Consider the following 115,343-nt stretch of genomic DNA (forward strand, 5'->3'; position numbering starts at 1 on the left):
ATGAACGCGAACATACTCTGCTTACTTATACTATTGACCCTGTTTGGCTGTGCCTCCTCCGCAGACCTGGAAGAGCCGGCTGCCGTGGATGCCGACAACACCCAAAGCTCGGCTGTGCGGACAACCGAGAGCGAAGAAGCCGCCACCCCGGACTTCGGCAACATGTTCCCGGAAGTGGAAAGCACAGAAAAGTATAACATCCTCGCACTCATCAGGCTAGACCCGAACCTATCCACCTTTGTGATGCTGGTGGAGCAGGCAGGAATGGAAGATGCCTTTGCCCAGGACAGTGCCCTGACAGTTTTTGCTCCCCTGAACACGGCTTTTTTAGACTGGCCACCCGACTCGCTGCACACGCTGATGCGGGAGGAAAACAAGGCGCAGCTCATCAGGCTCGTGCAACTGCATGTTGTATCCACCAAAACTGCTGCAGCAAGCCTGAACCAGCAACAGCACCTGGAAACGAGCGGAGGTGCCTACGTAGCCATACAGAAATCGCAGCAAGACGCCCCTGTCAAAATTGCGGAGGCTACCCTTGTAAAGCCAGATGTACCTGCCGCCAACGGCACGCTGCACATCATTGACCGGGTTCTAAAACCTTTGGAGGACGAACCGACGCCGCTGGAACAGCCGTAGTGACAGGAATAAGACAAGCAAAGATCCACTAAACCACATCATGTATGAAAACGAAATGCCTATTTGCCACTATCCTGCTAACAGCATGCAGCCTGTGGAGCTGCACTGGCACCACCTCCTCCAACACTAGCAGGGCATCGGCCAATGCCCCAACAATTGACAACACCGCTGCCCGTACCAGCACCACCCTCCCGCCATCAGACTCGGCTACAGCCTAGGCCGGTCAAAACAGCGACAGTTCACTCGTGTCAGCGGACAACCCGCTGGGGCGCAGGCCCAGCCTTGTGGCCCTGGCCCAGCAAAGGCCGGAGCTGACGACCTTTATGGAGCTGCTTATGGCCGCCGACATGGTTACGCGGCTGGAGAGCCCTGCTACCTATACTGTTTTTGCCCCCACAAACGAGGCCTTTGCCGCCTTGCCCGAGGGTACCCTGGAGGCACTCAAGCAACCTGGAAGCCAACTAGAGCTACAGCACATCCTGCAGGCCCATATACTCCCCAAGCGTGTCACCACCGATGAAATGCAAAACAACATGCGGCTGATGACTGCTTACGGGGATGAGGTGCTCGTGACCCGCACCGGCAGCAGCTTACAGGTAGGCAAGGCCTCCGTTCTCCAAGCCGACATTCAGGCATCTAACGGCATTTTACATACGATAGATAAGGTGCTGGCACCTCCGGCTGAATAGCATTTGAAAGGCCTGACGCGCATTTTCGTAACTATAGACGGCGCATTGCGTTAAAAAACACACGGCGCAAGTCGCCGGATTATACTTTAAATACAAAATAGAACTGACCATTTAAAATTAACAGCTATGGTAAACAAAACAGATAACGCGGGCATGATGACCGCCATGTTTAGAGACAGAGAAAGTGCGGAGCGTGCCTATGACGAACTACGTGCCCGCGGATACGATAAGGATGATATCAATGTGGTCATGTCTGACGAGGGCAGAAAGCGCCACTTTTCAGATAAAGACGAAACAACAGAGCTAGGCAATAAATCCCTGGAGGGAACCGGCGCAGGTTCGGCCATTGGTGGTACACTGGGCGCCATTGTCGGTGCCGTGGCAGCCATTGGTACTTCAGTCGCTATTCCTGGCCTGGGCCTCGTAGTGGCTGGCCCCTTGGCAGCTGGCCTGGCGGGTGCAGGTGCAGGTGGCCTTACAGGCGGCCTGATCGGTGCGCTGGTAGGCGCCGGTATACCTGAAGAGCGCGCCAAAGTGTACGAGACAGGTATAAAAGAGGGCAACATTGTGCTGGGCTTTAAGCCGCACAGCGCCGAGGATGCCCGCTACTTCGAAACGCACTTTCAGAAGCATAGAGGAGAGCACATCTATTACTAAATAGAACCTTTCCACCAACACCCGAAGCCCCTGGTGCCTTTGTGCCAGGGGCTTCGGATTTTATTATACCTAGCAGCCCCGGGTTTGTAGCGGTACTTTGCCTGCATGGGCGGCATGCACGCACAAACCACCTACCCCAAATATAGGATCAAAAGCAGTATTTACTGGCCATTATTTATACGATAGCACCACCCTTTGCCGTTATACCTATAGCTTTCCCCGGAAAGGAGCTGGCAGCGTTTTACGCGCAGGTTGCTGAACGCAAGCCTGCCAGCAAATCCTGAATAGCCAAAGACGCCTTATGTATAAATTAAACCATATCCTGATTATTGATGACGATCAGATAAATAACCTGTTCTCGCAGATCATACTGGAGGATGCTGATGCCAGCCGGCTGGTTTCTACCTGCCACAGCGTGCCCGAGGCACTGGACTTTTTGCGTGCTGCCGAGGCAACCGCAGAAACCGCATTCCCCGACCTGATCCTGCTGGACATCAGCATGCCTTCTTTGGATGGGTTTGAGTTTCTGGACCGCTATTATGCCCTGGGCTATAACCAGCGCCATAAAACCTTTATTTCCATGTTCACCTCCTCCGACGAGCAGGAGCACCAGGAGCGGGTACAGAAGTATGAGGTGGTGGTAGGCTTTATCAAAAAACCGCTCTCCATGCCAACCCTGCAGAACATCCTCCGCCTGCAGGACAACAACCGCGCAGAAAACAATTTGCCATAGTTTCGTATGCTTAGGGTATAAACAATCCTATATACCCAAATTAAAGAACGATGAAAAAAACGATGATAGCCGTAGCGTGCGCTGCGGGCCTCCTATGCCTTGCCTCCTGCAACGATAACGCCGGCTCTGATAACCAGGCTACCGACACGACCGGTTCGGCCACCGTTGCGGCCACCGACTCCACCATCACAGATAAAAATAAAGAGCTGCTGGCTTTTGCCGCCCGTAACAACATGCTGCAGGTGGAGCTGGGCAAGCTAGCGGCTGCCCAGGGCGCCACAGACCAGGTAAAAGCCTATGGGCAGGACCTGGTGGACTGGTACACGGCCAAGCAGGAGGAGCTGCAGGAGCTGGCACAGCAGTACGGCGTTACACTGCCTCAGCAGTTAGAGGATGAGCAGACCGAGCACCTGAACGACTTGAAAGAGGCCAAACCGGAAGACTTTAACAAAGCCTATTGGGATAACGTGACCGATGCGCAGGAAGAGGCGATAGACGAACTGGAGGACAACCTGAAAGACGTGGACGAAGCCAGCGCCACCACCTTTTCGTTGTGGGCACGCAATGCCCTTAAAGAGCTTCGCGCCCAATACGAGCAGGCCAAAGCAAACGAGGTGGACCTGAAGAATGAGGATGCCGGCATCTCGGAAAGTATAAACCAGGAGTAAGGGCTGCCTGAAAAAAGGAACGGGGCGCAAGTACAGCTTGCGCCCCGTTTTCATATGACCTCTAGCAGCTCTTTTAGCTTCTGCCAGGTATGCTGCGCCAGCAGCTTCTGCCCTTGCGCATTCGGGTGCACACCGTCCGGCAGGTTCAGGTGGCGGTTGCCGGCTACCCCTTCCAGCAGAAAAGGGATGAACAGGGTGCTATTCTGCAGCGCCAGCTCCCTGAACAGCTTCCGGAACTCAGCGGCATAACGCCCGGGCACAATGTCGGGTATCTCCATACCCGAAAGGATGATGTGCACCTCAGGGTATTTATGCCTTACCTTGTCGATGATCTGCTGCAGGTTTTGGCTTGTTTCACGGGCCGGGATGCCGCGCAGGCCATCGTTGGCGCCCAAGGCAAGTATAAAGATAGCGATCGGCTCGTTCAGCCAGCGGTCGATGCGGTGCACCCCTCCTGCCGTGGTGTCGCCGCTGAGGCCGCCGTTCAGCACCTTGTAATCGCGGTACCCCTGTTGCCGCAGCATCTCCTGTATCAGGCTGGGATAAGCCTGCGCAGCCGGCAACCCATAGCCGGCCGTCAGGCTGTCCCCGAAAATAAGTATGTTTTTCATGCACTCCTTCCGTTTTATACTATACCAAACCGTGTAAAGCAAGAAGGGTTGCCATCAGCTGGCAACCCTTCTTTTATAGTTCCTTCTACTTGCTTAATCGGCAGCGTTTTCCATCTGGCGCAGGCGCTCGCAGGTGGCAAGCGACGACTGCTTCTGCTTCTCTACCATCTGCACCACTTGCGGTGGCAACTCGGCCTTATGCTCCAAGGCATCGTTGTAGGCTTTCTGCGCCCACTCCTCCCCATAAATGTTCGATTTTACCAGCGACTCCTCGTCGCGGCCGGTCACGGTGTTCTTCACGTCCATCCAGCCGCGGTAAATTTTGCCCTTGGCCGTGGTTCCCTTCTCGGTGGAGCCCCCGATGCTGGAAAGGGTGCTGTTAATCTCGCTTGAGAACTGACGGCTCTGGTTCACCAGGTCCTTGTAGTAAGACTGATGCGCCGGGTCCTTCGTCAGTTTGGCTGCGTGCTCATAGCCTTCGATGCGGTCGTTCACAAATTGGTTTAGTTCCTGCAGAACATCTATTGCCTTTTCGTTGTTGTTCATAGCTTTCGTTTTTGGTTTGTAGTATCGGAAACGAAAAAAAACGGCCAAAAGTTATAATACCCGCCCAGCTTCTCCGTAAGATGAGTGTAAACCGCTGAAGGCAAACGAAGAAACCACCGGCGCTATGATAAAATGAATTTTTCTGCTACATTACACTTTAAAACATAGCCGTAGCAGGTATGCGGCACCACTTTTGCACACAAATACTGTAGTTCAACTTATTAAATTAGATGATATCATTGACAACTCGCTTTAAAATCATACTATCGGTTCTGGCCGTCATCCTGGTCACAGGCTCTTTCATTCTTTATAAAAAAGGCTCCACGCCCGAAGGGAAGAATGAGATCCTGATTAAGGCCCTGATGCAAGGACTGAGCAGTGGGCACTATCAGCCTGAAAAAGTAGACGACAGCTTCTCCAAGAAAGTATTTGACCTGTACCTCGAGCGCCTGGACTTTAACAAAAAGTTCTTGCTTGCCTCCGACGTAGAGAAGCTGCGCAAGTATGAAACCGCCATCGACGATGAGCTGCGTCTGGGCTCTTTCGAGTTTTTCGACCTGTCGGCTGACATTTACGAGCAGCGCGTAAAGGACTCGGAGGCATTTTACAAAGAGATCCTGAGCAAGCCTTTCGATTTTACCATGCAAGAGCAGATTGAGCTGGACGGCGAGAAGCTGCCGTATGCCAAAAGCAAAGCCGAGCTGCAGGAGGCGTGGCGCAAGCAGCTCAAGTACCAAACGCTGGTACGCGTAGTGGATATGCAGGAGGAGCAGCAGAAAAAGCTGGAGAAAGACCCGAAGGCTGAGCAGAAATCGTTTGAGCAGCTGGAGAAAGAGGCCCGCGAAAAGGTAATGAACACCTACGAGGACCTGTATGAGCGCCTGGCCAAGATCAACCGCGACGACCACCGCTCCACCTACATCAACGCCATCACAAACGTATACGACCCGCATACGGGCTACTTCCCGCCCAAGGCCAAAGCTGACTTCGACATCAACTTTACGGGCCGCCTGGAAGGCATCGGCGCCTCGCTGCAGGAAAAAGACGGACAGATACGCGTGATGGAGATTGTGCCGGGAAGTCCCTCTTACCTACAGGGCGAGTTGAAGCCGGGCGACATTATCCAGAAAGTAGGCCAGGGAGCCGAAGAGCCGATATTGGTGGAAGGCATGCGCCTGGACGACGCCATTCAGTACATCCGCGGAAAAAAAGGCACCGAAGTGCGCCTGACCGTGAAAAAGCCGGACGGCTCTACCAAAGTCATCCCTATCATCCGCGATGTGATCGTGTTTGAAGAAACCTACGCACAGTCTGCCCTGATTGAGGACAAAGAGAAGATCGGATACATTAAGCTTCCGGGCTTTTATGCCGACTTTGAGAACAAGAACGGCCGCTTTAGCGGCGAGGACGTGAAAAACGAGATAGAGAAGCTAAAAGGTGCCGGTATGGACGGCTTGGTGCTGGACCTGCGCAACAACGGCGGCGGCTCTCTGTCAGACGCTGTGAAAATGGCGGGCCTGTTTATTGACCAAGGCCCGATCGTGCAGGTAAAAACCGCTGAGGGCAGAGCCATTGTGCTGGACGACCGCGACCCGCAGGTACAGTATAACGGACCGCTGGTGATTTTGGTAAACGCCAACAGCGCGTCGGCTTCTGAAATTCTGGCTGCCGCGATGCAGGATTATAAGCGTGCCGTTATTGTAGGTAGCCCAACCTTTGGCAAGGGCACTGTACAGCAGTTCTTTGAGCTGGATGAGGCCCTGCCAGCGCAGTTTAACCCTTACAAGCCATTCGGCGCCCTGAAACTGACGACGCAGAAGTTCTACCGCATTAACGGCGGCACCACGCAGTTGCGCGGCGTAACGCCGGATGTGATACTGCCGGATGCCTACGCGTTCCTGGAGTTTGGGGAGAAAGAGCAGGATTATCCGCTTCCGTTTGATGAGATAGCGCCTGCCTCTTACAAGCCGTGGAGCAATGGCAAGCTGAACCTGCAGCAGGTAAAAACACACAGCCAGCAGCGTATCGCTAAAAACCAAAGCTTTGAGCTGATCGAGGAAAGCGCCGAGCGCCTGAAGAAGCAGTCGGATAACACCACGCGCTCGCTGCAGCTGGACAAGTATGTGGCGGAAGAGAAAAAGGCAGAGGCTGAGGCAAAACGCCTGGAGGAAGCCAAAAAGGATATACCGGTGCTGAACGTGCACCGCCTGCAGCAGGACCTGCAGGAGCTGGGCACGGACACAGCCAAGATTGCCCGTAACAAAGAGTTTATCAAAGACCTGAAGCAGGATGTATACTTGGAAGAGGCCGTAGCCATTATTCAGGAAGACCTCCGCTAAGCAATTAATTGTACTTTTACTGAAACGCCAGCTAAATTAGCTGGCGTTTTTTTATATATTAAGCTCCTAATAGATCAACCCGTAGAAAACATGCTTTTAACTTCACCCAAAATAAGCCAGACCGGCGCATGGCTCCTGCTTCTGGCACTGCTGCCAACCCTGTTAGGCGGTTGCGCTACTAAAACGACCCTTGAGGCATCCGTGGAGGAGCAGGGCTATATTTCCGGCAATGCCATGGTCGTATCGGCGCATCCTGAGGCCTCGCGCATAGGCATGGAGATCATGCAACGCGGCGGTAACGCCTACGATGCCGCTATCGCCACACAGTTTGCCCTGGCCGTGGCGTTTCCGGTAGCCGGCAACATCGGCGGCGGCGGTTTTATGGTGCATCGCTCAGCCTCCGGTGCCATTGGCTCCCTCGACTTCCGGGAAACGGCCCCTGGCTCTGCTACCGAAACGATGTACCAGGACGAGGCTGGCAACGTGGTGGATGGGCTGAGCACAGACGGGCACCTGGCTGTGGGCGTTCCCGGAGCGGTAGACGGCATGGTGAAAATACACCAAAAGTATGGCGCTATGCCGTGGGCCACACTGCTGCAGCCAGCCATAGATTTGGCCCGAAACGGTGTGGTGCTTACACAAAAAGAGGCAGACGGGCTTAACTATGCAAAAGAAGCTTTCATCCAAAACAACCGGCACCTGCCCTACCTGGTCCGGGAGAAAGCCTGGCAAGAAGGCGATACCTTGCGCCACCCCGACCTGGCCCGTACGCTGGAGCGCATCCGGGATAAAGGGCGCGAGGGCTTCTACGCCGGCGAAACAGCCGACCTGCTGGTAAAGGAGATGCAGCGCGGCAACGGCATTATCTCCCACGAAGATCTGGCGAACTATACTTCGGTATGGCGCCAGCCGGTAACAGGCAACTATAAGGATTACAAAGTCATTTCCATGGCGCCACCCTCAAGCGGTGGCGTGGCCCTGCTGCAGCTGCTAAAGATGGTGGAGCCCTACAACCTGCAACAGAAAGGGTGGCAAACCACCGAGACAATACAGATTATGACCGAGGCTGAGCGCCGCGTGTACGCTGACCGCGCCACCTACCTCGGCGATCCTGACTTTGTAGAAGTGCCCCTGCAGGAGCTACTGGATGAGGAGTACCTGAAAGACCGCATGAGCACGATGAGTTTCGCGCAGGCCACCCCGTCCTCTGCTGTAAAAGCCGGCGAGCTGCCAGTCTATGAGTCCGATCAAACAACGCATTTTAGCGTGGTAGACCCTGCCGGCAACGCAGTCTCCATCACCACCACCCTCAACGGCGGCTACGGCTCCAAGGTAATGGTAGAAGGGGCAGGCTTTCTGCTAAACAACGAGATGGACGACTTCAGCGCCAAGCCAGGCGTACCAAATATGTTCGGGCTGATAGGCGGCAAGGCCAATGCCATACAACCTAACAAGCGCATGCTCAGCTCCATGACCCCTACTATCCTGGAAAAGGATGGGAAGCTGTTTATGGTGGTGGGCACGCCGGGCGGCTCTACCATCATCACTTCCGTATTCCAGACGATCCTGAACGTGGTAGAGCATGACATGACCATGCAGCAGGCGGTGGCGGCCCCGCGCTTTCACCACCAGTGGCTACCCGACCAACTACAGCACGAAGCCAATGCTATTCCGGCCCCGGTTCGGGCGGAACTGCAGCGCAAAGGCTATACCCTGCATGAGCGAGGCACTTACGGACGCGTTGACGGGATTTTGGTGTTGCCGGACGGGCGGCTGGAAGGAGGCGCAGACCCACGTGGCGACGACGCGGCGGCAGGTTTCTAAGCCGCTTGTTTGCGCTTCCGGATAAAGCCTGCCACATACACCCCTACCGCGGCCACACCGGTCAAGGTCATCAGCCCGAATACGCCGGCTCTTCGCTGCCGTACTTCGGGCTTAAATTTTTGCCTGGCTTCCTCGGATGGGGCAATGGCTTTCGACAGGAGCGTTCCTGTCATGATGCTTAGCAGGCTGGTAAGCCCCACTGCGGCATGCGCCACGGCGCTGTTCCCCTGCTTGATGCCCGGGCTCAGGAGTAGCAAAGCACCTCCGGCCAAGGGTGGTATAAGCGCTGTTTTGGGCCTTTTCTCATTCAGGAAATAACTCGTGAGCCCCGCCCCGATAAGTGTGGCGGCATGCGTGTTGTTGGCTATGTCTGGTCTGTCAATGATGTTCATCTGAAGTATCGTTTTATACTTGATGTACCGCCAACAGTCCTACTTGGTTATACTTTGGCTACAGGTACAAAAGCCAAGAAGCCTGCCGCAACTGCGACAGGCTTCTTGGTATAAGTATAAACTGGGTAGGTTATTTCTTCAGCATGCGCGTTACGAACACTTCTTTGCCAGCCTCTACTTTCAGGATGTACATCCCCTGCTTTAGGGTAGCCGCCTTTGCGTTCAGCACCTGCCCTACCTGCTCCAGCGAGCCCTTGGCAGCTAACAAGGCACGGCCATCCAGGCCATAGGCCACCAGCGCCACGTTCTGGAATCCTTTTACGCGCGCTGGCAGTGCTAGCCTTACATACTGCTCCACCGGGTTAGGGTACACGCTGAACTGCCCTTTGGTCGCGTCGGCGATGCCAGTCGGCGTCTCCTCCTCCTGCTCCGGATCGCTGGTTACAAGCTCGAAGCGGGCCATTACCGGCAGGTGGTCAGAGGTCGTGTTGGCGTAGTTATCGATGCTGCCCAGGAACTCTTTGTGGATAGCGATAGAGTTGGCAATGTACTCTTCCTCCAGCTCCTGCGATACCACGATGTGATCCAGGAAGCTTTGGTAAGAGCTGGCGAGGCTGTAGGCACCTGTCAGGCTCAGCTCATACGTCAGCGCTTTATAGTTTTCGTCATCCACAAATACTTTGTAAGAAGAAGCCCCCGCGCCAGCAACAACAGACTCGTCAATGTCGTCGTTAAAGTCGCCCAGCATAATCAGGTTTGCATCGGCATACTGCGCATCCAGCGAGTCTTTCAGCACCTGCACGTCATACTTGCGGCGGTCGTACTGGGTAATATCGTCTCCGCTGTTGGCCTTGGCGTGTATGTTTACGATGTTGATGTACTGGCGCACCCCGTTCACCGTCGCCTCAAACTGCACCAGGTATGGCAGTCGGCCGCTTGCCCAGAAAGTAGAGCTGTTAGCCGGGTAGCCGTCCAGTGTGGTTCTGCCGGCTTTGATATCGGCATACAGCTTGGACAAGAGCAGTTTCTCTTTTCTTACTTTCAGGATCTCCGGACGGTAAAGCACGCCGGTATGCTGGGCATTGCTGTACAGCCACTCGTTTTCGATGCTCTCATACTTGTAGCCCAGCTCTTCTGCCAGCTGTCTTACCTTGTCTTCGTCTACGATCTCCTGCACCGCCACAATGTCGGCATTCAGCTCAGAGATTACTTTTTTGGCGTTTGCATACTGCTGCTCCTCGTTGCCAGGACCGTTGGCCGTAGAACCGAACCACTCCAGGTTCCAGGTTGCCACGTCCAGGGTATTGTCGAAGTTCAGGGAAGAGCCATGCAGCATGCCTTTCTCCGCATCCAGCGCCTCTCCGCTCTTAAAGTGCACTGCCCCGGCAAACACGGCGGCTGTGGCCGGTTTAAAGCGCACATATACTGTATTTTGCGCCGATGCCTCACCGGAAGTATAAGTCAGGCTCTGGCTGTATGCTGCCATGTCTTTCGAAAGCTCAAATCCCTCTGGAGCCGTCACTACCAGGTCCTCCTCAAAGCCAACGGCGCTAAACGTAAATGGCTCTGCTTCAGAAGCCTCCCCCACAGCTACTGTGCCGAAGTTAAAGTTCAGCGCGCTAACCGAAAGTATAGAAGAGGCATTCTCGATCTTAAAGTTGTCCAGGGTCCAGCGGGCGGCGGCCTGCGTAGTGGAGTAGTATACAAAGGCTACATGCGTTCCCTCCGATTTATAAGCTTCCAGGTTAATGTCCTGCAGCGATTTCCAGGAATCGGAGTTATCAGAATCCAGTGTGATCAGGTCCGTCCAGGTGGCAGCGCCGGGGTCGCCGGTGCCGCTGTAGTCTGTAGATACCTTTACCAGCAGCCCTTCGCCGCTAAACTTGGTCAGGTAACTTACCGACAGTACCGGCAGGCTGAAGTCCTGTAGGTTATAGGCCAGGGAGATCAGCCAGTCCTCGTTCTGCTTGGCACCGCTGTTGTAGCCGTTCATCTGCACGCCAAAGGTATTGTCAGCGCCAAATTCTGAGCATGCCCAGGTCTCGTCGCCGGTTACGCTGTAGTGCATCCAGCTTCCGGCAAGCGCTGTGCTTCCTTCCGCAGGGCAATCGTCGAAGTTCTCTGTGTACAGATCGGCTACAGGCACAGCAGTACCCTGTGTTACAAAGGCCCAGTTATCAGCCGACAATGCAGCGATAGCATTTCCTGCGGCATCGGTAAACGCTCCTTCTGACAGGGAAATGCTGTAGCTTGTCTCAGGCTGCCAGGTATAGGTGATGGTGACGGTGCCACCGCTCAGGCTCACTTTATCCGTGTCGTTGGTGTTAATAACCGTGGTCTCGCCGGTAGCGGTGTTTGTTATAGTGATAGCGCCTGTTTCGCTGGCGTAAACGGTCTCATCGAAGGTGAGGACAGGGCTGCTGTTTATAGAAACGCCTTCTGCAGCGTGTGCAGGCGAGAGTTGCACCAATACCGGCGCAGATTCGTCTACCGGGGCTCCTGTTGCGTCTGAGTAGATGCTGATGTTATCAATTCCGACGCCATCACGCGGACCCGACACGCCGCTTTCCTGGTTCTCATACGTGATCCATCTCAGTTGCACGAGTTCCTGCCCCGCTGCCACAGCAGGCAACGATACGGCAAACTCTTCTTTGCTGTTCAGCTCCTTGGCTTTGCTGGTATAGTCAGAGGCTTCTACAGTGGTCCAGGCACCTGCATTGCCATTTCTGAACTGCAGCGAAACACCTGCCGACCTTGGCTGGTCGTTCAGCAGCTCTACGGTATACTTTACGGTCACATACTCAGCGCCAGTGGTGTTAATAGCCGTGGCAAGTTGGTTAGAGCCGTTGTCAGCATTGCCGGTTAACTGAACGTACAGCTGGCTGTTGCCGCCTGCGCGTTGATGGTAAACGCTGGAGCCGCTGCTTTGGAAGCCGCTCGACAATTTAATTGGAGCATCTGCACTCGGCACAGCGCCTTCGGCTTTCTCTTTTGTATTGCTGGCACCCGTTAGCCAGGCCACGATGCCTGCAGGCAGGTCAGTGCCTGTTTCGCCCATGCCTTCAAAGTTCTGCTCGTAAGGGAGGCTCTGCACAGCAGGGTTAGACTGCGCCAGCGTCTGTTGGCTACCCAGCAGCATAAAGCCGCCCAGTACAACAGCTCCCAGCTTTTGTAAAGGTTTAATCATGAATATGAGTTATTGATGTGGGTTGATGACAAGTACAAAGGCAGGCGCATGTACTGCAGAGGTGTAGTAGAGGAAGCAAAAGGTAAGCGCCTGACATGCTACAAAATTAGCAATCAACTTGATATATAGTGTTATTTCATCGTTAAGAACTGCCTGAGTGCAAGTATTTATGGCTCATTCCTGCAATTAAACATGAAAAATACAATTATCACCCTCTCATCAAGCTGCCTCCAAAAGCCTTACTTCATCAAGCAATTTTAACTTTATTTATACAGTGATAAAGAGCGTATAAAAATCTTCACTAAAACTTTTTAATAACTTGAAAATCATTAATTTAAATCAATAAAAAGAAGTCTAAAAACGACGCTTTTTGCAACTGATAAACCCTCCGTTTTGTTTAGTATGTATGAAAGAGAGAGACGAAGAAAAGGTGCTTTCCTTATTTCCGGAGGAAACACAAAATGCTGATACTATCTCGCAGAAGTCTATTCCTGCGCAGGTATTTCTGAACTATTTTTTTGCCATCAGCTATCATATACAAAACGCGGGCGGCCAGGTGCCTGTGCTGCAAGAACAAAAGCCCGAATTGGCCGAGGATGACTATGAAGCCATACAGCAGCTTCTGCTAAACAGCTGGAGCACCGAGTATGCCTTGCGCGCCACTGCTGAACTTGGGGACGAAGCGTATATGCGCAATGCGCTCCACTGGACTTTTCCGCAGGCGTACTATGCAGTTTTTGCCGGCTTGCAGGCTTTTCTGTATACCCGCGGTATTAAGACAAACAACGAGGCGTGGGTACTGCGCGAGGCGGGCCGGCTGGTAGTGAAGAATACTTACCCGCAGGCTGTCGGCTTTTATGCCAGCGGCCACTACAACGACTTTACCATACACCGCCTGCCGCTGGCGCACTACAAGCCGGGCTTGCAGATTGCAGGCAAGGAGTTGGAGGCGCAGGCGCAGATCGGACAGTTTTTGCGTACCACCCGCCGCCAAAAGGCCAAAGCCGTAAGGCAGCAGGTGCAGGCAAACGCGGCCACCGCCATCCGAAGCAGCAAATCCGGTGAGGTGCTGCAGAAGTTCGGGCCGCAGCACTGGCAGCAGCTAACCTGGCGCATCGGCTATACGACCTTGTTCGACCTGATGGCGCGCCTGCGCATTTCCTCCACCCACCGCGAGATTGAGCGGTTCGTGCAGGCAGATATTGACTTTAAACTGTTCCACGAGTCGCTGCTGCAAATCGTGAGCTACCTGAACGGCATACATGAGTGCTTTGTGGCGCAAGCCGTAGGGCTGCAGAAGTATGAGGAGTTTGCGCAGGAACTGCCCAAGCACCTGAAAGGCTCTTTCGTGGAAGCAAGGCTGCAGCAGCAGATCAAGCCACTGCTGGGCAACGAAGGCTACGAGTTGGGCCAGGCTGCCTAAACCATTATTTTCTTTCCTTCTTTCGCTCCTGTAGGTTTATACTTACAGGAGCTTTTCTTTTACCAGTGATGCAAAAAGCTACTGCCTGACAATCAAGCAATTTAACAATCAACAATTAACCCTTTAAAAGCTGCCGATTATTTCCGAATTTTGCAGCTTGATTTGAACACATCACTTATAGTATAAATCGCATGCAACTGAGCGAACAGGAACTACGCAGACGCCATGAGCGCGAAGAGCTGGAGAAAATGGGCATCAACCCCTATCCATCTGAAACATTTGACGTTACGGCCACGGCCAAGGAGATAAAGGAGAACTTCGATAAGGAAAAGGGCAACTACCAGGAAGTAAGCCTGGCTGGCCGCCTGATGAGCCGCCGCATTATGGGCAAAGCCTCGTTTGCGGAGCTGATGGACAGCACCGGCCGTATCCAGATATACGTGTCGCGCGACGATATCGCCCCGGGCGAGAACAAGGACCTGTACAACACGGTGTTCAAGAAGATGCTCGACATCGGCGACTTTATCGGCATTAAAGGCTATGCGTTTGTGACGCAGGTAGGCGAGATCTCTGTGCACGTAACAGAGCTGAAGGTGCTGACGAAATCGCTGAAGCCGCTGCCGATCGTGAAGCGCGAGGTGGATGAGAATGGCGTGGAGCACGTATATGATGCCTTCAGCGATCCGGAGCTGCGCTACCGCCAGCGCTACGTAGACCTGGTAGTGAACCCGCAGGTGCGCGAAACGTTCCGCAAGCGTACGCAGCTGGTAAACTCCATGCGCCAGTTCCTGGGCAACAAAGGCTATCTGGAGGTGGAAACACCCATCCTGCAGCCTCTGTACGGCGGCGCGGCCGCCCGTCCGTTCAAGACGCACCACAACACGCTGGACATGACCCTGTACCTGCGCATTGCCAACGAGCTGTACCTGAAGCGCCTGATTGTGGGTGGTTTCGACGGGGTTTTCGAGTTTGCCAAGGACTTCCGCAATGAAGGTATGAGCCGTTTCCACAACCCCGAGTTCACGCAGGTGGAACTGTATGTGGCCTACAAAGACTATAACTGGATGATGGACCTGGTGGAGGAGATGGTGGAGAAAGTAGCCTTGGACCTGCACGGCACCACAGAAGTGAAGGTGGGCGACAATGTGATCAACTTCCAGCGACCATGGAAGCGCTTCACCATGTTTGAGGCCATTGAGCACTTCACGAAGATTGATATCTCTGAGATGGATGAGCCGCAGCTGCGCCAGACGGCGGAGAAATTGGGCATCCACGTAGACCCAAGTATGGGCAAAGGCAAGCTGATTGATGAGATCTTCGGCGAAACCTGCGAGCCATACCTGATCCAGCCGACCTTTATCACGGACTACCCTGTGGAGATGAGCCCGCTGGCCAAGAAGCACCGCAGCAAGCCAGGTTTGGTGGAGCGTTTCGAAGCCATCTGTAACGGCAAGGAGATCTGCAACGCCTTCTCTGAGCTGAACGACCCGATCGACCAGCGCGCCCGTTTTGAGGAGCAACTGGAGCTGGGCAAGCGTGGCGACACTGAGGCCATGGTGCTGGATGAGGACTTCCTGCGTGCCTTGGAGTACGGTATGCCGCCAACCGCTGGACTGGGTATCGGTATCGACCGCCTGAGCATGATCATGACCAATTCCCACTCTATCCAGGATGTGCTGTTCTTCCCGCAGATGAAGCCGGAGAAGCACGAGAAGAAAGAAGAAGAGAAGCAGTAAGCTTTAGCGCTTATACATAAAAAAGCCGCTCGGGGTATACCCGGAGCGGCTTTTTCTATACTTGTCGTGTTATGTAGGATTACACACCCGGCGTGTTTCTAGCGGTGCCGGTCATGTTCTTGTTTTCCTGGTCATCCCACTTCTTTGAGTCGGTGTAAGGGCTCTTGTGTGTTTTGCCCTCTGCCTGGCTGCCAGAATTGCTGCTCTTCATCTTATTTGTCCAGTCGCTTACTTTGTCTTTGGTGCTGGCGTAGCCCTTGTTTACCTGGTCTCCCAGCTTAGAAGCCTGCTCCGAAACTTTTTTGCGGGTAACAGTGCCTTTATCAGGCGCCAACATCATGCCGGCCACTACGCCTGCGGCGGCACCTGCCAACAAGCCAGCCACTACCTTGCCCCCGCTGCTTTTCTGCTTGTTTTTCATGTTGCCCGCCTCGTAGGCCGTGCCCTTTTGCCGTATCTGGCGCACCGACTCAATTGTGCTGTAATTAGATTTGTGCTCGCCGAGCGAGCGGCATTCCATATGCGTTCTCATAGTTTATAGCGTGTTTATTGATTTATACTAAAGCCTCTTTTAAAGGCCTAACAACATACTTACTAACGCAAGCACAGCCTATTAAGTTAGCCTGGCCCTATAATCAAAAGCGCCTGCCCTTGTGGGGCAGGCGTTTCCGCAGTGGTTCGGGCCACCTCAACGAGCTACGGCGAATGCCGCCGCCCTGGCCCGTTCCGCTAAAAAATCTATATACTACTAAGCGTTTCCGCCTGAAGTGGTGCTGCTGCCAGAGGTAGCGCCAGTAGATGTGCTACCGCTGTTGCCGGAGGCTGATGAGCTGTTGCCTGTAGAGCCAGTGTTGCTGCCACCTGTAGAGGCCTGCCCGGACTTGCCGAACGTGTCGCCGCTCATTTTCTTGATCTCTTCCAAGCCGTCCTGCAGGTTTTTCTCCAGGTCTTTGCTCATTTTGCCAGCCCACTTCTTGATGCTGCCACGGGTCACTTCGCCTGTATCAGGAGCCATCAGCAAACCAGCTATTACACCTGCACTTGCACCTGCCAGCATCGCCAGCAAAACTTTTCCGCTATTGTCTTTCATAGTCGTTGTTTCTAATAAGTTATTTTTCTCCTACCTAAGTATAACGGCTGAGACCAGCATTAAGTTATACCTATACTGAAAGATTCTATTATAGTGCCTGCAGGCTTATACTTTTGATTTCAGATCCTGGATCATGCGCATCAGTTCATCCCTAGTCTTACCGACTTTCTGCTGCAGGCGGTCCAGCATTTCATGCTCTTTGCCATGCTGATACTCCAGGTCTTCTTCGGTTATGTCGGCATAGTTCTGGCGCAGCTGCCGCTTCACGTCGTTCCAGGAGCCGTGCATCACAAAGTCATACTCTTCCTGCGGCGGCGTGCCGGCATTTTTGTTGCCCTTGTTCTTCAGGTTGCTTGTCCAACGCTTCAGGCTGCTGTTCACATCGTCGCTTGCCTTGTTCAGTTGGCGCATCACTTCCTCTCTGGCGTCGCGGCCGGTTTTAGGGGCCAGCAGCACACCGGCTGCCACACCTAAGCCAATACCGGCAAAAGTAGCTATTAGAATTTTGTCGCTGTCTTTATGTATCTGATTCATAGTTTTATAGAAAGATGATTTTTGTTCCGACAGAATTAGAAACAGATCAGACCAAAAAGCTGCCTGATTCCGTTCTAATATCTATATTTTTGTACTTGCAGATACATACGGCAGGATCTTTAACAAGTTAATTTTGACCGCCTGTTTCTGCCCAGTGCCTACCATGACATCTAACTTAAACACTATGAGAAAAACATTGGCCTTTTCGGCAATCCTGTTGGGCTTAGCGGCCGGCTGCACACAAAAAGGGGCACCCCAAAGCACCTGCATCGACCCTGCCAAAATCAACCCCGACGCCATCTGCACCATGCAGTACGAGCCCGTATGCGGCTGCGACGGCAAAACCTACAGCAACCCCTGCATGGCCGACAATGCCGGCGTCACCTCCTATACCCAGGGCGCCTGCGCAGAAAAGCAGTAACTTATACTTTAAAGAGAAGAGAAATGAGCGAGAAAAAATATTTTAAGCAGACCAAGCCGTTCCGGGTGCCCACCACTGACGGGAAGCTGATAGAAGAGCATTTCGGCAACGCCTCCACCCAAACCGGGGCCTTCAGCGTGGCCCACATGGTGGCGCCCCCGCACTGGGGAGAGCCGCACCAAACGCCGGAGTTCGACGAGATCACCATCGTAACGCGCGGCAAAAAACTGATTGAGATAGACGGTGAGGAAGTAGAGGTAAAAGCCGGCGAATCTATACTTATCAAGGCAGGCGCCCGCATCCGCTACGCCAACCCCTACGACCATGAGACCGAGTACTGGTCCATCTGCATCCCCGCCTTCGACATCGACAGCGTACACCGGGAAGACAGTTGATTTGGAAATTTGAAGATGTGGAAATTTGAAGATGCTCCGTTAATCTGTACTTGCTTGCGGGAAGCAGATTAGAAACAAAAAATCCCCTGCCATACTTTAGCAGGGGATTTTTTATACTTCAGGATGTGCAGACTATTTTCAAATCTTCACATCTCCAAATTTTCAAATTACTTAGAAATCATCTCCACGATATCCTCGGAGATACCCATGTAGGAGAAGCCGCCGTCGTGCATCAGGTTCTGCATCGTTACCATGCGGGTAAGGTCTGAGAACAGGGTGATGGTGTAGTTGGCGCAATCCTCAGCAGAGGCGTTGCCCAGCGGCGACATCTTATCGGCATAGTCGTAGAAGGCGTCGAAACCGCCCACGCCGGTACCGGCCGTTGTCTTGGTCGGCGACTGGGAGATCGTGTTCACGCGCACTTTCTTCATCTTGCCGAAGCGGTAGCCATAGTTGCGGGCAATAGACTCCAGCACCGCCTTGGCATGCGACATGTCGGTATAATCCGGGAACACGCGCTGTGCCGCGATGTAGGACAGTGCTACGATAGAGCCCCACTCGTTCATGGCATCCTGCTTCTCCGCCACGTGCATCACCTTGTGGAAAGACAGCGCCGAGATGTCCAGCGTTTTCTGGAACCAGTCGTAGTTCAGGTCGCCGTATTCTTTGCCTTTGCGGATGTTCGGGCTGGAGCCGATGGAGTGAAGGATAAAGTCGATCTTGCCGCCCAGGATCTCCTGCGCTTTCGTGAACAGGTTCTCCAGGTCTTCTACCGATGTGGCATCAGCCGGGATGATCTGCGCGTTGCAATGCTCCGCCAACTTGTTGATCTCCCCCATGCGCATCGCGATCGGGGCATTCGTCAGCACGAACTCAGCGCCTTCCTCCTTGGCACGCAGGGCCACTTTCCAGGCGATAGACTTCTCATCCAGCGCACCGAAAATGATTCCTTTCTTTCCTTTTAAAAGATTATAAGACATGTCTTTTGTTATTTTTTTGATTGCCTAACCTAGGTTTACCGGCCTTACCGGAAACGAAGCAGCAATATAGTAATTCCTACTTAGAGTGAAAGCAACTCTTTTGCACTTTGATACGCGTTATCGCTTGGGTTGGCGCCGGCAATCATATGCGCGATCTCGTTAATGCGCTCCTGGTCGTCCAGCTTTTTAATGCGGCTGATGGTGCGGTCCTCGGTGTCGTGCTTGTACACAAAGTAGTGCGAGTCGCCCTGCGCGGCGATCTGCGGCAGGTGCGAGATAGCGATAATCTGGTGCTTCTGCGCCATCTGCTGCATCATCTTGCCCACCTTCACGGCCACCTCACCCGAGATACCCGTATCAATCTCATCAAAAACGATGGTCGGCAGGGCGGTTTTATCGGCCAGCATATACTTTATACTTAGCATCAGGCGCGAGAACTCGCCACCCGAGGCAGCCTTGATCAGCGTCTGCGGCTGCGCCCCTTTGTTGGCGCTGAACAGGATGCTGATATCATCAGTACCTGTGGCGGATGGCGCTACCTCATTATGCTGAATGACGATGCGCGCGTTTGGCATGCCCAGCTCGGCCAGCAGGGTATACAGCTCTTTTTCAAACGTCTCGAACGAGGCTCTGCGGCGCTCCGAAAGTATGGCGGCCTTCTCCAGCACCTCCTGCTCGGCGGCCTTCATGGCCTTTTCGGTATTGGCGATGGCCGTGTCCAGGTTCAGCACGCTGCCCACCTTCTCCTCCAACTCGCGCTGGATCTGCAACAGCTCGGCATTGCTTTGCACCTGGTGCTTGCGCTGCAAAGTATAAATCAGGTTCAGGCGCTCCTGCACCTCCAGCGTCCGCTCCGGGTCGGCCTCAGTGTTGCGCTCAGCGTCTTCCAGTTCCCCGGCAATATCGTTGAGCTCGATCATGCAGCTCTCGGTGCGGCTACGCAGCTCCTCATACTTGTTAGAGAAGGCCGACAGCTGGCTCAGGGTATGCACGGTGTCTTTCAGGGCAGAGGTGATGTTGAACTCGGACTCAGTAAGGCTCTGCACCGCCTGCGTCAGCTTCAGCTTGATGTCCTCGGCGTTCTCCAGCTGCTTGAGCTCCTCCTCCAGCTCCTCCTGCTCGTTCTCCTGCAGGCCGGCCTCGTCCAGCTCGTTCAGTAGAAAGGCATGGTAGTCGTGCTCCTTCTGCGCCTGCGCCAGCTGGTCAGTCAGTTTCTTATAGTCGCTCTCCAGCTTTTTATACTGCCGGTAGCTCTCGTTATAGTTGCGCAGGTAGGATAGGTTTCCGGCATAAATATCAAAGGTCGTATTGCCCATCGAGGCCGTATTGCCGGCGTAGATATCCAGGATGTTGAGCTGATAGCTCGTGTCGCCGAGCTGCAGGGTGTCGTGCTGCGAGTGGATGTCCATCAGGTTCTCGCCGATCTTGCGGATCACGTCCAGCGTTACGGGCGTGTCGTTCACGAAAGCACGGCTCTTGCCGCTCGGGCTGATCTCGCGGCGCAGAATGCACTGGTTGTCAAAGTCCAGGTCCTCCTTGGTGAAAAGCTCCTGCAGGTTATAGCTCGAGATGTCGAACACGCCCTCGATCACGCACTTCTCCTCCTGGTTAAAGAGCAGCTTGGTATCGGCGCGGTTGCCCAGCAACAGGCCGATGGCCCCCAGCATAATCGACTTACCGGCACCTGTCTCGCCCGTGATGATGTTGAGCACCGGCGACGGGTTCATCTCCAGCTTCTCGATCAGGGCGTAATTCTTTATTTTAAGATCTATCAGCATATACTACTATCTCACGACTATAGACATAAGAAGGGTTTTGGCCTATGCTAAAGTTCGTTATTTCTGTTCTTTTTTTGAAGTGGGATGTATTGTTCTTCTGTGAATAAATTCGGGCCGAGTGATCAGCTATACTTATCCCTCATCAGTACGGCGCCTCTACATCATAGATTATCTCCTCTACCTGCTCCAGCGGAAAGGTATGGAAGTTGAAGCGCAGGTCCTGCAGTTCCGCTCCCTTTTCGTCCAGCTGTTTCAGCTTGCCGGTTAGCACTACTTTACTGCGCAGCACCACCTGTACGGCAGGGCTCTGCAGCAGTTCGAACTGACGCTCTAAAAGGTTTTTTCGGAAGATGCGGGTCTGGCGCTTTCCCATGGGCACACGTATAACTTAGGCTGCTGATTTTGCCCTGCGAAGATACACGCTTTTAGCATAATTCTAAAAATTTTAGCGTTTTAGCAAAACTTCGTATTTGCTGTTGTTGGTGGGGTCTACCTGGGATAGGATGGTGAATGCCTGCTGCTTCTGCGCCGGGGCAGCCGCTTTGAACATGTTGGCCAGCTCATCGGCCTTGGCATCGAAGAAGGCGCGCAGGATGGCGGAGTTAGGTTTCTGCTGCTGCAGGCGCTGGATACTAGTCAGCATGGTCAGCACGTTCTGGCGGGCCTCCTCCGGCTTCTCGGCCATCTGGTCCAGCCCCTGGCGGTGCATGGTATACAGCCCTTCGCGGAACGGCAGGAATTGCGGGTCCTGCACGTTGTCAATCAGCCAGTAGCGGTTGCGGTTGCTGTCGAAGGCTTTCCAGCCGGGATAGCCGGCGCCCTGTGAGGCGGCAATGTTTAGGATGGCCCTGGCTCTGTCGAAGGCGGGGGAGCCTCCCAAACGGCCAAAGCTGTCGTTGTCCATCCCGATGATCATGTAGGCATAAAAGCCCAGCATCGACGAGAGGTTAGACGTATAGTTGTTCTCGGCAAACTCCAGCGGCTGGGCAGCATTAAACTGGAAGGTCCAGTCTTTGTCGATGAAGGAGAAAAGCACCGATTCGTAGCCGGTGCCATACGCCGGCCTCACCGACAGCACCTGCACGTTGGCCCGGAAAGTGCCGATCTCCGGCATCTCCGTCAGGTTAATGAGGATGCGGCACTTGATGCGCTCGTCCGGCCCATAGGCCTGGCTTGTCCAGCGGCGGTTGTTCATGAACTCGAAAATGCGCGTCTGCATGTCCGTGAACAACTGGCGATCGGTGTACTGTACCTGCTCGCTGTTCACCACCACATCGCACTGCAGCTCCTGCGCCCTGGCCGTCCAGGCGGTGAAAATCAGCATCAGCAAAACAAGTACTTTCCTAGCCATGTATCCGCTTTGAGATTAAATTGACAATATCCTCTGCCACCTCGCTTTTCTTCTTCAGCTCAAAGGTATGGGTGGCATCCTCCTCAATAATAGTGATTTTATTCGTATCGTGCGCAAATCCGGCCCCCGGGTCTTTCAGCGAGTTGAGCACGATCATGTCCAGGTTCTTCTTGCGGAGCTTTTCGCGGGCGTTTGCGCTTTCATTGTCTGTTTCCAGGGCAAAGCCCACCGAAAACTGCCACTCCTCTTTCTGTTTGCCCAGCGCTGCTGCAATATCAACGTTCTTTACCAGCTCTATCGTCAGCTCGTCGCCGGCTTTTTTTATTTTCTTGTCGGCCACTGTCTTCGGGCGGTAGTCGGCCACGGCGGCGGCAAACACCCAAATGTCGGCGGCATCGGCATACTTCTGCACCGCCTTGTACATTTCGTTTGCCGTGGTTACGTGCTTTACCTGTATGTTGGCGTGGTGCGTGTGCAGGTTGGTTGGCCCCGACACCAGCACGACCTTCGCCCCCTGCTCGGCAAAGCACTCTGCCAACGCGTAACCCATTTTGCCCGTGGAGTGGTTCCCGATAAAGCGCACCGGGTCTATGGGCTCATGCGTGGGCCCTGCCGTGAGTAACACGGTTTTCCCGTTAAACGATCTTTCTGTCACCTGAAAAAAAAATTCTGAAGCACCTGCACTATCTCCTCCGGCTCTGCCATGCGCCCCTGCCCTACCAGCCCGCTGGCCAGCTCGCCGTAGCCTGCCTCTATGATGCGGTTGCCGTAGCCGCGCAGTTTGGCAAAGTTGCTTTGCACGGCCGGATGCCGGTACATGTCCAGGTCCATGGCGGGGGCAACAAAAACGGGGCAGCGTGCCGAGAGGTAGGTGGCACTGAGCAGGTTATCGCAGAAGCCGTTTGCCAGCTTGGCCACTGTGTTGGCGCTGGCCGGGGCCACTACCAAAGCATCGGCCCAAAGGCCCAGGTCCACATGGTTGTTCCACGTGCCAGTCTCGTCTTTTACAAACTGGCTGAGCACCGGCCGCTTGGAGAGGGTGGCCAGTGTAAGAGGGGTTATAAACTCAGAAGCAGAAGCAGTCAAGATGACCTGTACTTCTGCTTCTGCTTTTACGAGCTGGCGAACAAGCACAGCAGCTTTATAGGCCGCTATACTTCCGCAAACTCCTAGTATGATCTTTTTACCTTTCAGCATCCGCCTGTATTACAGGTTGATGTCCTCCTCCGTTTCTTCGTCTGGCTGTCTTACATACACCTTCCCTTCCAGGAACTCCTCGATGGCCAGGCTGGTAGGCTTCGGCAGACGCTCGTAGTACTTGGAGATCTCGATCTGCTCACGGTTCTCGAACACCTCCTCCAGGTTGTCTACCGTAGTGGCAAACTCCGCCAGTTTAGAGTTCAGCTCTTCCTTAAGCTTCACAGAAATTTGGTTAGCTCTTTTAGAGATAACTGACACAGACATGTATACGTTGCCGGTTTGCTCTGCAAAGTCGGCCATGTTGCGGGTAACAATTGATGCTGGAACTGATGCCATATAGGTATACTTTATGAATTCTGATTATCTGATTTTCTTATTTCGGCCAGCGCTGCCTGCACGCCGTCAAACACACGCTCGGCATCACGCTTATAACCACTGTCGGGGTACATGTCCACAAACGACTGGAAGTAATCCAGTGCCTGGTCATAACGCTCTTCCTGCTTGTTGGGCACACTTTCCTGGGCAAAGCGGTACTGGGCGTCTAATCTCAGGAAAGCGGCTTCCTCGGCATAAGGCGATGAGGCATGCTCCTGCAGGAAAATATCCAGGGCCACGGCCGCTGAGCGCCATTTGCGCAACTTATAGTATAGTTGTGCCTGGTTAAAGTCTTTTTTATCGAGCTTGGTGTAGAGCTCCTCCAGCGTCTTGTTTACCTGCCCGGCACGCTCGCTGTTGGGGTAGCGCACCAAAAACTCTTCGTACGCTTCGATGGCCGTTCTGGTTGGCGTCTGGTCTTCTTCAAAACTAGGCGACTGCTCGTACAGCGACTGAGCCTGCAGGTACATGGCTTCTTCGGCAAAAGGGCTGCGCGGGTACGTGGTATAGAAGTTCCTGAAGTAGGCGTCGCTCAGGATATAGTTGCCCTGCAGGTAGTGCGCCTTGGCACGGTAAAACTGGGCTTTCTCGGCCTCTTCGGTACCTGCCAGCAGGTCGGTTACCTGGTCCAGCAGCTGGGAGGCGCGGTAATAATCCTCCTGCTCATAATACTCTAGGGCAGCCTGGTATTTCTTGCTGACATCGTTGCTTTTCAGCAGTTGCTGAAAGTTACTACAGCTAGTGGCCAGCAGCAACAGACAAAACAGGGCGATACTATGGATGAAGCCTTTATTCATGAACGGGCAAAATTATAGAATATCCGTTGGATTTACAAAACAGATTCGGGTTGGGCCACCGCTTAATTCGTTATGGCCTGTTTTTCTTCGGTTTGGCTGCCTTTTTCTTGCGCCCGGCCTTTACCGTAGATTTTACCGGAGGCGCTTTCACGGCCGGTTTTTCAGCCGCCCGGACCGGCTGGGTTGCCAGCACCTGCTCCTTCGTAGGCCTCAATTCCGACATCCACGTGAACCCTTCCAACTGCTTCTGCCCGTCATCCAGCTCGTGCGGCGGTATGAAACTGGCATCCGGCTGCACCAGAAACGAAATACTTTTGAGTTTATTTTCTTCGAACATCAAAGCCATGTCGCTGCAGATAGCCTTGTTCATGCCCGTCAGGGTGGTGTCGCCTTCCAGGGCAAAGTATAAACTCTCGCCGTTGCCGTTCACGTTTACCCGCCGCAGCTTGCCTTCTGTAAAAAACCCGGTCATGTCGCGGCCTTTCACCTGGTTGTAGTTCTGCAGCGTGTCTTCCGAGGAAATAAAGGCATTGCTGTACATGTACATGCGGTCGATGGTCTGGTTGCGCAGCTGTATATGGATGGTATCGGCCACCAACTGGCTTTCCTCGTTCCAGAGTACCGGCTTCACGTTCAGGTGCATCACAGAGTCGGTGCGGTTGTAGCTCAGCGAGTCGGCCTTGCCCTGCAGGTTCGATTTAAAGATTTTCACGTTTGGGTAAGCATAGATCATACTGGCCGTGCGCGCCCCTTTGGGCTCCTGCGAGTATAAGGTATCCGCTGAGAGGAACAGCGTGTCGCCCTCCATCACCGTCTCCATTAGGGCATTGCCGTATACTTTGGCCTCTCCCCTGTCGCGCCAGTAGCGGCCGATGGCCCCGCGGATGGTCACATCATCCTTCAACGAGCGCAGCGATACGTTTTTCTCGGCATAGCCATACCCGGTGCTTTGGTCATAGAACAGCTTATCGCCGCCCAAACGGTACTCATCCGTAAGTATATAAGCGTTGCGCCCGAAGTTCGATACTTTGGTGATGGTGTTATAGGTGCCTTCCTCGGCATACAAATCGCCCTGCTGCCCCTCAATAAAAGTCGGCCCCTGAAAGTATACGACCTTGGTGAGGGTATTGTAGCGCATGTTCTGCGCCTTAATGTTGTAATCCGCCGTTCTCACCTTCACATCCTGCTCAAAGTCGAACATCTTGGTTTTGGTGTTGTAAGCCCCGCGGCGGCTTTCCAGGCGGTTTTCCGGGTCCACAATCACACCGCCCTCGGTATAATTGGCCGTGCGCGTGCTCAGGTTATAGTCCAGGCTGGGAGTTGTCAGGGTCATGCGCGGGTCACGCATCACCACATTGCCCAGAATTTTAGCGGTGCGGGTGTCGCCGTCGTAAGTGGCGCGCTCGCCGGTAATATTTACAGTGTCGGCCTGGTTGATGCGCACATTTCCGAAAGCCTCCAGCACGTTCCGCTCCTTGTACTGATACACTGAGTCGGCATACAGGGTGCCGTCTTTCTGCTTAAAGATCACGTTGCCGATAAGCTTATCGATGCGCTGCCCGTTAAAGGTACCGCCAATCAGGCTGTCGGCCTGCTGCAGGTCTACGGGCACTTTCTCCGTCTGGCCCTGGCGCTGCCGCCCGTTCTGCCCGAAAACAGTAAAGGCCACAAGGCTAAAGACAAGAGAAAAGAGTATTTTTGTGTTCTTCATGCTACTTAGATGTAAGACGTAAGACTTTAGATGGTAGGCCTGCCTCTGCTGCGTGTATGCCCCGCAAGGCACGCACCTTTTGCTTTCTCTCCGGAAAGCTTATGGGCTAGCATCTAAAATCCTGTGCCTATATAACTGTCAAAATTAGAAAAAAATTACCAGCCGCTGTCTTATGCTACAGAAAGTTTCAGGTTTTATACAATCCCACCATCTCTGCCAGCCAGAGAGCAAAATACTGGCGGCCGTTAGCGGCGGCATCGACTCGGTGGTGCTGTGCGAGGTGCTGCACCAGCTTAAGTATGACTTTGCCGTAGCACACTGCAACTTCGGGCTGCGCGCCGAGGACGCCGAGGCCGACCAGCTGTTCGCCAAAAAACTTGCCAAAAAGTATAACGTGCCCTTCTTTACCGAGAACTTCAGCACCCGCGCCTTTGCCGCGCAGGAGAAAGTCTCGACGCAGATGGCCGCCCGCACCCTGCGCTACGAGTGGTTTGAGCGGGTAAGGCAGCAGGAAGGTTACGACTACATCGCCACGGCCCACCACAGCAACGACCTGACTGAAACCATCCTGCTGCACCTGACCAAGGGCACCGGCATCGCGGGGCTGCACGGCATTCCGGCCAAAAACGGCCGCATCATCCGCCCCATGCTTGCGGTTACCAAGGATGATATTTATGAGTACGTAACGGAGCGCAAGCTTATCTGGCGCGAGGACAGCTCCAACGAAACCACCAAGTACCAGCGCAACAAGATCCGGCACGAAGTGATTCCGGTGCTCAAGGAGATCAACCCGAGCCTGGAGGAGACCATGCAGCACACCGCCGAGCGCGTGAGCCACGCCGAAAGCATCGTGGCCGCCTACATAGAGAACCTGCGCGAGCAAAGTATAAAAGAAGCCGAAGGCGCGGTATACGTGTCGCTCAGGCCGCTGCAGAATGCCACGGGACTGCCCCTGGTGCTGCACGAGCTGCTGCGCCCGTTCCACTTTAGCTACTCGGTGGTGCTGGAGCTGGCAGAGGCGCTGGAGGGCATCTCGGGCAAGCAGTTCGACTCGCCCACCCATACGCTGGTAAAAGACCGCGACCAGCTCGTGCTCACGCCGCGCAACCTGAGCAGCTTCGGAAGCATCCTTATAAACGAAGGCGACACAGCCGCTGAGGCAGGTAATCTATACTTTAAGATAAAGTATGTGGATGCCGATAAGTATAAACTCAACACCAAACCGCACGTGGCCGCCCTGGATGCCGACCAGCTGAAGTTCCCGCTCAAGCTGCGCAGCTGGCAGGAGGGCGACTGGTTTGTGCCCCTGGGCATGAACGGCAAGAAAAAGGTCAGCGACTTCCTGATCGACAAGAAAGTGCCCGCCAACCTGAAGCGCCAAACGCTGGTATTGGTATCAGATCAGTCCATTGCCTGGGTAGTGAACCAGCGGCCTGACAACCGCTTTAAGGTAACAGACAAGACAGAGCGGGTGGTGGAGATTTCTTTAGAAAGACGCTAGACGGTGGATTTTAGACAGCAGACTTCTTTCATTGCCACCTGTTACCTAAAATATATCGTCTAGTCTCTAATATCTAGTGTCTAATGTCTACCCTTTAATAATAGATTTTTCTAATTTTACAGGAGTTAACCGAATTCTCAAACTAATATAAACCATATCCGATAATGAAAGTAACTGTAGTTGGAGCTGGTAACGTAGGTGCCACCTGCGCCGATGTGCTGGCTTACCGCGAGATCGCGAACGAAGTAGTACTAGTGGATATTAAAGAGGGCTTTGCCGAAGGTAAGGCGCTCGATATCTGGCAGAAATCGCCAATCAACCTTTACGACACCCGCACGGTAGGTGTAACAAACGATTATAGCAAAACCGCCGGTTCTGATGTGGTGGTAATCACATCCGGCCTGCCGCGCAAGCCCGGCATGACCCGCGACGACCTGATCTCTACCAACGCCGGTATCGTGCAGTCGGTAACCGAGAACATCGTAAAGCACTCTCCGGATGCCATCATCATTGTAGTGTCTAACCCGCTGGACGTAATGACCTACGCGGCGCACATCACCTCCAAGCTGCCACGCACCCGCGTTATGGGTATGGCCGGCATCCTGGACACAGCGCGCTACCGAGCTTTCCTGGCTGAGGCCCTGAACGTGTCTCCAAAAGATATCCAGGCAGTGCTGATGGGCGGCCACGGCGATACCATGGTTCCGCTTCCGCGCTACACGACCGTAGGCGGTATCCCGGTAACGGAGCTGATCGAGGAAGATAAACTGAACGCGATCATTGAGCGCACTAAATCAGGTGGCGGCGAGCTGGTGAAACTAATGGGTACTTCTGCCTGGTATGCACCGGGTTCAGCAGCGGCTCAGATGGTAGAGGCGATCGTGCGCGACCAGCGCCGTGTGTTCCCGGTTTGCGTGAAGCTGGAAGGCGAGTATGGCATCGATGGCGTATACCTGGGCGTGCCGGTAATCCTGGGCAAGAACGGTATCGAGAAGATCATCGAGCTGCAGCTCAACGACGAGGAGAAGCAATTGCTGGAAACTTCCCGTGGCCACGTAAAAGAAGTGATGGACGCGCTGGACAACATCAACGCTGCCAAAGCTTAAGTATAAACGTATATTTATTGATACGGAAATCGCCGCTTCTGAAAAGGAGCGGCGATTTTGGTTTATAAAGCTATTAATTCCTAAAAACTTCTTACGCTGTTCCGGACATCCTTGTCTGGAACTTTGCCTGCTGCGGACTTCCAAGTCCGCGTAAGCCACACTTTTATACTTGCTGCCGCTTTCTACGGCTTGACACAAGCTATCCTCACTAGCTGCGGTACATCCTGAGTCTTACATACCCATCGTTGCACCTCATATTTGGTGCCCTCCAAGGCCGGGAGGCCTCGTCCTCGGGTATCGCGCTGTGTTCCCTCCTGCCTCCGCTACGCTGCGGCTGCCGCTAAGGCGGCACCGGATCTCACAAGGCGCTCAACCCAAGGACTGGGATTAGTTTTCGATAGCCACTGATGACGAAGCTTGAACCGAACTCCCTCCCCTGTTTTTAGGGGAGAGCTGGGGTGGGGTATAATTCCCCTCCTCTGGACTAGCCAAAACGAGAGTTTTGAGCTAGCGAGCGTAGCTCTTAGGGGTGGGTTAATCATCTTCCCCCCCCTTAAAACCGAAACCCTACCGAAAAGTATGGCAGCACACCGTCTTCTGAGAAGCCGACCACACCGTGCAGAAGTATAAGCTCAGCTGGCACCACGTACAAACCGCCTCCGTAGCCATGGTGCAAGCCTCCATTATCCGCCGCGTTATCGGCCCAAACGCGGCCAATGTCGTTAAAGCCTATCAGGCCCACCGAGCCTGGAAAAAGGTAGGACGTAAAGTCGAAAAGCTTGAGGCGCAGCTCCAGGTTGTGGTATGCCATCTGCTCACCGGCAAAGCGGAAGTTGCGGTAGCCGCGCAGGTTGTTCGTGCCGCCCAGGTATAAAAGCTGGAAAAAAGCGGGATTGCCAAAGGTGCTGCCGCCACCGATGCGGTTGGCCAGCACCAGGCGGTTACTCAGCTTTACGTACACGCCCAGCTCCGATCTAAGCATGCCATACTCTTCTTCCTCGTCATCTACCTGGCTCATGCCGCGTAGGCTGGTGCTCCAGTACACGCCCCGCGAGGGTTGCAGGCTGTCGTTGCGGGAGTCAAACGTAAAGCCTCCCACCAGCCCGCCGTAATACCTGCTCTCAAAGAGGTTCTTCTCCGGGTTTTGCTGTTGGTATAGGTTGATAAAGCGCCCCTCGTTTTCCTCGGGCTGCATGCTGAAAAACTGCCCGGCAAGGCCCCCGAAGAGATGCAACCTATCGCTAAGCTGCCGCTTCAGCACCACCTGCGTTTCAACCAGGTTGTAGCGGGTGCGGTAGTAGCGGATAGGCTTATCGCCGGTTTCGATAAAATCTGTGTTATTGCCCACTCCAAAGAAGTTGCTGGTGTTGTTCGGGGCCCGGGCATCCAGTTCCACGCCCAGGTCAAACTTTCCCAGCAGCTGCGGAAAATCGCCTTCATAGCTTCCGAAAAAGGCGTTAGTGGCCAGGGCATGGCCCACCATCAGCTTGTGCTGCGCCGCATACGGCTCTTTCCGGAAACCGTGCTTCGTTAGTTTAAACCCGATACCAAGCAGCACCCCGTCATCCAGGTTGTATCCTGCGGTAGCCTGCGGCATGAGCACATCATACGCAAAGCTTCGGGGGTCGTAGTCGTTTACCGTAGAGTCGGAGGAGGTGCGGAGCTTTGCGCTGGCTGCGGATGGCAGGGTGTTTTCCTCATCCGAGCGGTCATACATGTACAGGCGCCCCCTGTTCCTGAAATCATCAGACACGGCAAACGTGTCGGCGCTGCCCCCGCCTATCAAGCGCACTTTTATACTTGATTTGCCGCTGCCCTGCACCCTAAACACGTCTTCGTCGCCCCGGCCGTACAGCCGCAGCTCCTTTGTCTCTTTCGGGTGAAAGGTGCGCTCCAGCAACAGGCGGTCGCGGTCGCCCTCCTTCTTAATCTTGTATACCTGCAGTTTGATGTCTCCGCCAGGCAGGTAGTCCAGGGCAAACTCCTCGTGCTTGTCAGAGCCCGGCAGGTCCACATCCTCCGCCAGAAAGCGGTAATAGCTCAGGGCCTGCGCCATCAGGTTATCACGCCTCGATTTCATGGTGCTGATCAGTTCCGGGCCGCTCTTTTCGAAAACAGGCGCTGGCATGCGTCGCACGGCACGCTCTATCAGGTCGTCCGTCAGCCGCTGCTGCACCAGGGCCACCTCCTCTCGCCAGTCTTCCTCGCTCAGGTGAGTCAGAAACAAGCGGTCGAAAAAGCGGGCATTAAAGTTAAAGCCCCGGATGTCGCGGATCTCGGCATCAAAGCCCTGGAACTTGGGCATGATCCATTTCCTGGAGCCGATCTTCGGAATCACGCCCTCGTTCTTGAAAAAGATCTGGTCGCGGTCACGCGGGATGGGGTCGTACACCTTGCCCGTTTCGTCTTCCAGATCGCGCCAGCGCCACTGGTCCTCATGGCGGTCCCAGTCGCCTATCACCATGTCCAGCAGCCTGGCCCGCAGCACCGAGAACTGGTTTGCGCGGTTGTCGTTATCATCCTCCAGGTTCTCCAGCACGGTTTCGGTGTTGTCGGTATCCACGCCGTTACGGATAGGCTCACGCTCCTCAAACAGGTACACCGCATTGGCATACCCAGCCAAAGAGTCGGCTGCCAGGGCAGGGTCGTCGGGCAAGTAAACGATCTCGGGGTTGGTGTGCAGCACGTTCAGGGCCTCTGCCAACGGCGGCACTACCAGGGCGCCAAACGGATGCGAGGCCGATATCTGGTCCTGCACAATGTCTTTGGCCACGGTTTCGCGCAGGTTCTCGGGCAGCGCTTTTTCCGGGTCTTTTTGCACCGTTCGCAGCACCCACTCTCTGCCGGTAGGGTCCTGCAGGCGCAGTGACTTGGTCTGCTGCCCTCCCCCGCGCTTCAGGATCTTCATGCCGCCCTGCTCCTCGCTCAGCCTGAACACCCGCATTTTTACGGGGGTGGCCCAAAGCTGCCGGTAGTTATCGCCGAACCAGAAGCGGTGGCGCTTGCTCACGTCGTTGTAGTCGGGGGCAATGGCAACGGTTACGCTGTCTTGCCCGGGTGAAATGTTCTGCGCTGCTGCATATTGGCTGCTGAGCCACCCGCAAAGCAGCAGGCCCAGCCCATAAAGCTTGTTTATACTTGGTATCATATATTCTCTAGGATTCCAAGATTATACTTGCCTTTGGCGCTAGGGTTGTACTTGCAGCACTTAAACAAGCTTTGCAAGGCTTTATGATCCTAAAACAGAACAGGCACCTCTTGGGGAAGCGCCTGTTCTGATTTAGTCTTTCTGGCTCGCCTGGAAGAGCTTTTGCTTTTCTTCTTTGGAGAGGCTCTCGTAGCCGGAACTGGAGATTTTGTCCAGGATGCGGTCGATCTCGTGCTGGTCCGGGGTAACAGGGCCGCTGCTTCTGCTGCCGTTTGGCCTTGCCCGGCCACCGGTAAAGCGGGTATGCGTGACGCGCAGTTTCGGCTTACGCTTAAAGAGGCCGCTAAAGAAGTCGATCACGGCCAGCACCGGGCGCCCCATGTCGGTGCCGCGCTGCAGCTGCTTTATAAACAGCCAGCCTATAAAGGCACCACCCAGGTGGGCAATGTTGCCGCCGGCGTTGTCGCCTACCGCACCCGAAATAGACAGCAGCACCAGGAAGGCCGCGATATACTTTATCCTGACAGGGCCAATAAGTATAAGGTTAAAGGCAAAGTTTGGCAACAGCGTGGCCGCACCCACCACAATAGCCAGCACACTGGCCGAGGCGCCGATCATAAAGGAGTAGGCGGCATGGCTGGCAAAGTAGGGGATAAAGTTGTAGCTGAGCATGTAGAGCACTCCGCCGGCAATGCCACCCAGCACGTACAGACTCAGCAGTTTCCGGTCGCCGAGGTACTCGCGCAGCAGCTGCCCGAACCAGTACAGGTTAAGCATGTTAAAAATGATGTGCAGGAACCCCTCGTGGGTGAAGAAGTAGGTGACCAGCGTCCAGGGGCGGGTAATGAAGAGCACCGGATCTGAGTTTAGCGCCAGAAAACGCACCATGGCGCTGTAGATGCCCGAGCTGTTGGTCAGCACAAGGATGGTACGCGTCACGATCAGCACCACAAACACGATCACGTTGATGAGGATGAGCTGCTTGAGCGTGTTGTTGGGCTGCCGGAAGGCGTTTTTTATATCGTTGGTTATACTCATTATACCTTAGTAATTGCTATAGTCGTTGCGCTGCCACATCTTAACCAGTATATACGCGAACAGCATGCCGCCGAGGTGTGCAAAGTGTGCTACGTTATCGCCGGGCACACGGTTAAAGCCGGCATACAATTCATACCCGCCATAGAGCAGCACAAAGTACTTGGCTTTTATAGGGATGGGCAGGAAAATCAGGAACAGCTCCAGGTTCGGAAACAGCATGCCAAAGGCCATCAGGATACCAAAAACCGCCCCGGAGGCACCCAGCATCGGGCTGTTGTATACCTGGTTGAACACATAACGCACGGCATCCTTGCTTTCTTCTATATAGGTCGGGTTATCGGGGTTCCGGCGAAACTCCACGGCAAACTCGGTATTGTAGCGGCCGCTGTAGTGCTCTTCCATGTAGTTATAGAAGGCCATGGGCTCCGGGTTCAGCATGTAAGTCTCGGTTTTCGCTTGCAGCCCGTTCAGCTCATAGGCACGCACGCCGGAGTATAACAAGCTGGCCCCCAAGCCAGTAATAAGGTAAAAAGCCAACAGGCGCTGCGGCCCCCAGAAGCGCTCCAGCAAAGGACCGAAAATAAAAAGGCTGAACATGTTGCTGAACAGGTGCGACCATCCCCCATGCATAAACATGTGCGTGAACAGCTGTATGGGCCGGAACAGGTCTGAGCCAAAGTAATGCAGGGCAAAATTCTCTACGCTGACAACGCCGCTAAGCTGCAGCAGGAAAACTACCACATTGATGATCAGGAGATTCCTGACCATGGGGGTGATATTGAACATGTTTTTCTAGTTAGTAAAAGTATAAACTACGGACCGGTGCAGCCCCTGTGCTATACTTCAGGTCAATAGTAGTGTTGAGCTTCCCGTCAAAAACCGGATTCAACGATTTTTTAACAAACAACCATTCAGCAATTAAGTCAGTTTTTCAGGAAAAGATCGTGCAGCTGGCTCAGCTCCATGATCACGAGCGTTTTCTGTCCGCCCGGCGTATAGTTCGGCACCTGGCAGGCAAAAAGCTTATCTACGAGCGAGTTCATCTCCAGGTCGCTCATACGCGCCAGCGAGCGGGTTGCCAGCCGCTTGGCCATGGCCCGCGCCAGGTTCTCCCTTTTATCAAGCTTTAACGTGGCCGAATTGTTTTTGTACTGCTCAATCAGCTCCTCCAGCAGCTCTTTTTCATCGGCAGCCTGCACATCGGCGGGTATGCCGTTCAGGATGATGGTATTGCCCCCAAAATCCTCAAACTGAAAGCCGATGTCCTTAAACTCCGCCGCCAGCTCCTTTATCAACACCGCATCGGTGGCCGAGAGCTCCACAGTCTGCGGGAACAGCAGCGCCTGCGAGGCACCGGTCTTCTTCTGCAGCGAGGCCATGTACTTCTCGTAAAGTATGCGCTCCTGCGCCGCCTGCTGGTCTATCACCATCATCCCCGACTTTACCTGCACCAGCAGGTATTTCTGGTGTATCTGGATGGCTTTTTTGGCAGAGGCCGCCGGCGCGTCCGGGGCTGCAAAAGCATCACTCAGCAGGCCTGTGCCAGCCGAGGCCATACTTACCCGCTCTTCCTGCTCCGCCTCGCGCGGGGGCTCATACAGCTGCTCCCAGCCTCTGGAGGTGGCGCGGCGCGTCGTGGTGGCCGGTGGCGTAAAGCCCGGAAAAGAGGTGCTACCTCCGCCGCTATTGCCGCTGGCTGGCTGTCGCTCCGGCTCAAACTCGCTGTTAAAGCCCCCCTGCAGGCGTATGGGCTGCAAAGGCGCATAGTTCACGTCCTGCTCAAAATCCAGCGAGGGCGCAATGTTATAGGCTCCGAGGGCGCGCTTTACGGCCGCATGCACAATGGCATACACCGTTTTCTCGTCCTCAAACTTTATCTCGGTCTTGGTCGGATGCACGTTAATGTCGATCTTCTCCGGGTCGATCTCGATGAAGAGCACATAGAACGGGTGCGTTTCCTTGGCCACCAGCCCCTCAAAGGCTGTCATCACGGCATGGTTCAGGTAGCCGCTCCGCACGTAGCGGTTGTTCACGAAAAAGAACTGCTCGCCGCGTGTTTTCTTGGCGTGCTCGGGTTTGCCTACATAGCCTTTTACCACCAGAAAGCCGGTGTCCTCTTCGCAATAGGCCATCTGGTTCTTGTACGCACTGCCCAGTATACTGACAACGCGCTGGCTCAGCTTGGCGGCAGGCAAATTAAACACTTCTGTGTCGTTGTGGTGCAGCGAGAAAGCCACGTCCGGGTAGGCCAGCGCCACCCGCTGGAACTCCTCCAGTATGTGGCGCATCTCCACCGCATTCGACTTCAGAAAGTTTCGGCGGGCCGGCACGTTGTAAAACAGGTTCTTTACAGCAATAGAGGTACCCTCTGGGCTAACCACCGGCTCCTGCAGCAGCACTTCCGAGCCTTCTATCAATAGCTTTGTGCCTGTCTCTGCGCCCTGCGGCCTGGTTTTGAGCTCCACCTGCGCCACCGCCCCGATAGAGGCCATCGCCTCACCCCGGAAACCCATCGTCCGGATGCGGAAAAGGTCGTCGGTAGAGCGAATCTTGGAAGTGGCGTGGCGCTCAAAGCACATGCGGGCGTCGGTCTCGGTCATGCCCACCCCGTTATCCACCACCTGCACCAGCTGCCTGCCGGCCTCCTTCACGATCAGCTGTATGTTGGTGGCCTGGGCATCAATGGCGTTTTCAAGCAGCTCCTTCACCACAGAGGCCGGGCGCTGCACCACTTCGCCGGCGGCAATCTGGTTCGCAAGAAAATCTGGCAGTAATTGTATGATGTCGGGCATCCGCTTTTTTAACTCCTTAATTACTATATAGTTTATTTTTGCTCTAAATCAGCTGCCTACAGCAACGTGGCTAAGTTTTTGCTCCTATAATCTTGTAAATTCAGAACTATTACAGCATTAAATTTATTATTAAATTACAGAAGTCTCTGATCTGGGCAGGAAACGCTGCCAACCGGTTCGCCGCACTTTTTGTCTTAAAAAGTATTGCGCAAGGCTTATATCAGTACCGGGGCTGGTGGCGTTAGCCCTGAGGGGCTACTCTTGGAGGCCACGAAAGCTGCTGAGCCGGCTGTAAGGGCTGTTGCTCCTGCAGGTGGCAGGGCCGGCAACCAAAAAAAATGTTCTGTTTTTCTGAGCTGCCTTATGCAAAATTAGGCTTAATTTTAACTTGTTCCAATTAATAAATAGTAGTGTAGTATGTTGAGGAGTTTTAGTGTAGGTGTGTTGATTCTTGTTTTTCTTGTAATGGGGCCTCTGATGTCGTTTAACCCATCAGAGGAGCATATTGCGCCCCCACGGGAACAGCAATGGGTCGACAGTGTGATGACTACGCTAACTCCCGCGCAGCGCATTGGGCAGCTGTTTATGGTAGCCGCCTACTCGAACAAGCCTCAGAACCACGTCAGCCACATCGATTCGCTGGTGAGCCAGTACAACATTGGGGGGCTGATGTTTATGCAGGGCGGCCCCAAGCGCCAGGCGATCCTGACCAACCGCTTCCAGCGCCAGGCCAAAGTGCCGCTTCTTATTGCCATGGATGCCGAGTGGGGCCTGGACATGCGCCTGGACAGCACCATGCACTTTGCCCGCCAAATGACCCTGGGCGCCATGCACGACGACCGCTACGTGTACCAGATGGCCCGTGAGATAGCCTTGAAAATGAAGCGCCTGGGCGTGAACGTGAGCTTTTCGCCGGTGCTGGACGTGAACAACAACGCCAACAACCCGGTGATCGGCAACCGCTCTTTCGGGGAGTCCAAGGAAGCGGTGAGCCGCTACGGCGTAGCCTATATCCGGGGCCTGCAGGACCACGGGGTGATGGCGGTGGCCAAACACTTTCCGGGCCACGGCGATACGGACATCGACTCGCACTACGACCTGCCGGTGGTGCAGCACGACATGCAGCGCCTGACGGATGTGGAGCTTTACCCTTTTAAACAGTCGTTTGACGCCGGGGTGATGGGCGTGATGGTAGCGCATTTATACCTGCCCAAGATAGACTCAACTAAAAACCAGGCGGCTACGCTTTCCAAACCCATCGTTACAGGCCTCCTGAAGGACAAGATGCAGTATAGAGGCTTGGTGTTTACCGATGCCCTGAACATGCAGGGCGTGAGCCGCTTCTATAAACCCGGTGAGGTGGACCTGAAGGCCTTGATGGCCGGCAACGACGTGCTGCTGTTTCCGGAAGACGTACCCACTGCGATAGAAAAGATAACAAAGGCTGTCAAGAAAGGCCAGATAACACAGGATGAGATTGACCACCGCGTGCGCAAGATTCTGCATGCCAAGTACTGGGCGGGCCTGAACAAGTATAAACCCGTGGCGTTGGATAACCTGCAGCAAGACCTGGAGCGCCCGGCAAGCCGTGTGGTGCAGGAGCAGCTTTACGAGCATGCCGTAACGGTGGTGGAGAACGAGGGGAACCTGATCCCGTTCCGTAACCTGGATACGCTGAGCATTGCCTCCGTGGCCGTGGGTGCCTCTGTCAACAACACGTTTCAGGAGGTGATGGGCAATTATGCCCCTGTTAACACCTTTACCATTCCGGACCGCTTCGCCCCGGACTCTGCCTTTACCAATATTATTCCGCAACTGGAGCAAAACGACGTGGTGGTGGTGAGCATCCACGGCATGAACAACACGCCCGCCCGCAACTATGGCGTTGGCACCGGCACCCTGGCCTTTATCCAGTACCTGCGCGAGCGCACAGACAAAAAAGTAGTCGTGGCTGTAATGGGGAACGCCTATAGCCTGAAGATGTTTGAAGACAATAAATGGTTGGTAAACGGCTATGAAGACAATGCCGTGTCGCAGTCGCTGGTGCCGCAGGTGCTGTTTGGGGCACGGGCTGCCGTGGGCAAGCTGCCGGTTACCGCTTCGGCAAAGTATACCGCCGGCACGGGCCTGCCTACCTCCACCCTGGGCCGCCTGAAGTATGGGGTGCCGGAAAGTGTGGGCATGAACTCTGAAACGCTGGCCCAGATAGATAACATCGCCACCGAGGCCATTGCCTACGCCGCCACACCGGGCATGCAGGTATTGGTGGTAAAGGACGGCACCGTGGTGTATGACAAGGCTTACGGCCACTATACCTACGACGGCGCCAAACCGGTCACAAAGAACACCATCTATGATATTGCCTCCATCACCAAGGTGGCGGCCACGCTACAGGCCATCATGTTCCTGGCCGACCAGGGCAAAATAAACCTGGACGATAAATTGGTAACCTACCTTCCCGAGGTGGCCGGCACCAATAAAGCCAACTTGCTGATGCGCGATATTTTGGCTCACCAGGCGGGCCTGAAGCCCGGCATCCCGACCTGGCAGAAAACCATTGATAACCGGAAGCTAAAAGACACCTACTACGCCAGCACGCAGAACGACACCTACATGAACGAGGTGATCCCGGGTGTATACTCGATCAACTCTATGGAGGACTCGCTGTGGGCCTGGACCGTGCGTACCCCTTTGCGGGCCAAGCCGGCGAATGCCAGCTACGACTACGCTTACAGCGACCTGGGCTTCTACATTATGAAGCGCGTTGCTGAAACCATGCTGAACCAGCCGATCGAAGACTTCCTGGATCAGAACATCTATGCACCACTGGGCCTCAGCACCCTCACCTATACGCCACTGCTCAAGCACCCGCGCGAGCGCATCGCCCCTACCGAGGATGACACTTACTTCCGGAAAAACCTGATCCGGGGCACGGTGCACGACCAGGGAGCCGCCATGATGGGCGGTGTTGGTGGCCATGCCGGCCTGTTTGCTAATGCCAACGACCTGGCCATCCTGATGCAGATGAACATGAACAACGGCAACTATGGCGGGCACAGATACTTCAGCACCGATGTGGTATCGCGGTTTGCCCAGCAGCAGTTTGACGGCAACCGCCGCGGCCTGGGCTGGGACAAGCCTGCGCTGGACGGAAACGGCCCCACCTCCGCCATGGCCTCTCCGAGCACGTTTGGCCACACCGGCTTTACCGGCACAGCCGCCTGGGCCGACCCTGAAAACAAGCTCATCTACATTTTCCTCTCGAACCGGGTGTACCCGGATGCCAGCAACAATAAACTGGTAAAGTATAACATCCGTACCAGGATACACGATGTGATCTATAGAGCCATGGTGCCTAAAACTTAAAATAAAAAGCAGTAGATTAGCAGGTGCAGCAACAAAACGGGGCTGCACTTGTTGTTTTGCCATACGTTATCCTAAACTATGAAAATAGGTATAGTTTGTTACCCAACCTTTGGCGGCAGTGGCGTGGTGGCCACCGAGCTCGGTAAAGCGCTGGCCTTAAAAGGGCACCAGGTGCACTTTATTACCTACAGCCAACCTGCCCGCCTCGACGTCTTCAACGAGAACCTCTTTTACCACGAAGTATACATTCCTACCTACCCGCTCTTCCAGTACCCGCCTTACGAGCTGGCCCTGGCGAGCAAAATGGTAGATATCGTGCGGTTTGAGAAGCTGGACGTGCTGCACGTGCACTATGCCATTCCGCATGCCTCGGCGGCCTACATGGCCAAGCAGATCCTGCGCACCAAAGGCATCAACATACCTGTCATTACAACCCTGCACGGCACCGACATTACGCTGGTGGGCAAGGACGCCTCTTTTGAGCCCGTGGTTACCTTCAGCATCAACCAGTCGGATGGGGTCACAGCCGTGTCGGATAGCCTGCGCGCCGAGACCTACGATTTCTTCCAGATTGAAAAAGACATAGAGGTAATCCCCAACTTTATTGACCTGGAGAAGTTCAGGCGGCAGAAAAAGGAGCACTTCCGGATGGCCATTGCCCCTAGCCATGAGAAACTGCTGGTGCATACATCCAACTTCCGGGGCGTGAAGCGCGTGGAGGACGTGATCCGTATTTTTGCCAAAGTGCACGAGAAAATACCAAGCCGCCTGCTGCTGGTGGGCGACGGACCGGAGCGCCCGAAAATGGAGAAGCTGTGCCGCGAGCTGCAGATTTGCCAGGATGTGCGCTTTCTGGGCAAGCTGGAGGCCGTGGAGGAAGTGCTCTCCATTGCCGACCTGTTTTTGATGCCTTCTGAAAAAGAGAGCTTTGGTTTGGCTGCCCTGGAGGCGATGGCCTGTGAGGTGCCGGTAATTTCTTCCGACGCTGGCGGCATCCCGGAACTGAACGTAAACGGCGTGACAGGCTTTGTGAGTCCCGTAGGCGCTGTGGATGCTATGGTGCAGAACTCCCTGTATGTGCTGGACGACGCGCACCTGCCCGATTTTAAAGCCAATGCCCTGAAACGCGCCAGGGATTTTGACATCGAGAAGATCGTGCCGCTGTATGAGGCCTTTTACCAGCGCGTTATCTCAGAGCAACTGGCGCTGCTGTAGCATTTACCAATTCCAAAGTATACCATCAAAAAGAACCGGCCTGCTGCTGCACAGCCGGTTCTTTTTTTATACCTTACAGGCTTAAGTCTTTCATTGCCTACCCTTATCATGAGTAAAGACAAATACTTCATCATCGACTTCGACAGCACCTTTACACAGGTGGAGGCCCTGGATGAACTGGGAGCCATCTCTTTGCTGCATCACCCTGACCGCGAGCACATCCTGGAACAGGTAAAAAGCATAACCGACAGCGCCATGGCCGGCAAGAGCTCTTTTACGGAGGGTCTCAGGCAGCGCCTCCACCTGCTGCAGGCAAATGAGCGCCACCTGCCGCAGCTCATCAGCGAGCTGAAGGAGCGTGTCTCCGACTCCATCCGCCGCAACCGTGACTTTCTGCGGGAGTACGCCGACCAGATCTACATCATCTCCAGCGGGTTCAAGGAGTTCATCATCCCGATAGTAACCGAGTATGGCATTAAGCCTGAGCATGTATATGCCAATACCTTTGAGGTAGATGCGCAGGGCAACCTGGTGGCCTTTGACGAGCAAAACCCGTTGAGCCTGGACAAAGGTAAGATAAAGCTGCTGGAGCAGCTGGCCCTTCCCGGCGATGTATATGTGCTGGGCGATGGCTACACCGATTATGAGATAAAAGAGGCCGGTCTGGCCAATAAGTTCTACGCCTTTACCGAAAACGTGGCCCGCGAGAGCGTGCTGGCCAAGGCCGAGCACATTGCCCCGAGCCTGGACGAATTCCTGTATCAAAACAAATTACCGATGGCCATATCATACCCCAAAAACCGCATCAGCGTGCTGCTGCTGGAAAACATACACCCGCAGGCTGTGGAGCTGTTCCGCCAGGAAGGTTACCAGGTGGAGACCGTGAGCGGGGCGCTGAGCGAGGAGGAACTGTGCGAGAAGATAAAGAATGTTTCCATACTTGGTATCCGGAGCAAAACGCACGTAACGCGCAAAGTGCTGGAGCACGCCAACCGCCTGATGTGCGTGGGCGCCTTCTGCATCGGCACAAACCAGATAGACCTGAACGCCTGCCTGGAAGCCGGTATCACGGTGTTTAACGCCCCTTACAGCAACACCCGCAGCGTGGTGGAGCTGGCATTGGGCGAGTTGATCATACTTAGCCGTAACGTGCTGGACAAGAGCAACAAGATGCACCGAGGGCATTGGGATAAATCAGCGAAAGGCAGTTTTGAGGTGCGCGATAAGAAGCTGGGCATAGTGGGCTACGGCAACATCGGGGCGCAGCTGTCGGTGCTGGCAGAGGCCATGGGCATGGAAGTATACTACTACGATGTGGTGGAGAAGCTGCAGCTGGGCAACGCCCGCAAGTGCAATACGCTGCACGAGCTGCTGGAGAAGGTGGATATTGTGACCCTGCACGTAGATGGCCGCCCGGAGAACAAGAACATGTTTGGGGCTGCCGAATTTGCCGCCATGAAAGACGGTGCCATTTTCCTGAACCTGAGCCGTGGCCATGTGGTGGACATCGCGGCGCTGGTGGAAAGTATAAAGTCCGGCAAGGTGAGCGGCGCGGGCGTGGATGTGTTCCCCGAGGAACCTGCCACCAACAGCGATCCCTTCGAGAGCGAGCTGTGCGGTCTGCCCAACGTGATCCTGACCCCGCACATCGGGGGCAGCACCTCCGAGGCGCAGGTAAACATTGCCAACTTCGTGCCTAACCGCATCATGGATTACATAAACTCAGGTAACACGTATGGCAGCGTGAACTTCCCTAACCTGCAGCTGCCGGAACTGAAGAACGCGCACCGCCTCATCCACATCCACGCCAACGTGCCGGGTGTGCTGGCCAACATCAACCAGGTGCTCGCCAAGAACCAGGTCAACATCCTGGGCCAGTACCTGAAAACGAACGAGCGCGTGGGTTACGTGATCACCGACATCGACAAGGCCTACGACAAGCAGGTGATAAGCGACATGAAGCAGGTGCCGCACACCATCAAGTTCCGCATACTTTATTAACAGGTCATGAACAACAAAATATACTTTACCCCCGGCCCTTCGGAGCTGTACCACACCGTGCCGCAACATATGCAGGAGGCCATGGCGCAGAAGATTGGCAGCATCTCGCACCGCAGCAAGCAGTTTCAGGAGATCTTTGCCCGCGCTGAGAGTGGTTTGCGGGAGCTGCTGCAGCTGCCCGATGAGTATGAGGTGTTTTTTGTGGCGTCGGCTACGGAGATTTGGGAACGGGCCATACAGAACAACGTGCGGCAGGAGAGCTTTCACCTGGTGAACGGTTCCTTCTCGAAGCGTTTTTATGAAACGGCGAAAGAACTGGGGCGCGAGGCACAAGTGCATGAAGCGCCCTTTGGGCAAGGCTTTGATGTGGAAAGTATAAACGTGCCGGAAACAGCTGAGTTGGTAGCCCTGATCCAGAACGAGACCAGCTCCGGCGCCTGCATGCCAGTAGAGGACATCAACCGGTTCCGGGAGAGAGTTCCTGCGGATGCGCTGATTTACGTGGATGCGGTATCCTCCCTGCCCTACCCTGCTTTTGATTACGCTAAGGTTGACTCAGTGTACTTCTCGGTGCAGAAATGCTTTGGATTGCCGGCCGGGCTGGGCGTGTGGCTGGTAAACGACCGTTGTATGGCCAAGGCGCGTGAACTGCAGGAGAGCGGCCTGTCTATCGGGTCGTACCATACGTTGCCTGCGCTGCTGGAGAAGGCCCTGCAAAGCCAGACGGTGGAAACGCCAAACGTGCTTAACATCTATCTGCTGGGCAAGGTGCTGGAAGACATGAACCGAAAAGGTGTGGAGACCATCCGGCAGGAGACTGAGGCGAAGGCAGCGCAGATTTATACTTTCCTGGAGCAGAGCAACGTTTTTTCGCCGGCCGTGCAGCAACCGCAGCATCGTTCTAAAACCACCATTGTGGCCAATACCACTATTCCTGCCTCTGAGGTAAACAAGCATCTAGCCAAGTATGATTTGCAGGTGGGCAGCGGCTACGGCAAGTATAAAGAGACGCAGATCCGCATCGCCAACTTCCCGGCGCACAGCCCCGAGCAGGTAGAGCAGCTGCTGGAAAAGCTGGGAGAGGTAGAGAGGTAGAGAGGTAACAAATCAAACCACCCCTGCCCCTCCTTAGCCAAGGAGGGGAATTCGGTTCAAGCTCCGTCAGAGGTGGCTATCGAGCCTGATCCCAGTCCTTGGGTTGGGTTAGGGGCCCTCGACAAGAGCGCCTTTTAGATTTCCGGTGCCGAAGGCATTGCGACGTCAGGAGCAAAGGAAATGTAGAAGGCGCTATGCCCAAGAGAGTTTACCCCGAAGCATTTCGGGGAGGCCTCCCGGGCTTGAAGGGAGCCAAGTATGAGGTGCAACAATAGGTATGTAAAACTGAGGATGAACGGAGGCTAGAAAGTATGGCTTAGATCCAGTTGCAAGAAGCTGAGGCTATAGCGAGCACAAGCGGACGCTTGCGCCAGAAAAGCGTATAGCTTGGTTCCAAGTGCAGGATGCGGCGGCAAAGTATAAAAGCACAAACGGACGCCCCGAAAAAACCCGGGATTTTCAACTTGTGCCAAGGACCAAATCACTCTTACACTCACTAGCTCCCAAACGTCTGCCTTACCTCCTGTTTCACGAAGGTGATGGCGCGGGCGGTTGGGTCCTGCTCGTTTACCAGCACTGTTTCCAGCACGCGTTTGGCCAGGTCGGTGCCGCGAGCGCCTTCCGATAGCTCCTGAAAGGTCTTGTTGATCAGTGTCACCACATCCTCGCGGGCGTGGTTTACCTGCTGCCAGGCCTGCTCGCTCATGTATACCTGCTGCGACATGTTGTGGTTAAACTCGTTCCGGATTTCGGAGAGCAGCAGCCGGTGATACTCGGTAGCCGTTTGGCCGGCAGGACTGATGCGCAGCAGCAGGTTACTGGGCGTGATGCGCTCCAACAGCAACACCACCCGCTCATAGGCCTGCAGCCGTATCGGCGTAATGATCTCTGTGTTTCTGTTTTCTTTGTGCTGTGCCTGCTCTGCCCGTAGGCGATCCTCTCGCTCGTAATGTTTCTGAAGCAAAAAGTACAGCCCCCCTACCAGCACCAGTGCAGGCAAGGCAAGCTTTATCAGTTGTAAAAGCAAAGCGAAAAAATCGGCCATAGTATGTTCTTTTAAAGTATAAATATCGCAAAAAATTAATTTAAGATGCATGAATCATTTTATAGCTTTGCCTGTTAAGGAAGTACAGCCAACAAGGCTGCAAGCATCTTTGTGTATTTTTGCTTAAATTTGTGGCTACAAATAAACAATCATTAAACTATGGCAACAGAAACTAAAACGGCCCCTATAACCCTGACGGAAAGAGCTTTGGCGGAGGTAAAGAATATCATGAAGGAGAAAAATGTACCAGCCGAGTATGGTTTGCGCATTGGCGTACAGGGTGGTGGCTGTTCTGGCCTGTCTTACCTGCTGGGCTTCGACAAGCCTAAAGACTCTGACGAAACATTTGAGCTGGATGGCGTTACCCTGGTGATGGACAAAAAGCACGGCATGTATGTAATGGGCATGCAAGTTGACTTCCAGGATGGCCTGAACGCACGCGGATTTACCTTTAACAACCCACAGGCTACCAGCACTTGCGGCTGCGGAAGCTCTTTTTCCGCCTAATAAAGACACCTTCTTTCTCTTTAGATAGACAAAGCCCGGCTAGCATAGTCGGGCTTTGTTGTTTTAAAGGTATAGTAAGATGGAGTACTGGTTATACTTATAAGCGACTGTTCATCCAAATTTCTACTCTTATCCGCTGGCGCAAGCATCCACTTGTGTCATTGCCTGCCATTGCTTATCGCTACGTAATCTAAGTTGTCCTTACTGCTAAGGAGAGGCAGGGGTGGTTTGACACACGCTCTAACTCAGTAGGTTCTCGTCATGCTCTCGGGCACTACCAATATGAAATCGGCTTTGTTCTTGTTCTCTTCCGAAAGGTCCTCCAGCTCGGATTGCAGCACGGTGGTGATGGTGCGGGTTTTTACCTTTGGCCGGAGCTGCTTCAGGTACCAGCCAATGCCCTCAAAGTTGTCGGAATGATAGGCACCGTTCAGGTGCAGCACCTGCCGCCCCTGCTGCACCTGGCCTAGTATGAAATGCGCCATGGTAGCGTCTTTCAGCGCCTGCGCCTGCACAATGTTCATACTTTTGGTGTTGCCGTGCATGCTGTTGCCAAACATCGCCATCATCCCTTTATAGCCGGGTAGCTCCATATCCACGGTAACCGGTAGCGGTGCGATGTAGCGCTTTGCCTCCGCCGACACGCCATTCAGCACCTCCAGCCCTCCGCCCGACACCATGGCCGCATAGCGGCGCGGCACGTTAGTAGCGATAAACGGAATCTTCTGCTCCCTGGCAAGGCGCACCACCGGCTTGTAGTCAGTAGCGTAATTTGGCCAAGGCCTGGACTCCTGCTCAAAGTTATTCTCCGGCACCTGCCCCGCCAGGTACTCGTTCAGCACCAGTTGCACATCAGCCTCGAACATCTCTGCCCCAATAGCAAAGTTCTGCGGGTTGTCCTCGTGCAGGTCTTTTGCCACCTCCAGCTGCAGCCAATGCGCAATCGGGTCGTTGTGCTGCTCACCAAAAAGTATAACCTCCGCCTCCTGCAGCTCTTTCAGCATTTTACCATACTTTATACTTTTACCCTCCGCCGTAAATAGCTGGTAAGCCGGCTTATCTTTTTTCTGCGCCATAGCCACAGTTGTTATCGCTATTAAAAGAAGTGTCAGGAATTTATACTTCATCACTTTATTTGTCTGGATTTATACTTCAAGATAATAAAAATAGCCGGCACAAGAGATACCGGCTATGCTTATACTTTATACTTGATTGATAAAAGCTATTTATTGAAACTGACATGCACATCGGGCAGCTGCTCTTCCGGGTCGAAGACGACTCCTAACCTTTCGGCATTCTCCTCCACTGTCAGCTCAAAACCTGCTTCTTTCCTGCGCTTGTTCACATTCTCTACATCCTCAATGGGCCAAATGGCATGTTTGCCGTCTTTCCGTATATAACTGACAGCTTGCGTACCGTACACCTGCTTCTTGCCCTGAAACATCAGCAATCTGTCCTTCATCTTGGCTGCGTCCGTGCCGCTAGCTTCCCCTTGCTTAGCCAATTCCTCCATCTGTGGCAGGTATTGCTCTATAGTTCTGGAATTAGAGTGCTGCACCACATAAAATAAAGCATCGGCCGCTTTCTCCCCAATCTTGCTCTTTGGCAGCCATCCGTGCTCTTCAAGTATAGGTAGTACCTTAGTCTGGTTGGTAGAGTCAATCTGATGCATTTTGTAGATGTATGCTCTTTGCCCAACTGGATCAGCATTAATAGAATCCCAGTCCACATCTCGCACGCCCTGGTCCAGATCATAAATCGCCTCCAGTTCCTGCTGCAGCAAAGTATAGTTCGGCTGCTCCTCTTTTACAGCTGAGGCTGCATTGTTCTCTGTAGCATTCTGGCATCCAGCCAAGGCCCACAGAAGTATAAATAGCTTCAATATTTTTATCATTCCCTACTTACACCCTATAAAACAACCACTTCGATAGCTCCTTGTAATTGATCTTTTTGCCGTACATCAGGATGCCGACGCGGTATATGCGGCTGGCAATCCAGGTGGTGAAGATAAAGCCGGCCACCAGCAGCCCCATGGACAGCAGCAGCTCCCAGGCAGGCACCCCAAACGGCACGCGCACCATCATCACAATGGGCGAGGTGATCGGGATCATCGACATCCAGAAAGCCACAGGCCCATCCGGGTTTTTCAGCACGATAGAGTAGGACATGATGAAGGAGATAACCAGCGGAATGGTGATGGGCATCATGAACTGCTGCGTATCCGTCTCGTTATCCACGGCGGCACCAATGGCCCCGAACAGGGAGCCGTACAGCAGGTAGCCTCCTAAGAAGTAAAAGATAAAGCAGCCGAAGATCAGGGCGATCGGCAGGTTGCTAAAGCTTTGCTTCACATCGTTCAGGGTGCTGGCAAACTCATCCTGCTCCTGTGGGTTATCCACCGCGGCAGCGTCTTCCGTTTCCAGGTCCTCGCCCTGCGCCGCTACCTGCCCTGCCGCATACTGTGCCGCCGGCGACGGGGCCGCATCCACGCCAAAGGCAGCGGAAACGCCCGTTACGGCTATAAACGACAGGATGATCCAGAGCAGAAACTGTGTCAGGCCAACGGCGGCTATTCCCATGATCTTGCCCATCATCAGCTGGAAAGGCTTCACCGAGGAGATAACCACCTCTACAATGCGGCTGGTCTTTTCCTCAATTACCCCGCGCATGATCTGCACCCCGTACAGGAAAATAAAGAAATAGATGATCACGGCGCCCGCCACCCCGGCCACAGAAGTGATGATGGCGTTATTGTCTTTCTCGCCCTGGTCGCTTAGGTTAATGGCCGTCAGGTTCACGTTCGCCTTTATCTTCTTGAGCATCTCGCGGTCCAGGCCCGAGGCCAGGTAGCGCTGATTCTCTATTTCGCCTTCCAGGATGTTCTCCAGCCGCACCTGCGTCTGAATGCTGATGTTCTTCTTGCCGTATACCGTAAAGCCCTGCGGGTTGTCCAGGGTCATCTCCGGGATGTAAAGCAGCGCGGTGTTATCGGTTTCCTGGTAAATGGTCTTGGCGTCCTCCAGCGTGCCGGCCAGGGGCACAAACTTCAGGTCTTTCTTATTCTCCAGCTTGCCCTCAAACAGGCCGCTTTCGTCCAGCACCATCACCGTCTCCGTCTCATCCGACATGCTGATGAGCAGACCAGGCAGAATCATAAAAGCAGCCAGCAGCAGCGGCGTCAGCAGCGTCATGATGATGAAGCTTTTCTTGCGCACGCGTGTCAGGTACTCTCGCTTAATAATTAACCAGATCTTATGCATGTTGGGTGGTCTCCTTTACTTTACGGATGAAGATTTCGTTTATACTTGGCACCAGCTCCACAAAAGAGTGCACCTCTACGCGCTGGATCAGGTAGCGCAGCAGGTCGTTAGGGCTGGTGTTGTTGAGCAGCCGGATGTTGGCCCGGAAGATGCCGTGGTTGCTGTGCTGCTCCAGCACCTCAAAGTCGGGCGAGGTGACCATCAGCTGGCCGTTGCCGATTACCTGGTAGGTATCGGTTTTATAGGCATCCTTTATCTCCTTCACCGGCCCGTCCAGCACCTTCTGCGCATGGTTTATCAGAGCAATGTTATCGCACAGCTCCTCCACCGACTCCATACGGTGCGTGGAGAAAATGATGGTGGCTCCCCGCTCGCGCAGGCGCAGGATCTCGTCTTTTATCAAATTGGCGTTGATGGGGTCGAAACCGGAGAACGGCTCGTCCAGAATGATGAGCGAGGGCTCGTGCAGCACCGTGGCAATGAACTGCACCTTCTGCTGCATCCCTTTCGAGAGGTCCTCGATGTGCTTGCCCAGCCATTCGCGTATCTCAAAGCGGTCTACCCAGGTTTTGATGCGGGAGGTGGCCTCCTGCTTGCTCAGGCCCTTGAGCTGGGCCAGGTACAGCAGCTGCTCCCCCACCTTCATTTTTTTGTACAGGCCGCGCTCCTCGGGCAGGTAGCCCATGTCCTTTATATGGTCGGGCTTTAGGCGTTCGCCTTTAAAGTATATCTTACCGCTGTCGGCACCCGTAATCTGCGTGATGATGCGGATGAGCGACGTTTTGCCTGCACCATTGGGGCCGAGCAAGCCGAAAATGCATCCCTCCGGAATCTCAAAGCTCACGTTGTCGAGGGCGGTGTGGTTGGCGTAGGTTTTGGTGACGCCATCAATCTTCAGAATACTCAAGGGTGTTGTGGTTTAGTTTACTCAAATATAAATAGAATGCCGTAGAGTATACTTGTTATGCTATACTTAATCGACTAAGCCAGGTATAAAGCAGACGAAACAACGGCTCAACCCGCATCAGTAAGTATAAATGAAAAGCCCGGCTCTCTTTATACGGAGAGCCGGGCTTAAAATTATCGTTCCGAAGGGTCTTTTACTGGAAGTAATCTTTCACCTTCTCAAAGAATCCCTTCTCGTTCTTGCCAGGGTTTGGCGTGAAGTTGCTCGAGTAGCGCAGGCCTTCCAGCACCGCTTTCTCATCGCTGCTCAGGCTCTTTGGCGTCCATACGTTCACATGGATCAGCTGGTCGCCTTTGCCGTAGCCGTTGATGTCCTGGATGCCTTTGCCGCGCAGCCTGAAGATCTCGCCGCTCTGCGTGCCCGGCTTCATGGTAATCTTCACTTTGCCTGAGATGGTTGGCACCTCCACCTCTGCGCCCAGGGCCGCATCTATAAAGCTAATGTACTGCTCATAGATGACATTGTTGCCTTCGCGCTTCAGAGTTGGGTGCGGCTCCTCTTCTATCTGGATCAGCAGGTCGCCGGGCACGCCGCCGCGCTCCGGCACGTTGCCTTTGCCGCTCATGCTTAGCTGCATGCCGTCCATCACACCGCCCGGCACGTTAATCGCGATCACCTCTTCCTGCAGCTCTCTACCGCTGCCGTGGCAGGCTTCGCAATTGCTGGTTACAATGCGGCCCTCGCCGTTACAGGTAGGGCAGGTTGCCGTGGATACCATCTGGCCCAGCATGGTGTTTACCACCTTGCGCACCTGGCCAGAGCCTTGGCACGTACCGCAGGTCTGCATCTCGGTGCCGTTTTTGGCGCCATTGCCCCCGCAGGTGCTGCACGCTACGTAGCGCTTTACTTTGATTTTCTTCTCTACGCCGTTGGCTATCTCCTCCAGGTTCAGTTTCAGCTTGATGCGTAGGTTGGAACCTTTGCGCTGCCGGCGACCGCCGCCGGAGCGGCCGGCACCGCCGAAGAAGCTCTCAAAGCCGCCTCCGCCAAAAATATCGCCAAACTGCGAGAAGATATCATCCATGTTCATGCCACCGCCGCCGAAGCCGCCGTTCATGCCCTGGTGGCCGAACTGATCGTAGCGTTGACGCTTCTGCTGGTCGCTCAGCACCTCGTAGGCCTCTGCCGCCTCCTTAAACTTGTCTTCGGCAGTGGGGTCGTCGGGGTTCTTATCAGGGTGGAATTTGATGGCGATTTTGCGGTAAGCTTTCTTAATCTCCTCCTGCGTGGCGCTTTTGCTTACTCCCAAAACCTCATAATAATCTCTCTTAGCCATGGCTTACGCTCCTATTACTACTTTCGCAAAACGGATCACCTTCTCGTTTAGGGTGTATCCTTTCTCAATTACATCTACAATCTTACCTTTCAGCTCTTCGGATGGGGCCGGTATCTGCGTCACCGCCTCGTGCATGTCGCTGTCGAAGTCATCGCCTGCCTTTGTCTCCATCGGCTTCAGGCCCTTCTGCATCGTCACGTGCTTCAGTTTATGGAACACCAACTCCAGGCCCTGCAGCATTGTGTCCAGGTCTTTGGTGTTCTCCATCGACTGGCGCGCACGCTCCATGTCATCAAGCACCGGCAGCAGCTCGCTCATCGTATCCTGGTTAGCAGTTTTTATCAGCTCCAGGCGCTCCTTGGCCGTGCGGCGGCGGAAGTTCTCGAACTCTGCCATCAAACGCACGAATTTATCCTTCATCTCTGCCAACTCTATGGCCGTGTTGTCCTCCTGCGTCTCGGCAGTGGCCTCTTCTGTTTCCTCCGCCTGGTTCAGTTCCTCTTCGGTGGTTGCATTGGCAGTGTTTTCCTGCAATTCCTCTTGTTCCTGCTCCTTTTTAATATCTTTATCTGACATAATGCCTTAAAAAAGTTAGGTTGATGTGTCTATACTGTCTTGTCAATTGTCTTGCCAAACCGCAGCTTGTGCCAAGTTGGCACTTTTATATTGTTAAATTGCTGCATTGTTAATTGTTAAAAGTCGATTCCTAAAAACAATTCAACATGGCATCCATTTAGCAATATGCGCTTCCGTCGCTTCAAAAAAAATCGGTAGCAAGCCTTGCAGCCTCTACCGATCCTGTTTTTATACTTCTATCGGGCTGTGCTTTAGCTGTTGAGCGCTTCCCAGATCATGTCTTTCAGTTGGGTGATGTTCTTGCCCGTGATACTGGAAATAAACACCGTCGGCAGTCCCTCCGGCAAGGTAGCGCGCATTTCCTGCTCCAGCTCCTCGTCCAGCATGTCGGACTTGGTGATGGCCAGTATGCGCTTCTTATCCAGCAGCTCCGGGTTATAGGTCTGCAACTCATTCAGCAGCACGTTGTATTCCTCTGCAATGTCGGCGCTCTCACATGAAACCATAAACAGCAGCATGGAGTTCCGCTCGATGTGGCGCAGGAAGCGCAATCCCAGGCCTTTCCCTTCCGAGGCCCCCTCAATGATACCCGGAATGTCGGCCATCACAAAGGATTTGTAGTCGCGGTAGGCCACCACGCCCAGGTTAGGCTCCAGCGTGGTAAAGGCATAGTTGGCAATCTTTGGCTTGGCCGCCGACACCACTGAAAGCAGCGTGGACTTGCCGGCGTTCGGGAAGCCCACCAAGCCCACATCGGCCAGCAGTTTCAGCTCCAGCACCACCCACTCCTCTATGCCCGGCTCACCTGGCTGCGCATAGCGCGGCGTCTGGTTTGTCGGTGATTTAAAGTGCGCGTTGCCCAGGCCGCCGCGGCCACCCGGGGTAAGTATGATTTCCTGCCCGTCCTCGGTTATCTCGCACATCACCTCGCCGGTTTCCACGTTGCGCGCGATCGTGCCGAGCGGCACCTCCAGCACCTCATCCTTGCCTTGCGCACCGGTAGAGTGGCTCGGGCCACCGTTCAGGCCGTTTTCGGCGATAATGTGCTTGCGGTACTGCAGGTGCAGCAATGTCCAGAGTTGGGAATTGCCGCGAAGTATAACATGCCCGCCGCGGCCGCCGTCACCGCCGTCAGGGCCGCCTTTGGCGGTTTTCTTGTCGCGGTGCAAATGTGCAGAGCCGCCGCCTCCGTGTCCGGAGCGCGAGCAGATCTTAACGTAATCTATAAAGTTGCTTGACGCCAAATCTTTTAAGCCTGTCGCTTATTTTTTCTCTTCCTGCTTTTCCTTCAATGCATCAACGTGCTGGCACAGCGCCTTGAAGATATCCTCTATCTCGCCGATGCCATCCACCGCATAGTACTTGCCCTGTCCGGCGTAGTAGTCGGCCACCGGCCTGGTTTTGGTGTTATACTCCTGCACACGCTTGCGGATCAGCTCTTCGTTCTGGTCGTCTGGGCGGCCGGAGGTCTGGCCACGCAGCAAGAGGCGCTTGGTCAGCTCCTCATCGTCTACTTTCAGGGCGATCATGGCGGAGATCTCGGTGTCGTTATCCTGCAGCAGCTTGTCTAAGCCTTGGGCTTGCGGCACAGTGCGCGGAAAGCCGTCGAAGATAAAGCCCGCTGCCTGGCGGCGCTCCTTCACCTTGTTCTCGATCATCCCGATCACCACTTCGTCCGGAACCAACAGGCCGTTGTCCATTAGCTTTTTCGCTTCCAGGCCAAGGGTAGTGCCGGCAGCTATCTCAGAGCGCAGCAGATCGCCGGTAGAAAGGTGTATGAGGTTATATTTGTCTAACAGTTTTTGACTTTGGGTACCTTTTCCAGCACCTGGAGGGCCAAACAAAACGATGTTGAGCATATCTTATAGCTAATTATAAAAAGCAAATATAAGTATAAATTCTGTGTACTCTCTGATTTTCTGGGGCTCCTGCCAATGGCTGTGCCCCTCGTTTTTAAAAGCCTGCTAACGCGGCATCCCCTGCAGGGTTACGGCACGATCTTGTAAATATCGCGCAGGTTCCGGCCAAGCCCGTTGTAGTCCAGGCCATAGCCCACCACAAAGTCGTTTGGAATTTCGCGGGCCACATATTTCACATCCAGCGGGTGCTGCAGGCAGTCCGGTTTCATGAGCAGGGTAGCCACCTCCACAGAGGCCGGGTTTCGCTCCCGCAGCTGTTGCAGCAGGCCGTGCACAGTATGGCCGGTATCCACAATATCCTCCAGCACCACCACATGGCGGCCTTCAATGTCTTCGTTCAGGCCCAGGATCTCTTTTACCTTGCCGGTGCTGTGCATGTCCTGGTAACTTGCCAGGCGGATGAACGAGATCTCGCAGGGCATCGATACGCGCTTGAGCAGATCAGCCACAAACATAAAGGAGCCGTTCAGCACCGCCAGAAACAGCGGCCGCTTTTCAGCATAGTCTTTGTCTAACTGCTCGGCCAGCATGGTGATACGTGCGATAATCTCCTCCTCAAATATGTAGGTGCTAAACTCACAGTCGTGAATCTGAATGGTACGCGGGTTCATGTCATGTTGGGTTGATCTTGAACAAAGGTAAGTATAAAATAAAAAATAAGCCCAACCTAAAGCTGGGCTTATCGCTATTATTGTGGTTGGCAGCTATCGTGCTGTGCCCGGCAAGCGGAGCACGGCTACGTTTTGCCCGCTTATACTTGCCGTGGACGGCGTGAGCTGCCCCTGGTTCATGTTTATCTCCTCCATCTCGATCGGGGGCTCCGGAATCGGCGGCTCCTGCTCCAGGCCGATGTGCGGCGCAATTACCAGCGACACAATGGACATAAGCTTGATGAGGATGTTCATGCTTGGCCCCGAGGTATCCTTGAAAGGGTCGCCCACGGTATCGCCGGTTACGGAGGCCTTGTGCGGCTCAGAGCCTTTATACTCTACCACGCCGTTTATCTCCACCCCCTTCTCAAAGGATTTTTTGGCATTATCCCAGGCGCCGCCGGCGTTCGACTGGAACATGGCCATCAGCACACCCGAAACGGTTACGCCAGCCAACGTGCCGCCCAGCACCTCGGCAGACGAGGTATCCGGAAACACATCCCGGAAGCCAAACCCGATGATGATGGGCACCAGCAGCGCAATAGCGCCTGGCAGCATCATTTCGCGGATAGCGGCCTGCGTGGAGATGGCCACGCACTTTTCATACTCGGGTTTGCCGGTTCCTTCCATAATACCCGGGATTTCGCGGAACTGGCGGCGCACCTCGTGCACCATGGCCATGGCCGCACGGCCTACTGCCGAAATAGCCAGCGCCGAGAAGATGAACGGAATCATGGCGCCTATAAAGAGGCCTGCCAATACCGGTGCTTTGTAAAGGTCTATACTTTCGATGCCGGCGATGCCCACGAAGGCGGCAAAAAGCGCCAGCGAGGTTAGCGCGGCTGAGGCAATGGCAAAGCCTTTGCCCGTTGCGGCCGTGGTGTTGCCCACCGCATCCAGGATGTCGGTGCGTCCGCGCACTTCTTTCGGCAGCTCGCTCATCTCGGCAATCCCGCCGGCGTTATCGGCAATCGGGCCAAAGGCATCAATGGCTAGTTGCATGGCCGTTGTCGCCATCATACCTGCCGCCGCTATGGCCACGCCGTACAAGCCTGCCGACGCATAAGACAGCACAATACCCGCCGCCAGCACAATGATGGGAAGTACCGTGGAGTGCATGCCAACCGCCAGGCCCGCAATAATGTTCGTCGCATGCCCTGTAGAGGACTGCTGCACAATAGAGTTCACCGGCTTCTTGCCCATAGCCGTGTAGTACTCCGTGATGATACTCATGAGCGTGCCCACGACCAGGCCTACGATCACGGCCATAAACACTCCTAGTTGGGTAAACTCGAAATTGCGCAGGCTCAGGTTCTCAGGCAGCAGCCAATCGATGACAAAGTATGCGGCCACGGCAGTAAGCAGCACCGAGATCCAGTTGCCGCGGTTCAGGGCCGCCTGCACGTCCCCGCCTTCGCTCACGCGCACAAACAGCATTCCGATCAGCGAGAAAACGATACCCAGGCCCGCAATCAGCATTGGAAGGATGATTGGGGAAAGGCCTCCGAAGTTATCCTCTACCACCACCTCACGGCCCAATACCATGGTAGCAAGTATAGTAGCCACATAAGAACCAAAAAGGTCAGCGCCCATGCCGGCCACGTCGCCTACGTTATCGCCCACGTTATCGGCAATGGTGGCCGGGTTACGCGGGTCATCCTCCGGAATGCCGGCCTCTACCTTGCCCACCAGGTCAGCGCCCACGTCGGCCGCCTTGGTATAAATGCCGCCGCCCACGCGGGCAAACAGCGCTATACTTTCGGCTCCCAGTGAGAAGCCTGTAAGCACTTCCAGGGCAATCTCCATCTGCACTCCGTTCACATCAGCGCCGGTGCCCTGCACAAACAGGTAGTAGAAGATAATGAACAGCGAGCCCAAACCCAGCACCGCCAGGCCCGCCACACCCATACCCATTACCGAGCCGCCCGCAAAAGACACGCTCAGGGCTCTGGAAAGGCTGCTGCGGGCAGCCTCTGCCGTGCGCACGTTGGCCTTGGTGGCGATGCGCATGCCAATAAAACCGGCCAGCGCTGAGAAGAATGCTCCTATAAGAAAGGCCCCTACGATAAGGGGGTGCGATTTTTCGCCGGTGTAACCCAGGTAAGCCAGAAAAACAGAGGCAATAATGGCAAAGTAAGCCAGCACTTTATACTCAGCTTTCAGAAAGGCCATGGCGCCATCGGCGATGTGGCGTGCAATGCTGCTCATGCGCTCGTTGCCGCTCGGCTGCTTCGTCACCCATGCCGACCTGATAGCTGTATAGATCAGGGCTGCCACTCCAAAGGCAGGAATTGCGTAAAGAATAGGTTCCATTCAGTTAGATTAAGGGTTAAAGGTGTATCACTATATAGTTATTAAAGAAAAGTGATTCCTTAGACTTTTCCAAATATACCAAACCCTTTCCTGCTGCAGCATCCTGCACTTATACTTCTAGCCTGTAAGGAGTTGCAACACCGACCGAAATTCCTTGCCCTCCAGAAGGTTCTTCCCTTTGCATAGGCAGAAAAAAAGCTGACAATTTTCCTTTGTCAGCTTTTTTTCTGTGTTTCCCCGAATGCCTAAAAGGATACAGGAAGTCGTCTTGTCTTAGCGTTAAAGTATAGGTGGCGCTGTGGCTACTGTTCTTTTTATAGGTCCAGCGGCTCGTGCTGTTCAGGTTACCTCTGGCGCTCCTGCCATTGCTGGCGGCGGTAACGCTTATCCAGTATATTTCTTTGTTGCTCATCTCCTCATCGTACACCTCGTTGGTGGCAAAGCCGGAGGTGACCCATACTTGGGCTGACTCGCCCTGCGCGATTGTGTAATAGCGCTTAGGGTCTCCGTAAACATCTACACCCGGGTTCTGCTTTACCTCCACGACCACCTTTACCGGATTGCCTGTCTTGTTTTCAATTTGGTAACGGTAGTTGGCCTCCTGATCGCTTTTGCAGGAGAAAAGCAGTAGGACAAGTATACTTAAAGCGAATAGAACGTAGGTATGTCGGCTTGTTATCATGGGATAGGATAGTTTTACCTTAAGCTACAACTTTTCCATCAGCACCTTATACAAAGCCACCATACTTTCGATGTCCTTTTTGTGGACGATCTCGTTTGGGGTATGCACCTTGTCTTCGGGGGCCCCCACAAAGCACCAATCCCAGGGATAGGCGCTGCGCTGCAACTCCTTGGCATCACTGCCACCGGCACCCTCTACCTCCAGCTGGTACGGCACCCCAGCCTCCTTGGCAATGTTGATGATGCGCTGCACGTAGGACCGTCGCGGGATCAGGCTGTCGCGCATTGAAATAACTACGCCCTGCCCGGCATGCACGCCTTCAGTTACCCAGGTAATATCGGAGATGAGCCCCTGTGTGACGCCATAGTGCTCGTGCAGGTAGCGCGCCAGGTAAGCCACTGAGCCGCCACCATGCTCCTCCCAACAGCAAAAAGCAATGATACCATTCTCCAGCGTTTCGGCTACCTGCAGCGCCGACCACACCCCCAGGCGGTTGTCCAGGTAACAGCTCTGCACCGTCTCCTCCGTCTCCCGGAAATCGCACTTAAAGACCAGTTCGGTGCCACGCTCTAGCTCGCGCTCATACGCATAGCTCAGCGCATGCGTCTCCTCATCATACTTCAAGGTGCACTCAATGGGCCCGCCGGAGTCCTCGCCCACCAACGTATAGCCGGTTTCAGCGTCAGGGCCTCCAATGGGCACCAGCTGCTTGCCATAGCGCACTGTAAAGCCAATGGAATCGATGTGGGCAAAAATTGCACTCTTCGGCTTACCGAACACCAGCACCACACAGTCCTGAAAGCCTTCACCATGCAACACAACTGGCTGCTGCCTCCAATGAACTTTCCGCTTCTCAATGTAGTTAAGCAAAAAATCTGTTAGTTTTTGCTCGTTGCCGGAAGGGGCGTGGATGCGGCATAAAGTTTCGAGAAGTTTCATATTTTTTTACCTTTATGGAATTCAAAGTAATCAGATTTGTTGTACTTTTATAACTACTTACGGCAATTACAAAACAAGCACACTCAAACTTACAATTTTTGGCCTTACATGAAGCACTTAATCCTAGCCGTATTTATACTTCTTCTCCCCCTCGCCTGCATAGCGCAGCGCGCCCCACTGCCCACTGACTCTACGGCCATGCGCCAGGTGAGCATCGGGGAAGTGGAGGTGCTACCGGCTGCCGCCAAGGTGAAAGGCATGCTGCTGCTTAACAAAGACGTGCAGTATGAGTTGGAGGGTGCGGTGGATAATATGTACAACTTTAAGTATGAGCGTGCCGAAAAGCAGTTCAAGTCCTTGCGCCGCCGCTACCCCGAGCACCCGCTGCCATACTTCCTGATGGGCCTGAGCCAGTGGTGGAAGATTGTGCCCACCAATATCCAAACCCTGCAGTACGACGAGCTCTTCTTTGCTTACATGGACACGACCATCCAGAAGGCGGAGGCCATGTATGAGCACGAAAACAATAAGATAGAAGCCGCTTTTTTTCTGGCAGCCGCCAACGGCTTTACAGCCCGCCTACACTCTGAACGCAGCAACTGGCGCAAAGCCACGGTAGCCAGCAAGCGCTCCCTCGACTATTTGGAGGAAGCCAAGGCAGGGAACGGATTGAGCCCGGAGTTCCTGTTCGGAGAAGCCCTCTTTAACTATTACGCCGTCTGGATTCCGGAAAATTACCCCATGCTGCGCCCGGTGCTCCTCTTCTTCCCTGACGGAGACAAGCGGCTTGGCCTCAAGCAGCTGGCTTACGTGTCTAAATCCGGCTTTTATACCGGCACCGAGTCCAAACTCTTCCTGATGAAGATACTGGCAAACGAAGAGAAAGACATGCAGGCTGCGCTGGATGTATCGGAAGACCTGGCCCTGAAGTACCCGGACAATGGCTATTTTGAGCGGTTCTACGCCCGCTTGCTGTTTGTAAACGGGCATTTTACCAAAGCTGAGCGCGTGTCGCTGGACATCCTAAGCAAACTGGAGCAGAACATGCCGGGCTATGAATCTGTAAGTGGCCGTTATGCCTCCTATATTCTGGCCTACATCAACCAGCACAAGTACCGCGACTTTGAGAAAGCCAAAGCATATTACAAAAAGGCCATTGCCTTTGCAGAGCAGACGAATGAGCAGGACTCGGGTTATTTTGTCAACTCTTACCTTAACCTGGCCCGCATCGCAAAGCTGCAAAAGGACGTAGCTTCCGCTAAAAGCTACTATGCGGTGGTACTAAAGTACAGCGATAAGAAATCTGCCAACTATAAGGAAGCCAAGAAGTACCTGAAGGGAAACAAAAGAGGCTAACATACTTTCCTGTTTGTATAAAAAGCGGGGCTGCCGAATCAACATCGGCAGCCCCGCTTTTTATACTTTATAGCTAAGCCGGTTGCTCGGCTGGCTTGAGGATCTTTTCCTTGAAGAACTCCAGGGTGCGCCTGAGGCCCTCGGCCCTGTCCACCTGCGGCTCCCAGTCCAGCTCCTTTTTGGCCAGCGTGATGTCGGGCTGGCGCTTCTGCGGGTCGTCCTTGGGCAGGGGCTGGTAGTCCACCTTCAGCTCCACGCCCGTCAGGCGGCAGATCTCCTCGGCGAACTCCCGGATGGTGATCTCCGAGGGGTTGCCCACGTTCACCGGCAGGTGGTAGTCGCTCAACAGCAGGCGGTAGATGCCCTCCACCAAATCGTCCACGTAGCAGAAGGAGCGCGTCTGGCTGCCGTCGCCGAAGATGCTCAGCGGCTCGCCGCGCAGCGCCTGGCTCAGGAAGGCCGGCAGCACGCGGCCGTCGTCCAGGCGCATCCGCGGTCCGTAGGTGTTGAAGATGCGCACGATGCGCGTCTCCAGCCCGTGGTGCATGTGGTAGGCCATGGTCATGGCCTCCTGGAAGCGCTTGGCCTCGTCGTAGCAGCCACGCGGCCCCACCGGGTTCACGTTGCCCCAATAGTCCTCGGTCTGCGGGTGCACCAGCGGGTCGCCGTAGACCTCGGAGGTGGAGGCGATGAGCATGCGCGCGCCCTTGGCCTTGGCCAGGCCTAGCAGGTTGTGCGTGCCCAAAGAGCCCACCTTCAGCGTCTGGATCGGGATCTTCAAATAGTCGATCGGGCTGGCAGGCGAGGCGAAGTGCAGGATGTAGTCCAGGTGGCCCGGCACGTGCACGAACTTGCTCACGTCGTGGTGGTAGAACTCAAAGTCCTCCAGCTGGAACAGGTGCTCGATGTTTTCCAGGCTGCCCGTGATCAGGTTGTCCATCGCGATCACGTGGTAGCCCTCCTTGATGAATCTGTCGCAGAGGTGGGAACCCAGGAAGCCGGCCCCACCGGTTATCAGTACTCTTTTCTTTGTCATGGCGTAGTTACAGGCTTGTGGTCGGGTTTAGCTGGGCGGCGTGCTGGGCGATGCCGATGCCGTAGTAGGCGAAGCCCTTTTCGCGCATATCGTTGGCATCGTAGATGTTGCGCCCGTCGAAGACGGTCTTCTCCTTCATCAGCTTGCCCACCACCGCGAAGTTGGGGGAGCGGAACTCGGGCCACTCGGTCACCAGCAAGAGCGCGTCGGCGTCGATGAGCGCCTCGTACTCGTCCTTGCCGTACTCGATCGACTCGCCCAGCGTGTGGCGGGCCTCCGCCATGGCCACCGGGTCGTAGGCCTTCACCTTCGCCCCCTGCTCCAAAAGCCGCTGGATGATCACCAGCGAGGGCGCCTCGCGCATGTCGTCGGTCTTGGGCTTGAAGGAAAGGCCCCACACGGCGAACGTCTTGCCCGCCAGCTCGCCCTGGAAGTGCCGGTGGATCTTGTCAAACAGCACCGACTTCTGCCGCTCGTTCACGCTCTCCACGGCCCGCAGCACCTGCATGTCGTAGCCGTTCTCGCTCGCGGTCCTGATCAGCGCCTTCACGTCCTTGGGGAAGCAAGAGCCCCCGTAGCCGATGCCCGGGTAGATGAACTTGTTGCCGATGCGCGCGTCCGAGCCGATGCCCCGGCGGACCATGTTCACGTCCGCGCCCATGATCTCGCAGAGGTTGGCCACGTCGTTCATGAACGAGATCTTGGTGGCCAGCATGGCGTTGGCCGCGTACTTGGTCATCTCGGCAGAGGGGATGTCCATGAAGATCAGCGGGTGGCCGTTCATCAGGAAGGGCTTGTAGAGCTTCTGCATCACCTTCTCGGCCCTCTCAGAGGCCACCCCCACCACAATGCGGTCGGGCTTGAGAAAGTCCTCGATGGCGGCGCCCTCCTTCAGAAACTCGGGGTTGGAGGCCACGTCGAAGTCGATATCGGCGCCCCGCGCCTCCAGCTCCTCCTGTATCGCCTGCCTAACCTTGCGGGCCGTGCCCACCGGCACGGTGCTCTTGGTCACCACCACCGTGTAGCCCTCCAGGTTGCGGCCGATCTCGCGGGCCACGGCCAGCACGTACTTCAGGTCGGCCGAGCCGTCCTCGCCCGGGGGCGTGCCCACGGCGATGAAGACGGCCTCGCAGCCGCAGGTGCGCACCACCTCCGACAAATCCGTCGAGAAGCTGAGGCGGCCCTTCTGGGCGTTGCGCTCCACCATCTCCTCCAGCCCCGGCTCGTAGATGGGCAGCACGCCCTTGCGCAGGTTCTCGATCTTCTTCTCGTCGATGTCCACGCACGTCACGTCGATGCCCACCTCGGCAAAGCACGTGCCCGTCACCAGGCCCACGTAGCCTGTGCCTACTACTGCTATTCTCATATCTGTTTCTCTAAAAGCTTAATAGATTATTACTAAAGCAAGGCTCTTTGGAGCACCTGCCTACATGATCAAAGTATAAATTGAAACGTAATGTCTTCGTTAAAAAGCAAAAATAACTAATTCTAAGCTAAATCTTCGTCATCTCTTGCGCGCATGGCTTTCTCTCCGTTACCGCTGCCCCTACAGCCATGTCAGGCTGCGTGTACCCCAAAGCGCGGTTCCTGCTATTAACGCAGTTCTGGTACTTTTCCGCTCGCTTGATGTGCGGCTTGATTTCACTTCTGCTTGCAGCTTCTGATACGTGCCTTTGCTCTTGCGTAAATCAACTGCAAACCTAACTCGCAAAGAGTACGTGCCCGCTGCTATATTTGTTCCTGCCCCTGGTTAGAATCTACATCAAAAAACAACCACAAGCGTGATATGCTTCCATAACTACATATCTATCCGCATATACTACAGTTTCATTCTTTTACTGAAAACCCAGTTACGGCACGATCTTGCAGATTGAACGCCCCTGCTCTACGCAAATTATACTTTACCGGCAAAACCGCTGCAACGGTTCTAGGCTAACTTGTAATTTTTATCCGAACCCTCCCCTTTTTTAAGGGAAGAAACAACCTCGGCACTTTTTAAAAGTATAGTAGAGTAACCATCACCCTAAAGCTATGAAACCGGATTGGCTGGATAAAAAAGAGTATCCGTTCAGATCGCACTACCTAGACCTGGAGGCTGGCAGGATGCATTACATAGATGAGGGCGAAGGCCCGGTCGTTGTCATGATCCATGGCACGCCCGCCTGGTCCTTCATGTACCGGAACCTGATCAAAATTCTGCGCAAAGACCACCGCTGCATTGCCATGGACTTGATTGGCTTTGGCCTTTCTGATAAACCAAAGGACTGGAACTACAAGCCCCGGGCACACGCCCAAACCTTTGAGCAGCTAATGGAGCACCTGCAGCTGACAGACATCACGCTACTGGTGCACGACTTCGGGGCGCCCATCGGGCTGGCCTATGCCATTAAGCACCCTGAAAATGTTAGGGGCGTGGTGATGCTGAACTCCTGGACCTGGTCGCTCTCCAAGCACCAGTCGTTTTCAAAGGCGAGCAAATACCTGGTGGGGCCGTTGGGCAAGTTTCTCCACTCCAAGCTTAATGTAACGACGCATACGCTTATACATGAGCTGTTTAAGGACGAGGACGACCTGCCCGAGCCGATCAAGGAGCATTATGTAAAAGCGCTTGGCAACCCGGAAGAGTCGGTGCGCGACTTGGCCTGCGCCAGAGAATTGGTAGGCGCCAGCAAGTGGTACGAGGAACTCTGGAAAGAGCGGAAAAAGATACAGGGCATCCCTACCCTCATCTTATGGGGTGAGCGGGACAAGCTTATAAAAATCGATGCCTTACAGCGCTGGAAAAAGTTTTTCCATGAGTGCTACGTGATTCCGTTTGAGAGCGGCGGCCACTTCTTGCAGGAGGAGAACGCAGAGGAAATTGCCAGTTACGTCAGTAACTTTATAAAAGAAGAACAGAAGAAGAAGCACGAACTCATACACAGCTAGTTATTTAACCTACAACAGACATGAAAGCAGATAAGCCCATAGACGAAGCCATATTTAGAGCGCACGGCGCTACAGAAAACGAGTTACAACCACAAGATGAATTATACGCCATGAAGACCCCACAAAAACATACCCCTGGAAACAACCTACACGGAGGAGCCCCTTTGAACGAATCGCATATAAACCTGATGCAGTCGTGGCAGAACCTGCGCGGCCTGGACAGCAAGCTGGCTAATACCAAGTATACCGACCTGAGCGAACACCATAAGCCAGGAAAAGGCCAGCGCAGAGCATGAACCATTCCTGCTAAGTATAAAAAAAGTATAAAACGCAACAGGCGCGGCTCTCCGAGAGCCGCGCCTGTTGCGTTTTATACTTTACTGGATATTAGAAAATCTTGCCTGGGTTAAGTATACCCTGCGGGTCAAAGAGCTGCTTTATACCTCTCATTAGTCGCAGCTGCACCTCGTTCAGGGCAATATCGATGTACTGGCGCTGCACCAGGCCAATGCCGTGTTCACCGGAGATCGTGCCGCCCAGCTCCACACACAGCTTAAAGATCTCTTTGATGCCGTCCGGCAATTTGTTGTTCCAGTCCTCGTCGCTCATGTCTCCTTTCACGATGTTGATGTGCAGGTTGCCGTCGCCGGCGTGGCCGTAGCAAACTGACTTGAAGTTATACCTGGCGCCTATCTCCTTCACGCCGCGCAGCAGCACGGGCAGCTCGGCACGCGGTACCACGGTGTCTTCCTCCTTGTAAACAGAGTTGCTCTTAACGGCGTGACCCACGTTGCGGCGCAGGCGCCAAAGGTCCTCTTTCTGCTTTTCGGTATCCGCCACCAAAATCTCCCCCACATTGAAGCGCTCCAGCACCTCGTACACGCGCTCGGCATCCTTAAACAGCAGGTCCATATCATTGCCGTCCAGCTCGATGAGCAGGTGTGCCTCTTCATCCGGAGCCATTGTCACTTCCATACCCAGGTAACAGCAGGTCCATTCAATGGCGTCGCGCTCCATAAACTCCATCGCCGAGGGCACAATGCCTGCCATAAAGATCTGGGATACGGCGGCGCAGGCTTCCTCCTCTTTCCGGAAAGGCACCAACATCACCATGTTCTGCGGTGGGTAAGGGATGAGCTTGAAAACAATCTTTGTAATGATCCCGAGCGTGCCCTCGCTGCCGACCATCAGCTGCGTGAGATTATAGCCGGTGGCGTTCTTCAGCACATTGGCCCCTGTCCAGGTAATCTCGCCGCTTGGCAGCACCACCTCCACGTTCAGCACATAGTCTTTGGTAACGCCATACTTTACGGCCCTTGGCCCGCCGCTGCTCTCGCTCAGGTTGCCGCCCAAAAAGCAGCTGCCGCGGCTCGATGGGTCTGGCGGGTAAAACAGGCCCCGCTCAATCACGGCCTCCTGAAACACCTGCGTGATCACGCCCGGCTCTACAGTGGCCTGCAGGTTGCGCTCATCAATCTCAACAATCTTGTTCAGGCGCTCTGTAGAAAGTATAACGCCTTTGTGCACAGCCAAAGCACCGCCGCTCAGGCCCGTTCCGGCACCGCGCGGCGTCACCGGAATCAGGTTTTGGTTGCAGTACTGCATAATACGGCTTATCTCTTCGGCGTTAGCAGGTTTGAGCACCACCTCGGGTTCGTAGCGCAGGTCCTCTGTCTCGTCGTGGGAGTAGCGCAGCATGTCTTCGGCCGCGGCAGGTAATAGCGTGTGTTCCTGACCAACTATAGCCGAAAGTGCTGCTACAGCTTCAGGGGTGATCGGGTTAAATTTCATTTTAAAATAGCTGGACTTCTACTTAAATTAGCCAGTGAATATAAATTTTCAACTTGCATCGCTAAAATACGCTTTGAAATCGCTTTTTACTACTTCTGCCCTTTTTATCTTTTTTTTGCTGCTGATGGCTGCCTGCCAGACCTCTGGCCCTACCTTTAGCAAACGCGGCGAGGAGTACCGGTCGGCCCGCGAAATTGCGGCCGCTAAGCGTGCTGCGCGTAAGTCGGGGCACCGCAAGGGCAAGTATGCAGGAGGTGTGACAGGCACCTCTAAAGACCGCACCAGCCGCACCCGCATGCCCTCCGGCAACCTGGACCGCGAGGTGGCCACCGTGATAGAGGCGGCCCGCTCTTATACCGGCGTACCCTACCGCTGGGGCGGCACCACCCGCGTAGGCATGGACTGCTCCGGGCTGCTGTGCACCTCCTTCCAAAGTATAAACGTGGACCTGCCCCGCACCTCTGATGAGCAGAGCCGCTACGGCACTGAGGTAAAGCCCAAAGACCTGCGCGAGGGCGACCTGGTGTTTTTCGGCTCCAGCAAGCGGAACATCACCCATGTGGGGATGGTAACCGAGGTAAATGGCCCATCGGATGTTCGCTTTATCCACGCCTCCACCTCCTTGGGCGTGATTGAGAACAACCTCTATGCCAAGCACTACCAGAAGATATTCGTGAAAGCGGTGCGGCCGCCTGTTTTCTAAGTAAACCCTGTGTTATATCAAAATCAAACTATATAACTATTTATAGTTTATACAATAATTTAACAATACTATTCACCTAATCCTCGTACTTAATAACTGCAGCAAATATTTGTTTTTCAATTAGTTATTAAGTGCAATGAGACTTTTTTACAGATTCTTTTTCCTGGGTGCGTTTTTGATATTTCAGGTGCAACAGGTGCGGGCACAGGGCACCACGACTGCCGCCATGAACGGGGTAGTGCAGGACCAAAGCGGCGTGCCCCTCCCCGGCGCCACTGTTATAGCGGTTCATACGCCCACCAACACGCAGTACATCAGCAACACGAACACAGAAGGGCGCTTTAACTTCCAGAACATGCGCGTGGGTGGCCCCTATACTGTCCGGACCTCTTATGTGGGATACCAGGAGCAGGTGGTGGAGAACATCAACCTGTCGCTTGGCCAGAACTTCCGCCTCGACCTGACGCTGTCCGAGAGCACCACTACGCTTGGCGAGGTGCAGGTAACCGCTGAGCAGGACAAAGTGATCAACTCCGACAGGACCGGCGCCGCCACCAACGTTTCCTCCGAGCAGCTACAGGCCCTGCCCACCATCTCCCGCAGCCTCAACGACTTTACCCGCCTCACGCCCCAGGCCTCTACTTCAGGGCAAGGCATCTCCTTTGCCGGGCAGAACAACCGCTTTAACAACTTCTCTATCGACGGCACCGTGAACAACGACGTGTTCGGCCTATCGGCTTCCGGAACCAACGGGGGCCAAACCGGCGTGCAGCCCATCTCTTTGGATGCCATTGAGGCCATACAGGTGGTCATTGCCCCGTTTGACGTGCGCCAGAGCGGTTTTACAGGCGGCGGTGTGAATGCCATCACCCGTAGCGGCTCCAACAAGTTCAGTGGCTCGGCCTACTACTACTGGAACAACGAAAAGCTAGTGGGCAAGAGCCCCGACGAGGAACGGACACGCCTGCCCGATTACACCGACTATCAGGTTGGTCTGCGGGTAGGAGGCCCGATTATCAAGGATAAGCTGTTTTTCTTCGTGAACGGTGAAAAGACCAACCGCAAGCAGCCGCTCCTGTTCGAGCCGGGCACGCCATCCTCTAACATCACGGTGGAGGAAGCGGAGCGTGTGGCTGCGGCCGCCAACCGTCTGGGCTACGACCCTGGCAGTTTTAGAAGTATAACGGATGAGACTAAAAGCGATAAGCTGTTTGCCCGCCTCGACTGGAACATCACCAACAACCACCAGTTTACGCTGCGCCACAGCTATGTGTATGGCGAAAACCGCGACAACAGCCGTAGCCCCAATGCCCTGCGTTTCTCTAACAACGCCGAGTATTTCCCTAGCACCACCAACTCCAGCGTCATGCAGCTCAGGAGCCAGTTTGGCAGCGAGTTCGCCAACGAATTTATACTCGGCTATACCCGCGTGCGCGACGATCGCGGCATTATCGGAGATCCTTTTCCAAGTGTGACACTGCGACTCTCCGGCGGTAGAACCATTTCTTTCGGCAGCGAGCCCTTTTCTGTGCAAAACCAACTGGACCAGGACGTGCTCACCATCACGGATAATTTCAACATCTTCAAAGGGAAACACACCATCACGTTAGGTACGCATAACGAGTTCTACAAGACATTCAACTTGTTCATTCGCCAGGAGTTCGGCGCGTACGAGTATAACTCCATCGACGCTTTTGAGGCCATCGGGACGGCAGCCGAGGAAGCCCCCTCTGCCTTTTTCAGGAACTACTCCCGCACCGATAAGCGCCAGCAGGGCGCTGAGTTCAGCGCTTACCAGCTCGGCTTTTATGCACAGGATGAGTATAGCGCCCTCAACAACCTGAAAATAACGCTGGGCCTGCGGCTGGACATCCCGACCTTTAACGACAACCCTGCCGCAAACGAGGAGTTTAACCAGGCCTTTGCCGACCGGGGACTGGCCACAGACAAAACGCCTGGCTCGCAGTTCATGTTCTCGCCAAGGCTGGGTGTAAACTGGGATGTGTTTGACGACGGCAACACGCAGGTGCGTGGCGGTGCCGGCATTTTTACGGGGCGCGTGCCGTTTGTGTGGATCGCCAACCAGTATACCAACACAGGCCAGATGCTTGGCAGCCTCTCGCTCACCCCCGGCAACCCCATACTTGACGAGGTACGGTTTGTGGCAGACCCGGCCGCACAGCCAACAGCCACCACATTTGGCCTCTCAGACAGAACAGCGGAGATCAACATCACCGATCCTGACTTTAAGTTCCCGCAGCTCTTCCGGGCTAACCTGGCCGTGGACCAGCGCCTGCCGGGAGACTTTATCGGTACCCTGGAGGGTATCTACTCCAAAAACCTCAACAACATCTACTACCAAAACCTGAACCTGGAGGAAACCGGCACGCTGCCCGGCGCCGACAATCGCCCCATGTTCGACAGGATTCAGGGCAACAACTTCCAGGACATCATTTACCTGACCAACACCGACAATGGCTATGCTTATAGTAAACCGGCCAGTTGCAGAAGTCCTACGAGATTGGCTTGTCCGGCTCGGTGGCTTATACGTATTCGCGGGCCAAGGATGTGAACCCCGGCAACTCCAGCCAGGCCCGCTCTAACTGGATAAACGTGAACCAGGTTTATGGCCTGAATAACGTAAAGGCGGCCTTTGCTGACAATGACATTCGCTCGCGGGTGGTGGCTGCACTCACCTACCAGCTTAACTACCTCGGTTTTGCCTCCACCAATATCTCGCTGTTCTATAACGGCCAGTCTGGCTTGCCCCTCTCATACATTTACAACGGCGACGTAAACAACGATGCGGGCCGAACAAACGACCTGGTGTATGTGCCGCGCGATGCCTCCGAGATAAACTTGGTGCCCATAACCGACCGCAGTGGCGAGGTAGTGCCCGGCTCTTTAACGCCTGCAGAGCAGTGGGCCGCGCTGGATGCCTTTATCTCCGGCAACGATTACCTCCGCGACCGCAGGGGCGACTATGCCGAGCGCAACGGCGACCGCCTGCCCTGGACGAATCAGATAGACCTGCGCCTGACACAGGAGTTTAAGTTGAGCCAGGCTGACAACGAGCACCGCCTGCAGATCACGTTCGATGTGTTCAACTTCACCAACCTGGTCAACAAAGACTGGGGCCGGCAGTATACCGCCACGTTCAACGCATTTCAGCTGATAGACTTTGTAGGCTATGCGCCCGGCACCACCACGCCGCAGTTTAACTACACCGGCCGTGGCCTCACCGACGGCGACCCTTACTTTGTAAACGACTTCTCCTCCCGCTGGAGAGGGCAGCTGGGCTTGCGGTATATCTTTAACTGAGAAGAGTAAGAATAAAAACGCCTCCCGGATAACCGGGAGGCGTTTTTATTCTTAATAATTGGGATTACTATTCGCCGTCTTCAGCTTTCGTGAACTCCCCGCTTTCTCTTTTAATCAGTATGAATTCAACATCTCCTCCAGGATAAGTGTTGATGGTTACCTTGAACTTCTGACCAGCTTCGGCATTAGGGAAACGTAACTTCAGAATGGCGCCCATAGCCTGGTACAGCTCTTCAGTTGTCCAGTTATAAGTACTAAAGTTGCCATGAATTCTTAAGTTGTCTCTTCCGTTTGCTGAGCCAATATTGTTCTCTTCTTTACCTACCCAGTCATAATCTTCTGAAGTCAAAGTATAAAGCGTGCTCAAGTCCGGAACCCATGTGTTGTTCTTCTTTTGAAACTTCAAGGTTGCTTTTTCTACAGCACCAGCAGCTGGCACCCAGTTAGAGCCATTGAAGTACATAGCCATTACGCGCTGGCTTCTGGACTTATCGCTTGAGTCGTAGAAGTAGTAGCTAACATACTCAAAGTCGCCTTCTTTTGCTACAATTACATCATTCTTAAGGAAAAAATCGAAGTATGCAACCATGTTATCGCTATCAGATCCTGAGAAGCTACCATAGGTATTCTTTACAGAAAGATAATCATCAGAAGTAACATGATAAATATTCTCCCACCTTCCGTTCACGTAGTAGAACGAGTCAGTAATGGTTGATAAGGATCCAGCATAGTAGTCATAAGTAAGCACTACCAGCTGGTTTTCTGCAGCATCCGGATATTTTTTACCTAAGAATTTGTACACATCACCGGAGCTGTTGAAGTTTGGATACGACTCACCATTGGCAGTATAGTCTTCTTCTGTTACAGTGTATTTTTCCCAGCTAGAAACGGAATTAGAAACGCCTGGGAAAACTGCCGTGTTGTAAGCCACTGTTACCGTTGCACCGTTCGTTAAGTGTGCATAATTGTTGTTAAGCACAGCAGGTATCAGTTTCGCAGCCTCGGCCTCATTCAAAAAGTAATGGTCTGCGGCCACATAGGGATAATCCGCGCTATCCTTAAGAAGCGCATAATCATCCTCTGTGAGTTCGGTAGCTGCAATAGTATTATCTTTTTTTACTTTGTCAAGCTCATCATAAACATCTTCCATTGGATCACAGGCCGTAAAGGTTAGCGCCAATGAACAGATTATATATATAACTTTTTTCATCTTCTGGATAAGTTAATTCTTAGAAGTTAATTTTTAGACCTGTTGTCCAAGTTCTGCCAACACCGTAGAACACCTGTGAGTTGGCAGCGTTGCTCACGCCAGTCTCACGATCGAACGAGGCAGAGGCATCAGAGATGTACTCTGTATCGAACACGTTGTTAACATTGGCGAACAGTGAAGTGCTAATGCCAGCGATCTTAAACTTGAAAGAAGCATTCAGGTCAAGCAGTGAGTAGCTAGGAACTTCCCATACTTCTCTATCCGGAGAAGTAAGTGTGGTTGGGTCGAAGTACGCGTACAGGTCGGTGTAATAGTTGTAATCAGCACCGATCTTCAGTTCCTCTGTCAGTTTGTAGCTAAGGCCTAAAGCGGCGGTAGTCTGAGCGGCGTCACCAACTTTCACATCTTTCATGTAGATGGGTCCGATGGTGTTTGACTTGGTACGATCTTCATTAAAGACTGTGATCTCGTCCAGGTTGCTCTGCCATGTCCAGTCGCCGACAGACAGCATACCTGTCAGGTTCAGTCGGTTGTTCGGACGGTAGTTCAGGTCAACTTCAACACCCTGGTGAAGTGCGTCTACACCTAACAGGTTGGCAAAGTATACTTCACCAGTGTTTGGCACATTGTACGCTCTAGTGAAAGATCTGTCTTTCCAGGAAGTTCTGTACAGGTTAATGTTGGCAGAAAGTACTGAGCTTCTGTAACCGTAACCCAGCTCGTAGCTCAGGATTTTCTCGTTTTTAGCATCCTTGTTCACGATGTTCTTGTTGTTCAGGAACACAGCGTTGAAGAAAGGGGCCTTCTCGAAATAACCTAAGTTCGCAAACACGTTGTGGTTTTCTGTCAGGTTGTAGTTAGCACCGCCTTTTGTCTGATAGCCAAAGAAGTTCTGGAAATCAGTTTCCTGGTTTCCTTCCTCATACTGGAAATAATCGATACGCTTATAAGAAGTGTTAGAAGCAGCCAGGGAGACGAAGGCAGAAAGTGGGCCGTCTGAGTATTCACCCTGCAGGAAGCCACCTTCCCAAAGCACGATACCGTCGTTGTTGTAGCTAATCTTGTCACCAACTTTTGCTTTGTTGTTCGGGTTGTTCACGTTTGAGTTGTTCAGCACATAGTCTGCGCCCAGCAAGTCAGTTACCTCAGTAAAGTGTCTGCCCTCGTAGCTACGCAGGTCAATACCGCCCAACAGGTCGATCTTATCATTCAGGCTCTTCTGGTAAGTAGAAAGAACGCCGTACCAAGTATGGTCATTTCTAGAGGCTCTCAGGAAAGAAAGCGCGCGGCCATCTGCAGAGGCAACGTTCGCGTCTACGGCAGCGTCTAGGTCGTATGGAGAGTACTTGTTCCCTGTTCTGGTCAGTGTGCCTGTGTAAGCGCCACCACCACCTGAGCCAACAGAGGCGTAAACGGCTGTAGACAGGAAGGAGGTCTCATCGATTGTCCAGTAGTGGTTCAGGGAGAACTGTGGCTTGTGGTAGAAGTTGTCTTCCACGCTAACAGTCTTGCCATCTTTCACACCCCAGTCCTGGTTCCATCTTCTGCCTTGTGGTGCATTTCTGTATTCCTCGATAGAAGCGCGGTTCTGGCGCTGGCCGTGCCACTGCGGAGCACCAAAGCCAGTCAGGGAGATGGTATGCTTATCGTTGATCAGCTTAGAAACGTTGAAGAAGTAGTTATATGCTTCAAACTCTGTTCCGTCTACCCAGCCTTCGCCTTCAGTTTTAGAAGCTGACACTGCAAATGCCCATCCCTTCTCATCCAGACCAGTAGAGTAAGAAATTCCAGTCTTCAAGTAACCGTTGTTACCAAAGCCCTGGAAAATGCTGCCGCCTTTGATCGCGTCAGTAGTTCTTGTGATAATGTTGATGGTACCACCGATAGATGGCACAGCCACCTTAGAGGCACCCAAACCACGCTGCACCTGCATAGACTTCGTTACGTCTGTCAGACCAGCCCAGTTAGACCAGTATACAGAGCCGTTTTCCATGTCGTTTACCGGCACGCCGTTGATCATTACGGCTACGTTCTGGCTCTGGAAACCGCGCAGGTTGATGCGAGAGTCACCGAAACCACCACCCTGCTTTGTAGCATACACACCTGGTGTAGACTTCAGCAGTTCCGGGAATTCCTGGTTAGAGGCTTTCTCGGTAATGATATCGCTGGTGATCGTTGACATAGCAACAGGCGTCTCACGGTCGATCGCGTAGCTGTTCGTTGTAATCAATACCTCATTGATGGAAGTCACGTTTGGCTCCATCAGGATATTGCCCAGGTTCTTCGTGCCGCTTACGTTTCCGATAGACACTTCTTTCTGCAGATAACCCACATAGTTAACCAAAATGGCATCTACGCTGGCGTCATCCACCTTAATAGAAAAGGTACCGTCCAGAGCAGTAGGTGCTGCTTTATCGGTACCTTTCAATAAGACTGTTGCTCCTGGCAGAGGCTCTTTTGTGGCGGCATCCACCACCTTACCTGTAACGGTGCCTTGCGCAAACAAGTCTTTGGGTGTCAAGCTGGTCAAGAATACCAGCAAAACAAGACTAAGTAAATTGTACTTCATCTTTTGTTTGTTAAGAAATGGTTGGTTGATTAATTCGGGCGCAAAATTACTACTGTAATTCAGTAATATTCAACTAAAAGTATTAAAAAAATGTAAAATACTTTTCTGCCTGTTTACAGAAGATTAATGTGGATTTTTCGGAACAACTTCGCACATATAAGATTTTCCCACATACACAAACGCTACTTCCCCGACACCACTGTTCCTGTTGGCAGGTGGTGCAACTGCAGGCTTTTTAATTCTATTTTATTTATTTTTTCACCGGTTGTTTTGCATCTTAAAAATTTCCTTTATTTTTGTGCTCACAAACGGGGGATTAGCTCAGCTGGCTAGAGCGCTTGCATGGCATGCAAGAGGTCATCGGTTCGACTCCGATATTCTCCACTAAAAGGCAACTGCGAAAGCGGTTGCTTTTTTTTGCTTTATACCCATGCCATACTTCACTTACATTCTCTACTCTGAGAAAACCGACCGCTACTACGTGGGCAATTGCGAAGACATGGAGATGCGCTTAGCCCTTCACAACTCCGGCAGAAATAAGTCTATAAAGTATGGGGCGCCGTGGAAGCTTAAGTATACTGAGGCTTATACTACACGCAGCGAGGCTGTGAAAAGAGAAAAAGCGTTGAAGGCAAAGAAGAGCAGAAGATATTTGGAGTGGCTAACCAACACAGCTGGCTAGCGCGTCCCAAAAGCTTTCGGGAAGATCATCGGTTCGATTACGATATTCTCCACTAAAGGCAACCACCACGGTTGCCTTTTTTTGCTTTATACTTCCTTCCTCAGTATAGCCGGTGCTTCACGGGCTATAGGCCTCTCCTGCAGAACCGCCCCCCTTCTGGTCCGTACTTTCTAGGACGTGTTACATAAAAAGGAGGTAGCCATGAGTTTTAACTTTGAGGATAAGCAAAAAGATGCCGTAAACCTGCTCCGCAAGGTGGCAGAGGAGATGGGCACAGAAGACCTGAACCAGGCAGGGCGCGTTTTTAGGGCGGTGCTGCAGGCTATCCGCGACAGGCTGCCTGTAAATGACGCCGTACATTTTGCCGCCCAGTTGCCCACCATCTGGAAAGGCGTATACTACGACCAGTATGACCCCGCCAAAGTTCCTGTGAAAGTGCGCGACCGGCAAGAGTGGATTGAGTTCATCCGAAGCAAAAACGCCTTTGCCGCCAACAACGACTTCCTCTGCGACAGCGATGTGATGGAAGCGTTTCAGGCGGTTTTTAAAGCGCTGCACCATTGCGTGTCTAACAGGGAACTGCAAAAGGTAAAGGAGGCCATGCACCAGGACATACAGGAGTTGCTGGAAGTATAAGCCCAGGGAAAACAAAGTATAGAAGGCGCCGTTTGTGTAGCAAGCGCATAAAAGGCGCCTTCTACTTACTATACTTTATCAGCATGAAAAAAATCTACCTCGCCCTACTCCCATTTATACTTATAGTAAACGCCTGTAACCAGCAGAAGCCGGAGCTTGTCACTACCCCAGCAGCCGCTGCCCCGGACACAATGGCAACCGACACCGCACTGCAGGAAGTTGCAGCGGAAACGCCCGCCTTACCAGCCTGTTCGCTGGAGGCCCCTTTGCTGCTACCCGACACCACCGCCACCGACGCCAAACTGCAAGCTTACCTGCAAGACCTAACCAAGGCCGTGCAGGCCCAGGACGCACAGCAGCTGCAAAAACTAACGGCGCCCGACATTCGCACTGGCTTTGGCGAGGAGGGCGGCTGGGAGAGCTTCGCCAAGCAATGGCAGCCCGGCAAGGCGGATTCGGAAGTATGGCTGCTGCTGGACCACCTGCTGCGCCTGGGCGGCGGCTATCCCTTGGCCAGCAACAAAGATTTGTACGCGCTGCCTTACGTGTACAGCAACTGGCCCGACTCTGTGGATGCCTTCATGCACATTGCCGTTACTAAAACAGGAGCCATACTCCGGGAGGAGCCTGCCGCCAACGCGCCGGCGCGCTGTACGCTTAACCACTACATCCTGAAGGTGGACTATGAGAAATCTTACCCGGAGGGGGCGCCGCAGAAAGAGTGGTGGCATGTGCAAAGTCCCGACGGTGCGCTGCAGGGCTACCTGCACCACGCCGATGTGCACAGCCCGGTGGGCTATCGCGCCATTTTTAACCGCAGCAAAAACGGCGCCTGGCAAATGACGGCGCTGGTAAACGGCGATTAAATAAAAAAAGCCTCCTGCCAGGTATAAGTATGGCAGGAGGCTTTTTAAAGGGATGTGTAGCAGGAAGTATAGGCTTACACAAACAGCCCTTCTACAGACAGGTAGCGTTCGCCGGTGTCGTAGCAGAAGGTAAGCACTTTGGCACCCGCCGGAATCTCCTCCTGCAGCTTTTTATTGACTGCCGCCAACGATGCCCCAGAAGAGATGCCCACAAAAATGCCTTCTTCGCGGGCGGCGCGGCGGGCAAAGTCATAGGCTTCATCCTGCTGCACCTGCACTACGCCGTCCAGTATACTTGTATCCATAATCTTCGGTATAAACCCGGCCCCGATGCCTTGCAGCGGGTGCGGCCCCGGCTCTCCACCGCTCAGCACCGCAGAGGCAGTGGGCTCCACAGCGTATACTTTCAGGTTCGGGAACTTGTCTTTCAGCACCCGGGCCACGCCGGTTATATGTCCGCCCGTGCCTACGCCGGTTATCAGGTAATCAAGCCCGTCCGGAAAATCCTCCAGAATCTCCTGCGCCGTCGTCTCGGCGTGCACTTGCACATTGGCCTCGTTGTCGAACTGCATCGGCATCCAGGCTTTTTCGTTTTCCTGCAGTATCTCCTGCGCCCGCTCAATGGCTCCCTTCATCCCCTTCTCGCGCGGCGTCAGCTCCAGGTGGGCGCCATAGGCAGCCATCAGGCGGCGGCGCTCCACCGACATTGACTCCGGCATCACCAGGATCAGGTCATATCCTTTTACGGCTGCCACCATCGCCAGCCCCACGCCTGTATTGCCAGAGGTAGGCTCCACAATCACGCTATCCTGTTTAAGCAGGCCTTTCCGCTCGGCATCTTCTATCATGGCCAGGGCGATGCGGTCTTTTATACTTCCGCCCGGGTTGCTGCGCTCCAGTTTCATCCATACCTCAGCCTCTTCGCCATAAAGTTTGTTGATGCGCACGTGCGGTGTGCCGCCGATGGTGTCAAGTATCGTATTCGCTTTCATTAAGTATAAATCTTATCAGATGGAAAAATTGATCAGGTTTTCTGGCTCGCGGGAGTGGCGCACGTCTATTTGCGGGCGGTGGTACACCCGCGAGTAAGCCGGCACGCTTTCGGTGAGCCATACGTTACCGCCCACAATGCTGTGCGCCCCCACCACCGTATTGCCGCCCAAAATGGTAGCCCCGGCATAAATCACCACATGGTGCTCAATAGTAGGGTGCCGCTTGATGTTGGCCATGGCCTTGTCCACGCTCAGGGCCCCGAGCGTGACGCCCTGGTATACTTTTACATGGTCGCCGATCATGCAGGTTTCCCCTATAACTACACCGGTGCCGTGGTCTATGCAAAAGTGCGAGCCGATTTGCGCCCCCGGATGGATATCGATGCCGGTGCGGGCATGCGCATATTCTGTAAGCACGCGGGGCAGCAACGGCACGCGCAGCTCGTAAAGGGCGTGCGCCATGCGGTACATCGCCACCGCCTTAAACCCGGGGTAAGTGCGGATCACCTCTTCTATACTCCGGGCTGCAGGGTCTCCGGCAAGCAGGGCCTCGGCATCCATCTGCAGCAAGTCGTAAATGTAAGGCAGCTCCAGCATCATCCGCTCCGCCACTTCCTCGGCAGGCAGGGGCAGGTCCGGCTCCATACTTGTCAGGATGCGCATCATGTTTGTCTTGAGCCCGTTGGTATACTCCTCCAACTCCTCCACTCTCTCAAAGCGCACATCGGCGAGCGGCGGGAAGAGCAGCTGCAGCACACCCTCCACCAGTTTGCACATGGCCGAGGCCGGCACCTGGTGCTTTGCCCGCTGGTGGCTCTCAAACAAGGTCTCTAAAAACTGACTGTTCATGATGGTAAAAACGTATGCGGCTCTCGCGTGTTTAACCTTCAACAAAAAAAGGCTGCGTTTGTTATGCGGTTCAAAACAAAGACTAACTCATGCCTCTTCACAAGCAAAAAAAGGAGTCCCGAAGAACTCCTTTTTTTGTTGATTAAACCTTACCCAGCCTGCTTAGTCGCAGTGGCCGGGGCCGATAATGCCGTTGTTATACTTATCCAGCGTGTCGCTGAGAGAGGTGAACTGCTCCCGCAGCTTCTTGTCTTTTTTCCCGATCTGGCTTGGGCTATACTTCTTAAACAGCTCAGTGGCTTTGTTGTAGGCCTCAAGCGCCTCACCGCTCATGCCGGCTCCGGCTGCCAGGTTAAGCGTGGCCGCCGCATACTGATGCGCCAGAATATAGTAGGCGTTGCCTTTGGGCTGCACCAGCAAAACAGTGTAGTATGTCTGCCCCGACAAGAAGAACGGAGCGCTGTAGTAGTCGTCCCAAGTGTTGTCATACTTCTTGTTATTGCTGTCGGCGTGGGTTTTCCAGTAGCCTTGGGTGCGGGTGCAGCCTCCTGTTGCTGGCGGCGTCACTTCCTGCTCGGTGCAGAAAACGATGTTGTCGATGCCGCCTGATCCAACGTTGCCCTCTCCGTCCAGCACCAGTATCAGTTTCTCCACGTTGCTGGTGCCTTTCAGGTCCACGGTTTGTACGCTTCCCTCCTCTTCGTAGGTGGCAAGCGGGAAGTCAACTGTGCCGCCGCCGGCCAGCACCAGGCGCACATAAGACTTGTTTTCCAGCGGCGAAGCGTCTACGTCCACCACATCCACCGATTGCATGGTAACGCTGCCGTCTATCTCCGTAAAGTCCAGCTCCAGAGTGGCGCCCCAGGCGTTATCGTTGGGTTCCGCAATCCGGATCTCGGTTCCGGAAGGGTTATAGGTTCCGTCAGGGTTGGCCGCTATCTGCTGCTGCGTAAACTGATTTGAGATCAAAATTTTTCCTAACCGGGATGCCTGACCAAGGTCGTGAGCGTCATCGCCGGTTGGGTTTGCCGTGTCGTAGATCCTGGCTACGTTATCATCGCCATACACGCCCTCGGCGTTCCTTTTGGTGTTGTGCACCCATACCTTGCCGAATGGTGTGGCGACATGGTCTATAAATGGAAGTTGTTCCGGGTTGTCGGAAGAGTAGGCTTCAAAATCGATAGCGTAGCAGTTTTCGTCCAGCGCATTCTGGGAAGTGCCAGCCATAAATTCAGGGGCGATTTCGTCTGTTTTTTCACAGCCCATCATGGTTAAAGCCAGGCCGCAGCCCAGCAAACTCAGATAAAAGTTGTTTTTCATAGTGAAGGTTTAGTTTGTTAAAAATTTCACAATAGCTGCACCTCCACCGCGGCGGCGGCAAAGTGCAACCGTAAACCTCCATACTTGTTTTGTACTAAAAAAGATACTCCAGCACGATAAAAACCAAGCATTGCCAGCAAAGTATACTCAAAGCATCACAAGCCCCCAAACCCCTCCAGGCATAATAAATTGCACCATTTCTTTAATAAGAAAGGCAGCCAGGGCAATCAAAAGAAAAACAAACAACTGCGATTAATTCTATTCAGAAAGACTCTATCAGGCCGACGCGCTGCGCCGAACCACCAGCACCAAGTATAAAAATGCCAGCATCGACAGCACCGCCCCTGACCAGAACACCAGGGTAAAATTGCTGCTTTGGTTGCCATAGAGCCAGCCGGAGCCCAGCGCCCCCAGCCCAATACCTATTTCCAGGGCAATGTACATTGTAGCCATGGCCCTGCCCCGGTGCTCAGGGAGGCTCAGGTCTATTGTCCAGGCGTAGATGGTGGGTGAGTTCATGCCGGTGGCTACGCCAAACAGCACCCCTGCCAGCAGCAGCCCCCTTACCGTCTCCACCGAGCCGATTACCAGCATGGCAGCGGTCAGCAAGGCGGTGCTCAGGTACAGCACGGTTACGCGCCCATACTTATCCGAGGCACGGCCTGCCAAAAACCGGATGGCCAGCGATGAGAGCGTGAAGGAGGTAAAGAAAAGCCCTTTGTTCTCGATGCCCAGGTGCTCGCTGAAGTCGGGGATGATGGTCAGCACGGTGCCGAAGCTGAAGTAAGTCAGCAGCATGACCACCGAGGGCGCCAGCACCCTTGGCTCCAGCACCTCCTGCCGCGATAGCCGCAGCATACTCCACCGGAATTTCTCCGGCTCCTCCACCGTCTCCTTCATGTGCCAGATCACCGCCACCGACAGGAAAGCGGCCGCCGACGAAGTATAAAACATCACCTCCACCGGAAAGATACTGGCCAGCAGGCCGCCCAGAGCGGGTCCGGCCGCCATTCCCAAACTCCCCGACAGCCCCATCAGCCCCATTGCCTCTCCGCGCCGCTCCAGGGGCACCAGGTCGGCCACATAGGCTGACTTGCCCGTAGGGGTGAAGCCCGTGGAGAAGCCGTGCACGAAGCGCAGCAGCAGAAAAGCCGCCACCGTGCCCACCAAAGGGTACAGAAAACCGCATACCACGCACACCACACTCCCGATCACCATGACCGGCACCCGCCCGATTCTATCGGCGAGTTTGCCGCTAAAGGGCCTGGAAAGCCCCGCCGTAACAGTGAACAAAGCGATGATGAGGCCTTTGTAGTCTTCGCCGCCGAGGCTGGAGAGGTAGCCCGGCAACTCCGGGATGATCATGTTGAAGCTGGAGAAGAAAAGAAAGGAGCTCAGGCAGAGTAGCCCAAACTGTAATCCGTACACGCGCTTTTTCTTTGCTACTGCCATCATTCGTCCTTCGCTTTAGGGCGCAATTTGGCAAAGGATTCCGGGAAGTGCTAGCGCAAGTACGGAAAGGAGCCAAACAAGCGGGGGATTATACTTGCAGGGCAGGCTCTGAGGGAGAAGGCTTTATGCCGTTGATCATGATGCCTTTTTCCAGGCCAGCCAGGTGAATGCTGCGTGCTACGTGGCGGGCAATGTCGGGGCTTTGGATGGCTCCAAGGCGAATTTTCTGGAAGGCGCCGCCTGTCAGCGCAAAGCTGACGTAGTGCTCCGTGATGCGCAGCTCCTGGATGTGCTGCCACTCCACCACCGTTTCGGAGCCGAAGAGCGACACGCGGTAAGCAATGCGCTCTGGCGTCATGGAGAAAAAAGCGTCTTTAAAGCGCAGCACTTCTGTGGCGTACGCTAAGCAAACTGAGCCCGAGAGGACCATCAGGCCACTGGCTGCCGCCCATCCGGGCCGCAGCGCCTCCATCCAGAGCAGCTCGCGCAGCAGGGCGTAGCCGCCGCCCAGCAACAGAAACAGCCCCATTAAAAGCACCGACCGCTTGGTGGCGCGCAGCTGCCTGTTGGGATACAGATTTACATACATAGTGTTCTTGTAGGGGCCTTTTTAGTGAAGTTGAAGATCTTTTTGCCGCACCATCATCTTTACCTGCTCTTTTACCTGTTGTAACATCTCGTCGTTCTGAATACGTTCCAGGCTGATCTCGTGCACCTCCTCGTTCTTCAGCACAAACACCACCTTGAACAGCTCTACCCGCACGGCGTCTACCTCCTCCCAGTCAAACTCGTGCTCGGGCTGCATAAAGCGGGTGCGGTAACGCACACCATGTGCACTCAGCGTGAGGTGCCGGCGGTACTGCGGCTTTCGGTCCAGCCACAGCCTGTACAGGAAAATGGCTGGCACAAACAGGTTTATCAAAAACACCATCACGAGCTCTGTAGAGAATGTTTTGGTGATGGTAAGGTGCAGCAGAAACCCTAATTGCAGAAACATGGCTGCGCCGGCAAGCAGCATCATTCTCTGTTCAGAGCGAGGCTTCAAGGTATAGGCTCCTTCAAAAAGTCTGATACTGATCTCCTGCATTTATACTGCAAATAAATTCTCCGTCTAAAAATATAAAAATCAGTTTATATTTCAAAGCGCTTGCGGCCGCTGCTTTTCGGCACATTTTAGTAAATTGAGCCTTTCTTAACCAAGCTACCATGAAACTACACTATACCTGGCTGCTGGCCCTGGGCACGCTGGCGTCGTGCCAGTACCTGCCCATGCAGCGCAGCACAAGCAACCTGGAGCCCGCCAACAACAAGTTCGGCGATATTACCCTGCAGCAGATTTATACCTTACAGGATGAGCGCAACACTTCCAGTCTGCTGCCTTTCCTGAGCAACCCCAACACCGCTTACCGGCAGCACGCCGCCCTGGCCTTTGCCTCTGTGCAGGACACAGTGGCCCTGCCAGCCTTAGAACATCTACTGGCCGACTCTGTGGCATCTGTGCGCAAGGCCAGCGCCTATGCTTTAGGGCAAACAGGCCACGCGCAGTCGGAGCCGGAGCTTATACTTCAACTGAAATCAGAGCAGGACCCGGAGGTACAGGCCGAGCTGCTGGAGGCACTTGGCAAAGTAGGCACCGCCGCAGGAGCCGAGGTTTTGGCAACCTATCCTGCCAACAGCCCGGAGGCACTGGCCGGACAGGCTTGGGGCATTTACCGGTTAGGGCAGCGGCAGCAGCAAACGCCACAGCTGGTGCAAAAAGCCATCGAGCTGATAGCCCCTACTAACATTTACGAGGCACGCCTGGCGGCGGCACACTTCCTGGCCAGAACCCCCAAGCTGGACCTGACTCCGTTCCGGCAGCCGCTGCTCAATGCCGCCACCTCCGACAAAGCCCCTGAAGTACGCATGGCCATCGCGCAGGCCCTGGGCAAGGTACGCGGCATCGACAAAGCCAGCTTTTTATCCACCATCGCCCAAAGCGACCCTGACTACCGGGTGCGCCTGAACGCCATCCGCTCCATGAACGGGCTGGAGTTTGCCGATATCAAGACAGCCATACTTGCCGGCCTGCAAGATCAGAACATCAACGCCGCCATTGCCACTTCGGAGTTTCTGCTGAGCAACAGCAACGGCGTGCCCGCGCAAACGCTGCTGGAGGTGCTGCCCAACCTGCTCGATGCCCGCGTGCGCAGCAACGTCATTTGGGTGATCCTGAAAAACAGCCAGGTGCAAAACCGCCTGTACTTGAACCCGCGCTACAAGCAGCAGTTCCAGCACGCCCGCACCCCTTACGATAAGGCAAACCTGCTCAAGGCACTGTCCGGCGACATCAGCAACTATAACTTTATTGCAGAGCAGGTTTTTCTGGCCGAGGAGCCCGTGATAGCCACCACGGGTATGGAGGCCCTGATTTTGATGCGCCAGCAACCGGACTTTCCGAGGCGGCTGGAGCCGGCCTTTGCCGACATCTTTAAGCTGGCCATAGGCTCTGGCGATGTGGCGCTGGTGGGCATGGCCGCCGCCGCCATCCGCGACCCCAAGCTAAACCTGCGCAGCCAGTACAGCGACTACAGCTTTTTAACGCAGGCCCAACAGAAACTGCAGCTGCCCCGCGACATGGAAACCAACATTGAGCTGCAGAAGGCCATTGACTATGTAAACGGAAAGCCGGAGAGCGAGACGCCTCAAAACCCTTTTACGCACCCGATAGACTGGGAACTGGTAAAGAACATCAACCCGAACCAGCAGGTACTGCTGCGCACCGAGAAAGGAAGCATTATTCTGCAGCTGTTTGTGGAGGCGGCCCCCGGCTCGGTGGCCAACTTTGTGGAGCTGACGCAGCAGGACTTTTTCGACGGGTTATACTTCCATAGGGTAGTGCCTAACTTTGTGGCCCAGGGCGGCGACAAGCGCGGCGACGGCTGGGGCAGCTCCGACTACTCCATCCGCTCTGAGTTTGCCCCGCTGCACTACTACGAGGGCTACGTGGGCATGGCCTCCGCCGGAAAAGACACCGAAAGCAACCAGTGGTTTATCACCCACTCTCCTACACCGCACCTGGATGGCCGCTACACCATTTTTGCGAAAGTGATTGATGGCATGGACGTTGTGCACCGCCTGGAGGTAGGCGACAAGATAGTGGACGTGGAAGTGCTGGGCTGGCAGCCTTTAGCAGCCAGTGCGGCAGAGTAAAGTATACTTTATACTTGTGAGAAAGATGCAGGAAAAATGGCCGGAAGGATTGCCGGTGGCGCAGGTGCGCATTGCCCGCCCTACCGATAAGTTGCCGGAGGTAGAACGGTTCTATTGCCAGGGCCTGGGCTTGCGCAAACTGGGCGGTTTTGAAAACCATAAGGGCTACGACGGCATCATGCTGGGGCTTCCCGGTTTTCCGTATCACCTGGAGTTTACGCAGCACCCGCATGGCAGCCCCTGCCCCGCCCCCTCCAAAGACAACCTGCTGGTACTCTATGTACCGGATGCCCAGCGTATTAACCGCGTGGCAGAGCGACTGGCGCACATGGGCTACCCTGAGGTGGAACCGGAAAACCAGTACTGGAAAGACAAAGGAGCCACAACTATAGAAGACCCTGACGGCTGGCGCCTCGTGCTGATGCCTACTGCGGGGATCGGGTAAAACAAGAAAGGCTGCCCCTGGTGAGGGCAGCCTTTTTTGATGTATAGATGGTATCAATAACAATGGCGCAGGTTTAGCCTGAACGCCAGCAACGGCATTAAGAACAGCGCACCACATTCAGTTCTGCGGGAGCAGACAGTTCGGCCCAGGTATTGATGAGCTCCTTAAACTCCTGCTGCAGCGCACGGCTCTTGTCCTTGGCATACCAGGCGTGCAGCTTTTCAGCAAACACACTGTAGTCGGCCCCCTGTGCCTTCATGTCCAGGAACAGCTGCTGGGCTGGCTCCGGGCGTGGCCCCCAGGTGCCCAGCACTTCCATCGTGTCGGCATCTAAGGCAATAAGTTTCGGAATCGAACGACCGCCGTCTGTCAGGTAGGCATCCATTATCTCCGGGTTTTCATCGCGCAGCAACAGCTTTACCTCTATCAGCGGCGAGGCATCGGCTATTTTAACAATGGCCGGCAAACACTGCGCCGCGTCGCCACACCAAGCCTCCGTCAGCACGACCCAGGTCATTCTGGTGCGCACGCTCAGCATCATTTCCACCAGTTCATCCTCAAGTATCACTTTCTCCACGCGGCGCATGCGGTGCATGTTCATGCGGGTATACTCTACCATTACTTCAGAATGATTGGTGCCCGTGGTTTTGTGCTCGGCCAGTAGCTTATCGATCATGTCGCGGTACTGGGTATAGCTGATTGCTTTAGAAAGGTGCTCGGGAGTGATTACAGTTTGTGCCATTTGTGTATCTACCATAGTGTTATCAGTGTTGTTAAGAAATATCTCCATAAGTATATATTACAAGTTTAAGGTCCGAATAGTTCCTGCTGCCACTGCTAATGCAGCACGCAAGGCAGCTGGTTTTGCGTCATATGTCAAGTTGTTTGCGGCTTCCGTCAGGCTTGTAACCTGCTAGGCGCTATACCTTTGCTGCATAAACTAAAACATAAACCAACATGGCTACAGGCAATATGAGATTTTTAGTGCTCGGCGGTACAGGCAGCATTGGCTATGCCTTTGCGCAGGAGCTTTTGCGGCACCAGGAGCGGGTAACGCTTCTGGTAAGAAACAGGCAGAAGGCCCAAAAGTTATTTGGCCCTTGCCCTACGCTACAGCTGGTTGAAGGAGACGCACAAAACAGGGATCTGCTAAAGAAGTTGGGAGCAGACGCGACGCACATCTTCCATGGGATTAACTACCCTTACGAGAAGTGGCAAGGCAATATGGAGCGTGTAACGCAAAACGTGTTGGAGGCCGCAGCCATAAACAAAGCTACGATTTTTTTTCCGGGAAACATATATAATTTTGGATTAATTCCGGTCATCACCGAAACCACACCACAAGCACCTACCACCAAAAAGGGCGCTATACGGGTAAAACTGGAGCAGATGCTACGCCAGGCGACAGACCGCGGAGAGTGCCGCATAATCAACCTGCGCATGCCCGACTTTTGGGGCCCAAACGTTATGAATGAGGGAATTGCGCCTGTTTTTAGGGGAGCATTGGCTGGCAAACCCATGCCTTGGCTGTACCGCAACGACATACCGCACCAATTGGTATACACGCCCGATGCCGCAAAGGTATTTTACAAACTAGCAAAACAGCCTCAGCTGCCTGCATACGTCGAATATAACTATGCCGGGGAGGTGGTGCCAAGTATAAAAAAATGGCAGGCGCAGATTGCCGAAATAGCCGGCACCAAACCACAGCATAAACTGTACCCGGGCTGGCTTTTTAAGCTGATGGGGCTGTTCTCTGCCGGCATGCGCGAGATCAGCGAGATGGGCTACCTCTGGCAGCATACCATCCTCCTCAACGACGAGAAGCTACACCAGGTGCTGCCTGGTTTACAGCGCACCTCCATGCAGCAGGCCATCGCCGAGACGCTGCAATGGCACAGGGAGAGTTTGGAGTTTGGGATTTAGAGAGTTGGGGATATTTCTGGCGACGGGCTCCCCTCCTTTGGTAAGCAAGAGCGCGAGCTCAGAGTTTGTAAGCGTAGTAAACATACTAACAAAAGAGGCACAAGCGGACGCTTGCGCCAGAGCCAAAAGCAAATCTTAAATTCTTTAACTCTCTAACTCTCTAACTCCTAATGCTCGCTTTTCTCGCCTGCGGTAACAGCTATGGGCAGGAAGTTCTGCTTTGGCGGCAGCGGACAAGTGGCATAGCCGGTGAAACCGCACGGCGGCGTGTAGGCTTTATTAAAGTCGATGTAGGTCTTGCCGTCCGGGCCGGGCTTCGGAATGTAGAGGTAGCGGCCGGAGCCGTAGGTATCAGTGCCGTTGGTTTTGTCGGCGAAGATGATGAACAGTTCGTCGCCCTCCTCCAGCGCATCGAGGCGGTACTGCTGGCCTTCTTTGGTAAACACAACCGCCCCCGGCGAGGGCTCCTGCGAGGTCTGCCCCAGCACATTGGTAATAGCGACCTGTTTCGGCAAGGGGTTCTGCTCCAGCACGGCCTCCAGCTTCCACTCCGGCTGTACCGGGTAGCGCTCTATGCCAGCAAAGTTCTTGCGTGCCTCATTCTCCGCATCCCACAGCCGCACGCCATACTTGTCGCCGCGCTGTATCACTACCCACTTTAAAGAGCCGTGGCGCATTTGGGCAGGCTGTTCCATCTCCGGCGAGTATACCCTTACCTCCTGCAGCACCGGCTCCCCGTTCAGTGTTATGTCAGCGCCTTTGGCTGGCTGCAGCTTCACTTCATTGCCCTCAAGTATAAATGCTCCCGCCTGCGGCGCTATCTTCCCCGCCGGAAACGCCACGTCATTCCCCGCAGCGCTGCCAAAGCTGTTGCTGCCCGGCTCCAGCCAGTACAGCCCCGCCAGCGCCAACCAGCCGTCCTCTTTCTGCAGGTTTTTCACCCGCTCGGCATGCCATTGGTTTATACTTTCTACATAACCCTCCTCTGCTGAAGCAGCAGCTGTGGGTGTCGTTTCTGTTTCTGCCTCTGTTGGCTTTTGCGAGCAGGAGGAAAGCATAGCCCCGGCAAGGGCGGCGGTAAGGAGTAGCTTTTTCATGGTGTTGAGTGATGTAGCTTTTTGGATGCAGGAACAAAGATATAAACTTATGCGGGCATTTATTATCCAAACAGTTTAACCCACCCCTAGCCCCTCCAAGGAGGGGAATTATTTCTGCACGGCTATTCTCCTCTCAGAAGGCAGGGCCGTTAAGTTCTCCACTCTCTGGCGCGAACCTTCAGATTCGTGGCTTACAAATGATGTTGAGTCTGAGACTCAACTGGCCTGGAGGGACAGGAAAAAGTAAATCATGACTCAAAGATCCCGCAGCATTTCGGGGCATGAACGCTTGCGCCATAGATGGGCTAAAGAAACCGAGTAAGAGGATTCCTGTGGTTTTGTGAATAACCTTCGTTGCAGAAAGGATAACCTAATGCTACTGGCCCACAGGATTCTTTCAGGATGACAAAAGCGGAATGCATTGGCCCTGCCCCCTTCTTTTTGGAGCAAATTCCCCTCATCGGAGGGACTGGGGGTGGGTTTAGGCAGCATCGGCAAAACCAAACTTACGCAGCGGCCATACGTTGGCGGTAGGCAGCCGGGGGCATGCCAGTCCATTTCTTAAAGGAGCGGGAGAAAACGCTGGGCTCAGAGTAGCCTAGCAGGTAGGCAATGTCAGTGATGGTGCTCTGGTTGTCCTGCAAGTGTTTTACGGCAATTTGCTTGCGCACCTCATCCAGCAACAGTTGATAGGCAGTACCTTCGTCTTTTAACCTGCTCTGGAGGCTGCGCACGCTCATGGCCAGGCTGCGGGCCACGCTGGTTATACTTGGCTCCTCCCCCTTCAGCTGGTGCGCGATTTCGTGCTGCACCCGCTCCCGCACGGTTTTCGGCTCGTGTAGCTTTTGCAGGTACTCCTCGGCATACTTCTCAAAGAACAGGTTCAGCTCGGGATTGGCCGTCACCACCGGCAGTTGCAGGTAAGCGGCATCAAATACAAGGCCACTGTAGCTGGCGCCAAACACCAGCTCCGCGCCCGCAAATATCCGCTCGTGCTCTTTTATACTTGGCGGCTCAGGGTAAGCCAGCAGCACCTGTTTATACTTCAGCGTCTGCCCCACCAGCGCCGAGAAAGCATTTTTATAGATCACCAACTCCGAGTCGAGGGCGTTGCGCGGGTGCTGTATGGCCGGACTGTCCACCTGCAGCTTTACCAGCGCCAGCTGCCCCTGCACCTCCAGGCTGGTGCGGATGGCGCCGCAGATAATATCCTGGTACTTGCACAGCTTCCGCAGCGACTTGTGCAAGGTTGGCGCATTCATCATCACGTAGGCAATGGTACCCATGGAGGTCGGGTTTATACTTTCGGCCACATGCAGGGCCAGGTCCGGGTCCTGGGCTACGGCAATGGCGGCGTTCCACAGGTCCTGCACTGTCTCCACCGAGATGCGGGCGTTCACATCCTGCACCAGCCGCTGGTCCAGCCCCACCTGCTGGCAAATGGCCTCTACATCCTGCCCCTTCTGGCGCAGCACATGCAAAAGCAGCCCCACCGATGGTGCACTTAAAGTATGAGTTTCTGGTGTCATTAGCTTAAGGTATAAATCCCTGTAAAAATAATAAACCGCTTGCTTAGGTGCAGCTATAGTTTGGCAAAGTATAATTTTCTACCTTAGAAAGGAAATGGATATACCCACAGATTTAGAAGCCCTGGCCGGAAAAGATGTGACACAAGCCCTTGCCCTGCACGACCTGGCGTATGGCTGGCTGCAGCAGGTGCTGTTTCGGGTGGAGGACGTATGGCTGGCGGTGCGCGTGAACGAGGATACAGACGAAATCATACTTACCATACTTCCGGAGCTGGATGTTGCGGTGCTGGAGCGGCAGTTCAGCTTCTCGCAAATCTCCAACCAGCGCAAGAAATTAAACTGGCTCTGGCGCATGACTAACCAACATGGTTACGAGGACGGTTTCCAGCTGGCCTTTGACGATGCAGAGGGGACCAATGTGCAGCTGCTGGCGGAGGCATCGCAGCTACAGCTGCATATTTTTCAGAGATATCGCTAAAATCATACTTATAACGATGTACAAGCACCTACTCCCGCTTCTGCTGTTACTCTTGGCCTTTACAGCCACGGCACAGCAAACGCCCCAAGTTGCCGGCGACTGGAACGGCTCGCTGAAAGTGATGGGCACAGAGCTTCCGCTTATCTTCCACATCAGCGCGGCTGAAAACGGCACGCTCTCCGCCACCATGGACAGCCCCAGGCAAGGTGCCACCGGCATACCGGTGCAGCAGGTACGGCAGGTGCAGGACAGCCTGTTCATCGACTTGAAAAACCTTAACGCGGCTTACGTAGGCAAACTGGTAGATGCCGAAACACTGGACGGGCAGTGGCAGCAGGGCGGCCAAAGCTTTGCGCTACAACTAAAGAAAGGTAGCGCCGCCGAGGCCATGAAGCGCCCGCAGACGCCCAAAGAACCATACCCTTACCGGAGCACTGAGGTAACAGTAGAGAATAAGGCGGCTGGCATTAAGCTGGTGGGTACGCTTACAATTCCGCCAGTCAAAGGTCCTCCTGGTCCTGCCGTGCTGCTACTCACCGGCTCCGGCCCCCAGGACCGCGACCAGACTATTATGGGGCACAAGCCGTTCCTGGTTTTGGCCGATTACCTCACCCGCCAGGGCTTTGCCGTGCTGCGCCTCGACGACCGCGGCACCGGGAAATCGGGCGGTAACTTTGCCACCTCCACCACCGGGGATTTCGCCTCTGATGCCGAGGCCGCTTACAATTACCTCCGCAACCATAGCGGCATCAACAAGAAAAAGGTTGGTTTGCTGGGCCACAGTGAGGGTGCCCTAATTGCCGCCAAAGTAGCCGCAGCCAACCCAAATGTGGCCTTTGTGGTGCTGATGGCAGGCAACGCCGTGCCGGGCACCGAGTTGCTGGTGGCGCAGAACAAAGCCCTGCTAGAGAGTGCCGGCGTGCCGCAGGAGCAGCTGCAGAAATACCTGGCGTTACGCGAGGCCCAGTTTAAAGTAGCTGCCACCGAAAAAGACGCAAGCAAAGCCGCCGACCAGATACGCCGCTTGGAACAGGAGGCAAAAGCAAGTATGACTCCGCTGGAGCAGCAGCAACTGGGACTCACCGACAAAGCCGAAGAAACGATTGTGGCCCAACTTAGCTCGCCGTGGATGCGCTACTACCTGGCCTACGACCCCGCCCCTGCGCTGCAAAAGCTAAAGATGCCTGTACTAGCCCTCAACGGCACCAAAGACCTGCAGGTGCCTTTCCAGCAGAACCTGCCTGCCACCGAAAAAGCCCTCAAAGCCGGCGGCAATAAAAAGTATACAATACAGGAAATGCCCAACCTTAACCACCTCTTCCAGACAGCCAAAACCGGCTCGCCGGCAGAATACGGGCAGTTGGAAGAAACCTTCGCCCCAGCCGCGCTGGAGGTAATCAGTGAGTGGATGAAGCGGGTGGTGAGGTAGGAAGGGGATATATTAGTGCTTTAATGAATACCTGGTGGTACTATTAAAATCTAGAAAATAAAAATTCACTCTAAGGTGTTGATAATCATAGTTTTACTAATAACGCTATCTGCATTTGTTTTTCAACAGCAAGAAAAAGGTGAGAAAATAAGGTATCATGAAATTGATATAACTGCCTCATCCATAAACCTTATTAAATGGGATATAAAAGACACTTCTAATACCGCTTTTGTGCAGGAAGTAATAGATGCAAAAGGGCGAACTGAAGAGCTGCGATTTTATGATTCAGCGCACCGACTTACCTATACAGGCTCTGGGTTTTACGGTGGGCCTATCATCAGGTATGACTATGAAGAGAATAAGATTACGGAAACATTCTTTAGTGACGAAAATGAAATTGCCCATGACTTTAGCACTTCAGAGGTACCTTTTCGGTTTATTTACCACCTGAATAAATCTAATCAAATAACACATATAGAGACAAAGTATAAGCTAGAGTTTGACTGGACAAACGAAAGCCTTAATGAGACTATAAAACTCCTTAAACTCTATAAACAGTATACACCTGAAGAGTTTGATCTGAAAGAAGTGTTTGGTTACGGGTTTGCTTCTGCAAAACTCAATGGAGTCAACCCAAAGTTGTTGAAATAAGACTCGGTTGGCACAGGTTGCAATACTATAGCTCTTTCAGCTCGCACCAGTAAGAAACTACATTATTTCACAGATCATACTTACAAGTATGAGGAGCAGGCATTTGGGAAGGAACTTACCACACAGACTATCATTGACAGGCTGTGGACAGTTAATTGCCTAGCGACCTGCCCCGATGTAAGCTTGGGCAGCCACTCGACTATTGGAGCGAGAAGTATGAACCTATAGAAATTCCTACCAGTAAGTTTGCCGCAAGTCACTCTTGCAATGTTATAGGTATTTAGAAGAAGATTTAACCCACTCAACTTTCGTTTACCATGACCATAGCCGCTACTATCAAGAATGCTTATCAGCAGCATGAGGCTACTGTCTCCACTAACGGCAACGGCAGGCAGGTTACCATACCCGGAAAACCGGAAGGCTATGGCTCGGCGGTAAACGGCGGCGAGCTGCTGTTCCTGGCGCTGGCCACCTGCTTCTGCAACGATGTGTACCGGGAGGCAGCTCGTAGAAACATGGCCATCAGCCTGGTAGAAGTAACAGTTACCGGCGAGTTTGGTCAGGAAGGAGAACCGGCCTCCAACATTACCTATCAAGCAAACATCCAGGCACCAAACCACTCGCAGCAGGAAATAGCATCTCTCATCCGGCACGTAGACCAGGTAGCCGAGGTGCACAACACGCTGCGCAAAGGTGTGGATGTTACTCTGAAAGTATAAAAGGATGGTGCTGGTACAAACTGTACGTCCGCACCAGCGCCATCCTTGTAAAGTATAAGGCCGCAGCCGCTACACCGTAAAGTATGTCTCCAGCTCTTGCAGCGTGTTTTCGTTGGTTTGCATGTCCTGCACCAGCTGGCCTTTCTCCAGGATCAGGATGCGCTCGCATACTTCGATGACGTGGCTCAGGTCGTGGCTGGAGATAAGCATGGTCATGCGCTTCTGCTCGCATAAGGTGCGCAGCAGGTGCTTCAGGCGGATCTGGGAACTGGGGTCGAGGTTGGCGAAAGGCTCGTCCAGGATCAGCAGCTCCGGGTTTGAGAGGGCGGCAGCGGCAATGCCGATCTTCTTCTGGTTTCCTTTCGAGAAGTCGCGGATATACTTGCGCTGGTTCAGGATCTCGCCGTTAAACAGGTCCATGAACGGCAACAGGCGCTCGGTGATGTCACCGTCTGAGAGGCCGTGCAGGCCGCCGATGAACTTGAAGTACTCCTCCGTGGTCAGGTAGTCGATCAGAAAGCCTTCGTCTAAATATGAACCCGTGTATACTTTCCAGTCCTCCTGCTGCGCCACGTTCTCGCCCTTAGAGTAAACTTTGCCTTTGCTCGGCCGGATCAGGTCCAGGATCATGCGGAAGAGCGTTGTTTTGCCCGCGCCGTTATTGCCTACCAGCCCCACCGATTCGCCTGCAGCTATACTTAATTCAGGTACATTAACTACTGTCGTGCCGTTATATACTTTCTGTAGATTATTGATTGTTAACATGGTTCTAAGTTTTAAGGTGGATTAAGAGGAATGGCGGTAGCCCGTAGCCAGTTTATACTTGTTCTCGCTAAACCGACTGGCAGACCACTGCAGCAGTTGTTTCTGAAAGATGATTCCCAGCAGGCCAAGCCCCCCGATAGCAGCAACCCCCATGTAAGGCACGCCCAGCAGCCCGAAGGGAAGGTAAATCAGGATCGGCAGCACCATGGTCGGAAGAATCATCACAAATTTAGAGGCTCCTACGCCCTGCCAGTTAAAGGTAGCGCTCTTGCTCAGGTCCAGCCGTTCTTTGTTGTACACCGAGAAGAAGAAGATCACATATATGTTCACGCCAATATTAAACAGCAGCGTGGCCGTATTTATCAGGATGATCTTGTACCCGAAAAATCCGTAAGGCAGCGTCAGGATGTAAGCCAGCACCATGACAGGCACCATCATCCAGTACTTGGCCCTGTAAAACTGGTACGGCGAAATACGCAGTGTAAGCAGGCCATCGAAATGTGCACTCTGCCAGCCCGGCAAAAACTGCCCGTAGTTAAACATCGGCATCCCGGAGAGCATAATGCCGACAAAAATCAAATATCCGAAACCCTCCAGATACCTGTCATTTTTGTAAAAGAGAAGGCCATAGAACAGGAAGAAGACCGATATAGCCAGGATGGATTTGGTGCGCTTGTGTCGCCAGATCAGCTTCAGCTCCAGCTCAATCAGTTTCCCGATCTCCCCGAAGCGGTTCAGGAAAGCGATATTTGCCCCTGTCGCTTCTGAAGCTTTGCGCACCTTCAGCTCTTCCGGGTAAGTATGGGATTTCAGGAATTGATAATTAAGCAGGTAGGCCGCTACCATTAAAAGCATGGGCACTGCCACCAGCGCCGGCTGCGCCGCCATGGCTCCGAATATAGCCTTAGACACCAACTGCAGCTGCACCAACCCGAAATAGTCGAGCAACATCAGCAGTACGATGGCCACCCCAAAGCTCAATGTATAAAGTGGCTTGGTGCTTATCTGCCGTTTAAAGTATAACAGCAGGTAATTGTTAAGCAAGGTCATGGCAATAAGCGAAAGCAACCAGGCCGTTGCTGCCCCCTGGCCTATTGCAGGCACCACCGCCGACACCATAAAAGGCACGATCAGCAGGAACGGCAGCAGGTTAAAGAAACTCGGGATCGACTTTACCAGCAGGTAGTGCACCAGCTTGTTCTTTTTAATTGGCAGGTGCAAGTAGGGCTGCACCGCCAGCACAGGCAAGTCCTGCAGCAAAAACCGGAAGAACAGGTCGATGAGGAAATAATATACCAGCCCGCTGTTGAAGGTAGCCAGCACATCCTGCCCCGGAAAAAGATTAAGCAGAATTTTATGGAGAAAGAAGCCCAGGAATAGAAAGATGCTGCCAAAGTATAAGATCAGCAGGCCAAGTATAATATTTAGCGCAACGCTTTTCTTAAAAACAGAAGACCGCAGTTCAGATTTCCACTGGTGAGAGAGTAGCGTTTGAATCATAGCGTTTTCTTAGGTAAGTATATGCTTTTCTAAATATGCTCAGAAAAGGGCAAACGCTCAAGCCGGGAGCACACTCTTTAGACTAACTGCAGGATATCTTATACTTACCCGGAAGAACTGCCGATGAAAAATAAGCGTCAGGATAGTTGCTGATGTAAGTCGGGTCCAACCACCCCTGCCCCTCCTTGTCTAAGGAGGGGAGCTCTGTTTTAGCTTCGTCAGCTGTGGCTACCTAAAAATGATCCCAGCCTTTGGGTTGAGCGCCTTGTGCATGTTGCGGTGCCGCGGATGCGGCAGCCGGAGCAGAGCGGAGGCAGCTTCAGGCACACAGCGCGATGCCCGAAGGCGAGGCCACCCGGCCTGGAGGGCACCAAATTCGGAGATGGAAAAGGCCGCTTGTAAGGCTGAGGATGAACAGTAACTATAAAGAATAGCTTGTGTCAAATTGAAGGATGCAGTAGCAAAGTACAAAGATGCCAGGGCCAGTTAAGGCAGGAAGCGGCGGCATAGCGCGGCACAAGCGGACGCTTGCGCCATGGAAAGTATAAAGTATAGCTCAAGTATAAAAGACACAGAGGCCACCCTACTTCACCGGATCATACCCGCTTCCGCCCCAGGGATGGCAACGGCCGATGCGCCTGAGGGCCATCCACCCGCCTTTAAACGGGCCATACTTGTTCACGGCGTCCACGGCGTACTGCGAGCAGGTGGGGGTGTAGCGGCAGGCGGCCGGCGTCAGCGGCGAAATCATATGCTGGTATACCCACACCAGCGCCAGCACCAACTTCTTTAAGATCCAGGTCATGGTTTGGTTTTTGTAACAAATAGGCAAAAGGTGGCACATTTTGTTAAATTTGCCACTGTTTAACTAATCAAACAATTTCTCATGCTAAAAAGAATCCTTTCCCTACTACTTTTAGTCTCCCTGAGCGTGCCCTTCGCCGCAAAGGCAGACGAAGGTATGTGGCTTCCGATGCTCATCAAGCGTCTGAACTACACCGATATGCAGAAGCAGGGGCTCCAGCTGACAGCTGAGGAGATTTACTCTGTGAACAACTCCAGCCTGAAAGACGCCATCGTGCAGTTTGGCGGCTTCTGTACCGGCGAGTTCGTTTCGCCCGAGGGCCTGCTGCTCACCAACCACCACTGCGGCTATGGCTCTATCCAGTCGCACTCCACCACCGAGCACGACTACCTGACCGATGGTTTCTGGGCCACTTCTAAAGACCAGGAGCTTCCGAACGAAGGCCTGTTTGTGGACATCCTGCACCACATGGACGATGTGACCGGCAAAGTGCTGGAAGGCATTGACAACAACACACCGGAAGAGCAGCGCCAGCAGCTGATTGCGCAGCGCGCCCAGGCCATCGCCCAAGAGGCCTCCGAAAACGGCAAGTATGTCACCTATGTGCGCGATTTCTTCAACGGCAACGAGTTCTACCTCTTCGTGTACAACCGCTACACCGATGTGCGCCTGGTAGGCGCCCCGCCTTCCTCTATCGGTAAGTTTGGTGGCGACACCGACAACTGGATGTGGCCACGCCACACCGGCGACTTCTCTATGTTCCGCGTGTATACTGCTCCGGACGGATCTGCGGCCGAGTACAGCAAAGAGAACGTGCCTTACAAGCCAAAGCACCACCTGCCTATCAACATCGGCGATAAAGAGCCAGGCGACTTCTCGATGGTATTCGGCTTCCCGGGCCGTACCAAGCGCTTCATGACCTCGCATGGCCTGAAACTGGAGGTAAACCAGCTCAACAAGTCGCGCATTAAACTGCGTGAGAAAAAACTGGGCCTTTGGAAAGAAGAGATGGACAAGGACGATGCCACCCGCATCAAGTATGCGTCCAAGTATGCCTCTACGTCTAACTACTATAAATACTCTATCGGCCAGAACGAAGGTATCAAGCGCATGCGCACCATCGAAGGCAAGCTGGTGGACGAAGATAAGTTCCAGGCCTGGGCCAACTCTTCGCCTGAGCTGAAGAGCACTTACGGCAACGTTTTGAATGACATCTCCGATGCCTATACTACTATTGAGAAGTATAACCTGGGCGCAGTTTACCTGAACGAGGCCGTGCTGGGCACGGAGTCTATGCTGATGGCTTACCGCCTGACGCCTGTGTATGGCGCCCTGAAGTCTGGCAACGCAGCCGCTGCCAAGAAAGCCGCTGAAGACGTGAAACCGCGTGTAGATGCCTTCTTCAAAGACTACTACAAGCCAGTTGACCAGAAAGTGTTTGCCACACTGATGCAGTCTTACTACGAGGATATCGCCAAAGACCAGCAGCCAGCTTACTTTAAGGACCTGGTGAAGAAGTATAAAGGCAACTTTGAGAAACTGGCCGACTACGTCTACAGCAACTCCATTGTGGTAGATGCCCAGAAACTGAACAACTTCCTGAGCAACCCGACCCAGAAAGTGCTTGACAATGACCCTGCTTTCCAGATCGTGAACGCCATCATCGACAACTACAGAAGCAACATCTCTCCTAAACTGCAGGAGAGCGAGGCCAAGCTGGCCAAAGCCAACCGCCTGTATGTAGCCGGCCTGCGCCTGATGAACCCGGACAAAGTATACTACCCGGATGCGAACTCTACGATCCGCCTGAGCTACGGCTCTGTGCAGGACTACAGCCCACAGGATGGCGTGATGTATAACTACTACACTACCCTGGACGGCGTGATGGCCAAGGAAGACCCGAACAACGAGGAATTTGTGGTGCCTGCCAAACTAAAACAACTCTATGAGGCTAAGGACTACGGCCGCTACGCCAACTCCAAAGGCGAGCTGGTAACGGACTTCATCACCAACAACGACATCACAGGCGGTAACTCCGGTTCTCCGGTGATCAACGGTAAGGGCGAGCTAATCGGCCTGGCCTTCGACGGCAACTGGGAAGCCATGACCGGCGACCTGGTGTTTGACCCGGACTACAAGCGCTGCATCAACATGGATTCGCGCTACCTGCTGTTCCTGATCGACAAGTATGCAGGCGCTACCAACCTGATCAACGAGATGACCATTGTTGACACTGACAGCCCAGGTGCTGGCGACGCAGCCAAGGCAGAAGCAGAAACGCCGCAGGCCGAGCTGCTGAACGCCGTGCTGGAGGAAGCCAAGCAGAACTTGCAGAAAGGCAAAGACGAATTCAAGATCACGAAAGAAAAAGGCGACGTGAAGGTAAAACTTCAGGTGAAAGACTAAAGGTCCGCTTTTTTTAAAATATAGCACCGGCGCTGAGGGTACTCAGCGCCGGTTTTGTTTTATACTTCTGGCAGTGATGCCCGCTGATTTACAATCCTAACTCGCTAAGTATGGCCTCTTCTACCCTCAACGCTCCGAAACCGCTGGTATTTCTCCCGAACATTGCTTATTCTTGATGTTTAAACACTTCTTACGCACACATGAACCTGAAAAAGACTTTCCCGCTGCTGCTAACCTTGGCTATGCTGCTAAGCGCCGGCTGCACGTATGGCCAGGATGAAACGGCCTTCTCCATCATCCCGAAGCCGCAGCACCTCTCGCCCGAAAAGGGCAACTTTACGCTCAACGCTGACACCAGAATACATGTGCCGGCTAAAAACGGGGAGCTGAAAAACATAGGGGATAAATTGGCGCAAAGTATAAAATCGGCTACCGGCGTGCAGCCGCAGGTTGTGCAGAAAAGCCCTAAGAAGAAGGCCAAGAACATCATTGAGCTCGCCCTAACCTCCTCCCCCGACACACTGGGCAAAGAAGGCTATACCCTGGAGGTTACGCCGGAGCGCATCATACTTGCGGCAAACCAGCCAAACGGGCTTTTCCTGGGCTTGCAAACGATAAAGCAGCTGTTGCCGCCGCAGCCTATCAAAGCGCCGGTCGCCATCCCTGCTGTCAGCATTGCCGATAAGCCCCGCTACGAGTGGCGCGGCATGCACCTGGACGTGACACGCCACTTTATGCCGGTGGAGTTCGTGAAGGAGTATATCGACTACCTGGCCATGCACAAGATGAACACCTTCCACTGGCACCTGACCGACGACCAGGGCTGGCGCATCGAGATCAAAAAGCACCCCAAACTGACCCAGGTAGGCGCCTGGCGCGACAGCACCCTCATCGGCCATTACTGGGATTTGCCGCAGACCTACGACAACGAACGCCACGGTGGCTTTTACACCCAGGAGCAGATAAAGGACGTGGTGAAGTATGCGCAGGAGCGCTACATCACGGTGGTGCCCGAAATTGAGATGCCGGGCCACGCGCTGGCTGCCCTGGCCACCTATCCGGAGCTGGCCTGCACGGAAGGGCCGTTTAAAGTGGAAGGCAAATGGGGCGTGTTTAAAGACATCTTCTGCGCCGGCAACGAGCAGACGTTCACTTTTCTGGAGGACGTGCTCACCGAGGTGATGGACCTGTTCCCGAGCGAATACATCCACATCGGCGGCGACGAGGCCCCGAAAACCCGCTGGAAGGCGTGCCCGAAGTGCCAGAAGCGCATCGCCGAGGAGGGGCTGAAGGACGAGCACGAGCTGCAGAGCTACTTTGTGCAGCGCATGGAAAAATTTCTGAACGCCCACGGCCGCCAGATCATTGGCTGGGATGAAATTCTGGAAGGCGGACTGGCACCCAACGCTACCGTGATGAGCTGGCGCGGCGAGAAAGGCGGCATTGAGGCTGCCAAGCAAAAGCACAAGGTCATCATGACGCCGGGCAACTACGTATACTTCGACCACTACCAGGGCGACCGTAACCTGGAGCCTGTCACGATCCACGGCTTCACGCCCCTGTCTGAAGTATACTCCTACAACCCAACACCTGCCGAGCTTTCCAGGGAGGAGCAGAAGTACATCATGGGTGCCCAGGCTAACCTCTGGACAGAGTATATCCTCTCTCCCGACCATCTGGAGTACATGGCCTTCCCGCGTATTGCCGCGCTGTCGGAAGTGCTGTGGACGCCGGTAAACCAGAAAGACTGGAACAGCTTTAAGCAGCGCATGCAGCAGCAGTACAAGCGCTACGACGCCATGGGCATCAACTATTCGAAAAGCGCTTACCAGGTGCGCCAGCAGCTAGAAGCAGATCCTGAAAGCAATGTTGCCACCGTTACCTTTACCTCAGATGCAGCCGGCACCGACATCTACTATACTCTGGACGGAACGGAGCCAACTGCCAATGCACACAAGTATAAAGGCCCGTTTAAGGTAGAGAAAGCTGCCGTGATAAAGGCCAGTTCTTTTGCTGACGGAAAGCTTGTAGGCCAGGCCACCACGAAGGTTTTTGATGCGCATAAAGCCCTGAACAAGCCGGTGAAACTGGCAACCGAGCCAAGCAAAAGCTTCTCGCCGGGCGCAGGCACCCTGGTAAACGGCCTGCACGGCACCACCGACCAATACGATGGGCAATGGCTTGGCTACCTGAGCGATGACCTGGAGGCGGTGATTGACCTGGGGCAGGTACAGCCTGTGCACCAGATCAGCAGCTCCTACTTCCAGCACATCGGCTATAAGGTTTTCCTGCCAACGCAGGTTGAGTATGCCGTATCGGAGGACGGGCAGCACTTTACCACCGTGAAAGTCATCAACAACCCGAACAAAGAAGAAAACATACTTCGCAAAGTGGTTTCAGCGGAATTCCCGTCCACGAAGGCACGCTATGTAAAAATCACGGCCCGCAACATGGGCATTGCGCCAGACAAGTACCCTGTAGGTGGCCAAAAGACCTGGCTGCTGGTGGATGAACTGAGCGTGCAGTAAGATACCTAGACACATTCCAAAAGAAGGGCCTCAGCAAAGGAGGCCCTTCTTTTTTGGGGATACTATAAAACAGCTTTTGCCTTACTCAAAACCTGTGCTGCGGTGGCCGTACACATGGTAAACGGTGCCAAAGGCAGGGTCGTCGTCTTCAAAGGACACTTTGAAGTAGATGCTATCCCGCTGCACCCCGTTTACGGTCACTGCATCTTCAAATACCTGCCCATCTGTAATGTTCACTTCAATGTCGTAAGGCTCTAACTCGCCATCTGCGTTCTCAACCTGGGCGGTGCTCACGGCATTCTGGGCGCTAAAGGTTAGGTTGCTCATGTTCACGTCAGTGCGTATGATAAACGTCCAGAAGTTCTCCTGGTCATCCACCCACACCTCAGTCGGCACGTTAGCGGCGGTATTGTAAATCAACAGCTCGGTGTCTTCTACAAGAGGCTCAAACTGCCCCGGCGCCGTCTCTACACTATACGTTACTGTCCAGTCGCCCGAAACCGGGTAGGTAGCCGTGTATTCTACATCATCGTCATCGTCGCAGGCAGGTAAAAAGCCCAGCGCCAGAAACAAGACCAGCAGGAGTGTATATGTTAGTTTCATGTGCTTCTAATTTTAAAGTTATATGTTTTCCTATTGCGCTTCCCACTCCCGGCGGCTGTCTACAATGCCATAGTTGGAGAGCGTTACCAGCAGCACGAGCGTGCCGTCGTCCAAGGTGCCCGAGCCGCTCACGGGGCCAAAGCCGCTGAGCGCTGCCTCTGCGATGGTGATGTCGGTGCCGTTGGCGGTAACCAGGTAGCCGGGAATCAGGTTTGGCCCCCATACGTTGGACATCAGGTAGAAGCCCGGCGCCAGTTTGGTGACATTTGCCGTTACGCCGCTCCGCACGTAGGCGCCCGATATATCCACTCCCGCCTGCTCAGGCGCCGCCAGCACTGCCACCGTACGGGTAGTGGAGCCGGAGAAGTTATCCGAGTTCACGGCGCTGTAGGTGATGTCATACACGCCGGGGGTGCTGGTGTCCACCTCTCCCGACACTGTCACTTCAATCTCCTCGCCGCCTTCCCTGGCCACTACGCCAGGGTCCGTAAAGGTTTCGCCCTGCACCACGGACACATACCTGTCTCCGGCCATCTCAAACTCGGGGTAAGCGGTTACAAACGACACGCTTCCCGTATCATCGTCTTTCTCGCAGCTAAACAAAACAAGCGCAGCTGCCGACAGCAGGGCTGTGATAAGCGTTTTATACTTCAGGTTCATCTTTTCCTCTTATTAAGGTTCTACATCAGTCCTTTTTGTCCCACCAAACCGGCTCGCTGATCTCCACCAGGCCCGGGTAGTTCTGGTTCCGGATCGCCTCTGTGTTCGGGTATACCAGGCGCTTCGGTATCAGGTCCGTGCCCAGCGTGGAGGCGGCGGAAGGCTGGATAAAGCTTGGATAGCCGGTTCTTCGGTACTCCGTCCAGGACTCAAAGCCCTGCACCCCGTTAAATGACACCCATTTCTGCGTAAGGATCTGCTCTACCTGCGCCTCCACATCACCGCTGGTAGTATAGGCTACCCCTTCCTGCTGCAGCAAGGCTTCAGCCTGTTCCGGCGCCAGGCCCAGGTAATCGAAAGACGCCCTGATACCTTGGGCATAGAGCTCGCCGGCATTGCCGCCCGCGCCGCCAGTCCAGCCTCTGGCCACAGCCTCGGCTTGCAAAAAGTAACTCTCCGCCGCTGTTATAAAGGGCACTGCCGTAGTAGGGCTGGCTACCGCCGGGCCCGGTTTGGATACAGTATTGGACTGGTTACCTGATCGTTCGGGGGTACATTCCACGCCTTGCTCCACGCCCACAAAGCTGCCGGCATCAGGGCCGGTCTCGGCAGGGTTATACAGGGCATTGATGCGGGGGTCGCCGGTCTGCTGCAAATAGCTGATGGAAGTGTTGCTGGCTACCACGTCCACGCCTCCTCTAAACACCACCTGGGTCTGGTAAAAGGGATTCCGGTTTTGGGTCTGGTCGGCAAACTCCACGTCGGCGGTCTGTCCCATCTGCAGAAACTCGGCACCGTCGGCATACATTGCCTGGATACCGCTTTGGGCCACATCCGGCCGTACATACGCCTGGCGCAAGTATACTTTCAGCTTCAGTGTGTTGGCAAACCTGCGCCACAAGCCCATGTCTCCACCGTATACTAGGTCCGCCCCTCCAAGCCCCGAGTCGGTGCCTTCGTCTATCAGCATCAGGGCAGAATCCAGTTGCATAACCAGCCTATCGTAAATTTCCTGCTGGGGCTGATATTCCGGATTCTGGTTCTCCAAGCCCGACAGCGCGGAAGTATAAGGCACGTCGCCCCAGGCATCCGTAATCACCTGCATCGTATACACCTGCATGATCTTCCCGACAGCCTGCGCGTTGGGGTTCCCGTCTTCTTCGGCCTGGTCGGCCACGAACTTAAAGTCTTCCAGGGCCCCGGCGTACAGCTCGCCCCACACCCGGGCATCGTAATCGGAAGAGGTAATCTGGTAGAGTTCCAGGTCGCAATACTGGTTGGCGGCCCCTGCCTGGGTCCAGTGCTGCGCAAAAAAGTTACCCAGAAACTGGAACTGGTTGCCCAGCACATACGCCAGCTCGCCCTGGCCGGCCGGCAGCGTCAGGGCCGGCGTTGAGGTGGGCGGGTTGTTGGGATCCACGTTTATGTCGAGGTAGTCATCACAGGCTGCAAAACCCAGCGAGCAGGCAACAAGTATGGCGATGGCTTTTATATATAGCTTTTTCATATTCTTCTTGGCTTCAGGTTTAGAAAGTTACTCTGATATTGGCTCCCCAGGAGCGGGTACTGGGGGTACTGCTGAACTCATAGCCCTGCAGGTTGCCATTGCCAAAGCTGTTCATTTCCGGGTCTATGTATGTGTTCTCGTCCGGCGTCCAGAGCACCAGGTTACGGCCCGATAGCCCCACCTCAATTGTGCCAAAGAAGGTTTTCTCGGTGACGGCCTCCGGCAACCTGTAAGACAGGCTCACCTCGCGCAGCTTGGTAAAGGAGGCATCGATAATGTTAGTGCCCTCGGGCAGGTTGCCCCAGTAGTCGTAGAGGTTGGCGTTGGTGAGCGGCGTGGTATTCTCCACATACTCGTCGCTGGTGCCTACCTGCACCACGGAGTTCGGTATGATGAACGGCTGCCGGTCGTTGAAGATGGTTTCCGGGGCAGTGCCGGCGAAGCGCTGCGTACCGCGTGTGCGGGAGTACATTTTGCCGCCCTGCCGTGTGTCGAACACCACTGCCATGCGCAGCCCTTTGTAGCGGAAGGTGTTCACCAGTCCGCCGCTCCAGTCGGGTTGAATGCTGCCCTGGTAGGTTTGCTCCGTAGAAAGGCGCGGCTGGCCGGTGGAGGCGTTCACCACAATGCGGCCCTCCGGGTCGCGCAGGTAGTCCTCGGCCAGAAAGGTACCGTAGGGCTTACCCTCGGAGATGACCAACGCAGCGGAGCCCAAGCCGCCCAAGGAGATCTCATTATCACCGGCCACATCCTCTACAGTATTTTTGTTCTTCGTATAGTTCACGCTGATGTCCCAGCTAAAGTCGCCGATCTCGATCGGTATGCCGCCCACTAAAAGCTCCACGCCCTCGTTCCGGATAGTAGCCGCGTTCAGGAAAGCGGAGCCAAAGCCGGTGGCATAGGACAGCGGCACGTTGATGATCTGGTCAGTAGACTTAGAGTTATAGTAAGCCGCGTCCAGGCGCAGGCGCTCAGTGAAGAAGCGCAAATCCGCCCCCACCTCCCAGGAACTGGTGTTCTCTGGCTGCAGACTTGCGTTTCCGATCACGTTGCTCACCTCAAAGCCCGGCATGCCTGCAAACGGGAAGTTCAGGTCGGTGCCCGCAAAGCCGTCGCTGATGTTGCCGGACACAAAGACAGAGCGGGTACTGTAGGGCAGCGCATCGTTGCCCACGTTGGCATAGTTTGCCCTGATCTTGGCAAAGTTTATCGGCGTGTTCTCAGCCAGCCCAAAGGCCTCTGCCGCGTCAAACGCCAGGTTCACGGAAGGATAGAAGAAACTGTTGTCGTCTATCGGCAGCGTAGAAGACCAGTCGTTGCGGCCTGTCAGCTCCAGCCAAACAAAATCCCGGTAGCCCACTTTGGCAGAACCGTAAACACCCACCAGCCGCCGCTTGTCTCTGAAACTATTGGTGAGCGGCGTTCCGATAATGTTGCTCAGCGACCTGAACTCATTGTTTGCCAGCGCGTCTGCGGTAGCTGTCAGGTCATCGTTCTCCCGCTGGTTAATGTTTTGCCCCACCAGCAGGTCCAGCATCAGGTTCTCCGACAGCGCCTTATTATAGCTCACGATCAGGTCTGAGTTTATCTCCCGGTAGTAGATCTGCCGCTCAGAGTACATGCCGTTGTCGTTGTTGGAAGCGTTCTGCCCCTCCACATCCCGGATGGCCATAAACTGCTTGCGGCGGTCGGTGTAAAAGTCGGTGCCGAGGCGATAGGTAACATTCAAGCCCTCCATGATGTCATAGCCCAGGGTGATGTTACCAAACAGGCGGTCCACGTCATTTTCATACGTCTGGTTGCGGATGGCCCAGTACGGGTTTATAGTATAAGGCGAGTAAAAGCCCGCCTCGTCGTTAAAGGGACTATCCAGGTCTTTCAGCTCCAGCACCGGAATGTCGCGCGGCGTCTGGATCAGCTGGTTAAACACCGAGTTGCCCTGGCCGGTCATGGCAAAGTCGCCCCCGGATTTGGTGTAGGTGATAGAGGCCGTAGAGTTGAACAGGTTCAGCAGCTTGGTAGTACCCTTCAGGGCGAGCGAGTGGCGGTTATACTCTGTGGATGGCACCACCCCCTCCTGCTGCGTGTTGGAGTAGGAGGCATAGTACGTGGCGTTCTCCGCCGCCCCCGACAACGACACGGTGTTGGTCCAGTTGTGGCCGTACTCAAAAAACTGCTTGATATTGTCCTCCAGCGCTTCGTATGGTTTCACGCGCTGCTGGTTATCCACAATCTGCCCCCAGGGCCGAAGCTCACCTGTAAAAATGGGTCCCCAACTAGTGTTCTCCAACAGGTCCGGCTCCCCAAAAAAGCCCTGCCCGTAGCGGTTCTGCAGTTCTGGGTAGCGCAGGATATCCTCGATAGTATAAGACGTGAGAAAAGTGATCTCCGCTTTTTTGGTTGCTCCCCGCCCTGATTTGGTCGTGATCATGATGACGCCGTTGGCAGCGCGGGCTCCGTACAACGCGGCGGCGGCCGGGCCTTTCAGAATGTTGATGGACTCGATGTCATCGGGATTGATGTCGTTGGCGCGGTTACCCACGTCCACGCCATTGTTCAGGTTATCGCCCGTCCCGCTGCTGCTGTTGTCTACCGGGATGCCGTCAATCACAAACAGGGCCTGGTTGCTTTGGGAGATAGACTTTGCCCCCCGGATAACCACCCGGGTAGAGGAGCCCGGGCCACCGCCCTGGCTTTGGATGTTGACGCCGGCCACCTTGCCTTGCAGCGCGTTTACCACGCTACGGTCGCGCCCCTGCGTCAGCGACTCCGAACCGACTTGCTGGGTGGCATAACCAAGGGTTCTTTCTTCCTCCTCACGGCCCAGCGCCGTTACCACCACCTCCTGCAGTTGCTCGGTGTCCAGGCCCATGGCTACGTCTATGGTGGTGGCGTTGCCAACCTCCCGTGTTACATCAGCATAGCCCAAAAAACGAAAGACTAACGTGTTGGCGTTGGCAGGCACGTTTAGGGTGTACTCTCCGTTGACACCGGTGGTAGTACCTACCGTAGTGCCTTGTACAATTACGGCCACCCCAGGCAGCGGCTGCCCGCTTTCCTGGTCGGTAACCGTACCTGATACTGTCCTGGCTCCTTGCGAGTAGCCTGAGAGTGGCAATAGCAGCGCCAGTATCAAGCTCAGTAGTAGAAGCTTTTTCATAAGCACGTAATTAACTATAAAACAATGTATTGTAGCTAAGTTGTACGTGCTTCAAATTGCTGTACCCACTATATAAAATCCAAATAGGATAGTATTTGATACAAACACCATAAAAACAGATGTTAACACACCAAAATCTTTAGCCAAATAAAAAAGTATAAAAAAAGCAGATATTACTATACTTCCTATATCGTTTACAGCCCCCTTTCGTAAAGGGAAATACCTATTCTAAAAAGCTATAATTCAATATTTAAACCTACAAATAGTAAGCTTTACCGGTATTCTATACATGCATCTGCGGCAAACCTAAGCACATGAAGCACAATTTTATACTTGTACTTTTAACCTTACTTTTAGCTTGGCGGCTACCGGCACAAGCGCAGGAACTGTGCAATTTCGGGGCGCGGGCGGCCGGCATGGCGTATGCTACTGCCACCTTGCATGATGTATGGGCGCTGAGCAACAACACAGCCGGCATAGCAGCTCTGGAGCAACCATCTTTTGGGGTGCAGGCCAGCACCAGGTATGGCGAGCGGGCATTTACCACGGTGGCGCTGCAGGCTATTTATCCCACGCAGAAGTATGGCACCTACGGCTTAAGCATGAGCAGGTTTGGCGATGCCTTGTTTAGCCAGCAGCACGCGGGGTTGGGGGTGGCGCACAAGCTTGGCAACTTTAGCCTGGGCGCAAAGGCGGACGTGTGGCAGGTAAGCGTACAGGAATACGGCAGCCGGAAAGCGGTGGCGCTGTCGGTGGGGGTGCAGGGCGAGGTGTTGCCCGATTTATACTTTGGGGCCTTTGCCTATAACCTAAACCAAGCCAGGCTGGCCTCTTTGGAGGATGAGCGCTTGCCCACCGTGATGAAAGCCGGCCTCTCCTATCGCCCCACCTCCCGGTTGCTTATAGCCGCCGAAACAGAGAAAAGCATCGACTATGACGCCGATTTTAAGGCTGGGGCAGAGTATGCGCTGCTGCAGCGGAAATTTATACTTCGCTCGGGCTTCAGCGCACTTTCCGGCAGCCTGAGCGTTGGGGCCGGCTTCAGGGCGCGGCAGCTGCAGGTAGACTATGCCTATGGCTCCACAGCCCCTATCGGCAGCAGCCACCATTTGTCCCTGGCCTATACTTTGCAAAGCCGCACGCCGGTTACATTTCCCTGATCATCATACTTTTACCCGCTCTCCTACCCGCTTAATAAAGGTCTCGATGCTAAGTCCCTGCACCACCAGCGACAGCAGCACCACGGTATAGGTTATCGCCACGATCTCATCGCGGTACATATCAGAGGAAAGGGACAGGGCCAGCGCAATGGAGATGCCCCCGCGCAGGCCGCCCCACGTCATGATGGAGAGGGCGCCGGGCGCAAACGTGCGGTGCAGGCCTAAGGTATAGCTCGGAACGGCCAGCGCCACATACCGCACCATCAGCACAATGCCCGTCGTTATCAGCCCAATGGCCGCATACTCCCACTTAAACTCCACTACCATCAGCTCCAGGCCGATCAGCACGAACAGCACGGCGTTCATCACCTCATCCACCATCTCCCAGAACTTGGTCAGGTAATCGGCGGTTTGCTGGCTCATGGCCAGTTTGGTGCCTTGGTTGCCTATCAGTAGTCCGGCCACCACCATGGCCAGCGGGCCCGAAAAATGGAAATACTGGGCAATGCTGTAGCCGCCCATTGCCACAGCCAGCGACATCAGCACCTCGGTTTGGTAATGGTCTATGCGGCGCATAAAATGGAAGGCAATGTAACCGATGAGCAGTCCCAGCCCCAGGCCGCCGCCCACTTCCTTAATAAAGAGCTCCGCGATAAACGAGCTCTCCAGGTTGCCTATGCCCCGCTGCGCAATCTCGAAGATGGAAATAAACACCACCACGCCCACGCCGTCGTTAAACAGCGACTCACCGGTTATGCTTACCTCCAGCGATTTTGGCAGGTTAGCCCTTTTCAGGATGCCAAGCACGGCAATGGGGTCGGTTGGCGAGATGAGCGCCCCGAACAAGAGGCAGTAAATATAATCGATGGGCTGGCCCAGCAGCTGCAGCAGGTAATAGAAAGCCGTGCCCGTTACGGCCGTGGAAATGAGCACACCCACAGTAGCGAAGATGAGAATGGGCCACTTGCTCTCGCGCAGCTTCTCCAGGTCGGTGTGCAGGGAGCCGGCAAACAGCAGGAAGCTCAGCATAAAATCGAGCAGAAACTCCGAGAAGTCGAAAGCCGTCAGCCGCTCTTCCACCACCGCCTCCACATCCGGCCTTACCATACCCACCGCCTGCACCACCAACGACAGCAGCAGGCCAGCCAGCAGCAGCCCTATGGCGCCGGGCAGCTTTATGTACTGCTGGTTGATGTAGGCAAAGGCCGCAGAGATAATAAGTATGATTGAGAATATGTGGAAAACCTCCATAGCGCCCCTTTTATTTAACTTTATAGTACAAAACAAGTATGAGAATATTCTGATACTGATGTTTGGTCATCTTCGTTGCTTATGGTGCGAGGCTTGCTTCTGGGAACGCTGCTTTTGCTGTGGCTGCCGCTGCTGCTGCAGGCACAGGACTACCCGCGCCAGAACATCGACCTGGACCTGCTGGTGCAAGAGCTTTTTGCCGAGCAGGACGACGAGAACATTAGCTACGAAGACCTGTACGAAACACTTTTCCAGTACTACCAGCGCCCCATCAACCTCAACCGCACCACCCCCGAAGAGCTGGCCTCGCTGTACCTGCTCTCGCGCTCCCAGATTGCTGCCTACTTTAACTACCTGCAGGAGAACGGGGAGTTGCTCAGTATTTACGAGCTGCAGGCTATACCCGGCTTCGACATGCCTACTATTTACAGGCTGCTGCCTTTTGTGCGGGTGCAGGATGCGGGGCTGCAGTCCGACACGCGGCCGCTCTGGCAGCGCATGGCCGGCGAAGACAACAACGCGCTTATACTTAGGTATGAGCGCACGCTGCAGCAGCGCCGTGGCTATACCCCCGCCGACACCGGCAGCAGCGCCGCCAGCCGCTACCTGGGCTCGCCCGAAAAACTATACTTGCGCTACCGCATCAGCCATGCCCGTGACTACAGTGTGGGCGTTACCGCCGAGAAAGACGCCGGGGAAGCGCTTGCCTGGAGCCCCGGCACCCGCCGCTATGGCTTTGATTTTTACACGGCACACCTGCAGCTCTACAACAAGGGCCGCTTCAAAACAATTGCCTTAGGCGATTACCAACTGCAGTTCGGGCAGGGGCTGTTGCTGTCGTCGGGGTACAGCGTGGGCAAGGGCGGCGAAACGATTACCACCGTAAGCCGGCCCAACCTGGGCATACGCCCCTACAGCTCGGTGCTGGAGTATGCCTTCATGCGCGGGGCCGCGGCAACGTATACTTTTGGGAACATAGACGTTACGGCCTTCTACTCGAACAAGCGCGTGGACGCCAACCTGCAGGCCCAACTCGATTCACTGCACGCGGAACAGCAGTTTTTCACCGGCATCCAAACCACCGGCTTCCACCGCACGCCTAACGAGCTGGCCAACAAAGGTGCGGTGCGGGAGCAGGTGTACGGCAGCAGCGCCCAGTATCAATCCGAAAGCAAGACTTTCTCAGCTGGCATAACGGCCATGGGGATGCACTATAGCTCGCCTATTCAAAAAGCGGGCGCACCTTACCAGCGCTTCGAGTTTGGCGGCACAGCCAACTATAACCTCGGCACGAACTACAGCTATACCTGGCAGAATGTATACTTGTTCGGGGAAACGGCCTTGAGCAGAAGCGGCGGACTGGGAAGTATAAACGGCTTGATTGCCAACCTTTCAGATGAGGTGGAGCTGTCGATGCTGTACCGCCACTATGCCCGCGATTTCCATTCGTTCTATGGCAGCGCCTTCGGCGAGGGTGGTCGCAACATAAACGAGCGGGGGTTTTACACGGGCATTAAACTAAAGCCATTGCCCAAGTGGGAGATCACGGCGTATTACGACAGGTTCATGTTTCCGTGGCTGCGCTACCTGGTGGATGCCCCCTCTCATGGTAACGAGTATTTGCTGCGGCTATACTTTAAGCCCAACCGCCAGAGCAGCCTGTATGCGCAGCTGCGCCACGAGAGCAAAGGCCGCAACCTGAGCGGCAATACCAACCCCATGGATTACGTGGCGCAGGCCGAGCGGCGGAACTACCTGTTATACTTCGAAACATCGCCCACCAAAACGCTCAACCTGAAAACGCGGCTACAGTTTGGCACCTATGCCCAGGAGTCGCCGCAGCAAACGGGTTATTTCCTCTCCCAGGATGTGAACTTTACGTTTGATAAGATCCGCCTCAGCACCCGCTACGCCCTCTTCGACACCGACAGCTACGACACCCGGCAGTACGCCTACGAGCGCGACGTGCTCTACGCCTTCTCTATACCTGCCTTTAGCGGCAGAGGTACGCGCTTTTATACTTTGGTGCAGCTGCGCCCGCTTCGCAACCTGGATGTGTGGGTAAAGTATGGCCTAACGCACTACCGCGACCAGCAAAGCATTGGCACCGGCCCGGAAACGATTGAAGGCCCCAGAAGATCGGATGTGAAGGTGCAGGTAAGGTATAAGTTTTAGTTGTGATTTTTGAAGCAATTAACTTCTGGCGCCCCGAAGGCTTTCGGGGTGCCTTTATACTCTAGCCGCGGCTACCTACCCTTTTCTGGCGCAAGCGTCCGCTTGTGCCTCGCATAGCCACGGCTTTCCGCAGCCTGAACCAAGCTATCCTTTCTAGCTGCCGTTCATCCTCAGACTTACAAAGGCTATAGTTTCATTTCGGGGTAAACTCTTTCGGGCATCGCGCTGTGTTCCCTCCTTGCCTCGCTGCCGCTCAGCATGCCCTTGGCGGGCGCCGGATCTCACAAGGCGCTCTTGTCGAGGGCCCCAACCCCCACCCAAAGGCTGGGATTAGTTTTCGATAACCACTGCCTTTGCTTTGGAACAAGTATAATTCCCCTCCTTAGCTAAGGAGGGGCTAGGAGTGGTTGGGCCCGGTAAAGCAAAAGCTCCCTCTCCTGTTCTTAGGAGAGGGTTGGGGTGAGGTACTATTCCCCTCCTGGGAGGGGCAGGGGTGGGTTCACCTCTGTAGTAATAGAGTCCAACCTCTTCGTGTGTGTAGCTTTGCTAAAATTACAGGAGGCAAAAGCGCGCTCTTCCGCCATACATAAGTTTCGGGTGGTTGTCATTTGCTTGTTGGGCACAGTTAAAGCCATGACGGATTATACTTTACTCTCCGCAGCAGCTCTTTGGCTCCTGCAGCGCCGTGCAAGTGGCTTTCACGGCAGCGCTCAGCACCTGCCCGCTATGGCTTAGCTCCAGGTGGCAGCACGCCAGAAACAGCTCCTTCAGCTTCTCGCGCCCACGCTGCACCCTGGACTTAGCGCCGGAGTAGGAAATGCCCAGCCGTTCGGCAATCTCTTTCTGGCTCAGGCCCTCCAGCTCGCTCAGGCGCAGGGCCTCGGCATACGCAGAGGGTAGTAAATTGATCAGCGGCTCCACCAGCGCCTCCACCTCTTGCCGGTTTCGCTCCGTTAGCTCCTCCGGTTCATAAATATCCGCCGCCTCGGCCAAAGGTTGTCGGCGGCTGCGCTCCCTGAAAAAGTCGTGCACGGTGTTGCGGGTGATCTGGAAGAGCCAGGCCTTTAGGTTGTGCACGCCCTGCAGCTGCTCACAGTTTTTGTAAAGCTTCAGGTAGAGCTGCTGCAGGATGTCATCGGCCGTTTCCCTATCCTGCACGCGCTTCAGCACAAAGCCACGCAGCTGCGCCTCATACGCCAGAAAAGCCGGCGCCACGGCAGCACAGCTATCTTGCGGCAAATCGATCGAGGGATTGTTGCAGCACTTATCCATCGTTACACGCCTATTATCTTGCTTCGTTTTTCCATTAACCAGGTGTCGCGCCACTGGCCGTGCAGTTGCCCCAGCCGCTCGCGCAGCCCCACTATCCTGAAGCCGCACCGCTCATGCAGCCGCACGCTGGCCTCATTCTCTTTCAGTATGTGCGCCTGCAAGGTCCAGATACCCGCTCGCTCCGACTCCTGCACCAGCCGCTGCAACAACAGCCTGCCAATGCCATGGCCTTTATACCTTGGGTGGATGTATACGCTATCCTCGGCCACGCCACTGTACACGCACCTGCCCGACACCGGCGTAAGTGCGGCCCAGCCGGCCACCTCTCCTTGCACCATCGCTACCACGCGGCAGCCTTTCATGTGTTTGCTGTCCCACTCCTCCCACTCCGGCGCCTTTGTCTCCAGGGTGGCGTTTTGGGTGGCGATGCCCAGTTCGTAAATCTCTTTTATCTGCGGATAGTGCTCCGGCAGCATCTCTGTTAGCTGCACAGCGTGTTGGGTTGTGGCTTCCATGGTTCTATGTCTGGAGTAAATATAATCCGGCGGCAAGTATAAAAGTATACGTGTCGCCGGATTTGTTTTCCATCCTCTGTTCTGCACTAGATGGCGGCTTCGGGGCAGCATTTGGTGGTTGGCTCCCCATACACTGTAGACTCGCCAAACGTATAGAAGGCCTCCCAGTCCACGCCCTGCGGGTCGGTGATCCATGACTTTTCTGACCTGGCGTAGCAGCAGGTGCACTTGCCTTCCTCCCGGATGGCGCCTTTGGCTTCCTTCAGGCGGGCGTATACTTCGCTCAACTCGTCCTTGCTCTCGGCCTGTATGCCCAGGTGCTCTATGCCGACACTCTCGGGGCGATGCGAAATGGCAAAATTGATGCGCGGGTCTTCCAGCATCCACTTGGCGTAGTCAGGCTTCAGCACGGTTGGCGCTGCGCCAAACAGGGCCGTATAAAAAGCGGTGGATTCCTGCAGGTTCTTTACGCTTAGGTTTACGTGAAATCGTTTCATGGCTCTGTGTTTTATACTTGTTACACCCTGATGACGGAGCCGCTCCTAAAAAGACGCAGCCCTTCGCGAATTTTTTTTCACGAAGGGCTGCGGAATGCCTTTTCTGATTTTTTATATTTATTGAGGCAGGAAAAACAGGAGCGTCAAGAGAAGCGCGAAGGTAATCAGCACGCTTACCAGCGACACCCACACCGCCCGCCACTTCGAGTAGAGGGCGCCGCCCTGCGCTTTGTGCTCCGCAATGGCAGTGCCCTGAAGTTTCTTACCGATAAAATAAGCAAACGCAGCCATCAGCCACGGTATCACATAGTTCGGCACCTTCTCCGTGACGTGCTCGGGCAGCATGATCAGGCTCCCGAACAGCACCACCGCGATCAAGGTTGTCCAGAGCAGGATACTTTTGCCTCCTTCTTCCTCGCCCAGGGCTATGTAGTTGGAATAAAGCAGAAAGCCCCCGGCTAATGGCCCTCCCAGAAAAGTGCCCATCATAATTGCGTTCAGGTCATAAAGTTTTTCTTCCGGCACTGCCACCTGCGGCATTTCATCCATACTTATATTGTCTTCTGTCTGCATCGCTTTTAAGGTATGTTTTTTACCAGCACCACCTGCTCGGCATCTGCTTTTACAACATTATTGTAGAAGGCCACGAGCTGCGCATAGGTATCAGGGGCGAAACGGCCTTTGTGCATCTGCATGCGGCGCACGTAGGTAATCCGCTGGCCGTCTACCTTCACGTCGGCCTCATACTCCCCAAAAACCGATTGATGCTTTATTTTGCCTGGCAGGTACTCTACAGTATAGCCCACCGGCACCTCTATTTCCACCGTGTCCACATCAACATAAGCCAGCTTGCGTACCACATCCGTCAGGCGCTTGGCTTTTTGGTCGGGCACGTAACGCCACTTGCTCATCAGGTTAGGGGTAATAAACATGCGCTTGCCGCTCAGGGTGGCGCATTGGCGCAGTTGCAGTTCCAGTTCCTCCGTCACGCTTGGCACCCGGTCCTTCTTCTGCGTAAAGCTGAATTTGCTGATCTCGAAGGGTGGCGCCTGCACATTTTCGTAAAGCCACTTGCGCTGCTCCTCGGGCTTCCGGTGATGCATCAGACCGTCCAGCGTCTCTTGCTGAATGCCGGTGTAGAGCGTGTTGACGGTGGCCAGCCCGGCGCCTTTTTCATCCAGCCTCAGTTTTATACTTCGGATCTGCTGGTTATCGGCTGCCCCGTACGAAGTGGTTTTTACCAGCTTGCCTCCCTCTGGCGTAATCAGCAAGGCATGGCGGTCGCCGGTGAAGCTGCCGTTGTAGCCTGCCGCCTCCGTCTGGCTGGTGCACTCCAGCCACATGGTGTCCTGCGGCATGGGCACGCAAAGTATAACGTGGTTAAACTGGCTGCTGGGAAACTCTGTCTTCACATCCGGCGCGTCTTCGCCGCCGTTGATCAGGGCGTAGTGCGAGGTAACCCCGACCGCCTTTAGCATGGCATGGGTATAGTTGGAGAGGGCTTTGCAGTCGCCATAGCCTTTGCTGTCCACGAAGCTGGCCTCAAAAGGCTGCCAGCTGCCAATGCCCAACTGGATAGACACGTAGCGCGTTTTTCCCTGCATATAGTCGTACACCAGGCGCACCTTCTCCTCGGTTGTTTTCGCATTGGCTGTCAGCTGCTTCAGCTTAGCCACTGTTTCTTCCGGCAGCTGGTCCCGCCCTTCGTTCAGTTTATTTATCCAGAGGCCAAGGTCTTTCCAGGTCTCCATGCTTCCACGGTAGCCGTCCACCTCAAACTCGTTGGGCGCCGTCAGTACCATCGGCATCACCTCCCGGTAGTCAGGCCCAAAAGGCTCCAGTTCCAGGGGTTTTAAGTTGTTTACCTCCCACTGGTACACCTCGTGCGTGCCGTTGTTGCTCACGGCTACTTTCTTGGCGATGTTACCCTCCAGGTAGCGCAGCTTAGAGCCTAGCGGCACCTGCACCTCCAGGGTGGCCTTCTCCACCGACAGTTTATCGGCATCCTGCGGGAACCAGCGCGGGTAAAACATGGTGTAAGACTGCGTTAGCTCATACTCAAACTCCACCGTGTAAGGGTACACGCTGTACTCCAGGTCTGCAATTTTCACGCGGCTGTCTTCATACACCGACATGCTGCTAACGGCACTTACATCTTTTATATCGCTGTTCTTGAGCTTCTTTATCTTTTTGCCAAAGCGGTCATACGAGGTGCCCGATATATTGGTGACCTTGCTCATCTTCGTGTTGTAAGGCACGTAGAGCGTGGCCTTGTAATCGCCGTACTCGTTCAGGATGGTGATGGTGGTTTTGAAACGGGTGGTTCCGCTGGTGAGCGAGTTCACCGTGAACACCGTTTCCTCATTTCGGATGATGGCGTTCGCGCCCTCCCGCAGTTCGTCGGGGGAGGTTGTTTCGGCGGCCATGGCCTGTGGTGCCAGCAGCAGCCAGCACAATACCGCGCAGAGCCAGTTATACTTTCTGTTCGCAAACATGACTGAAAAGAAATAAAATAAGAGGATAAGGTTAAAGAGGTAGCCGTGGGCGCTGCCGCGGCTACCTCTTCTGCCGTACAAGATTTAGTTGGCTGCTACTTTCTTCAGCACGATCTGCTCGGCGTGTTTGGCAATAATCTGGTTAAAGAACTCCTTCAGGTAAGGGTACTCCGGCGCATAGTACACAGGCTTGCTGATGTTTACCTTGCTCATCACCTGGATGGCTTTGCCCTCCTGCTGCACCTGCACCATGTACATAAAGCGGCCGCCGCCCTCGGGCAGGTTAATGGCTACGCTTTTCGGCATCTCTTCTACCACGTAGCCCTCCGGCACCGCAAAGTTGCAGGTGTATACTTCGTCTATCGGCATGCCAAAGTCAACCGGGTACAGGCGCTCCTGCAGCTTAAACGGGTTTTCTTTTTCGCCGCGACCCAGCATTGGGTTCAGGTAGATTATGTCGTTGGAGCGGCCGCTGCCCTCCACGCTGATGTTGTAGGAAATATCCAGCGGCGTGCTCAGGTCCTTCAGGTTCTTGATCTTTGGCTCCGTTAGTTTAAAGTCGCCTACCTCTTTGGCCAGTCGCTCGGTATACTTGCTCTCGCCTTCCTCTAAAATGGTTCTGCGCAGGTCCACGGCATGGTAACCGCCCGCCGACTCGCGGCCCGTTCCTGTTATGTCGCCTTTGTCGTTTATGGTGAGGTAGGCGCTGAACAGCTTTACTGAGCTTGCGCCTGGCTCCAGGCTCACCCAGCCGTGCGCGTTTTTCTTGATGAGGCGGCCATGCCCGTTCAGGCATCGCTCCGGCAGCACGCCAAGCGGCACGAGCGGGTCGGTGGCATCCAGCAAGTATGAGTTTTCGCCTACGGTTACCTGTGCAACCACGTAGTTAAATTTAGTTACCATCGGCGACATAGCCGTGTTGACACGCCCGTTGGCACGGGTGCTCACCAGCACCGGCGCCGCGTCCAGGCCCGCTTCCAGCAGCATCGAGGTGAGCAGCAGGTTCAGGTCAGACGCTGTTCCGGTGCGCTCGTCCCATGCCTTGCGGATGGTGGTGGTCGCGTAAATTCCGTTCTTGCCATTCCATTTCATGCGGTTGCGCACAATGTTATAGATGGCCTGCATCTGCTCTTCCGGCTTTTTATACATTGCCTGCACCGCGGCAATCTCATTCTTAAAGAAAGCGCTGCGGTTCAACTGCGTTCCAAAGCGGCTCTCCGTCAGCAGGTCGCTTGTTACCTTGTCCCAGTCGCCGGTCATTACCTGCGGCAGTTGCCCCGGAAACTTCACGCGCTGCAGCTCAAACTCTATTTTAGACTGATAATCGCGCAGTGTGGTAATATACTTCTCCTCTTTCAGGGCCGGCACGTCTTTCATGATCCACACATAGGCGTTGTT

At 54.3% G+C, this 115,343-nt stretch carries 100 protein-coding genes and 1 tRNA gene (1 of these 101 running past the window's edge); 40 read left to right on the plus strand and 61 right to left on the minus strand.

The window, feature by feature from the left end:
* The 6 genes from FJM65_RS12870 to FJM65_RS12890 all read left to right on the plus strand — a co-directional run bounded on the left by FJM65_RS12870 (position 1) and on the right by FJM65_RS12890 (position 3,383).
* Positions 1-636 carry a fasciclin domain-containing protein gene (locus tag FJM65_RS12870; protein WP_140621943.1) on the plus strand — a complete coding sequence of 212 codons (636 nt, stop codon included), beginning with the start codon at positions 1-3 and terminating at the stop codon, positions 634-636.
* 44 nt (positions 637-680) lie between these two features.
* Positions 681-854, plus strand: coding sequence for a hypothetical protein (locus FJM65_RS21280; RefSeq protein WP_181163713.1), 174 nt, complete (start codon positions 681-683; stop codon positions 852-854).
* Between the two features lie 27 nt (positions 855-881).
* Complete coding sequence (locus tag FJM65_RS12875) at positions 882-1,325, plus strand: fasciclin domain-containing protein (protein ID WP_140621944.1); 444 nt, start codon at positions 882-884, stop codon at positions 1,323-1,325.
* 126 nt (positions 1,326-1,451) lie between these two features.
* Positions 1,452-1,982 carry a general stress protein gene (locus FJM65_RS12880; RefSeq protein ID WP_140621945.1) on the plus strand — a complete coding sequence of 177 codons (531 nt, stop codon included), beginning with the start codon at positions 1,452-1,454 and terminating at the stop codon, positions 1,980-1,982.
* Positions 1,983-2,283: 301 nt separating this feature from the next.
* Positions 2,284-2,715, plus strand: coding sequence for a response regulator (locus tag FJM65_RS12885; RefSeq protein WP_140621946.1), 432 nt, complete (start codon positions 2,284-2,286; stop codon positions 2,713-2,715).
* A gap of 50 nt (positions 2,716-2,765) precedes the next feature.
* The gene (locus FJM65_RS12890; protein ID WP_140621947.1) at positions 2,766-3,383 is read left to right on the plus strand and encodes a DUF4142 domain-containing protein; all 618 of its coding nucleotides are present in this window, start codon (positions 2,766-2,768) and stop codon (positions 3,381-3,383) included.
* Positions 3,384-3,433: 50 nt separating this feature from the next.
* On the opposite strand, the gene FJM65_RS12895 is transcribed toward FJM65_RS12890, so the two are convergent.
* Positions 3,434-3,994 (minus strand): arylesterase, encoded by a 561-nt coding sequence (locus tag FJM65_RS12895; protein ID WP_140621948.1) that lies wholly within the window; start codon positions 3,992-3,994, stop codon positions 3,434-3,436.
* 93 nt (positions 3,995-4,087) lie between these two features.
* A complete protein-coding gene (locus FJM65_RS12900; protein ID WP_140621949.1) occupies positions 4,088-4,540 on the minus strand; it encodes a PA2169 family four-helix-bundle protein in 453 nt (150 codons plus the stop codon).
* 230 nt (positions 4,541-4,770) lie between these two features.
* Between FJM65_RS12900 and FJM65_RS12905 the strand changes: the two genes are divergently transcribed.
* Both FJM65_RS12905 and ggt read left to right on the plus strand, forming a co-directional pair.
* Positions 4,771-6,879 carry a carboxy terminal-processing peptidase gene (locus tag FJM65_RS12905; protein WP_140621950.1) on the plus strand — a complete coding sequence of 703 codons (2,109 nt, stop codon included), beginning with the start codon at positions 4,771-4,773 and terminating at the stop codon, positions 6,877-6,879.
* Positions 6,880-6,969: 90 nt separating this feature from the next.
* A complete protein-coding gene (gene ggt / locus FJM65_RS12910) occupies positions 6,970-8,703 on the plus strand; it encodes a gamma-glutamyltransferase (protein WP_394348138.1) in 1,734 nt (577 codons plus the stop codon).
* On the opposite strand, the gene FJM65_RS12915 is transcribed toward ggt, so the two are convergent.
* Together FJM65_RS12915 and FJM65_RS12920 are read right to left on the minus strand one after the other, a co-directional pair.
* Positions 8,700-9,095 (minus strand): hypothetical protein, encoded by a 396-nt coding sequence (locus FJM65_RS12915; RefSeq protein WP_239022943.1) that lies wholly within the window; start codon positions 9,093-9,095, stop codon positions 8,700-8,702. The genes ggt and FJM65_RS12915 overlap by 4 nt on opposite strands.
* A 130-nt stretch (positions 9,096-9,225) precedes the next feature.
* Positions 9,226-12,282, minus strand: coding sequence for an Ig-like domain-containing protein (locus FJM65_RS12920; RefSeq protein WP_140621951.1), 3,057 nt, complete (start codon positions 12,280-12,282; stop codon positions 9,226-9,228).
* Between the two features lie 406 nt (positions 12,283-12,688).
* Here FJM65_RS12920 and FJM65_RS12925 point away from each other — a divergent pair, with 406 nt between their 5' ends.
* Positions 12,689-13,705 (plus strand): hypothetical protein, encoded by a 1,017-nt coding sequence (locus FJM65_RS12925; RefSeq protein ID WP_140621952.1) that lies wholly within the window; start codon positions 12,689-12,691, stop codon positions 13,703-13,705.
* Positions 13,706-13,896: 191 nt separating this feature from the next.
* Complete coding sequence (lysS, locus tag FJM65_RS12930; RefSeq protein ID WP_140621953.1) at positions 13,897-15,441, plus strand: lysine--tRNA ligase; 1,545 nt, start codon at positions 13,897-13,899, stop codon at positions 15,439-15,441.
* 79 nt (positions 15,442-15,520) lie between these two features.
* On the opposite strand, the gene FJM65_RS12935 is transcribed toward lysS, so the two are convergent.
* From FJM65_RS12935 to FJM65_RS12945, 3 genes are all read right to left on the minus strand, one after another.
* Entirely contained in the window at positions 15,521-15,973 is a 453-nt protein-coding gene (locus FJM65_RS12935; RefSeq protein ID WP_219855985.1) for a YtxH domain-containing protein, read from the minus strand.
* Positions 15,974-16,189: 216 nt separating this feature from the next.
* Positions 16,190-16,531 (minus strand): YtxH domain-containing protein, encoded by a 342-nt coding sequence (locus FJM65_RS12940; protein WP_140621954.1) that lies wholly within the window; start codon positions 16,529-16,531, stop codon positions 16,190-16,192.
* Between the two features lie 105 nt (positions 16,532-16,636).
* A complete protein-coding gene (locus tag FJM65_RS12945) occupies positions 16,637-17,065 on the minus strand; it encodes a YtxH domain-containing protein (protein ID WP_140621955.1) in 429 nt (142 codons plus the stop codon).
* A gap of 184 nt (positions 17,066-17,249) precedes the next feature.
* Between FJM65_RS12945 and FJM65_RS12950 the strand changes: the two genes are divergently transcribed.
* Entirely contained in the window at positions 17,250-17,486 is a 237-nt protein-coding gene (locus FJM65_RS12950; RefSeq protein ID WP_140621956.1) for a Kazal-type serine protease inhibitor domain-containing protein, read from the plus strand.
* Positions 17,487-17,509: 23 nt separating this feature from the next.
* Positions 17,510-17,881, plus strand: a complete 372-nt coding sequence (locus FJM65_RS12955) for a cupin domain-containing protein (protein ID WP_140621957.1) — start codon at positions 17,510-17,512, stop codon at positions 17,879-17,881.
* Between the two features lie 167 nt (positions 17,882-18,048).
* On the opposite strand, the gene FJM65_RS12960 is transcribed toward FJM65_RS12955, so the two are convergent.
* The 9 genes from FJM65_RS12960 to FJM65_RS13000 all read right to left on the minus strand — a co-directional run bounded on the left by FJM65_RS12960 (position 18,049) and on the right by FJM65_RS13000 (position 26,073).
* Entirely contained in the window at positions 18,049-18,861 is an 813-nt protein-coding gene (locus tag FJM65_RS12960; protein WP_140621958.1) for an enoyl-ACP reductase FabI, read from the minus strand.
* Between the two features lie 80 nt (positions 18,862-18,941).
* Complete coding sequence (gene recN, locus FJM65_RS12965) at positions 18,942-20,639, minus strand: DNA repair protein RecN (RefSeq protein WP_140621959.1); 1,698 nt, start codon at positions 20,637-20,639, stop codon at positions 18,942-18,944.
* A 142-nt stretch (positions 20,640-20,781) separates the two neighbouring features.
* Entirely contained in the window at positions 20,782-21,012 is a 231-nt protein-coding gene (locus FJM65_RS12970) for a hypothetical protein (protein ID WP_140621960.1), read from the minus strand.
* Between the two features lie 72 nt (positions 21,013-21,084).
* Entirely contained in the window at positions 21,085-21,990 is a 906-nt protein-coding gene (gene porD, locus FJM65_RS12975) for a type IX secretion system protein PorD (RefSeq protein WP_140621961.1), read from the minus strand.
* On the minus strand, positions 21,983-22,645 hold the full coding sequence (gene coaBC, locus FJM65_RS21695; protein ID WP_140621962.1) for a bifunctional phosphopantothenoylcysteine decarboxylase/phosphopantothenate--cysteine ligase CoaBC: 663 nt from the start codon (positions 22,643-22,645) through the stop codon (positions 21,983-21,985). The genes porD and coaBC overlap by 8 nt, the downstream gene beginning before the upstream one ends.
* Positions 22,642-23,187: a flavoprotein gene (locus FJM65_RS21700; RefSeq protein WP_140621963.1), complete on the minus strand. Its 546-nt coding sequence runs from the start codon at positions 23,185-23,187 to the stop codon at positions 22,642-22,644. The genes coaBC and FJM65_RS21700 overlap by 4 nt, the downstream gene beginning before the upstream one ends.
* A gap of 9 nt (positions 23,188-23,196) precedes the next feature.
* Positions 23,197-23,526 (minus strand): DNA-directed RNA polymerase subunit omega, encoded by a 330-nt coding sequence (locus tag FJM65_RS12990; RefSeq protein ID WP_140621964.1) that lies wholly within the window; start codon positions 23,524-23,526, stop codon positions 23,197-23,199.
* A gap of 11 nt (positions 23,527-23,537) precedes the next feature.
* Complete coding sequence (locus FJM65_RS12995; protein ID WP_239022944.1) at positions 23,538-24,362, minus strand: outer membrane protein assembly factor BamD; 825 nt, start codon at positions 24,360-24,362, stop codon at positions 23,538-23,540.
* Between the two features lie 70 nt (positions 24,363-24,432).
* Positions 24,433-26,073, minus strand: coding sequence for an OstA-like protein (locus FJM65_RS13000; RefSeq protein WP_140621965.1), 1,641 nt, complete (start codon positions 26,071-26,073; stop codon positions 24,433-24,435).
* A 172-nt stretch (positions 26,074-26,245) separates the two neighbouring features.
* On the opposite strand from FJM65_RS13000, the gene tilS reads away from it, so the two are divergent.
* Both tilS and mdh read left to right on the plus strand, forming a co-directional pair.
* On the plus strand, positions 26,246-27,574 hold the full coding sequence (gene tilS / locus FJM65_RS13005) for a tRNA lysidine(34) synthetase TilS (RefSeq protein ID WP_140621966.1): 1,329 nt from the start codon (positions 26,246-26,248) through the stop codon (positions 27,572-27,574).
* 164 nt (positions 27,575-27,738) lie between these two features.
* A complete protein-coding gene (gene mdh / locus FJM65_RS13010) occupies positions 27,739-28,680 on the plus strand; it encodes a malate dehydrogenase (RefSeq protein WP_140621967.1) in 942 nt (313 codons plus the stop codon).
* 553 nt (positions 28,681-29,233) lie between these two features.
* Here mdh and FJM65_RS13015 read toward each other — a convergent pair.
* From FJM65_RS13015 to mutL, 4 genes are all read right to left on the minus strand, one after another.
* Complete coding sequence (locus tag FJM65_RS13015; protein ID WP_140621968.1) at positions 29,234-31,828, minus strand: BamA/TamA family outer membrane protein; 2,595 nt, start codon at positions 31,826-31,828, stop codon at positions 29,234-29,236.
* 132 nt (positions 31,829-31,960) lie between these two features.
* Positions 31,961-32,866: a rhomboid family protein gene (locus FJM65_RS13020; protein WP_140621969.1), complete on the minus strand. Its 906-nt coding sequence runs from the start codon at positions 32,864-32,866 to the stop codon at positions 31,961-31,963.
* A 6-nt stretch (positions 32,867-32,872) separates the two neighbouring features.
* Positions 32,873-33,652, minus strand: coding sequence for a rhomboid family intramembrane serine protease (locus tag FJM65_RS13025; RefSeq protein ID WP_140621970.1), 780 nt, complete (start codon positions 33,650-33,652; stop codon positions 32,873-32,875).
* 137 nt (positions 33,653-33,789) lie between these two features.
* Positions 33,790-35,658, minus strand: a complete 1,869-nt coding sequence (mutL, locus tag FJM65_RS13030) for a DNA mismatch repair endonuclease MutL (protein ID WP_140621971.1) — start codon at positions 35,656-35,658, stop codon at positions 33,790-33,792.
* 543 nt (positions 35,659-36,201) lie between these two features.
* On the opposite strand from mutL, the gene FJM65_RS13035 reads away from it, so the two are divergent.
* The 4 genes from FJM65_RS13035 to FJM65_RS13050 all read left to right on the plus strand — a co-directional run bounded on the left by FJM65_RS13035 (position 36,202) and on the right by FJM65_RS13050 (position 43,335).
* Positions 36,202-39,024: a glycoside hydrolase family 3 N-terminal domain-containing protein gene (locus FJM65_RS13035; protein WP_239022951.1), complete on the plus strand. Its 2,823-nt coding sequence runs from the start codon at positions 36,202-36,204 to the stop codon at positions 39,022-39,024.
* A gap of 78 nt (positions 39,025-39,102) precedes the next feature.
* On the plus strand, positions 39,103-40,239 hold the full coding sequence (gene bshA, locus FJM65_RS13040) for an N-acetyl-alpha-D-glucosaminyl L-malate synthase BshA (protein ID WP_140621972.1): 1,137 nt from the start codon (positions 39,103-39,105) through the stop codon (positions 40,237-40,239).
* A 108-nt stretch (positions 40,240-40,347) separates the two neighbouring features.
* Positions 40,348-42,240: a phosphoglycerate dehydrogenase gene (serA, locus tag FJM65_RS13045; protein ID WP_140621973.1), complete on the plus strand. Its 1,893-nt coding sequence runs from the start codon at positions 40,348-40,350 to the stop codon at positions 42,238-42,240.
* A gap of 6 nt (positions 42,241-42,246) precedes the next feature.
* Complete coding sequence (locus FJM65_RS13050) at positions 42,247-43,335, plus strand: aminotransferase class V-fold PLP-dependent enzyme (RefSeq protein WP_140621974.1); 1,089 nt, start codon at positions 42,247-42,249, stop codon at positions 43,333-43,335.
* A gap of 496 nt (positions 43,336-43,831) precedes the next feature.
* On the opposite strand, the gene FJM65_RS13055 is transcribed toward FJM65_RS13050, so the two are convergent.
* Complete coding sequence (locus FJM65_RS13055) at positions 43,832-44,380, minus strand: DUF7935 family protein (protein WP_140621975.1); 549 nt, start codon at positions 44,378-44,380, stop codon at positions 43,832-43,834.
* Between the two features lie 159 nt (positions 44,381-44,539).
* Between FJM65_RS13055 and FJM65_RS13060 the strand changes: the two genes are divergently transcribed.
* Positions 44,540-44,887 (plus strand): HesB/IscA family protein, encoded by a 348-nt coding sequence (locus FJM65_RS13060; RefSeq protein ID WP_140621976.1) that lies wholly within the window; start codon positions 44,540-44,542, stop codon positions 44,885-44,887.
* A gap of 245 nt (positions 44,888-45,132) precedes the next feature.
* Here the strand turns inward: FJM65_RS13060 and FJM65_RS13065 are convergent, their stop codons facing one another.
* The 12 genes from FJM65_RS13065 to FJM65_RS13120 all read right to left on the minus strand — a co-directional run bounded on the left by FJM65_RS13065 (position 45,133) and on the right by FJM65_RS13120 (position 57,469).
* On the minus strand, positions 45,133-45,963 hold the full coding sequence (locus FJM65_RS13065) for a ChaN family lipoprotein (RefSeq protein ID WP_239022945.1): 831 nt from the start codon (positions 45,961-45,963) through the stop codon (positions 45,133-45,135).
* A gap of 146 nt (positions 45,964-46,109) precedes the next feature.
* Entirely contained in the window at positions 46,110-46,781 is a 672-nt protein-coding gene (locus FJM65_RS13070) for a DUF6624 domain-containing protein (RefSeq protein ID WP_140621978.1), read from the minus strand.
* Between the two features lie 7 nt (positions 46,782-46,788).
* A complete protein-coding gene (locus FJM65_RS13075) occupies positions 46,789-48,147 on the minus strand; it encodes an ABC transporter permease (protein ID WP_140621979.1) in 1,359 nt (452 codons plus the stop codon).
* A complete protein-coding gene (locus FJM65_RS13080; protein ID WP_140621980.1) occupies positions 48,140-49,054 on the minus strand; it encodes an ABC transporter ATP-binding protein in 915 nt (304 codons plus the stop codon). Before FJM65_RS13080 ends, FJM65_RS13075 begins: the two co-directional genes overlap by 8 nt.
* A gap of 193 nt (positions 49,055-49,247) precedes the next feature.
* Positions 49,248-50,390, minus strand: a complete 1,143-nt coding sequence (dnaJ, locus tag FJM65_RS13085; protein WP_140621981.1) for a molecular chaperone DnaJ — start codon at positions 50,388-50,390, stop codon at positions 49,248-49,250.
* A gap of 3 nt (positions 50,391-50,393) precedes the next feature.
* The gene (locus tag FJM65_RS13090; RefSeq protein WP_140621982.1) at positions 50,394-50,966 is read right to left on the minus strand and encodes a nucleotide exchange factor GrpE; all 573 of its coding nucleotides are present in this window, start codon (positions 50,964-50,966) and stop codon (positions 50,394-50,396) included.
* A 251-nt stretch (positions 50,967-51,217) separates the two neighbouring features.
* Entirely contained in the window at positions 51,218-52,210 is a 993-nt protein-coding gene (obgE, locus tag FJM65_RS13095; protein ID WP_140621983.1) for a GTPase ObgE, read from the minus strand.
* Positions 52,211-52,228: 18 nt separating this feature from the next.
* Positions 52,229-52,825: an adenylate kinase gene (locus tag FJM65_RS13100; protein WP_140621984.1), complete on the minus strand. Its 597-nt coding sequence runs from the start codon at positions 52,823-52,825 to the stop codon at positions 52,229-52,231.
* A 128-nt stretch (positions 52,826-52,953) separates the two neighbouring features.
* Positions 52,954-53,496 carry a hypoxanthine phosphoribosyltransferase gene (gene hpt, locus FJM65_RS13105; protein ID WP_140621985.1) on the minus strand — a complete coding sequence of 181 codons (543 nt, stop codon included), beginning with the start codon at positions 53,494-53,496 and terminating at the stop codon, positions 52,954-52,956.
* Between the two features lie 93 nt (positions 53,497-53,589).
* Complete coding sequence (locus tag FJM65_RS13110; RefSeq protein WP_140621986.1) at positions 53,590-55,848, minus strand: sodium-translocating pyrophosphatase; 2,259 nt, start codon at positions 55,846-55,848, stop codon at positions 53,590-53,592.
* A gap of 109 nt (positions 55,849-55,957) precedes the next feature.
* A complete protein-coding gene (locus tag FJM65_RS13115) occupies positions 55,958-56,530 on the minus strand; it encodes a hypothetical protein (RefSeq protein WP_140621987.1) in 573 nt (190 codons plus the stop codon).
* 24 nt (positions 56,531-56,554) lie between these two features.
* Entirely contained in the window at positions 56,555-57,469 is a 915-nt protein-coding gene (locus FJM65_RS13120; protein ID WP_140621988.1) for a M20/M25/M40 family metallo-hydrolase, read from the minus strand.
* A 108-nt stretch (positions 57,470-57,577) separates the two neighbouring features.
* Here FJM65_RS13120 and FJM65_RS13125 point away from each other — a divergent pair, with 108 nt between their 5' ends.
* The gene (locus tag FJM65_RS13125) at positions 57,578-58,825 is read left to right on the plus strand and encodes a tol-pal system protein YbgF (RefSeq protein ID WP_140621989.1); all 1,248 of its coding nucleotides are present in this window, start codon (positions 57,578-57,580) and stop codon (positions 58,823-58,825) included.
* 73 nt (positions 58,826-58,898) lie between these two features.
* Here the strand turns inward: FJM65_RS13125 and FJM65_RS13130 are convergent, their stop codons facing one another.
* Both FJM65_RS13130 and FJM65_RS13135 read right to left on the minus strand, forming a co-directional pair.
* Positions 58,899-59,861 (minus strand): UDP-glucuronic acid decarboxylase family protein, encoded by a 963-nt coding sequence (locus FJM65_RS13130; RefSeq protein WP_140621990.1) that lies wholly within the window; start codon positions 59,859-59,861, stop codon positions 58,899-58,901.
* A 7-nt stretch (positions 59,862-59,868) separates the two neighbouring features.
* Entirely contained in the window at positions 59,869-61,227 is a 1,359-nt protein-coding gene (locus FJM65_RS13135) for a UDP-glucose dehydrogenase family protein (protein ID WP_140621991.1), read from the minus strand.
* 665 nt (positions 61,228-61,892) lie between these two features.
* Between FJM65_RS13135 and FJM65_RS13140 the strand changes: the two genes are divergently transcribed.
* A complete protein-coding gene (locus FJM65_RS13140; RefSeq protein ID WP_140621992.1) occupies positions 61,893-62,789 on the plus strand; it encodes an alpha/beta fold hydrolase in 897 nt (298 codons plus the stop codon).
* Between the two features lie 20 nt (positions 62,790-62,809).
* Entirely contained in the window at positions 62,810-63,085 is a 276-nt protein-coding gene (locus tag FJM65_RS13145) for a hypothetical protein (protein WP_140621993.1), read from the plus strand.
* Between the two features lie 91 nt (positions 63,086-63,176).
* Here the strand turns inward: FJM65_RS13145 and FJM65_RS13150 are convergent, their stop codons facing one another.
* Complete coding sequence (locus tag FJM65_RS13150) at positions 63,177-64,580, minus strand: FAD-binding oxidoreductase (protein ID WP_140621994.1); 1,404 nt, start codon at positions 64,578-64,580, stop codon at positions 63,177-63,179.
* A gap of 73 nt (positions 64,581-64,653) precedes the next feature.
* Here FJM65_RS13150 and FJM65_RS13155 point away from each other — a divergent pair, with 73 nt between their 5' ends.
* From FJM65_RS13155 to FJM65_RS13165, 3 genes are all read left to right on the plus strand, one after another.
* Positions 64,654-65,283, plus strand: a complete 630-nt coding sequence (locus FJM65_RS13155; protein WP_239022946.1) for a C40 family peptidase — start codon at positions 64,654-64,656, stop codon at positions 65,281-65,283.
* Between the two features lie 136 nt (positions 65,284-65,419).
* Complete coding sequence (locus tag FJM65_RS13160; protein ID WP_140621995.1) at positions 65,420-67,855, plus strand: TonB-dependent receptor; 2,436 nt, start codon at positions 65,420-65,422, stop codon at positions 67,853-67,855.
* A complete protein-coding gene (locus FJM65_RS13165; RefSeq protein ID WP_140621996.1) occupies positions 67,786-68,604 on the plus strand; it encodes a hypothetical protein in 819 nt (272 codons plus the stop codon). Before FJM65_RS13160 ends, FJM65_RS13165 begins: the two co-directional genes overlap by 70 nt.
* Before the next feature lie 67 nt (positions 68,605-68,671).
* Here the strand turns inward: FJM65_RS13165 and FJM65_RS13170 are convergent, their stop codons facing one another.
* Both FJM65_RS13170 and FJM65_RS13175 read right to left on the minus strand, forming a co-directional pair.
* Positions 68,672-69,814, minus strand: coding sequence for a hypothetical protein (locus FJM65_RS13170; protein ID WP_140621997.1), 1,143 nt, complete (start codon positions 69,812-69,814; stop codon positions 68,672-68,674).
* A gap of 19 nt (positions 69,815-69,833) precedes the next feature.
* Positions 69,834-72,383 carry a TonB-dependent receptor gene (locus FJM65_RS13175; RefSeq protein ID WP_140621998.1) on the minus strand — a complete coding sequence of 850 codons (2,550 nt, stop codon included), beginning with the start codon at positions 72,381-72,383 and terminating at the stop codon, positions 69,834-69,836.
* A gap of 310 nt (positions 72,384-72,693) precedes the next feature.
* On the opposite strand from FJM65_RS13175, the gene FJM65_RS13180 reads away from it, so the two are divergent.
* The 4 genes from FJM65_RS13180 (at position 72,694) to FJM65_RS13195 (ending at position 74,567) form a co-directional block, all read left to right on the plus strand.
* Positions 72,694-72,767: transfer RNA gene (locus FJM65_RS13180), tRNA-Ala, on the plus strand.
* Positions 72,768-72,813: 46 nt separating this feature from the next.
* On the plus strand, positions 72,814-73,065 hold the full coding sequence (locus tag FJM65_RS13185; protein WP_140621999.1) for a GIY-YIG nuclease family protein: 252 nt from the start codon (positions 72,814-72,816) through the stop codon (positions 73,063-73,065).
* A gap of 201 nt (positions 73,066-73,266) precedes the next feature.
* Positions 73,267-73,701: a DUF2267 domain-containing protein gene (locus tag FJM65_RS13190; protein ID WP_140622000.1), complete on the plus strand. Its 435-nt coding sequence runs from the start codon at positions 73,267-73,269 to the stop codon at positions 73,699-73,701.
* An 83-nt stretch (positions 73,702-73,784) separates the two neighbouring features.
* Positions 73,785-74,567: a hypothetical protein gene (locus FJM65_RS13195; protein WP_140622001.1), complete on the plus strand. Its 783-nt coding sequence runs from the start codon at positions 73,785-73,787 to the stop codon at positions 74,565-74,567.
* 74 nt (positions 74,568-74,641) lie between these two features.
* Here the strand turns inward: FJM65_RS13195 and cysK are convergent, their stop codons facing one another.
* The 6 genes from cysK to FJM65_RS13225 form a co-directional block, all read right to left on the minus strand.
* Positions 74,642-75,559, minus strand: a complete 918-nt coding sequence (cysK, locus tag FJM65_RS13200; protein ID WP_140622002.1) for a cysteine synthase A — start codon at positions 75,557-75,559, stop codon at positions 74,642-74,644.
* A 15-nt stretch (positions 75,560-75,574) separates the two neighbouring features.
* Positions 75,575-76,408: a serine O-acetyltransferase EpsC gene (gene epsC / locus FJM65_RS13205; protein ID WP_140622003.1), complete on the minus strand. Its 834-nt coding sequence runs from the start codon at positions 76,406-76,408 to the stop codon at positions 75,575-75,577.
* Positions 76,409-76,570: 162 nt separating this feature from the next.
* Complete coding sequence (locus FJM65_RS13210; RefSeq protein WP_140622004.1) at positions 76,571-77,728, minus strand: hypothetical protein; 1,158 nt, start codon at positions 77,726-77,728, stop codon at positions 76,571-76,573.
* 276 nt (positions 77,729-78,004) lie between these two features.
* Positions 78,005-79,183, minus strand: coding sequence for an MFS transporter (locus FJM65_RS13215; protein ID WP_239022947.1), 1,179 nt, complete (start codon positions 79,181-79,183; stop codon positions 78,005-78,007).
* Between the two features lie 85 nt (positions 79,184-79,268).
* Positions 79,269-79,769: a hypothetical protein gene (locus FJM65_RS13220; RefSeq protein ID WP_140622005.1), complete on the minus strand. Its 501-nt coding sequence runs from the start codon at positions 79,767-79,769 to the stop codon at positions 79,269-79,271.
* A gap of 21 nt (positions 79,770-79,790) precedes the next feature.
* A complete protein-coding gene (locus FJM65_RS13225) occupies positions 79,791-80,201 on the minus strand; it encodes a hypothetical protein (protein WP_140622006.1) in 411 nt (136 codons plus the stop codon).
* Positions 80,202-80,386: 185 nt separating this feature from the next.
* Between FJM65_RS13225 and FJM65_RS13230 the strand changes: the two genes are divergently transcribed.
* Together FJM65_RS13230 and FJM65_RS13235 are read left to right on the plus strand one after the other, a co-directional pair.
* Positions 80,387-82,372, plus strand: a complete 1,986-nt coding sequence (locus tag FJM65_RS13230; RefSeq protein ID WP_140622007.1) for a peptidylprolyl isomerase — start codon at positions 80,387-80,389, stop codon at positions 82,370-82,372.
* Positions 82,373-82,397: 25 nt separating this feature from the next.
* Positions 82,398-82,817 carry a VOC family protein gene (locus FJM65_RS13235; RefSeq protein WP_140622080.1) on the plus strand — a complete coding sequence of 140 codons (420 nt, stop codon included), beginning with the start codon at positions 82,398-82,400 and terminating at the stop codon, positions 82,815-82,817.
* A 97-nt stretch (positions 82,818-82,914) separates the two neighbouring features.
* Here the strand turns inward: FJM65_RS13235 and FJM65_RS13240 are convergent, their stop codons facing one another.
* Entirely contained in the window at positions 82,915-83,574 is a 660-nt protein-coding gene (locus tag FJM65_RS13240; RefSeq protein ID WP_239022948.1) for a thioredoxin family protein, read from the minus strand.
* A gap of 200 nt (positions 83,575-83,774) precedes the next feature.
* Between FJM65_RS13240 and FJM65_RS13245 the strand changes: the two genes are divergently transcribed.
* On the plus strand, positions 83,775-84,743 hold the full coding sequence (locus FJM65_RS13245) for an NAD-dependent epimerase/dehydratase family protein (protein WP_140622008.1): 969 nt from the start codon (positions 83,775-83,777) through the stop codon (positions 84,741-84,743).
* 167 nt (positions 84,744-84,910) lie between these two features.
* On the opposite strand, the gene FJM65_RS13250 is transcribed toward FJM65_RS13245, so the two are convergent.
* Both FJM65_RS13250 and FJM65_RS13255 read right to left on the minus strand, forming a co-directional pair.
* Positions 84,911-85,840, minus strand: coding sequence for a DUF1684 domain-containing protein (locus FJM65_RS13250; RefSeq protein ID WP_140622009.1), 930 nt, complete (start codon positions 85,838-85,840; stop codon positions 84,911-84,913).
* A 506-nt stretch (positions 85,841-86,346) separates the two neighbouring features.
* Positions 86,347-87,369: an AraC family transcriptional regulator gene (locus tag FJM65_RS13255; protein WP_140622010.1), complete on the minus strand. Its 1,023-nt coding sequence runs from the start codon at positions 87,367-87,369 to the stop codon at positions 86,347-86,349.
* A 94-nt stretch (positions 87,370-87,463) separates the two neighbouring features.
* On the opposite strand from FJM65_RS13255, the gene FJM65_RS13260 reads away from it, so the two are divergent.
* From FJM65_RS13260 to FJM65_RS13275, 4 genes are all read left to right on the plus strand, one after another.
* Positions 87,464-87,847: a DUF6334 family protein gene (locus FJM65_RS13260; protein ID WP_140622011.1), complete on the plus strand. Its 384-nt coding sequence runs from the start codon at positions 87,464-87,466 to the stop codon at positions 87,845-87,847.
* A gap of 16 nt (positions 87,848-87,863) precedes the next feature.
* Positions 87,864-89,276 (plus strand): alpha/beta hydrolase family protein, encoded by a 1,413-nt coding sequence (locus FJM65_RS13265; protein ID WP_181163714.1) that lies wholly within the window; start codon positions 87,864-87,866, stop codon positions 89,274-89,276.
* 75 nt (positions 89,277-89,351) lie between these two features.
* A complete protein-coding gene (locus tag FJM65_RS13270) occupies positions 89,352-89,927 on the plus strand; it encodes a hypothetical protein (protein WP_140622013.1) in 576 nt (191 codons plus the stop codon).
* Positions 89,928-90,244: 317 nt separating this feature from the next.
* The gene (locus FJM65_RS13275) at positions 90,245-90,646 is read left to right on the plus strand and encodes an OsmC family protein (protein WP_140622014.1); all 402 of its coding nucleotides are present in this window, start codon (positions 90,245-90,247) and stop codon (positions 90,644-90,646) included.
* Between the two features lie 69 nt (positions 90,647-90,715).
* Here FJM65_RS13275 and FJM65_RS13280 read toward each other — a convergent pair whose 3' ends face one another.
* From FJM65_RS13280 to yidD, 3 genes are all read right to left on the minus strand, one after another.
* Positions 90,716-91,411, minus strand: coding sequence for an ABC transporter ATP-binding protein (locus tag FJM65_RS13280; protein WP_140622015.1), 696 nt, complete (start codon positions 91,409-91,411; stop codon positions 90,716-90,718).
* Positions 91,412-91,432: 21 nt separating this feature from the next.
* Complete coding sequence (locus FJM65_RS13285) at positions 91,433-92,911, minus strand: DUF5687 family protein (RefSeq protein WP_140622016.1); 1,479 nt, start codon at positions 92,909-92,911, stop codon at positions 91,433-91,435.
* A 583-nt stretch (positions 92,912-93,494) separates the two neighbouring features.
* The gene (gene yidD / locus FJM65_RS13290) at positions 93,495-93,716 is read right to left on the minus strand and encodes a membrane protein insertion efficiency factor YidD (RefSeq protein ID WP_140622017.1); all 222 of its coding nucleotides are present in this window, start codon (positions 93,714-93,716) and stop codon (positions 93,495-93,497) included.
* A gap of 81 nt (positions 93,717-93,797) precedes the next feature.
* Here yidD and FJM65_RS13295 point away from each other — a divergent pair, with 81 nt between their 5' ends.
* On the plus strand, positions 93,798-96,122 hold the full coding sequence (locus FJM65_RS13295; protein ID WP_239022949.1) for a S46 family peptidase: 2,325 nt from the start codon (positions 93,798-93,800) through the stop codon (positions 96,120-96,122).
* Between the two features lie 200 nt (positions 96,123-96,322).
* The gene (locus FJM65_RS13300) at positions 96,323-98,650 is read left to right on the plus strand and encodes a glycoside hydrolase family 20 protein (RefSeq protein ID WP_140622018.1); all 2,328 of its coding nucleotides are present in this window, start codon (positions 96,323-96,325) and stop codon (positions 98,648-98,650) included.
* Positions 98,651-98,731: 81 nt separating this feature from the next.
* Here the strand turns inward: FJM65_RS13300 and FJM65_RS13305 are convergent, their stop codons facing one another.
* From FJM65_RS13305 to FJM65_RS13320, 4 genes are read right to left on the minus strand one after another with little or no spacing between them, the layout of a single operon-like run.
* Positions 98,732-99,253 carry a lipid-binding protein gene (locus FJM65_RS13305; RefSeq protein WP_140622019.1) on the minus strand — a complete coding sequence of 174 codons (522 nt, stop codon included), beginning with the start codon at positions 99,251-99,253 and terminating at the stop codon, positions 98,732-98,734.
* Positions 99,254-99,283: 30 nt separating this feature from the next.
* Positions 99,284-99,913, minus strand: a complete 630-nt coding sequence (locus FJM65_RS13310; RefSeq protein WP_140622020.1) for a DUF5011 domain-containing protein — start codon at positions 99,911-99,913, stop codon at positions 99,284-99,286.
* A gap of 25 nt (positions 99,914-99,938) precedes the next feature.
* The gene (locus FJM65_RS13315) at positions 99,939-101,420 is read right to left on the minus strand and encodes a SusD/RagB family nutrient-binding outer membrane lipoprotein (RefSeq protein ID WP_140622021.1); all 1,482 of its coding nucleotides are present in this window, start codon (positions 101,418-101,420) and stop codon (positions 99,939-99,941) included.
* Between the two features lie 19 nt (positions 101,421-101,439).
* The gene (locus FJM65_RS13320) at positions 101,440-104,580 is read right to left on the minus strand and encodes a SusC/RagA family TonB-linked outer membrane protein (RefSeq protein ID WP_140622022.1); all 3,141 of its coding nucleotides are present in this window, start codon (positions 104,578-104,580) and stop codon (positions 101,440-101,442) included.
* Positions 104,581-104,894: 314 nt separating this feature from the next.
* Here FJM65_RS13320 and FJM65_RS13325 point away from each other — a divergent pair, with 314 nt between their 5' ends.
* Positions 104,895-105,740: a PorV/PorQ family protein gene (locus tag FJM65_RS13325; RefSeq protein WP_140622023.1), complete on the plus strand. Its 846-nt coding sequence runs from the start codon at positions 104,895-104,897 to the stop codon at positions 105,738-105,740.
* Positions 105,741-105,743: 3 nt separating this feature from the next.
* Here the strand turns inward: FJM65_RS13325 and FJM65_RS13330 are convergent, their stop codons facing one another.
* Positions 105,744-106,991, minus strand: a complete 1,248-nt coding sequence (locus FJM65_RS13330) for a cation:proton antiporter (protein ID WP_140622024.1) — start codon at positions 106,989-106,991, stop codon at positions 105,744-105,746.
* A gap of 93 nt (positions 106,992-107,084) precedes the next feature.
* On the opposite strand from FJM65_RS13330, the gene FJM65_RS13335 reads away from it, so the two are divergent.
* The gene (locus FJM65_RS13335) at positions 107,085-109,166 is read left to right on the plus strand and encodes a ComEA family DNA-binding protein (protein WP_394348139.1); all 2,082 of its coding nucleotides are present in this window, start codon (positions 107,085-107,087) and stop codon (positions 109,164-109,166) included.
* A 648-nt stretch (positions 109,167-109,814) separates the two neighbouring features.
* Here the strand turns inward: FJM65_RS13335 and sigZ are convergent.
* The 6 genes from sigZ to FJM65_RS13365 form a co-directional block, all read right to left on the minus strand.
* The gene (gene sigZ / locus FJM65_RS13340; RefSeq protein WP_140622026.1) at positions 109,815-110,438 is read right to left on the minus strand and encodes an RNA polymerase sigma factor SigZ; all 624 of its coding nucleotides are present in this window, start codon (positions 110,436-110,438) and stop codon (positions 109,815-109,817) included.
* 2 nt (positions 110,439-110,440) lie between these two features.
* Positions 110,441-110,953, minus strand: coding sequence for a GNAT family N-acetyltransferase (locus tag FJM65_RS13345; protein WP_140622027.1), 513 nt, complete (start codon positions 110,951-110,953; stop codon positions 110,441-110,443).
* Between the two features lie 86 nt (positions 110,954-111,039).
* Entirely contained in the window at positions 111,040-111,450 is a 411-nt protein-coding gene (locus FJM65_RS13350) for an ArsI/CadI family heavy metal resistance metalloenzyme (protein ID WP_140622028.1), read from the minus strand.
* 117 nt (positions 111,451-111,567) lie between these two features.
* A complete protein-coding gene (locus FJM65_RS13355; protein WP_140622029.1) occupies positions 111,568-112,023 on the minus strand; it encodes a hypothetical protein in 456 nt (151 codons plus the stop codon).
* A gap of 5 nt (positions 112,024-112,028) precedes the next feature.
* Positions 112,029-113,945, minus strand: a complete 1,917-nt coding sequence (locus tag FJM65_RS13360) for a DUF3857 domain-containing protein (protein WP_140622030.1) — start codon at positions 113,943-113,945, stop codon at positions 112,029-112,031.
* Positions 113,946-114,029: 84 nt separating this feature from the next.
* Positions 114,030-115,343 carry the 3' portion of a DUF3857 domain-containing protein gene (locus tag FJM65_RS13365; RefSeq protein ID WP_140622031.1) on the minus strand. 675 nt of this gene lie beyond the right edge of the window, so the window shows 1,314 of its 1,989 coding nt (coding positions 676-1,989); its start codon lies beyond the right edge, outside the window; it ends in the stop codon at positions 114,030-114,032.

The sequence above is a fragment of the Pontibacter mangrovi genome, from assembly GCF_006385705.1.
GTDB classification, from domain to species: Bacteria; Bacteroidota; Bacteroidia; order Cytophagales; family Hymenobacteraceae; genus Pontibacter; species Pontibacter mangrovi.

Bases quoted from the DNA above. Each gene is read 5' to 3' on its own strand.
- FJM65_RS12870 (WP_140621943.1), top strand. From the start codon at position 1: ATGAACGCGAACATACTCTGCTTACTTATACTATTGACCCTGTTTGGC.
- FJM65_RS21280 (WP_181163713.1), top strand. From the start codon at position 681: ATGAAAACGAAATGCCTATTTGCCACTATCCTGCTAACAGCATGCAGC.
- FJM65_RS12880 (WP_140621945.1), top strand. From the start codon at position 1,452: ATGGTAAACAAAACAGATAACGCGGGCATGATGACCGCCATGTTTAGA.
- FJM65_RS12885 (WP_140621946.1), top strand. From the start codon at position 2,284: ATGTATAAATTAAACCATATCCTGATTATTGATGACGATCAGATAAAT.
- FJM65_RS12890 (WP_140621947.1), top strand. From the start codon at position 2,766: ATGAAAAAAACGATGATAGCCGTAGCGTGCGCTGCGGGCCTCCTATGC.
- FJM65_RS12895 (WP_140621948.1), bottom strand. From the start codon at position 3,994: ATGAAAAACATACTTATTTTCGGGGACAGCCTGACGGCCGGCTATGGG.
- FJM65_RS12900 (WP_140621949.1), bottom strand. From the start codon at position 4,540: ATGAACAACAACGAAAAGGCAATAGATGTTCTGCAGGAACTAAACCAA.
- FJM65_RS12905 (WP_140621950.1), top strand. From the start codon at position 4,771: ATGATATCATTGACAACTCGCTTTAAAATCATACTATCGGTTCTGGCC.
- ggt (WP_394348138.1), top strand. From the start codon at position 6,970: ATGCTTTTAACTTCACCCAAAATAAGCCAGACCGGCGCATGGCTCCTG.
- FJM65_RS12915 (WP_239022943.1), bottom strand. From the start codon at position 9,095: ATGAACATCATTGACAGACCAGACATAGCCAACAACACGCATGCCGCC.
- FJM65_RS12920 (WP_140621951.1), bottom strand. From the start codon at position 12,282: ATGATTAAACCTTTACAAAAGCTGGGAGCTGTTGTACTGGGCGGCTTT.
- FJM65_RS12925 (WP_140621952.1), top strand. From the start codon at position 12,689: ATGAAAGAGAGAGACGAAGAAAAGGTGCTTTCCTTATTTCCGGAGGAA.
- lysS (WP_140621953.1), top strand. From the start codon at position 13,897: ATGCAACTGAGCGAACAGGAACTACGCAGACGCCATGAGCGCGAAGAG.
- FJM65_RS12935 (WP_219855985.1), bottom strand. From the start codon at position 15,973: ATGAGAACGCATATGGAATGCCGCTCGCTCGGCGAGCACAAATCTAAT.
- FJM65_RS12940 (WP_140621954.1), bottom strand. From the start codon at position 16,531: ATGAAAGACAATAGCGGAAAAGTTTTGCTGGCGATGCTGGCAGGTGCA.
- FJM65_RS12945 (WP_140621955.1), bottom strand. From the start codon at position 17,065: ATGAATCAGATACATAAAGACAGCGACAAAATTCTAATAGCTACTTTT.
- FJM65_RS12950 (WP_140621956.1), top strand. From the start codon at position 17,250: ATGAGAAAAACATTGGCCTTTTCGGCAATCCTGTTGGGCTTAGCGGCC.
- FJM65_RS12955 (WP_140621957.1), top strand. From the start codon at position 17,510: ATGAGCGAGAAAAAATATTTTAAGCAGACCAAGCCGTTCCGGGTGCCC.
- FJM65_RS12960 (WP_140621958.1), bottom strand. From the start codon at position 18,861: ATGTCTTATAATCTTTTAAAAGGAAAGAAAGGAATCATTTTCGGTGCG.
- recN (WP_140621959.1), bottom strand. From the start codon at position 20,639: ATGCTGATAGATCTTAAAATAAAGAATTACGCCCTGATCGAGAAGCTG.
- FJM65_RS12970 (WP_140621960.1), bottom strand. From the start codon at position 21,012: ATGGGAAAGCGCCAGACCCGCATCTTCCGAAAAAACCTTTTAGAGCGT.
- porD (WP_140621961.1), bottom strand. From the start codon at position 21,990: ATGGCTAGGAAAGTACTTGTTTTGCTGATGCTGATTTTCACCGCCTGG.
- FJM65_RS21700 (WP_140621963.1), bottom strand. From the start codon at position 23,187: ATGCTGAAAGGTAAAAAGATCATACTAGGAGTTTGCGGAAGTATAGCG.
- FJM65_RS12990 (WP_140621964.1), bottom strand. From the start codon at position 23,526: ATGGCATCAGTTCCAGCATCAATTGTTACCCGCAACATGGCCGACTTT.
- FJM65_RS12995 (WP_239022944.1), bottom strand. From the start codon at position 24,362: ATGAATAAAGGCTTCATCCATAGTATCGCCCTGTTTTGTCTGTTGCTG.
- FJM65_RS13000 (WP_140621965.1), bottom strand. From the start codon at position 26,073: ATGAAGAACACAAAAATACTCTTTTCTCTTGTCTTTAGCCTTGTGGCC.
- tilS (WP_140621966.1), top strand. From the start codon at position 26,246: ATGCTACAGAAAGTTTCAGGTTTTATACAATCCCACCATCTCTGCCAG.
- mdh (WP_140621967.1), top strand. From the start codon at position 27,739: ATGAAAGTAACTGTAGTTGGAGCTGGTAACGTAGGTGCCACCTGCGCC.
- FJM65_RS13015 (WP_140621968.1), bottom strand. From the start codon at position 31,828: ATGATACCAAGTATAAACAAGCTTTATGGGCTGGGCCTGCTGCTTTGC.
- FJM65_RS13020 (WP_140621969.1), bottom strand. From the start codon at position 32,866: ATGAGTATAACCAACGATATAAAAAACGCCTTCCGGCAGCCCAACAAC.
- FJM65_RS13025 (WP_140621970.1), bottom strand. From the start codon at position 33,652: ATGTTCAATATCACCCCCATGGTCAGGAATCTCCTGATCATCAATGTG.
- mutL (WP_140621971.1), bottom strand. From the start codon at position 35,658: ATGCCCGACATCATACAATTACTGCCAGATTTTCTTGCGAACCAGATT.
- FJM65_RS13035 (WP_239022951.1), top strand. From the start codon at position 36,202: ATGACTACGCTAACTCCCGCGCAGCGCATTGGGCAGCTGTTTATGGTA.
- bshA (WP_140621972.1), top strand. From the start codon at position 39,103: ATGAAAATAGGTATAGTTTGTTACCCAACCTTTGGCGGCAGTGGCGTG.
- serA (WP_140621973.1), top strand. From the start codon at position 40,348: ATGAGTAAAGACAAATACTTCATCATCGACTTCGACAGCACCTTTACA.
- FJM65_RS13050 (WP_140621974.1), top strand. From the start codon at position 42,247: ATGAACAACAAAATATACTTTACCCCCGGCCCTTCGGAGCTGTACCAC.
- FJM65_RS13055 (WP_140621975.1), bottom strand. From the start codon at position 44,380: ATGGCCGATTTTTTCGCTTTGCTTTTACAACTGATAAAGCTTGCCTTG.
- FJM65_RS13060 (WP_140621976.1), top strand. From the start codon at position 44,540: ATGGCAACAGAAACTAAAACGGCCCCTATAACCCTGACGGAAAGAGCT.
- FJM65_RS13065 (WP_239022945.1), bottom strand. From the start codon at position 45,963: ATGGCGCAGAAAAAAGATAAGCCGGCTTACCAGCTATTTACGGCGGAG.
- FJM65_RS13070 (WP_140621978.1), bottom strand. From the start codon at position 46,781: ATGATAAAAATATTGAAGCTATTTATACTTCTGTGGGCCTTGGCTGGA.
- FJM65_RS13075 (WP_140621979.1), bottom strand. From the start codon at position 48,147: ATGCATAAGATCTGGTTAATTATTAAGCGAGAGTACCTGACACGCGTG.
- dnaJ (WP_140621981.1), bottom strand. From the start codon at position 50,390: ATGGCTAAGAGAGATTATTATGAGGTTTTGGGAGTAAGCAAAAGCGCC.
- FJM65_RS13090 (WP_140621982.1), bottom strand. From the start codon at position 50,966: ATGTCAGATAAAGATATTAAAAAGGAGCAGGAACAAGAGGAATTGCAG.
- FJM65_RS13100 (WP_140621984.1), bottom strand. From the start codon at position 52,825: ATGCTCAACATCGTTTTGTTTGGCCCTCCAGGTGCTGGAAAAGGTACC.
- hpt (WP_140621985.1), bottom strand. From the start codon at position 53,496: ATGAACCCGCGTACCATTCAGATTCACGACTGTGAGTTTAGCACCTAC.
- FJM65_RS13110 (WP_140621986.1), bottom strand. From the start codon at position 55,848: ATGGAACCTATTCTTTACGCAATTCCTGCCTTTGGAGTGGCAGCCCTG.
- FJM65_RS13115 (WP_140621987.1), bottom strand. From the start codon at position 56,530: ATGATAACAAGCCGACATACCTACGTTCTATTCGCTTTAAGTATACTT.
- FJM65_RS13120 (WP_140621988.1), bottom strand. From the start codon at position 57,469: ATGAAACTTCTCGAAACTTTATGCCGCATCCACGCCCCTTCCGGCAAC.
- FJM65_RS13125 (WP_140621989.1), top strand. From the start codon at position 57,578: ATGAAGCACTTAATCCTAGCCGTATTTATACTTCTTCTCCCCCTCGCC.
- FJM65_RS13130 (WP_140621990.1), bottom strand. From the start codon at position 59,861: ATGACAAAGAAAAGAGTACTGATAACCGGTGGGGCCGGCTTCCTGGGT.
- FJM65_RS13135 (WP_140621991.1), bottom strand. From the start codon at position 61,227: ATGAGAATAGCAGTAGTAGGCACAGGCTACGTGGGCCTGGTGACGGGC.
- FJM65_RS13140 (WP_140621992.1), top strand. From the start codon at position 61,893: ATGAAACCGGATTGGCTGGATAAAAAAGAGTATCCGTTCAGATCGCAC.
- FJM65_RS13145 (WP_140621993.1), top strand. From the start codon at position 62,810: ATGAAAGCAGATAAGCCCATAGACGAAGCCATATTTAGAGCGCACGGC.
- FJM65_RS13150 (WP_140621994.1), bottom strand. From the start codon at position 64,580: ATGAAATTTAACCCGATCACCCCTGAAGCTGTAGCAGCACTTTCGGCT.
- FJM65_RS13160 (WP_140621995.1), top strand. From the start codon at position 65,420: ATGAGACTTTTTTACAGATTCTTTTTCCTGGGTGCGTTTTTGATATTT.
- FJM65_RS13170 (WP_140621997.1), bottom strand. From the start codon at position 69,814: ATGAAAAAAGTTATATATATAATCTGTTCATTGGCGCTAACCTTTACG.
- FJM65_RS13175 (WP_140621998.1), bottom strand. From the start codon at position 72,383: ATGAAGTACAATTTACTTAGTCTTGTTTTGCTGGTATTCTTGACCAGC.
- FJM65_RS13185 (WP_140621999.1), top strand. From the start codon at position 72,814: ATGCCATACTTCACTTACATTCTCTACTCTGAGAAAACCGACCGCTAC.
- FJM65_RS13190 (WP_140622000.1), top strand. From the start codon at position 73,267: ATGAGTTTTAACTTTGAGGATAAGCAAAAAGATGCCGTAAACCTGCTC.
- FJM65_RS13195 (WP_140622001.1), top strand. From the start codon at position 73,785: ATGAAAAAAATCTACCTCGCCCTACTCCCATTTATACTTATAGTAAAC.
- cysK (WP_140622002.1), bottom strand. From the start codon at position 75,559: ATGAAAGCGAATACGATACTTGACACCATCGGCGGCACACCGCACGTG.
- epsC (WP_140622003.1), bottom strand. From the start codon at position 76,408: ATGAACAGTCAGTTTTTAGAGACCTTGTTTGAGAGCCACCAGCGGGCA.
- FJM65_RS13210 (WP_140622004.1), bottom strand. From the start codon at position 77,728: ATGAAAAACAACTTTTATCTGAGTTTGCTGGGCTGCGGCCTGGCTTTA.
- FJM65_RS13215 (WP_239022947.1), bottom strand. From the start codon at position 79,183: ATGATGGCAGTAGCAAAGAAAAAGCGCGTGTACGGATTACAGTTTGGG.
- FJM65_RS13220 (WP_140622005.1), bottom strand. From the start codon at position 79,769: ATGTATGTAAATCTGTATCCCAACAGGCAGCTGCGCGCCACCAAGCGG.
- FJM65_RS13225 (WP_140622006.1), bottom strand. From the start codon at position 80,201: ATGATGCTGCTTGCCGGCGCAGCCATGTTTCTGCAATTAGGGTTTCTG.
- FJM65_RS13230 (WP_140622007.1), top strand. From the start codon at position 80,387: ATGAAACTACACTATACCTGGCTGCTGGCCCTGGGCACGCTGGCGTCG.
- FJM65_RS13235 (WP_140622080.1), top strand. From the start codon at position 82,398: ATGCAGGAAAAATGGCCGGAAGGATTGCCGGTGGCGCAGGTGCGCATT.
- FJM65_RS13240 (WP_239022948.1), bottom strand. From the start codon at position 83,574: ATGGTAGATACACAAATGGCACAAACTGTAATCACTCCCGAGCACCTT.
- FJM65_RS13245 (WP_140622008.1), top strand. From the start codon at position 83,775: ATGGCTACAGGCAATATGAGATTTTTAGTGCTCGGCGGTACAGGCAGC.
- FJM65_RS13250 (WP_140622009.1), bottom strand. From the start codon at position 85,840: ATGAAAAAGCTACTCCTTACCGCCGCCCTTGCCGGGGCTATGCTTTCC.
- FJM65_RS13255 (WP_140622010.1), bottom strand. From the start codon at position 87,369: ATGACACCAGAAACTCATACTTTAAGTGCACCATCGGTGGGGCTGCTT.
- FJM65_RS13260 (WP_140622011.1), top strand. From the start codon at position 87,464: ATGGATATACCCACAGATTTAGAAGCCCTGGCCGGAAAAGATGTGACA.
- FJM65_RS13265 (WP_181163714.1), top strand. From the start codon at position 87,864: ATGTACAAGCACCTACTCCCGCTTCTGCTGTTACTCTTGGCCTTTACA.
- FJM65_RS13275 (WP_140622014.1), top strand. From the start codon at position 90,245: ATGACCATAGCCGCTACTATCAAGAATGCTTATCAGCAGCATGAGGCT.
- FJM65_RS13280 (WP_140622015.1), bottom strand. From the start codon at position 91,411: ATGTTAACAATCAATAATCTACAGAAAGTATATAACGGCACGACAGTA.
- FJM65_RS13285 (WP_140622016.1), bottom strand. From the start codon at position 92,911: ATGATTCAAACGCTACTCTCTCACCAGTGGAAATCTGAACTGCGGTCT.
- yidD (WP_140622017.1), bottom strand. From the start codon at position 93,716: ATGACCTGGATCTTAAAGAAGTTGGTGCTGGCGCTGGTGTGGGTATAC.
- FJM65_RS13295 (WP_239022949.1), top strand. From the start codon at position 93,798: ATGCTAAAAAGAATCCTTTCCCTACTACTTTTAGTCTCCCTGAGCGTG.
- FJM65_RS13300 (WP_140622018.1), top strand. From the start codon at position 96,323: ATGAACCTGAAAAAGACTTTCCCGCTGCTGCTAACCTTGGCTATGCTG.
- FJM65_RS13305 (WP_140622019.1), bottom strand. From the start codon at position 99,253: ATGAAACTAACATATACACTCCTGCTGGTCTTGTTTCTGGCGCTGGGC.
- FJM65_RS13310 (WP_140622020.1), bottom strand. From the start codon at position 99,913: ATGAACCTGAAGTATAAAACGCTTATCACAGCCCTGCTGTCGGCAGCT.
- FJM65_RS13315 (WP_140622021.1), bottom strand. From the start codon at position 101,420: ATGAAAAAGCTATATATAAAAGCCATCGCCATACTTGTTGCCTGCTCG.
- FJM65_RS13320 (WP_140622022.1), bottom strand. From the start codon at position 104,580: ATGAAAAAGCTTCTACTACTGAGCTTGATACTGGCGCTGCTATTGCCA.
- FJM65_RS13325 (WP_140622023.1), top strand. From the start codon at position 104,895: ATGAAGCACAATTTTATACTTGTACTTTTAACCTTACTTTTAGCTTGG.
- FJM65_RS13330 (WP_140622024.1), bottom strand. From the start codon at position 106,991: ATGGAGGTTTTCCACATATTCTCAATCATACTTATTATCTCTGCGGCC.
- sigZ (WP_140622026.1), bottom strand. From the start codon at position 110,438: ATGGATAAGTGCTGCAACAATCCCTCGATCGATTTGCCGCAAGATAGC.
- FJM65_RS13345 (WP_140622027.1), bottom strand. From the start codon at position 110,953: ATGGAAGCCACAACCCAACACGCTGTGCAGCTAACAGAGATGCTGCCG.
- FJM65_RS13350 (WP_140622028.1), bottom strand. From the start codon at position 111,450: ATGAAACGATTTCACGTAAACCTAAGCGTAAAGAACCTGCAGGAATCC.
- FJM65_RS13355 (WP_140622029.1), bottom strand. From the start codon at position 112,023: ATGCAGACAGAAGACAATATAAGTATGGATGAAATGCCGCAGGTGGCA.
- FJM65_RS13360 (WP_140622030.1), bottom strand. From the start codon at position 113,945: ATGTTTGCGAACAGAAAGTATAACTGGCTCTGCGCGGTATTGTGCTGG.